This is a genomic window from Pseudomonas aestuarii (assembly GCF_027988105.1).
GTDB classification, from domain to species: domain Bacteria; phylum Pseudomonadota; class Gammaproteobacteria; order Pseudomonadales; family Pseudomonadaceae; genus Aquipseudomonas; species Aquipseudomonas aestuarii.
Window position 1 is genome coordinate 342,804 of record NZ_JAQJZJ010000004.1, and the last position, 113,538, is coordinate 456,341.

At 64.0% G+C, this 113,538-nt stretch carries 100 protein-coding genes, 1 pseudogene and 1 riboswitch (2 of these 102 running past the window's edge); of the genes and pseudogenes, 61 read left to right on the top strand and 40 right to left on the bottom strand.

The annotated features are described in order from the left end of the window. From PH586_RS11100 to PH586_RS11175, 16 genes are all read left to right on the top strand, one after another. Window positions 1–499, top strand: the 3' portion of a protein-coding gene (locus PH586_RS11100) for an ABC transporter ATP-binding protein (protein WP_271347823.1). Its footprint begins 197 nt before the window's first position; only the last 499 of its 696 coding nucleotides appear in the window; its start codon lies beyond the left edge, outside the window; it ends in the stop codon at window positions 497–499. Then, window positions 486–1,700 (top strand): ABC transporter permease, encoded by a 1,215-nt coding sequence (locus tag PH586_RS11105; RefSeq protein WP_271347824.1) that lies wholly within the window; start codon window positions 486–488, stop codon window positions 1,698–1,700. Before PH586_RS11100 ends, PH586_RS11105 begins: the two co-directional genes overlap by 14 nt. Next, a complete protein-coding gene (locus PH586_RS11110; protein WP_333908325.1) occupies window positions 1,700–2,896 on the top strand; it encodes an ABC transporter permease in 1,197 nt (398 codons plus the stop codon). The genes PH586_RS11105 and PH586_RS11110 overlap by 1 nt, the downstream gene beginning before the upstream one ends. Window positions 2,897–3,051: 155 nt before the next feature. Continuing rightward, the gene (gspE, locus tag PH586_RS11115; RefSeq protein WP_271347826.1) at window positions 3,052–4,773 is read left to right on the top strand and encodes a type II secretion system ATPase GspE; all 1,722 of its coding nucleotides are present in this window, start codon (window positions 3,052–3,054) and stop codon (window positions 4,771–4,773) included. Further along, window positions 4,774–5,994 (top strand): type II secretion system F family protein, encoded by a 1,221-nt coding sequence (locus tag PH586_RS11120; RefSeq protein ID WP_271347827.1) that lies wholly within the window; start codon window positions 4,774–4,776, stop codon window positions 5,992–5,994. 14 nt (window positions 5,995–6,008) lie between these two features. Further along, entirely contained in the window at window positions 6,009–6,467 is a 459-nt protein-coding gene (gspG, locus tag PH586_RS11125) for a type II secretion system major pseudopilin GspG (protein ID WP_408636830.1), read from the top strand. Beyond that, on the top strand, window positions 6,448–6,978 hold the full coding sequence (locus PH586_RS11130; protein WP_271347829.1) for a GspH/FimT family pseudopilin: 531 nt from the start codon (window positions 6,448–6,450) through the stop codon (window positions 6,976–6,978). The genes gspG and PH586_RS11130 overlap by 20 nt, the downstream gene beginning before the upstream one ends. Beyond that, entirely contained in the window at window positions 6,962–7,363 is a 402-nt protein-coding gene (locus tag PH586_RS11135; protein ID WP_271347830.1) for a type IV pilus modification PilV family protein, read from the top strand. Before PH586_RS11130 ends, PH586_RS11135 begins: the two co-directional genes overlap by 17 nt. Beyond that, complete coding sequence (locus PH586_RS11140) at window positions 7,360–8,025, top strand: prepilin-type N-terminal cleavage/methylation domain-containing protein (RefSeq protein ID WP_271347831.1); 666 nt, start codon at window positions 7,360–7,362, stop codon at window positions 8,023–8,025. Before PH586_RS11135 ends, PH586_RS11140 begins: the two co-directional genes overlap by 4 nt. Beyond that, window positions 8,003–8,905, top strand: a complete 903-nt coding sequence (locus PH586_RS11145; protein ID WP_271347832.1) for a type II secretion system minor pseudopilin — start codon at window positions 8,003–8,005, stop codon at window positions 8,903–8,905. The genes PH586_RS11140 and PH586_RS11145 overlap by 23 nt, the downstream gene beginning before the upstream one ends. Window positions 8,906–8,948: 43 nt before the next feature. Then, the gene (locus tag PH586_RS11150) at window positions 8,949–10,055 is read left to right on the top strand and encodes a PilN domain-containing protein (protein WP_271347833.1); all 1,107 of its coding nucleotides are present in this window, start codon (window positions 8,949–8,951) and stop codon (window positions 10,053–10,055) included. Continuing rightward, on the top strand, window positions 10,052–10,645 hold the full coding sequence (gene gspM, locus PH586_RS11155; RefSeq protein ID WP_271347834.1) for a type II secretion system protein GspM: 594 nt from the start codon (window positions 10,052–10,054) through the stop codon (window positions 10,643–10,645). The genes PH586_RS11150 and gspM overlap by 4 nt, the downstream gene beginning before the upstream one ends. Continuing rightward, on the top strand, window positions 10,642–11,322 hold the full coding sequence (locus PH586_RS11160) for a hypothetical protein (RefSeq protein ID WP_271347835.1): 681 nt from the start codon (window positions 10,642–10,644) through the stop codon (window positions 11,320–11,322). The genes gspM and PH586_RS11160 overlap by 4 nt, the downstream gene beginning before the upstream one ends. Window positions 11,323–11,340: 18 nt before the next feature. Next, window positions 11,341–13,539 (top strand): type II secretion system secretin GspD, encoded by a 2,199-nt coding sequence (gene gspD / locus PH586_RS11165; protein ID WP_271347836.1) that lies wholly within the window; start codon window positions 11,341–11,343, stop codon window positions 13,537–13,539. 754 nt (window positions 13,540–14,293) lie between these two features. Beyond that, window positions 14,294–16,534 carry a hypothetical protein gene (locus tag PH586_RS11170; RefSeq protein ID WP_271347837.1) on the top strand — a complete coding sequence of 747 codons (2,241 nt, stop codon included), beginning with the start codon at window positions 14,294–14,296 and terminating at the stop codon, window positions 16,532–16,534. A gap of 1,289 nt (window positions 16,535–17,823) precedes the next feature. Next, window positions 17,824–20,847 (top strand): DUF7507 domain-containing protein, encoded by a 3,024-nt coding sequence (locus PH586_RS11175; RefSeq protein ID WP_271347838.1) that lies wholly within the window; start codon window positions 17,824–17,826, stop codon window positions 20,845–20,847. An 85-nt stretch (window positions 20,848–20,932) separates the two neighbouring features. Here PH586_RS11175 and PH586_RS11180 read toward each other — a convergent pair whose 3' ends face one another. The 3 genes from PH586_RS11180 to PH586_RS11190 form a co-directional block, all read right to left on the bottom strand. Beyond that, complete coding sequence (locus PH586_RS11180) at window positions 20,933–23,248, bottom strand: Ig-like domain-containing protein (RefSeq protein WP_271347839.1); 2,316 nt, start codon at window positions 23,246–23,248, stop codon at window positions 20,933–20,935. Window positions 23,249–23,310: 62 nt separating this feature from the next. Next, a riboswitch (cyclic di-GMP riboswitch) is annotated at window positions 23,311–23,386 on the bottom strand. A 400-nt stretch (window positions 23,387–23,786) separates the two neighbouring features. Beyond that, window positions 23,787–24,029: a hypothetical protein gene (locus tag PH586_RS11185; protein WP_271347840.1), complete on the bottom strand. Its 243-nt coding sequence runs from the start codon at window positions 24,027–24,029 to the stop codon at window positions 23,787–23,789. A 134-nt stretch (window positions 24,030–24,163) separates the two neighbouring features. Further along, window positions 24,164–25,525: a sigma-54 dependent transcriptional regulator gene (locus PH586_RS11190; RefSeq protein WP_271347841.1), complete on the bottom strand. Its 1,362-nt coding sequence runs from the start codon at window positions 25,523–25,525 to the stop codon at window positions 24,164–24,166. A gap of 205 nt (window positions 25,526–25,730) precedes the next feature. Here PH586_RS11190 and PH586_RS11195 point away from each other — a divergent pair, with 205 nt between their 5' ends. Next, entirely contained in the window at window positions 25,731–27,458 is a 1,728-nt protein-coding gene (locus PH586_RS11195; protein ID WP_271347842.1) for an ExeA family protein, read from the top strand. 4 nt (window positions 27,459–27,462) lie between these two features. Then, window positions 27,463–28,236 carry a general secretion pathway protein GspB gene (locus tag PH586_RS11200; RefSeq protein ID WP_271347843.1) on the top strand — a complete coding sequence of 258 codons (774 nt, stop codon included), beginning with the start codon at window positions 27,463–27,465 and terminating at the stop codon, window positions 28,234–28,236. Window positions 28,237–28,539: 303 nt separating this feature from the next. Here PH586_RS11200 and PH586_RS11205 read toward each other — a convergent pair whose 3' ends face one another. Both PH586_RS11205 and PH586_RS11210 read right to left on the bottom strand, forming a co-directional pair. Beyond that, entirely contained in the window at window positions 28,540–29,916 is a 1,377-nt protein-coding gene (locus tag PH586_RS11205; protein WP_271347844.1) for a TRAP transporter large permease, read from the bottom strand. Then, window positions 29,909–30,454 (bottom strand): TRAP transporter small permease subunit, encoded by a 546-nt coding sequence (locus tag PH586_RS11210; protein ID WP_271347845.1) that lies wholly within the window; start codon window positions 30,452–30,454, stop codon window positions 29,909–29,911. Before PH586_RS11210 ends, PH586_RS11205 begins: the two co-directional genes overlap by 8 nt. 189 nt (window positions 30,455–30,643) lie before the next feature. Between PH586_RS11210 and PH586_RS11215 the strand changes: the two genes are divergently transcribed. Next, the gene (locus tag PH586_RS11215; RefSeq protein ID WP_271347846.1) at window positions 30,644–31,744 is read left to right on the top strand and encodes a TRAP transporter substrate-binding protein; all 1,101 of its coding nucleotides are present in this window, start codon (window positions 30,644–30,646) and stop codon (window positions 31,742–31,744) included. Between the two features lie 116 nt (window positions 31,745–31,860). Here PH586_RS11215 and PH586_RS11220 read toward each other — a convergent pair whose 3' ends face one another. Further along, on the bottom strand, window positions 31,861–32,265 hold the full coding sequence (locus tag PH586_RS11220; protein ID WP_269137669.1) for an acyl-CoA thioesterase: 405 nt from the start codon (window positions 32,263–32,265) through the stop codon (window positions 31,861–31,863). A 277-nt stretch (window positions 32,266–32,542) separates the two neighbouring features. Here PH586_RS11220 and PH586_RS11225 point away from each other — a divergent pair, with 277 nt between their 5' ends. From PH586_RS11225 to PH586_RS11250, 6 genes are all read left to right on the top strand, one after another. After that, on the top strand, window positions 32,543–33,511 hold the full coding sequence (locus tag PH586_RS11225) for a PstS family phosphate ABC transporter substrate-binding protein (RefSeq protein ID WP_271347847.1): 969 nt from the start codon (window positions 32,543–32,545) through the stop codon (window positions 33,509–33,511). 182 nt (window positions 33,512–33,693) lie between these two features. Then, a complete protein-coding gene (locus PH586_RS11230; protein WP_271347848.1) occupies window positions 33,694–35,979 on the top strand; it encodes an ABC transporter permease subunit in 2,286 nt (761 codons plus the stop codon). A 15-nt stretch (window positions 35,980–35,994) separates the two neighbouring features. Beyond that, entirely contained in the window at window positions 35,995–37,671 is a 1,677-nt protein-coding gene (pstA, locus tag PH586_RS11235) for a phosphate ABC transporter permease PstA (protein ID WP_271347849.1), read from the top strand. A gap of 67 nt (window positions 37,672–37,738) precedes the next feature. Further along, window positions 37,739–38,572 carry a phosphate ABC transporter ATP-binding protein PstB gene (gene pstB, locus PH586_RS11240; RefSeq protein WP_271347850.1) on the top strand — a complete coding sequence of 278 codons (834 nt, stop codon included), beginning with the start codon at window positions 37,739–37,741 and terminating at the stop codon, window positions 38,570–38,572. 174 nt (window positions 38,573–38,746) lie between these two features. Then, a complete protein-coding gene (phoU, locus tag PH586_RS11245) occupies window positions 38,747–39,478 on the top strand; it encodes a phosphate signaling complex protein PhoU (protein ID WP_271347851.1) in 732 nt (243 codons plus the stop codon). 334 nt (window positions 39,479–39,812) lie between these two features. Continuing rightward, entirely contained in the window at window positions 39,813–40,736 is a 924-nt protein-coding gene (locus PH586_RS11250) for a response regulator (protein ID WP_271347852.1), read from the top strand. A 316-nt stretch (window positions 40,737–41,052) separates the two neighbouring features. Here the strand turns inward: PH586_RS11250 and PH586_RS11255 are convergent, their stop codons facing one another. Then, on the bottom strand, window positions 41,053–41,370 hold the full coding sequence (locus PH586_RS11255) for a hypothetical protein (RefSeq protein WP_271347853.1): 318 nt from the start codon (window positions 41,368–41,370) through the stop codon (window positions 41,053–41,055). A 214-nt stretch (window positions 41,371–41,584) separates the two neighbouring features. On the opposite strand from PH586_RS11255, the gene PH586_RS11260 reads away from it, so the two are divergent. Beyond that, a complete protein-coding gene (locus PH586_RS11260; protein ID WP_271347854.1) occupies window positions 41,585–42,481 on the top strand; it encodes a peptidoglycan DD-metalloendopeptidase family protein in 897 nt (298 codons plus the stop codon). A 176-nt stretch (window positions 42,482–42,657) separates the two neighbouring features. On the opposite strand, the gene PH586_RS11265 is transcribed toward PH586_RS11260, so the two are convergent. The 6 genes from PH586_RS11265 to glcC form a co-directional block, all read right to left on the bottom strand. Next, complete coding sequence (locus PH586_RS11265) at window positions 42,658–43,998, bottom strand: hemolysin family protein (protein WP_271347855.1); 1,341 nt, start codon at window positions 43,996–43,998, stop codon at window positions 42,658–42,660. An 81-nt stretch (window positions 43,999–44,079) separates the two neighbouring features. Beyond that, the gene (phoR, locus tag PH586_RS11270) at window positions 44,080–45,414 is read right to left on the bottom strand and encodes a phosphate regulon sensor histidine kinase PhoR (RefSeq protein WP_271347856.1); all 1,335 of its coding nucleotides are present in this window, start codon (window positions 45,412–45,414) and stop codon (window positions 44,080–44,082) included. 58 nt (window positions 45,415–45,472) lie between these two features. Continuing rightward, complete coding sequence (gene phoB / locus PH586_RS11275) at window positions 45,473–46,162, bottom strand: phosphate regulon transcriptional regulator PhoB (RefSeq protein WP_271347857.1); 690 nt, start codon at window positions 46,160–46,162, stop codon at window positions 45,473–45,475. A 112-nt stretch (window positions 46,163–46,274) separates the two neighbouring features. Further along, window positions 46,275–47,186 (bottom strand): 4-hydroxybenzoate octaprenyltransferase, encoded by a 912-nt coding sequence (ubiA, locus tag PH586_RS11280; protein WP_271347858.1) that lies wholly within the window; start codon window positions 47,184–47,186, stop codon window positions 46,275–46,277. A 243-nt stretch (window positions 47,187–47,429) separates the two neighbouring features. Beyond that, complete coding sequence (locus PH586_RS11285; protein ID WP_271347859.1) at window positions 47,430–47,981, bottom strand: chorismate--pyruvate lyase family protein; 552 nt, start codon at window positions 47,979–47,981, stop codon at window positions 47,430–47,432. A 260-nt stretch (window positions 47,982–48,241) separates the two neighbouring features. Continuing rightward, the gene (glcC, locus tag PH586_RS11290) at window positions 48,242–49,018 is read right to left on the bottom strand and encodes a transcriptional regulator GlcC (RefSeq protein ID WP_271347860.1); all 777 of its coding nucleotides are present in this window, start codon (window positions 49,016–49,018) and stop codon (window positions 48,242–48,244) included. 256 nt (window positions 49,019–49,274) lie between these two features. Here glcC and glcD point away from each other — a divergent pair, with 256 nt between their 5' ends. From glcD to PH586_RS11350, 12 genes are all read left to right on the top strand, one after another. Beyond that, window positions 49,275–50,774, top strand: coding sequence for a glycolate oxidase subunit GlcD (gene glcD, locus PH586_RS11295; RefSeq protein ID WP_271347861.1), 1,500 nt, complete (start codon window positions 49,275–49,277; stop codon window positions 50,772–50,774). 5 nt (window positions 50,775–50,779) lie between these two features. Continuing rightward, complete coding sequence (glcE, locus tag PH586_RS11300; RefSeq protein WP_408636849.1) at window positions 50,780–51,838, top strand: glycolate oxidase subunit GlcE; 1,059 nt, start codon at window positions 50,780–50,782, stop codon at window positions 51,836–51,838. Between the two features lie 3 nt (window positions 51,839–51,841). Further along, window positions 51,842–53,059 (top strand): glycolate oxidase subunit GlcF, encoded by a 1,218-nt coding sequence (gene glcF / locus PH586_RS11305; RefSeq protein ID WP_271347863.1) that lies wholly within the window; start codon window positions 51,842–51,844, stop codon window positions 53,057–53,059. A 55-nt stretch (window positions 53,060–53,114) separates the two neighbouring features. Then, on the top strand, window positions 53,115–53,516 hold the full coding sequence (locus tag PH586_RS11310) for a heme-binding protein (protein WP_271347864.1): 402 nt from the start codon (window positions 53,115–53,117) through the stop codon (window positions 53,514–53,516). Window positions 53,517–53,593: 77 nt separating this feature from the next. Then, a complete protein-coding gene (locus tag PH586_RS11315; protein ID WP_271347865.1) occupies window positions 53,594–55,771 on the top strand; it encodes a malate synthase G in 2,178 nt (725 codons plus the stop codon). 175 nt (window positions 55,772–55,946) lie between these two features. Continuing rightward, window positions 55,947–57,644, top strand: coding sequence for an L-lactate permease (locus PH586_RS11320; protein WP_271347866.1), 1,698 nt, complete (start codon window positions 55,947–55,949; stop codon window positions 57,642–57,644). Window positions 57,645–57,857: 213 nt separating this feature from the next. Further along, window positions 57,858–58,025 (top strand): rubredoxin, encoded by a 168-nt coding sequence (locus PH586_RS11325; protein WP_079203891.1) that lies wholly within the window; start codon window positions 57,858–57,860, stop codon window positions 58,023–58,025. 135 nt (window positions 58,026–58,160) lie between these two features. Then, the gene (locus PH586_RS11330) at window positions 58,161–58,328 is read left to right on the top strand and encodes a rubredoxin (protein ID WP_271347867.1); all 168 of its coding nucleotides are present in this window, start codon (window positions 58,161–58,163) and stop codon (window positions 58,326–58,328) included. Between the two features lie 89 nt (window positions 58,329–58,417). Continuing rightward, window positions 58,418–59,602 carry an NAD(P)/FAD-dependent oxidoreductase gene (locus tag PH586_RS11335; RefSeq protein ID WP_271347868.1) on the top strand — a complete coding sequence of 395 codons (1,185 nt, stop codon included), beginning with the start codon at window positions 58,418–58,420 and terminating at the stop codon, window positions 59,600–59,602. 188 nt (window positions 59,603–59,790) lie between these two features. Continuing rightward, entirely contained in the window at window positions 59,791–60,063 is a 273-nt protein-coding gene (locus PH586_RS11340) for an HU family DNA-binding protein (RefSeq protein WP_079203889.1), read from the top strand. A 182-nt stretch (window positions 60,064–60,245) separates the two neighbouring features. Further along, the gene (locus PH586_RS11345) at window positions 60,246–60,638 is read left to right on the top strand and encodes a helicase (RefSeq protein ID WP_271347869.1); all 393 of its coding nucleotides are present in this window, start codon (window positions 60,246–60,248) and stop codon (window positions 60,636–60,638) included. A gap of 79 nt (window positions 60,639–60,717) precedes the next feature. Next, complete coding sequence (locus PH586_RS11350; RefSeq protein WP_271347870.1) at window positions 60,718–61,470, top strand: hypothetical protein; 753 nt, start codon at window positions 60,718–60,720, stop codon at window positions 61,468–61,470. A gap of 140 nt (window positions 61,471–61,610) precedes the next feature. On the opposite strand, the gene PH586_RS11355 is transcribed toward PH586_RS11350, so the two are convergent. The 3 genes from PH586_RS11355 to PH586_RS11365 form a co-directional block, all read right to left on the bottom strand. After that, window positions 61,611–63,017, bottom strand: a complete 1,407-nt coding sequence (locus tag PH586_RS11355; RefSeq protein ID WP_271347871.1) for an aminoacyl-tRNA deacylase and HDOD domain-containing protein — start codon at window positions 63,015–63,017, stop codon at window positions 61,611–61,613. A 96-nt stretch (window positions 63,018–63,113) separates the two neighbouring features. Further along, entirely contained in the window at window positions 63,114–65,189 is a 2,076-nt protein-coding gene (gene recG / locus PH586_RS11360) for an ATP-dependent DNA helicase RecG (RefSeq protein ID WP_271347872.1), read from the bottom strand. A 10-nt stretch (window positions 65,190–65,199) separates the two neighbouring features. Then, window positions 65,200–66,126: a hydrogen peroxide-inducible genes activator gene (locus PH586_RS11365; protein ID WP_271347873.1), complete on the bottom strand. Its 927-nt coding sequence runs from the start codon at window positions 66,124–66,126 to the stop codon at window positions 65,200–65,202. A gap of 95 nt (window positions 66,127–66,221) precedes the next feature. Here PH586_RS11365 and PH586_RS11370 point away from each other — a divergent pair, with 95 nt between their 5' ends. Further along, on the top strand, window positions 66,222–67,079 hold the full coding sequence (locus tag PH586_RS11370) for an SDR family oxidoreductase (RefSeq protein WP_271347874.1): 858 nt from the start codon (window positions 66,222–66,224) through the stop codon (window positions 67,077–67,079). A 181-nt stretch (window positions 67,080–67,260) separates the two neighbouring features. Here PH586_RS11370 and PH586_RS11375 read toward each other — a convergent pair whose 3' ends face one another. The 6 genes from PH586_RS11375 to PH586_RS11400 form a co-directional block, all read right to left on the bottom strand. Next, window positions 67,261–68,001 (bottom strand): hypothetical protein, encoded by a 741-nt coding sequence (locus tag PH586_RS11375; RefSeq protein WP_271347875.1) that lies wholly within the window; start codon window positions 67,999–68,001, stop codon window positions 67,261–67,263. Between the two features lie 54 nt (window positions 68,002–68,055). Then, window positions 68,056–68,436 (bottom strand): RidA family protein, encoded by a 381-nt coding sequence (locus tag PH586_RS11380; RefSeq protein WP_271347876.1) that lies wholly within the window; start codon window positions 68,434–68,436, stop codon window positions 68,056–68,058. Between the two features lie 127 nt (window positions 68,437–68,563). Beyond that, window positions 68,564–70,672: a bifunctional GTP diphosphokinase/guanosine-3',5'-bis pyrophosphate 3'-pyrophosphohydrolase gene (gene spoT, locus PH586_RS11385; RefSeq protein WP_271347877.1), complete on the bottom strand. Its 2,109-nt coding sequence runs from the start codon at window positions 70,670–70,672 to the stop codon at window positions 68,564–68,566. A 60-nt stretch (window positions 70,673–70,732) separates the two neighbouring features. Then, entirely contained in the window at window positions 70,733–70,996 is a 264-nt protein-coding gene (gene rpoZ / locus PH586_RS11390; RefSeq protein WP_271347878.1) for a DNA-directed RNA polymerase subunit omega, read from the bottom strand. Between the two features lie 192 nt (window positions 70,997–71,188). Next, on the bottom strand, window positions 71,189–71,809 hold the full coding sequence (gene gmk, locus PH586_RS11395) for a guanylate kinase (protein WP_271347879.1): 621 nt from the start codon (window positions 71,807–71,809) through the stop codon (window positions 71,189–71,191). Window positions 71,810–72,021: 212 nt separating this feature from the next. Next, entirely contained in the window at window positions 72,022–72,885 is an 864-nt protein-coding gene (locus PH586_RS11400) for a YicC/YloC family endoribonuclease (RefSeq protein WP_271347880.1), read from the bottom strand. A 257-nt stretch (window positions 72,886–73,142) separates the two neighbouring features. Here PH586_RS11400 and rph point away from each other — a divergent pair, with 257 nt between their 5' ends. Both rph and PH586_RS11410 read left to right on the top strand, forming a co-directional pair. Further along, entirely contained in the window at window positions 73,143–73,865 is a 723-nt protein-coding gene (rph, locus tag PH586_RS11405) for a ribonuclease PH (protein WP_271347881.1), read from the top strand. Window positions 73,866–73,896: 31 nt separating this feature from the next. Next, window positions 73,897–74,265, top strand: coding sequence for a DUF4870 domain-containing protein (locus PH586_RS11410; protein ID WP_238040719.1), 369 nt, complete (start codon window positions 73,897–73,899; stop codon window positions 74,263–74,265). Between the two features lie 153 nt (window positions 74,266–74,418). On the opposite strand, the gene PH586_RS11415 is transcribed toward PH586_RS11410, so the two are convergent. Next, the gene (locus PH586_RS11415; protein WP_238040718.1) at window positions 74,419–75,198 is read right to left on the bottom strand and encodes an exodeoxyribonuclease III; all 780 of its coding nucleotides are present in this window, start codon (window positions 75,196–75,198) and stop codon (window positions 74,419–74,421) included. A 93-nt stretch (window positions 75,199–75,291) separates the two neighbouring features. Here PH586_RS11415 and pyrE point away from each other — a divergent pair, with 93 nt between their 5' ends. Then, window positions 75,292–75,933, top strand: a complete 642-nt coding sequence (pyrE, locus tag PH586_RS11420; protein ID WP_238040717.1) for an orotate phosphoribosyltransferase — start codon at window positions 75,292–75,294, stop codon at window positions 75,931–75,933. A 25-nt stretch (window positions 75,934–75,958) separates the two neighbouring features. Continuing rightward, window positions 75,959–76,552, top strand: coding sequence for a DUF4124 domain-containing protein (locus tag PH586_RS11425; protein WP_271347882.1), 594 nt, complete (start codon window positions 75,959–75,961; stop codon window positions 76,550–76,552). Window positions 76,553–76,584: 32 nt separating this feature from the next. Here the strand turns inward: PH586_RS11425 and PH586_RS11430 are convergent, their stop codons facing one another. The 5 genes from PH586_RS11430 to coaBC all read right to left on the bottom strand — a co-directional run bounded on the left by PH586_RS11430 (window position 76,585) and on the right by coaBC (window position 82,453). Continuing rightward, on the bottom strand, window positions 76,585–77,031 hold the full coding sequence (locus PH586_RS11430) for an acyl-CoA thioesterase (protein ID WP_271347883.1): 447 nt from the start codon (window positions 77,029–77,031) through the stop codon (window positions 76,585–76,587). Window positions 77,032–77,219: 188 nt separating this feature from the next. Then, window positions 77,220–78,125 carry an acetylglutamate kinase gene (argB, locus tag PH586_RS11435; RefSeq protein ID WP_238040714.1) on the bottom strand — a complete coding sequence of 302 codons (906 nt, stop codon included), beginning with the start codon at window positions 78,123–78,125 and terminating at the stop codon, window positions 77,220–77,222. 24 nt (window positions 78,126–78,149) lie between these two features. Continuing rightward, window positions 78,150–79,544: a phosphomannomutase/phosphoglucomutase gene (gene algC, locus PH586_RS11440; RefSeq protein ID WP_271347966.1), complete on the bottom strand. Its 1,395-nt coding sequence runs from the start codon at window positions 79,542–79,544 to the stop codon at window positions 78,150–78,152. A 1,214-nt stretch (window positions 79,545–80,758) separates the two neighbouring features. Then, window positions 80,759–81,214, bottom strand: a complete 456-nt coding sequence (gene dut, locus PH586_RS11445) for a dUTP diphosphatase (protein ID WP_238040713.1) — start codon at window positions 81,212–81,214, stop codon at window positions 80,759–80,761. A gap of 30 nt (window positions 81,215–81,244) precedes the next feature. Continuing rightward, a complete protein-coding gene (gene coaBC / locus PH586_RS11450; RefSeq protein ID WP_271347884.1) occupies window positions 81,245–82,453 on the bottom strand; it encodes a bifunctional phosphopantothenoylcysteine decarboxylase/phosphopantothenate--cysteine ligase CoaBC in 1,209 nt (402 codons plus the stop codon). Window positions 82,454–82,693: 240 nt separating this feature from the next. Here coaBC and radC point away from each other — a divergent pair, with 240 nt between their 5' ends. Then, window positions 82,694–83,368 (top strand): RadC family protein, encoded by a 675-nt coding sequence (gene radC, locus PH586_RS11455; protein WP_271347885.1) that lies wholly within the window; start codon window positions 82,694–82,696, stop codon window positions 83,366–83,368. A gap of 24 nt (window positions 83,369–83,392) precedes the next feature. Here the strand turns inward: radC and PH586_RS11460 are convergent, their stop codons facing one another. Beyond that, on the bottom strand, window positions 83,393–84,982 hold the full coding sequence (locus PH586_RS11460) for an ABC transporter substrate-binding protein (RefSeq protein ID WP_271347886.1): 1,590 nt from the start codon (window positions 84,980–84,982) through the stop codon (window positions 83,393–83,395). Window positions 84,983–85,343: 361 nt separating this feature from the next. Here PH586_RS11460 and rpmB point away from each other — a divergent pair, with 361 nt between their 5' ends. After that, window positions 85,344–85,580 (top strand): 50S ribosomal protein L28, encoded by a 237-nt coding sequence (gene rpmB / locus PH586_RS11465; RefSeq protein ID WP_010489195.1) that lies wholly within the window; start codon window positions 85,344–85,346, stop codon window positions 85,578–85,580. A 10-nt stretch (window positions 85,581–85,590) separates the two neighbouring features. After that, a complete protein-coding gene (rpmG, locus tag PH586_RS11470) occupies window positions 85,591–85,746 on the top strand; it encodes a 50S ribosomal protein L33 (RefSeq protein ID WP_079203857.1) in 156 nt (51 codons plus the stop codon). A 208-nt stretch (window positions 85,747–85,954) separates the two neighbouring features. Here the strand turns inward: rpmG and PH586_RS11475 are convergent, their stop codons facing one another. Both PH586_RS11475 and PH586_RS11480 read right to left on the bottom strand, forming a co-directional pair. Then, window positions 85,955–86,320, bottom strand: a complete 366-nt coding sequence (locus PH586_RS11475) for a cupin domain-containing protein (protein WP_238040709.1) — start codon at window positions 86,318–86,320, stop codon at window positions 85,955–85,957. Window positions 86,321–86,343: 23 nt separating this feature from the next. Next, window positions 86,344–87,681 carry an aspartate aminotransferase family protein gene (locus PH586_RS11480; RefSeq protein ID WP_271347887.1) on the bottom strand — a complete coding sequence of 446 codons (1,338 nt, stop codon included), beginning with the start codon at window positions 87,679–87,681 and terminating at the stop codon, window positions 86,344–86,346. 231 nt (window positions 87,682–87,912) lie between these two features. Between PH586_RS11480 and PH586_RS11485 the strand changes: the two genes are divergently transcribed. Continuing rightward, window positions 87,913–89,406, top strand: coding sequence for an aldehyde dehydrogenase (locus PH586_RS11485; RefSeq protein WP_271347888.1), 1,494 nt, complete (start codon window positions 87,913–87,915; stop codon window positions 89,404–89,406). A gap of 364 nt (window positions 89,407–89,770) precedes the next feature. Next, complete coding sequence (locus PH586_RS11490; RefSeq protein WP_271347889.1) at window positions 89,771–90,934, top strand: MFS transporter; 1,164 nt, start codon at window positions 89,771–89,773, stop codon at window positions 90,932–90,934. Window positions 90,935–91,047: 113 nt separating this feature from the next. Here the strand turns inward: PH586_RS11490 and PH586_RS11495 are convergent, their stop codons facing one another. Beyond that, entirely contained in the window at window positions 91,048–92,361 is a 1,314-nt protein-coding gene (locus PH586_RS11495; RefSeq protein WP_271347890.1) for an NAD(P)/FAD-dependent oxidoreductase, read from the bottom strand. Between the two features lie 176 nt (window positions 92,362–92,537). Between PH586_RS11495 and PH586_RS11500 the strand changes: the two genes are divergently transcribed. Continuing rightward, window positions 92,538–92,891, top strand: coding sequence for a YkgJ family cysteine cluster protein (locus tag PH586_RS11500; RefSeq protein WP_271347891.1), 354 nt, complete (start codon window positions 92,538–92,540; stop codon window positions 92,889–92,891). 22 nt (window positions 92,892–92,913) lie between these two features. On the opposite strand, the gene PH586_RS11505 is transcribed toward PH586_RS11500, so the two are convergent. Next, window positions 92,914–93,402, bottom strand: coding sequence for an Lrp/AsnC ligand binding domain-containing protein (locus PH586_RS11505; protein WP_271347892.1), 489 nt, complete (start codon window positions 93,400–93,402; stop codon window positions 92,914–92,916). A gap of 155 nt (window positions 93,403–93,557) precedes the next feature. On the opposite strand from PH586_RS11505, the gene dadA reads away from it, so the two are divergent. The 6 genes and pseudogenes from dadA (at window position 93,558) to PH586_RS11535 (ending at window position 99,820) form a co-directional block, all read left to right on the top strand. Further along, a complete protein-coding gene (gene dadA / locus PH586_RS11510; RefSeq protein WP_271347893.1) occupies window positions 93,558–94,856 on the top strand; it encodes a D-amino acid dehydrogenase in 1,299 nt (432 codons plus the stop codon). Between the two features lie 16 nt (window positions 94,857–94,872). Beyond that, window positions 94,873–95,180, top strand: a pseudogene (locus PH586_RS11515) (RidA family protein). Window positions 95,181–95,308: 128 nt separating this feature from the next. Beyond that, a complete protein-coding gene (gene alr / locus PH586_RS11520) occupies window positions 95,309–96,382 on the top strand; it encodes an alanine racemase (protein ID WP_271347894.1) in 1,074 nt (357 codons plus the stop codon). 101 nt (window positions 96,383–96,483) lie between these two features. After that, the gene (locus tag PH586_RS11525) at window positions 96,484–97,032 is read left to right on the top strand and encodes a cupin domain-containing protein (RefSeq protein ID WP_271347895.1); all 549 of its coding nucleotides are present in this window, start codon (window positions 96,484–96,486) and stop codon (window positions 97,030–97,032) included. Between the two features lie 120 nt (window positions 97,033–97,152). After that, complete coding sequence (locus tag PH586_RS11530; protein WP_271347896.1) at window positions 97,153–97,569, top strand: c-type cytochrome; 417 nt, start codon at window positions 97,153–97,155, stop codon at window positions 97,567–97,569. A 127-nt stretch (window positions 97,570–97,696) separates the two neighbouring features. Beyond that, the gene (locus tag PH586_RS11535; RefSeq protein WP_271347897.1) at window positions 97,697–99,820 is read left to right on the top strand and encodes an acetyl-CoA hydrolase/transferase C-terminal domain-containing protein; all 2,124 of its coding nucleotides are present in this window, start codon (window positions 97,697–97,699) and stop codon (window positions 99,818–99,820) included. On the opposite strand, the gene PH586_RS11540 is transcribed toward PH586_RS11535, so the two are convergent. Next, window positions 99,804–100,376: a xanthine phosphoribosyltransferase gene (locus PH586_RS11540; RefSeq protein ID WP_271347898.1), complete on the bottom strand. Its 573-nt coding sequence runs from the start codon at window positions 100,374–100,376 to the stop codon at window positions 99,804–99,806. The two genes, PH586_RS11535 and PH586_RS11540, sit on opposite strands and share 17 nt — an antisense overlap. Before the next feature lie 119 nt (window positions 100,377–100,495). Next, entirely contained in the window at window positions 100,496–102,505 is a 2,010-nt protein-coding gene (gene rep, locus PH586_RS11545) for a DNA helicase Rep (RefSeq protein ID WP_271347899.1), read from the bottom strand. Window positions 102,506–102,773: 268 nt separating this feature from the next. Between rep and PH586_RS11550 the strand changes: the two genes are divergently transcribed. Then, a complete protein-coding gene (locus PH586_RS11550) occupies window positions 102,774–104,447 on the top strand; it encodes a putative bifunctional diguanylate cyclase/phosphodiesterase (RefSeq protein WP_271347900.1) in 1,674 nt (557 codons plus the stop codon). Here the strand turns inward: PH586_RS11550 and PH586_RS11555 are convergent. After that, window positions 104,427–105,836 (bottom strand): NorM family multidrug efflux MATE transporter, encoded by a 1,410-nt coding sequence (locus PH586_RS11555; protein WP_271347901.1) that lies wholly within the window; start codon window positions 105,834–105,836, stop codon window positions 104,427–104,429. The genes PH586_RS11550 and PH586_RS11555 overlap by 21 nt on opposite strands. 125 nt (window positions 105,837–105,961) lie before the next feature. Between PH586_RS11555 and PH586_RS11560 the strand changes: the two genes are divergently transcribed. After that, the gene (locus PH586_RS11560) at window positions 105,962–106,888 is read left to right on the top strand and encodes a LysR substrate-binding domain-containing protein (protein ID WP_271347902.1); all 927 of its coding nucleotides are present in this window, start codon (window positions 105,962–105,964) and stop codon (window positions 106,886–106,888) included. A gap of 23 nt (window positions 106,889–106,911) precedes the next feature. Here PH586_RS11560 and PH586_RS11565 read toward each other — a convergent pair whose 3' ends face one another. Together PH586_RS11565 and PH586_RS11570 are read right to left on the bottom strand one after the other, a co-directional pair. Next, window positions 106,912–108,408 (bottom strand): YifB family Mg chelatase-like AAA ATPase, encoded by a 1,497-nt coding sequence (locus PH586_RS11565; RefSeq protein WP_271347903.1) that lies wholly within the window; start codon window positions 108,406–108,408, stop codon window positions 106,912–106,914. 34 nt (window positions 108,409–108,442) lie between these two features. Continuing rightward, window positions 108,443–108,715 (bottom strand): accessory factor UbiK family protein, encoded by a 273-nt coding sequence (locus PH586_RS11570; RefSeq protein WP_271347904.1) that lies wholly within the window; start codon window positions 108,713–108,715, stop codon window positions 108,443–108,445. 408 nt (window positions 108,716–109,123) lie between these two features. On the opposite strand from PH586_RS11570, the gene glnK reads away from it, so the two are divergent. The 4 genes from glnK (at window position 109,124) to sutA (ending at window position 112,708) form a co-directional block, all read left to right on the top strand. After that, window positions 109,124–109,462, top strand: coding sequence for a P-II family nitrogen regulator (gene glnK / locus PH586_RS11575; RefSeq protein ID WP_003096476.1), 339 nt, complete (start codon window positions 109,124–109,126; stop codon window positions 109,460–109,462). A 39-nt stretch (window positions 109,463–109,501) separates the two neighbouring features. Beyond that, the gene (locus tag PH586_RS11580; protein WP_271347905.1) at window positions 109,502–110,815 is read left to right on the top strand and encodes an ammonium transporter; all 1,314 of its coding nucleotides are present in this window, start codon (window positions 109,502–109,504) and stop codon (window positions 110,813–110,815) included. Between the two features lie 80 nt (window positions 110,816–110,895). Next, window positions 110,896–112,146, top strand: coding sequence for an ammonium transporter (locus tag PH586_RS11585; protein WP_271347906.1), 1,251 nt, complete (start codon window positions 110,896–110,898; stop codon window positions 112,144–112,146). A gap of 235 nt (window positions 112,147–112,381) precedes the next feature. After that, on the top strand, window positions 112,382–112,708 hold the full coding sequence (gene sutA / locus PH586_RS11590; RefSeq protein ID WP_271347907.1) for a transcriptional regulator SutA: 327 nt from the start codon (window positions 112,382–112,384) through the stop codon (window positions 112,706–112,708). Window positions 112,709–112,726: 18 nt separating this feature from the next. On the opposite strand, the gene PH586_RS11595 is transcribed toward sutA, so the two are convergent. Next, on the bottom strand, window positions 112,727–113,422 hold the full coding sequence (locus PH586_RS11595) for an HAD family hydrolase (RefSeq protein ID WP_271347908.1): 696 nt from the start codon (window positions 113,420–113,422) through the stop codon (window positions 112,727–112,729). After that, window positions 113,419–113,538, bottom strand: the 3' end of a protein-coding gene (xerC, locus tag PH586_RS11600; RefSeq protein WP_271347909.1) for a tyrosine recombinase XerC. Its footprint extends 783 nt past the window's final position; only the last 120 of its 903 coding nucleotides appear in the window; its start codon lies beyond the right edge, outside the window; it ends in the stop codon at window positions 113,419–113,421. Before xerC ends, PH586_RS11595 begins: the two co-directional genes overlap by 4 nt.

Sequence of the window (113,538 nt, forward strand, 5' to 3'; positions counted from 1 at the left end):
CGAGGCCACCGCGGCGCTCGACGAGAACCGCCGCGCCGAACTGCGCAGCCGGCACATCGGCTTCGTGTTCCAGTCCTATCACCTGATCCCGCGCCTGACGGCCCTGGAAAACATCGAGCTGCCGATGGTCCTGGCCGGCCTCGATCCGGCCGAACGGCGGCGGCGCAGCGCGCGCCTGGTCGAGCGCCTGAACCTCGGCGACCGGGTGCGTCACCGTCCGGCGGAATTGTCCGGCGGCCAGCGCCAGCGGGTCGCAATTGCCCGCGCCATGGTCATGCAGCCGAGCCTGCTGCTGGCCGACGAACCCACCGGCAACCTCGACAGCCATTCCGGCGCCGAGGTGGTGGCCCTGCTCGAGGAGCTCAATGGCGAGGGCCTGACCCTGCTGGTGGTGACCCACGATGCCGCCATCGGCGGGCGCGCGCGGCGGCGCCTGAGCATGCTCGACGGGCGGATCATCGACGACCTCCAGCAGGGCCAGGGCGATGCGCAGCGCTGATGGCCTGGGGCTGATGCTCGGCGCCCTGCGCGGGCACGGTTCGCGCAGCCTGATGCTGCTGCTGGCGATCGCCATCGGCGTGGTCGCGGTGAACCTGCTCACCGGCCTGGCCGAGGGCGCCCGGCAGTTCGTCGTCGGCGAGTTTTCCCTGCTCGGCCACAACACCCTGAGCATCCTGCCGGGACGCAAGGAAACCACCGGCGGCATGCCGCCGATCACCGGCCTGGCCACCCGCGACCTGACCCTGGGCGATGCCCTGGCCATCGCCCGCCTGCCCGGGGTACGGCGGGTCGCGCCGCTGCAGGCCGGCCAGGCCGAGGTCAACGTCGGCAACCGCTCGCGCGAGGCCTTCACCCTGGGCACCAGTCGCGAATTCTTCGCCATCCGCCAGCTCGGGGTGGCCCAGGGCCAGATCCTCCCGGCCATGGCGCTGGACCAGGCCGAGGCGGTCTGCGTGATCGGCGCGACCCTGCGCCGCGAACTGTTCGGCAACCGGCCGGCGCTCGGTGAGTGGCTGCGCGCTGGCGACCGGCGCTTCCGGGTGGTCGGCATCCTCAACCAGCGCGGCGAGTCGCTGGGCATGGACTTCGGCGAGATGCTGATCATCCCGGTGGCCAGTGCCCAGGCGCTGTTCAACCGCGAGGGCCTGTTCCGCGTGTTCGCCGAGGTGCGCGGGCCGCAGTTCATGGCCAGCGCCAGGCGGCAGATTATCGAAACCATCACCGCCCGCCACGAGGGCAAGGAGGACATCACCCTGATCAGCCAGGACAGCCTGCTCGCCGCCTTCGAGGGCATCCTCGATGCGCTTGGCCTGGCCCTGGCCGGGATCGCCGCGATCAGCCTGCTGGTGGCCGGCATCCTGATCATGAACGTGACCTGGATCGCGGTGAACCAGCGCACCGCCGAGATCGGCCTGCTCAAGGCCCTGGGCGCGCGGCCGGGGCAGGTGCGCCTGCTGTTCGTCGGCGAGGCCGCGCTGCTGGCCCTGGCCGGTGGCCTGGCCGGGCTGCTGCTCAGCGAGCTGCTGCTCTGGTTCGGCCGCCAGCTGTGGGATATCCCGCTGCAGACCCCGGCCTGGGCGCGCGCCGGCTCGCTGCTGCTGGCCCTGCTGGCGGCGCTGCTGTTCGCCTGGCTGCCGGCCAACCAGGCGGCGCGGCTGGAACCGCTGGAAGCGCTGCGGCCGCCGGGGGCGCGCACATGATGCGCTGGGAAGACGGCTTCAGGATGACCGCCTCGGCGTTGATCAGCCGGCCGTTGCGCAGCCTGCTGACCCTGCTCGGGGTGGCCATCGGCATCGCCGCGGTGGCCCTGCTCACGGCCATCGGCGAGGGCCTGCGGGTGTATGTGCTGGACAACTTCTCGCAGTTCGGCACGCGCATCATTGCGGTCAACCCGGGCAAGACCCTGACCAGCGGCATGGGCGGCATCCTCAGCAGCGTGCGTCCGCTGACCCTCGCCGACTCGGCCGCCCTGGGCCATCTGGCGCATGTCGAGGCGGTGGTGCCGATCATCCAGGGCAGCGGCGATATCCAGTTCGGCGCCATGAGCCGCAACAGCGACATCATCGGCGGCGGCCATCAACTGGCCGAGGCCTGGCGCTTCCGCCTGGCCCTCGGCCAGTTCCTGCCCGAGGCGCGCGACGGCCGTTCGCCGCCCTATGCGGTGCTCGGCCACAAGCTGCGGCGCGAGCTGTTCGGCGAAGCCAACCCGCTGGGCGAGCGCATCCGCGTCGGTGGCGTGCGCTTCCGGGTGATCGGGGTGATGGAGGAGAAGGGCCAGTTGCTCGGCTACGACCTCGACGACATTGCCTACATTCCGGTGGACTGGGCGCAGAGCCTGTTCAACCGCGAGGGGTTGATGGAGATCGACCTGGTGTTCAATGCCGGCACCGGCTCGGCGCAGCTGGCCGAGCGGGTGCGCCGCATGCTGCTCGAGCGCCACGGCGACGAGGACTTCACCCTGACCACCCAGGACGACATGCTCGCCAGCCTCGACCGCATCCTCGGCACCCTGACCATCGCCATCGGTGCCCTCGGCGGGATTTCCCTGCTGGTCGGGGCGGTCGGCATCCTCACCATCATGACCACCACGGTGGCCGAACGCACCGCCGAGATCGGCCTGTTGCGCGCCATCGGCGCCAGCGATCGGCAGGTGCTCGGGCTGTTCCTGGCCGAGGCCGCGCTGCTGTCGCTGGCCGGCGGCCTGCTCGGCCTGCTGCTGATGGGCCTGCTGTTGCTCGGCCTGTACCTGGCCGTGCCCGCCTTGCCGCTGAGCCTGGCGCCCGGCTTCCTGCTGCTGGCCCTGCTGCTGTCGGCGGTGATCGGCCTGCTGGCGGGCATCGCGCCGGCCCGCCGGGCGGCGCGCCTGCATCCGGTGGATGCTTTGCGCAGCGAGTAGCCTCGCCGTCGATCTGGCTCGCGCAGCGGCAAGCCGACGCCGCAGAAGCCAGCGTCTATAGTGAAGCGTGTCGCAAAATCGAATCGGATCATGCTGGGCGTTGAGCCATCACGAGGGAGTCGTGTGCAGTAGGTCGAGCCCGAGGTTGGAACACTATGCTTGCCGCACAAGGTGATGTATCGCCTGAGGAACCGCTCGATATCGGCCAGGCGCTGGTCAAGGCCGGTCGCCTGGATGAAGCCGACTACAACCGGGTGCTGCGCATGCAGGCCGGGCAGGTCGAGAGTACCCCGCTGGCGACCCTGCTCAATCGCCTGGGCCTGGTCTCTGAGCAGGACATCGCCCAGCAGTTGTCGCTGTTGCTCGGGCTGCCGCGGGTCGCCGCCAGCGATTTTCCCACCGCGCCGCTGCTGGCCGAGCGCCTGTCCTATCGCTTCCTCAAGGAGTGCCGGGCGCTGCCGCTGGAATTCGACGATGGCGAGCTGCTGGTGGCCATGGCCGACCCGCAGGACCACTTCGTGCTGGACGCGCTGACCCTGGCCGCCGGTTGTCCGATTGCCCCGCGAGTAGCGCTCAGCTCGGAGATCGATGCCGCCATCGAGCGCATGCATGGCCAGGGCCAGAGCCAGATGGGCGACATCCTCTCGCGGGTCGAGGCCAGCGAGCAGGAGTCGGTCGAGGACGTTGAACAGCTGCGCGACCGCGCCAGCGAGGCGCCGGTGATCCGCCTGGTCAACCTGATCATCCAGCGCGCGGTGGAGCTGCGTGCCTCGGACATCCACGTCGAGCCGTTCGAGAGCCGGCTCAAGGTGCGCTACCGGGTCGATGGTGTGCTGCAGGAGACCGAGGCGCCGCCGGTGCAGTTGTCGCCGGCGGTGATCTCGCGGATCAAGCTGATGGCGCGGCTGAACATCGCCGAACGACGACTGCCGCAGGACGGCCGAATCGAGATGCGCGTGCAGGGCAACGACCTCGACATCCGCGTCTCCACGGTGCCGACCATGCACGGCGAGAGCGTGGTGCTGCGCCTGCTCAACCGCGAGAGCGTGGTCCTCGACTTCGCCGCCCTGGGCTTCAGCGCCCAGCCGTTGCAGCGCCTGCAGAGCGTGCTGAAGATCCCCCACGGCGTGCTGCTGGTCACCGGCCCCACCGGCAGCGGCAAGACCACCACCCTGTACACCGCGCTGAACAGCCTGAATACCAGCGAGAGCAAGCTGATCACCGTCGAAGACCCGGTCGAGTACCAGCTCGAGGGGGTCAACCAGATCCAGGTCAAGCCGGCCATCGGCCTGAGCTTCGCCAACGCCCTGCGTTCGATCGTGCGCCAGGACCCGGACGTGATCATGGTCGGCGAGATGCGCGACCTGGAAACCGCGCGCATCTGCATCCAGTCGGCACTGACCGGCCACCTGGTGCTGTCGACCCTGCACACCAACGATGCACCGAGCAGCGTCACCCGCCTGCTGGAGATGGGCGTCGAGGACTATTTGCTGACCTCGACCCTGAATGCCGTGCTGGCCCAGCGCCTGGTGCGCAAACTGTGCCTGGAGTGCCGCGAGCCCTACCAGCCGCTGGCGGAGATGCTCCACGAACTGCGCCTCGATCGCCTGGCCGGCGAGCGCCCGGTGACCCTCTACCGCTCCAAGGGTTGCAGCGCCTGCAACGGCACCGGCTATCACGGCCGCATCGCCATCATCGAGGTGCTGACCCTCAGCGATCAGTTGCGGCGCCTGGTGCTCCAGCATGCCGACGCCGGCGCCCTGCGCCAGGCGGCCCGCGAGGAAGGCATGCTGAGCATGTACGACGACGGCTGCCTGAAGGCGCTGGAGGGCACCACCAATATCGAAGAAGTGCTGCGCGTTACCCAGGAGGGCTAGATGCCACTGTTTCACTACCGCGCGGTGAGCGACAACGGCGAGGTCCAGCAGGGCCAGCTGGAGGTGGCCGACGAGCAGGCCGTGCTCGAGCAGTTGCATACGCGCGGGCTGATCCCGATCGAAATCGGCCCCCAGCGTGGCTGGCAGGCCTGGTTGCAGCTCGACCTCAGCAGCCTGCTGGGCGCGTCGCGGAGCAAGAAACTGGTGATCCTGTTCACCCAGCACCTGGCCTCGCTGCTGCAGTCGGGGGTGCCGCTGGATCGCTCGCTGGAGATCATGCTGCGGGTCAGCGTCGATGCGCCCATGCAGCAGCTGATCAGCCCGATCCAGGAGGGCGTGCGCCGCGGCGTCAGCCTGTCACGCATTCTGTCCGAGCGCCCGGAGCTGTTCTCCGGGTTCTACATCAGCATGGTGCAGGCTTCGGAAGTGGCCGGCGACCTGGCCGAGGGGCTGAACAACCTGGCCTATTACCTGGAACGCAGCAAGTCGTTACGCGATCGCCTGGTGTCGGCGCTGATCTACCCGGTGATCCTGCTGGGGGTGTCGGTGACTTCGCTGCTGGTGATCCTCACCTACGTGATTCCGCAGTTCCGCCAGCTGTTCGACGACATGGGCGCGGCGCTGCCGTTGTCGACCCAGATCGTCATCAGCGTGGCTGAAGTGCTGCGCGGCTCAGCGGTCTGGCTGTTGCTGCTGGTACTGGCGGCGGTCTGGGGCTGGCGCCAGTTGCTCAAACAGCCGGGCTATCGCCTGCAGTGGGATCGTCTGATGCTGCGCCTGCCGCTGTTCGGCTCCTTGCGTCAACGCATCGAAACCGCCCGCTTCGCCCGTAGCCTGGGCACCCTGCTGACCGGCGGGGTGGCGCTGCTGCAGGCGCTGAACATCGCCCGTCAGACCCTGAGCAACCAATTGCTGGTGGAGCAGGTCGGTATCGCCGCCGAGAGCCTGAAGCAGGGGCGACAACTGGCCGCGCCGTTGTTGGCCTCCGGGGTGTTCCCGGTGCTGGCCCTGCAGATGATCCAGGTCGGTGAAGAAACCGGCCGTCTCGACGAAATGCTGCTGAAAGTGGCGGATACCTACGATCGCGAGGTCGAGGTCGCCATCCAGCGCTTGCTGGCGGTACTGGAGCCGATGCTGATCGTCGGTCTCGGCGTGCTGATCGCCGGCATCATCCTCTCGGTGCTAGTGGCCATCATGAGTATTACCGAAATACCGATTTAACCAGGGAGAAACTCATGCACAGTCGACGCAGATCTACATTCTCATTCTTGACCCCTACAGAACGGCGCAGTGCCGGTTTTACCCTGCTGGAAATCCTCGTGGTGCTGGTGATCCTCGGTTTGATGGCCAGCCTGGTAGGCCCGCAGGTATTCAAGCAATTGAGCGGGTCGAAAACCAAGGCGGCCGCCTTGCAGATTCAGGAGCTGAGTTCGGCCCTGGACCTCTATCGCCTGGAACTGGGGCGCTATCCGAGCAGCGACCAGGGGCTCGAGGCGTTGATCACCAAGCCGAACAACGTCGACGGCTGGAATGGCCCCTACCTGAAGAAAAACGTGATCCGCAAGGATCCCTGGGGCAACGAGTTCCATTACAGCGCGCCCGGTCAGCACGGCGAGTTCGACCTCTGGAGCCTGGGGGCCGACAACCGCGAGGGGGGCGACGGAGAGGACCGCGATGTGCGCAGTTGGGAGTAGCCGAGCCCGCGGCTTTACCCTGCTGGAGCTGCTGGTGGTGCTGGTGATCGCCAGCCTGGCGATCAGCCTGGTCGGCCCGGCCTTTCAGCGCATCCTGCCGGGCCTGACCCTTGAGGCCGAGAGCCGCAAGTTGGTCGCGCTGCTGCGGCATGCGCGCAGCCAGGCGATCCTCACCGGCACGCGGCTGGCGATCAGTCAGGACCCCGACAGTGGCGGCCTGTTGCTCAGCGATCGGGAACAGCCCTACATCCTGCCGCAACAGTTCAGCCTGACGCTGACCGGCGGAGCGGGGCCGGGCGACCCGCTGACGGGCGCCGCGCAGATCCTGTTCTACCCGCGTGGCGACTCCTCCGGCGGTAGCCTCAGCCTGTCACTGGAGCAAGGCCGCAGCGAAGACATCAGCGTCGACTGGTTGAGTGGGCGGGTGCAGCGCGGCTCCCCGGATGAACCCGAGGAGCGGCCGCGGCAGAGCGTGCGCCAGCAGGAGGGCGAGAGTGAGGCGGAACAATAGCGAGCGCGGCTTCACCCTGCTGGAGGTGCTGGTGGCCTTCCTGGTCCTCAGCCTGAGCATGAGTGTACTCATGCGCATCGTCTCGCAATCACTGAACTCGCTGGCGGTCGCCGAGCGTCATCAGGAGGCCCTGCAGCTGGCCGAGTCGAAGCTGGCGGATGTGCTGATCCGCCTCGACACTGACGGTCGCGGCAAGCATCAGGGCAAGCTGGATCGCGACTATCGCTGGCAGAGCGAGATCGAGCCCTATCAGTTCGACAACCAGGAAGCCGGCGAGCGCTACAGCATCACGCCCTGGCTGATCCGGGTTTCGGTCAGTTGGGGCCGAAGTTCCAGCGAGCAGGTCAGCCTGAGCACCATCCGCTTGCTGCAGGAGGCGCCATGAAACCGGCAAGTCGGGGTTTCACCCTGGTCGAACTGCTGGTGGCGCTGACCCTCGCCAGCCTGGTGGCCATGCTCGCCTACGGCGGCCTGCATGTGGCGCTGCGCAGTTGGCATGCGGCCGAATTGCGCCAGCAGCAGATGGAACTGCGCTACCTGACCCAGGACCTGCTGCGCCGGCTGCTGGAAAGCCCCCAGGCCGTCTCGCTGCGTGATGACCAGGGGCTGCAGCAGATGGCCTTCTACGGCGACGAACAGCAGCTGATTTTCACCGCCCGGCTACCCGCCCTGGACGACAGCGAACAGCTCTACTGGGTGCAGCTTGTGCAGGAAAAACAGCTCATCGAGCGGGAGCTGAGCTGGCAGTTGCAGATGCGCTACATGCCGTACCTGGAGAGCGAAGAACTCAACTGGTCGCTGTTGGCCGAAACCCTGGCCAGTGCCGGCGAGTACGAGGTGCTGGTGGAGGCGATGCCCCAGGCCTGGCGCTTCGGCTACCTGGAACGCAGTCGTGATGGGACGTTGGAATGGCAGAACCAGTGGCAGCGGCGGCCGGAGTTACCCGTATTGCTGCGCCTGACCCCACCGCCACGCCAGCGCCATGATGCCGCGGAGTTGCTGGTGGCACCGAGGAATATGGCCTATGCCATCGTCAAGAGTCGCTGATCCAGGCCGGCGCGCAACCGGCGTGGCGCTGGTCGGCGTGCTCTGGCTGCTGGTGCTGCTGTCGCTGATCGCCCTCAACCTGTCGGCCGGCAGCCGCACCGAGCTGCGCCTGGCCAGCAATGCGCGCCAGGCGGCGAGTGCCCGGCATGTTGCCGAGGCCGGGGTCAACTGGGGCGTGTGGAGCCTGCTGCAGGCCAACACCTCTGGCTGGCTGGCCGATGGCGGCACGCGCAGCCTGGAGCTGGACGGCATCAGTGTCGAAGTGGCGCTGTTCGACGAGCTGGGCAAGATCGACCTGAACGAGGCCGACCCGCAACTGCTGGTGGGCTTGTTCGAGTCGGTAGGGCTGGACGAGAAGGCCGCGCTGGCCCAGGTCGATGCGATCCTCGACTGGCGTGACGAGGATGACCTGCTGCATCCGGACGGTGCCGAAGAGGAGCAGTACCTGGCAGTGGGCCTGCCCGCGCCGGCCAATCGACCCTTCGAGCGGCTGGAGGAATTGCGTCGCGTGCTGGGCATCGACGAGGTGCTCTACCAGCAGGTGCTGCCGGCCCTGACCCTGTATTCGAACAAGGCCGAGGTCAATCCGCTGGTGGCGCCGCGCGAGGTATTACTGGCGTTGCCGGGGATCAGTGCGGACAGCATCGAGCGCTTTATCGAGGAGCGCCGCCGCAACTACGAAAGTGGTCAGCGGCCGCCACTGCTGGTGGGCGTGGATCCACGTTTGTTGGCGCCCAATGCGCCAGGGGTCAACTACTCTATCGTTACAGATACATCTCTGGGTACGGGTGTAAAGGTTCGGCAACAGGTACTGGTTCACCTGCGTGGCCTCGGCCGTCGACAAGGTGTTGAAGTTCTCCAAGACAGCATCCAGCAGTAATGGCGTGTTGAAATTGCAACGTCCTTGAGCAAAGGGCCAACCAATGAACAATGCTTTACAGGTAGCGACGGACTCCGTGATTGTCATGGCCCAGCGCTTTTGGCAATGGTGGCGCGGCGAGCTGCTCGGTCTGATCCCGGCGCAGTGGCGGGAACGCCTGCGGCGTCGCGGCAATCTGTTGTTTGTCATCCTGCACCAAGATCAGTGCAGCCTCGCTTTCGGCAGTTTCAGTCAGCACGAGACCCTTGTCAGCATGCCCTTGGGTGAGGAGGGCGAATGGCCGCCCGCGTTGGTCGAAGCGCTGCTCGCCCGCGAGACCAAGGCCTCTCAGGTGATCCTGTTGCTTCCCGAGCAGAAGGTGCTGCGCAAGGTGCTGAGCCTGCCGGCCGCCACCGAGGCGGGGCTGAGTAACGTGCTGCGCTTCGAGATGGATCGCCACACTCCTTTCACCGCTGAGCAGGTCTATTTCGGATATCGCATCCTCGAGCGCGATCGCCGTCACCAGCGCCTGCAGGTTGAACTGCTGGTGGTGCCGCGCGAGTACCTGGACCAACTGCTCAGACGCCTGGAGGCTTTGGCCGTCCACCCCACCCTGGTCACTCTGGCTGAAGACGATGCCCGTCGCCACGCTCAGCCGATCAACCTGCTACCCGGTGGGCTGTTGCGCAAGCGCGGCGGCTGGCGCGGCAATCGCCGTTTGCAGATTGCCGCGCTAGTGGCGCTGGTCGCACTGGCCGCGCTGCCACTCTGGCAACAACAGCAGCGTGCCGAGCGCCTGGCCAGCGAACTGGGTGCGCCCAAGGCGGCCGCCGAGCGTGCGGCGGCGGTGCGCGATGAACTGAAGCGCCTGGAGGCCGGGCGCGCTTATCTCTACGAGCAGCAGGCCCAGGCCGACGACGTGCTGAACATTCTCAACGAACTGACCCTGCTACTGCCGGACAGCACCTGGCTCAGCCGCTTCGAACTGACCGGCGAACGGGTGCGCCTCGAGGGTGAGTCGGCCGAGGCCTCGGCCCTGATTGGCCTGTTCGAACAATCCAAGACCCTGCAGAACGTCACTTACGCCTCACCAATCACCAGCAATCCACGCACCGAGAAGGATCGCTTCAGCCTGATCGCCGAGCGTCGTCCGGCCGAGGAGGCGCCATGATTCCCTTGCGCTTGCGTCAGTTGCTGGCGGTGTTGATCCTGCTGGCACTGGTCAGCCTGCTGCTGTGGTTGGTGATCGGCCCGCTGCTCAGCCGTTTCCAGTCCGATGAGGAAGTCATTGCCGATCTGCAGCAACGCCTGGAGGTCTATCAGCGCCTGGTTGCCGAGTTGCCCGCCCAGGAGGCGCGCCTGGCCGAACTCAAGCAAGACGATCCGCTGGGTCGCCTGGTGTTCGCCGAGTCACGCCCAGCCCTGGCCAGCGCCGAACTGCAACAGCAGATCGGTCAGTTGATCGGTCAGGTTGGCGCGCAGGTGGTCAGTACCCAGATTCTCAGCCGCGAGGATGCCGAGGCGCCCGTGCCGGCGGTGGGCCTCAAGGTGCACCTGCGCGGCGAAACCGAACAGCTGGTGCGTCTGCTCTATGAGTTGGCCAACCATGAGCCGCTGCTGCTGGTGGAAAATATCGTGGTGCTGAGCAACCCGCGGGTCGCCATGCAGCGCCTGCGTCGAGCGGCGGATCTCAAGGCTGTGCCGTCGCTGGATGTGACCTTCGATCTCAAGGGCTTCATTGCCCAGGAGGCGACGCCATGAAAGCGCTGCTGCAGCTGTTGCGTAGCCACTGGCGGCTGGTCGTGCTGGTGTTGATCGTGTTGCTGCTTCTGCCGGCCGTGGTTGCCGCCCTCAAGGCCGCCGAGGAAGAGCCGGAGACGCCTGTCGCTACCGAGCCCGAACCGGAGCCCGATCTCGCTCCGGCTCCGGCTCCGGCTCCCGCTATGGCAGAGGCGGTCGAACCTGCAGGCGTTACCCCGCCCTTCAGCGAGTACCAGGAGATGATCGAGCGGCCGCTGTTCAGCAGTACCCGACGGCCACCGGTGCTCAAGGATGAGCCGCAGGAAAACCTCGATGCCGAGCAGTTGCGCGAGGCCTGGCGGCTGAGCGGCATCGCGCTGGAGCAGGGCCGCCAGTTGGCCAGTTTCAGTGAGCGCGAGGGCGACCAGCGCCTGCTGTTGGAACTGGGCATGGCGCTCGCCGATGAATGGCGCCTGGAACAGATTGGCAGCGACTACGTGCTGCTCAGCAATGGCGCCAGTGAAGTGCGCATGCCGCTGCGTGAACCGGTCGCCACCGCGCCACCGGCTGAGCCCGGTGCCGCGCCTGTGCCCCAGGCACCCCGGCAGAGCACACCGACCGCTCCCAGCGTGCCGGCGACAACGGACAACACACCCCCCCCTGCGGATACGCCGGCCCCCGCCGCGCTGGCCGAGTAGGGGTATAGGAGAGTCTCGATGAATATGTTCAGGATTGTGGCCCGTCCCCTTCAGTTCGGCAGTTATTTGCTGCTGGCAGCCTGTGCGGCGATTCCGGGCGGTGACCGGGCCACCTTCGACAACCCATTTGGGCACAAGATCGAACAGGCCGAGGCGCCAGCGCCGAGCCGCGCGCGCCAGCCGCGCCCGGAGGGGCAGCCGCTGCGCCGCGACTCGGGCGGCCAGCCCGACGTTGTCGTCACAGGCCCCCGCGCGGAAATTTATCGAGGTTCAGGCAGCATGGTCGATCTCGGCGCGACGCCTCGCGTGCCGGTGGACGAGGAAGGGGAGATCACCCTGAACTTCCAGCAGATGGAGATTGCCGAGGTGGTCAAGATCATCCTCGGCGAGATCCTCGGCAAGAACTATGTGCTGGACAAGAACGTCAGCGGCACGGTCAGCCTGCAAACCAGTCGGCCACTGACCCGCGATGCCCTGCTGCCAACCCTGGAGGCGCTGCTGCAGGTCAATGGTGCGGTGCTGGTGAAATCGCGAAACTTCTATGAGGTGGTGCCTATCGACGCCGCCCCGTCGGGCGCGTTGGTGCCCCGGCTGAACCCGGATGAGCTGCGCGGCTACCAGTTGCTGGTCATTCCGCTGCGCTACATTTCCGCCGCCGAACTGCAGAAGATTCTCGAGCCGCTCAAACCGGTCAAAGGCCTGATGCGTGTCGATGAGACGCGCAACCTGTTGCTGGTCGCCGGCACCGCGGATGAGCTGAACAACATTCGCGAGACCGTGCGGGTGTTCGATGTCGATCAATTACGCGGCATGTCAGTCGGCCTGTTCCGTCTGCAACAGGTGGAAGCGCCGGTGGTACTCAAGGAACTGGAGGCGATCTTCGGCGACTCGGCCGGTGGGCCGCTGGCCGGCATGGTGCGCTTCCTGCCTATCGAGCGGCTCAATGCGTTGCTGGTGATCACCCCCCAGGCCAAGTACCTGGATGACGCGCGCGCCTGGATCGAGCGCCTGGACCGGACCGAGGGTGGCCAGGGGCCGAACATGCACATCTACCATGTGCAGAATGGCAAGGCCGAGCACATGGCGGAAATCCTCACTCAACTGTTCGAAGGGCGAGGCGCCACGGATGGCGAGCAACAGCAGCGTTTGCTTCGGCAGGCGACCCCGACGAGCACTCCGACGGCAGACGGCGAGGCCGCTGCCGCTGCCGTGCCCGCTGCCGTGCGCGCGCCGCAGTCGCTCGCCTTGGCTGGTGACGGCTCGAGCCTGGATGTCGGCCAGGTCAGCATCATTGCCGACGAGGAGAACAACGCGCTGTTGGTGATGGCCACGCCGAGTGACTACGACAAGGTCCTGCAGGCGATCCAGAAGCTCGACGTGCTGGCCTTGCAGGTGCTGGTGGAAGCCACCATCGTCGAGGTCACCCTCGAGGACGAACTGCGCTACGGCCTGCAGTGGTTCTTCAAGAGTTCCGCGGGCAACAAGAATATCCGCGGCACCATCGGCCAATTTCCTATCGTCACCCCGACTGACCTGAGCCCCACCGGCTCGCTGAGCGTGTTCAACGCGGCGGGTACCCGCGTGCTGCTCGACCTGCTGGCCTCGGACTCGAAGATCAACGTGGTGTCTTCGCCGACCCTGATGGTGCTGGATAACCACACCGCGACCATTCGTGTCGGCGATCAGGTACCGGTGCGCACCTCGGAAACCACCAACACCAGCGGCGTCATCAACCAACCCACCGATCCCTCGGCATTGGTCACCAGTACCATTCAATACCGCGATACCGGGGTGCTGTTGGAGGTCAAGCCGCGGGTCAACTCCGGCGGCTTGATTGTGCTGGAGATCACCCAGGAGGTGAACGACGTCACCACCAACGCCACCTCGGGCATCGACTCGCCGACCATCAACCAGCGCCGGATCACCACCAACGTGGCGATCCAGAGCGGTGAGACCCTGGTCCTCGGCGGCCTGATCAAGGAGAACAACGGCCGCACCAACGAAGGCCTGCCCTACCTGCGCCACGTACCGGTACTCGGCTGGCTGTTTGGCAGCCAGGGCAAGAACACCAGTCGCACCGAACTGGTGGTGATGATCACTCCGACGGCGGTGACCAGCCTCAATGAGGCCCGTGACGTTACCCAGGAGTACCGCAACAAGCTGAAGGACGTGAGCCTGCCGCAGGATGCCTGGCAGGGCCAGGGGCGCCAGCTTTAGAAGCTGGCGAGTGTCCTGCACGGTTAGTTTGTCTAGCTCTTGGCTTGGGCTCGCTCCAGGCCGGCAGGAGGCGCGTCCTGCGGCGAATGCAGGTCGCAGGACTGCCAGACTCTGGTAGTCAGCTCTTGCCAAGCAAGCGCTTCGCCCCGAGGTCGGGCCTCCCACACACACGCTTTGCACCTGCGCGGTTAAGCCAGGCGGGCCGGGTTGTCCCGGCCTGTCTGGCTCGTCGACCGCACCAGTCGACAACAAAGCAGCGCCAGCAGTGGTGCCGCGGCACACAGCCCCCAACCGGCCTGATAGCGACGGCGCTTGTCACAGCGGCGGTACAGCCGCGGCAGTCAGTAAAAATTGACAAGCCCATGAAAATACTCAGGTTCTGAGCATTCTTTGCAGGCAGCCGAAAAACTGCTGTCAGCCAGGCTTAACAGCTTCACCCTGCAATCGCCCCGCAGGCGTTGCCATTAGAGCTTTTCGCACCCTGGCCGTCTTAAAAATCCTTATAAAACAGAGTGTTAAAAACATGGCACGGGAATTGTGTGCTTAAGCGGTGAGGAGAGTCGGCTGTCCTCCGGAGAGGGATTTCGAGAGTGATCTGGTTATTGATAAAAACCTGTCGAAGTCCGCTAGCACCCTGCACACAGGCACAGTCTTCCCGTCGGTCTCAGGCCAACTCGGCACCGGCGCCATTCCAGTCGGAATGAATGGACGGCTGAACACCGCACGCCTCCGCGTGTGGTGAAGGAGCAGACTGATGAACACGAAGCACTTACTGAAAAAGCTACCGAGCTGTCTACTCGGCGCTATTTTTGCCGCTGGCATCGCCAGCACGACCATGGTTCAGGCCATCGACGGCAACCCGCCAGGTCTGTTCGAACTAGAAGGTAATACCATTGACAGCGGCGCGCCGGGCACCGACTGGGGCGCCCTCTACGGTGGTGCCACCCCCGCTAACCTGATCACCTACACCGGTGTGATCGCCGACCCGGCCCCGCAGACGATCTACTGGAAGGGCGGTTCCAAGGACATCAACGATGTGCCAGATTGGTGGCAGAAAGACGGCTCGGTGCCGGACAAGGACGACATCACCAACGCCTACGCCGCCGCCTACAACAATCCGGCCGACGTCTGCCTGACGGCCGGCGGGGTGGCGGTGCTGTGCAGTGATGCTACCGCAGTGGGTGATCCGGTGCATGAGGCCGGCGACCTGATCGTCTACTTCGGTCTGGATCGCTATGCCAACAGCGGTGACGCCTTTGCCGGCTTCTGGTTCTTCCAGGACGACGTAGCCATCAGCGGTAGCCAGTTCACTGGCCAGCATGTGGGCCGCGTCGGCATGCCCGGTGATGCCAACTATGCGCCGGGCGACCTGCTGGTGCTGGTGGAGTACCCGCAGGCCTCGGGCGCCGTGCCTGAGGTCAAGGTTTACGAGTGGGATCCGCTCGACCTGGACGGCGACAACGTGGCCAACAACCTCGATCTGCTGATCACCCAGAGCAATGCCGAGTGCGACCAACTCGGCGGCAAGCTGGCCTGCGCGATCAGCAACCTGCAGGACCTGGCCGGCGAACCGGCCTGGCCCTATACGCCGAAGTCCGGTAGTGGCCTGCCGTTCGAGAGCTTCTTCGAGGGCGGCATCAACGTCACCCAGTTGCTCGGCGGAACGCCGTGCTTCAGCTCCTTCCTGGCCGAGACCCGTGCCTCGCGTTCGGAAACCGCGACCCTGAAGGACTTCGCCCTCGGCGGCTTCGATGTGTGCGGTGCCGACGTCACCAAGAACTGCGAAGCGACCATCAATCAGGTCGGCGACCAGGTCGACGTGGCCTTCGATGGTACCGCAGTCAATACCGGTGGCCTGGCCCTGTACGTTGAGCTGGAAGACGACCAGAGCGGTTCGATGATCGACGCCGTGTGCTTCGATGTCGGTGGCGATGGCTGCGATGCTGGTGACGCCGTGCCGACTGGGCTCAACACGCTGCCGGCAAGCAAGGCGACCTTCACCCTGGGTGCCGGTGAGACGGTGCGCTACGAAGGTAGTTACGTGGTCACCCAGTTCGACGACCAGACCAGCTTCACTGACATCGTCAGCCTGAAGTTCTTCGAGGACGCGTCTGATACCGTGCCGATCGACACCGAGACCGCCACGGCCACCTGCCCGCCGCAAGGCACTCCGGGCATCGCGGTGTTCAAGAACTGCATCAATCCCAACATCGAGGATGGCGACACCTTCATTGCCGACATCGTCGGTACGGTGAGCAACACCGGTAACGTCAAGCTGGTCAACGTGATGCTGAGCGATACCGTGTTCAGCTTCGGCGACCTGACGGTGGTGTACGACGCCAACGAGAATGGTGTGGTTGACGGAGGCGAGTTGGCCTTCAGCAACGGCGGCGACCTGGCTGCCGGCGAACAGTTGGCCTTTGCGGCAGCTGTGAGCAGCGGCACACCGTCGCACACCAACACCCTGACCGCCAGCGGAGCCAACTTCTTCGACGACACCGACACGGTCAGCGACAACGACACGGCCTCCTGCACGCCGAACCTGAATCCGGACCTGACCATCGTCAAGGTCTGCGATGACGCCATCGGCGGCGGTACCGGTGTGCAACTGGTGGTCGACAACGGCCAGGTAGTGGTCGAGGTGGGCAACATCATCACCGTGAGCAACCCCGGTAACGAGGACCTGACCAACGTCAGCATCAGCGACTCCGATGTGCAGACCCTGGTGAAAATGTCCGGTGGCGCAGGCCTGACCTGCTCGGGCAACAGCTGCACCGGTACCATGGACAACGGCGACGTGGTGGTGCTCAAGCAGACCTATCGCCCGGATGGCCAGAACATCCTGGGTGCGTTGAGCAATCCGAGTGGCGTGTCCTTCAAGAACACCGCCAGTGCTTCGGGCACCGGGGTGCTCAGTGGTACGCCGCTTGGCCCATTAACCGCCGATGCCATCTGCGAGCTGTGCGCATGCCCGGACTGCCCGCCAGAGCCATAAGCGGGCGTCACCCCTGAAACGGTGGCCCCCTGGAAAGGGTCGCCGCTAGAACCAAACCTAAGGGCGCTGCCAGTCAGCGCCCTTTTTCTTTGTGCGCCCGGCAGGGCGCACTCACTCGGAGGTGAGCGTCCTCTGTAGAGCCGCCAAGCTCTTGTAGTCCGTTGCCAAGAGCACAAGCTGCGCCTCGAAGTCGGGCCTGCCACAGGCGAGGACTGTCAGTGCGTTTGAGTTAACCAGCCAGCCGTACAGGCCGCCAGCTGTTGCAAGGGCACCAGCGTTTTTGCAGGGGCGGACTCATCTGCGATAACCGTTTAAACCCCCGACAAAGCCACGCGGTTAAAGCGCAGCGCCGCCTGGCCGCTCCCCTTAGGCAGTCGCGACGCTAACATCAAGCGGGGCATGGTTGGTCCTCCTCCAGTTGCACATCCGGTTTTCCTTCGCTCCACCCCAGCCCAGCCCAACGTGGCGACTTGCCTGTTGCACCTGTGGCGCACTACCGCCAGCCGTCGCCTGATGGGTCAGCGCAGGTGCCGGCCCGGCGCCACTGAGCGTAGCCCGGTTCAATGCGGTCACCATTCAGCGCGCCGCGTCATCCGCTACGGAGGCTGTTACAAGTCTGAAAGACCTGCGTTCATTGCTGAAGCACCTGTTCGCGCAATGAAAATACTTCATCGTAATCGTTCGCTTGGCGATACAGATCGGCATGCCGGCTAAACCCTGCGCAACGCTAGCAGACGGCCATGTTTAACCGGCTATGACACCTTGATTTTCGATCGCTGAGGCTCTATCAAGAGGCTTTCGTGGGCTGTGCCGGCTTCTTTTTGAGCGTACGCCCTGGCAGTCCAGGCGTTGTTGTTACCGCCGCTGAACAAACGCAGTGAATGTGTTGCTGGCGCAAAGCCGCATGCCCAGTGGTTCAGCCGGAAATGCTGCGCTGAGCAACCTGGCAACCTGTTTCATTGGCTGGACAGAAATCACCGTGATTGCCGACAAGGCCACTCGAAGGACGCTAGGGCTTGATCAGGGTTATAAATAAAATATATTAAAATCAATGGCTTGAAGTTATGGCATGGTAATTGTGTATATGTCCGTGAGGAGACTGCTGGTCTCCGGTCAGGCCCCTCGGCAGCAGTGCAGTCGTCATACAGGGTCGATAATCCGCATACCTTGCCTCACGAATGATCGCCCACTGGGTGATCGACCCCGGTCAGGAAGCCCGGCACGTGGCGACAGGGTCTCAACGCCTCAACCGCCAGGGATTGCGCAGCCGGGGGCGAGGGAGCACGGCTATGCACTCGCGAAACTTTCTACGCTCACTACCGCGCTGTCTGCTTGGCGCGGCCTTGGTGGCGGGGATAACGACCACGGCGGGGGTATACGCCGTGGATGGCAACCCGCCAGGACTCTTCGAACTCGACGGCAACACGCTGGATGTCGGGGCAACCCCGGGTGACGACTGGGGCAGTCTGTTCCTGGGCACCCAGGCCGGCACACCGGCGGCCTTCACCGGCATCCTCGCCGACCCGGCCCCCGTGACTATTTACTGGCAAGGTGGCTCCAAGGACATCAACGATGTCACCGAGTGGCGCTACAAGGACGGCTCGGTGCCGGACAAGGACGACATCACCAACGCCTATGCGGCCGGTTACACGGTGCAGCCCGGGCAGGCCACGGCGGTGCATGAAGCGGGTGACCTGATCATCTACTTCGGTCTCGATCGCTTCGCCAACAACGGTGACGCCTTCGCCGGCTTCTGGTTCTTCCAGGACAACGTCGGCCTGGGGCCAAACGGCACCTTCAACGGTCAGCATGTGGGGCGCAACGGCGATCAGCGCGGCGACCTGCTGGTGCTGGTGGAGTACCCGCAGGGTGCCAACGCTGTGCCGGAGATCAAGGTCTACGAGTGGGATCCGCTGGATGCGGATAACGACAACGTGGCCGACAACCTGGATGAGATCTACAGCTCCAGCAACGCCATGTGTGACGGTAACGGCGACAAGGTGGCCTGCGCCATCACCAACGTCGGCAACCTGAGTGGCGAACCGCTCTGGCCCTACACCCCGAAATCGGGCAGCGGCTTGCCGTTCGAGAGTTTCTTCGAGGGCGGCATCAACGTGTCGCAGCTGCTGGGGGGCGAGGTGCCCTGCTTCAGCTCCTTCCTCGCTGAAACCCGTTCGTCTCGTTCGGAAACCGCTCAGCTGAAGGACTTCGTGCTGGGTGCGTTCGACCTGTGCAGCATCGATGTGACCAAGAACTGTACCGCCGCGGTGGATAGTAGCGATGGCGGCAACAGCATCCTGGTCAACTTCGACGGTATGGTCACCAATGACGGCGGCCTGACCCTGAACGATGTCACCGTCACCGATGACATGGGCACCCCGGGCGATACCGCCGACGATGTTGTGGTATTCGGACCGGCAACCCTGGCTCCGGGTGAGTCGCAGCCGTACAACGGCAGCTACAGCACCATGGACCTGGCACCGACCGACCGAGTCACTGCCGAAGGCCATCGGGCCAATGCCACGGTAACGGCGGAGGCCGAAGCCAGCTGCGCGCCTGATATCATTCCGGCCATCGATGTCGACAAGTTCTGCACCGCCAGCATCAACGGCAGTGGTGATGGGATCGACGTGCTGTTCGAAGGTATTGTGACCAACACCGGTAACGTGGCGCTGGAAAACGTCACCGTGGTGGACGACAACGGCACCCCGGGCAACCTGGGCGATGATGTCACCATCAATATCGGCGATCTGAATGTCGGCGAGGTGAAACCGTACAGCGGTGGCTTCAGTGTCAGTGGCAGCAACACCTCGACCGACCATGTGGTCGCCACGGGTACAGCTGTGCTGGGTGGCGATGCGGTGCAGGACACTGCGCAGGCCACGTGCCTGGCCGACGTGCTGCCGGATATCGCGGTCGATAAGTTCTGCAGCGCCAGCATCAATGCCGGCGGTACGGGTATCGACGTGCTGTTCAACGGTTCCGTGACCAATACCGGTAATGTGCTGCTGAACAATGTCACCGTGGTGGATGACAACGGCACGCCGGGCAATCCGGCTGACGATGTCACCGTGCTCGGCCCGATCAGCCTCGCTCCTGGGGCCTCGGCTCCGTACAGCGGCGGCTTCGGCGTTCTCGGCAGCAACAGTTCCACCGATATGGTGATCGCGTCGGGTACCGATGCGCTGACCCAGACTCCGGTGCAGGCCGATGCTTCGGCCAACTGCGCGGCTGATGTACTGCCGAACATTGCGGTCGATAAGTTCTGCAGCGCCAGCATCAATGCCGGCGGTACAGGTATCGACGTGCTGTTCAACGGCGTGGTGAGCAACACCGGTAACGTGGTGCTGAATGACGTCACCGTGGTCGACGACAACGGCACTCCGGGCGTTCCGGGTGACGATGTCACCGTGCTCGGTCCGATCAGCCTCGCTCCTGGGGCCTCGGCTCCGTACAGCGGCGGCTTCGGCGTTCTCGCTAGCAGCAGTTCCACCGATATGGTGATCGCGTCGGGTACCGATGCGCTGACCCAGACTCCGGTGCAGGCCGATGCTTCGGCCAACTGCGCGGCCGATGTCAGCCCCGATCTGCTGGTCAGTAAGCAGTGCACGGACGCCCCGGCCTTCGGCGAGGCGATCCTGTTCGACGGTAGCGTGACCAACAACGGTAACGTGACGCTGCTCGGCGTGATCGTGGTGGACGACAACGCCACTCCGGGCGACACCGCGGACGATGTGACCTTCAACATCGGCGATCTGGCTCCGGGGGCTTCGGCCAACTACAACGGTAGCTACACACCGGCCCTGGCCGGCACCTACACCAATACCGTGGTAGCCCAGGCGACAGATGCAGTGGAAAGCTCGCCGGTAGAAAGCAGTCCGGCGCAAGCGACCTGCGAAGTACCGCCACCGCCGCCTGAGTTCGAAGGCTGCACTCCGGGCTTCTGGAAAAACAGCCCGGGAAGCTGGCCGCCAACTGGCTACAGCCCTGACCAGCTGCTCACCTCGGTATTTACATTGCCGAATGGTGTGATCAACAACAACCTGGGCGGCGACAGCCTGATGGAAGCGCTGAACTACGGTGGTGGTGACAACCTGCTCGGTGCCGCAGAGATTCTGCTGCGTGCCGCCGTGGCCTCGTTGCTCAACAGCGCCCACCCGGAAGTGGACTTCCCGCGGAGCACGGCTGAGGTGATTGCTGCGGTCAATGCGGCACTGGCCACCAAGGATCGGGCCTCCATCCTGATGTTGGCGTCGGAACTGGATGCCGATAACAACCTGGGTTGCCCGCTGGCAAACGACAACTCGTTCTGACGAAAAAACGCCCGGGGGCTGGAGACCCCCGGGCGCTGCAAACAAGCATGGCGCGGGGCCCCTGGCCCCGCGTTTTTTTATGCCCTCACGGCTTGCCCTTGCCGTTGCCCTTACCACCGGTGCTGCCAGTGCTCGATTGCAGGCTGATGCTGACCGTCGCCGAGGCGCTGCTCTTGCCGTCGCTGATGGTGTAGCTGAACTGGTCGCTGGACTTGAACGAATTGGCCGGGCTGTAACGCAGGCTACCATCGCTGTTGAGGCTGACGCTGCCCTTGCTGCCCTGGGTGAAGGCGACGATGTTCAGTTTGTCGCCATCCAGATCGCTGTCGTTGGCCAGTACCGGCACGTTGATCGAGGTGACGCTGCTCAACGACGGAGTGTCATTCACCGCCGTCGGCGCGTGGTTGCTCACGCTGGTAGGGTTGTCGATCACGAAGCTGGCACTGCCACTGGCGCCCAGGCCATTGGCGGTAGCGCTGCTGCCGACACTGTAGAAACCGTCGACGGCACTGCTCGGCGAGGTGACCTTCAGTGTGGTGCTGGCGCTGGCGCCGGGTGCCAGACTGAGGCTGGTGCTGCCCAGGCTAGTGCTCCAGCCGCTGGGTTTGCTCGGGCTCAGGCTGAAGCTGCTGCTGGAGCACGCGCTGCTGTCCTTGTTGGTGACGCTGACGGTGTAGCTGAAGCTGCCGCCGGCGGCCAGCCAGGTGCTCTGGCCCGGGCTGACGCTAACGCTGGGTGCGCTGCGGGTACAGGTCGGGGTGCTGCCGCCACCGCCGCCGAAATCGACGGTGACCAGGGCCTGGCTGGCATCGGTCGACTGGGTGGTGAGGGTCATTCCGCTGTCGCTGAAGCTACGGCCACCGGTGAGGGCGGCGTCCTTCATGTCGACGAAGTTGCTGCCGGCGGTCATATCCAGCAACTGGCTGCTGTTGCCGTTGCTCGGGCTGGCTTGGTGTACGGCCACGCCATTGAACACGTTGTTGGCATCGACCACGCCGCGATCGGTGATCTTCGCGTCGAAGCCCTGTGGCTGACGGTATTCAACATAGTAGTAGCGAGGAGCACCGCTGCTGTCGACACCGTTGGCGATCTTCAGCAGCTTGCCGCCGGTGGTCTGGGCAGAGCTTGGCTTCAGGGTGAAGTTGCCGGCACTGCTGACGTTGATGATATTGCTGCTGGCCAGCCAACCCAGGCGCTCCTTGCTGAAACCGTTGAAATGCCCAACGGTGCCGGAGTAGCCCATGATGTCGAGGGTGTCGCCATACTCCTGGCTGGTGCAGCTGCTGCCCAGGGTCGTGTCGCCGCAGTCCAGGGCATGAGCGTGATAGAGGCCGAGGTTGTGGCCCATCTCATGGCCCACGGTGCGTAGGTTCAGGTTGTTGTGAATCCAGGCGCTGGACGGCGTGGCGCCGACCTGGCCCATACCGCTGTAACCGCAAGCGCTGTTCTGCGGGAAGATAAACAGGAAGCGCTCGTAGTTGCCAAGGTTGTAACCGGCCGACTGGGCCGCTGCCTTGGCATTTTGCTCGATGGCGAAGCCGTCACACACGGTGCTGTTGACCGGGATGGTGTACCAGCCGGCAACATCGCCGCTGAGCCAGGTCTGCTGGCTGGAGTTTTCCTTGAAGAAGTTGCTGACGTCGCCGAACACCAGGCTGTTGGCCTGGCTGGTGGTCCAGGGTTTGTCGCTGGGCTTGTCCTGGAAGTTGACCAGGATCGCCAGGGTGCGCTGGGCACCCGTGGCATTGGGCAGGTCGTAGGCCAGCTCTCCGGTGGTGCTGGTGGTCGCACCGTCGGCGAGCAGGAGCAGGCCGCTGTCGTCATCGTTGACCACCAGGTCGCCCTGGATCGGGCCATTCACGCCATTGGCTTTTTCCAGCAGCACGCCTTGGGCGCGCACGCTGAGACCGCTGCGCCATTCGCGCTTGGCGCCTGCCAGGCGCAGTTCGAAGCGTTCGCCAAAGGGCGTCTTGAGAAAGTGACGCAGCTTGTGGTCGCCGTTCTCGTAGTCTTCGTAGATCACTTGCAGTTCGCCATCGAGTTCGACGCGCTGTTCCAGCTTGGCTACCACCTCGGCCGGCATACCTTTTTGCTTGTCGTCTGGAATGGCGACGCGCAGAACCTCTGCTGGATTGCTCTGGGCCAGCTCGGCGAGCAGTTGGCGGCGTTGTTCGGCCTTGCTGACGAGCTGTTCGCGCAGTTGCGAACGCTCACTGGCGGCCGCGGTCTGCAGGCGCTTGTTCAGACCCAGCACGTCAGTGGTATGCGCCGCAGCAGCTTCGCGAGCCTCCTGCACAGGGCGGCTCGCGGCAGGGGTGTTCGGTTCAGCGGCAAAGGTCAGCCCGGCACTAAGGGCCAGAATGCACAGCATGGAAGTGGCGTAGGGCTTGGACACGCGCATGGTCTCTCCTGAATCGAGTCAGAAAAGATCCTCTTCACGGCTGTCCATGAGGGAGGTTCTCCTTCGGCAGTCCGGCGACCCCATCTGGGGCCCGTAACTTTGCGTCGCCAAGTTGCCTTGGCTTTGCCTTTGTCGGGAGAGGAACTTTCTGTATCGGTGTTACACGGGGTAGCGAGCTACCTGATTAAAAGCCCCTCGATCACACCAAGCTGTAACGCTCACTGGCCGATCTTCAAAACCTCACTGTTCACTGCCACGGCAGCGGGGGTACTTCCTGTTTCAGCTACACATCGGCAGTGTTCATTTTCTGTACATGTGTAACGGGGGCGAAATCTAGCATGCTGGCTGTACGTTTTTTATACAGTTGAGTAATAACGACTGGGCGAATTGGTTAAAAAACGATCTGGAACTTTTCCTGACCGAGGGCTAAAGGCCTGTAACAGAGGGGGCGAAGGAGTCACGCGGGGGGAGGGGCGAAATCGACCGTCTATCGGTGGGGGGATGGCAGGTGAGGCCTGTGTCACAGTGCCATCAGGCTTCAGGAGAGCATTTCGCTGTCGTCGACTTCGTCCCATAGCAGGATCAGCGGCTGGACGCTGGGATGAACTTGTTGGAACACGACATGCTTGCGGTGCAGGATTTGCCAGGTAAAGAAAGGCGGGTCGGCGAATACCGGGAAAGCGGTCGGGCCAGTGTCATGGCCCGATGCTGCCGGGTCGTCATCCTTGCGGCTGTTCGGTGCTGCTTGGTGGTCGGTCGCACGTTGAGCATGGTCGTACATGGCGGTTCCTCCCTGCATGGGAAGGAGATTGCAAAAAGCCAGCCATGTTTACTTATTCTTTATTATTCAACTGGTTATGTTAATGGCGTGGAAGGCCACCCAAGCCGATTGTTCAGCTTGGGTTACAGCACACATCAGCGGATGCCGTATTTATCCATCATCCGGTACAGGGTGACACGGGAGACCCCTAGCAGCTTGGCAGCATGCGAAACGTTGTTCATTGACTGACTCAGGCAACTGCGTACCGCCACTTCCTCGGCGTGCGCCCGCACCTGTTCCAGCGGTTCGATCTCAACCCTGGCGTCGATTTCTGCCAGGCCCAGGTCCCGCGGGGTGATCATGCGGTTCTCGCTCATCACCAGGGCACGCCTGATCCGGTTGATCATCTCGCGGACATTGCCTGGCCAGTCGTAGCTCTGCATGGCGGCGACAGCCTGGCGGGTAAATCCGCGCACCACGCTGCCCTGTTCCTTGGCGAACTTGTGCAGGAAGAAGCGGGCCAGCAATTCGATGTCGCTGTCGCGTTGCGCCAGGCGCGGCACTTCAATGCTGAGCACGTTGAGGCGATAGTAGAGGTCTTCGCGAAAACGTCCATCGCTCACCGCCTGCTCCAGGTTGACGTGGGTCGCGGCGATCACCCGTGCGTTGCTGGTCAGGCTCTGGTTACCGCCGAGTCGCTCGATGGTCTTCTGTTCGAGAAAACGCAACAGGTAGACCTGGAGTTGCTGCGGCAGGTCGCCGATCTCGTCGAGAAAGATGGTGCCATTCTGCGCGGCTTCGATGCGTCCGATCTTGCGCTTGTAGGCGCCGGTGAACGCGCCTTTTTCGTAGCCGAAGAGTTCGGCATGAATCAGGGTTTCCGGCAGGGCGCCGCAGTTCACCGCAACGAAGGGGCCGCCGCGATGGCGCGAACGCTGGTGCACGGCGCGGGCGATCATTTCCTTGCCCACCCCGGTTTCACCGCGAATCAGTACGGGCGCATCGACTGTGGCGACGCGGCGGATCTGGTCGAAGATGCCGAGAAACTGCTTGCTGCTGCCAACCATGTGAAACTCTTCGACCGGCTGCAGCAGGTGGTCTTCGGTGTGGCGCAGTTTGGACATGCCATGCAGGTGGCCGAGGGCGCACCTGAAATGGGCGCTGTCGTTGAGCGGCAGGGAAAAATAATCGTAGAAATGCTCATAGATCAGTTGGCGGAATTCGGGGTTCTCAAGATTGGCCGGATTGGTCAGGGCGACCCAGGAAAGATTCTCGTCGGTGTTGAGCAAGTTTTCGACTTGTTCGCGTTGATCCTCCGAGAGACTGCTGGGCAGGAAGGCGACCCCAACGCTATACGGGCGCTGCTTGAGCAAAGCCAGGTTGTTACTCGACGAGGTGATGCGGTCGAAGACCCAGTCGGTTACGTGCAGGTTTGAGGAGAGCCGTTCGTCGTTGGACAGATCAAAAAGCAGTGCACGACGCGGTTCATCCACTAGCTGTTGGGCGGTGGCAGGCATTTGTTAAGCCTCTTGTACACTTTAACCTTACTACTCTTCCTTTCCGTTACTACGCTATACAAGAGTAGTTTCACTATTGGAGTTTTTCAGGCCAGGCGACGAAAGGAGTGGCGACCGGCTATTACACCGATGGGTGTCGCATAGGACTGGAATCCGGCGTCAGGGACTCTATAGTTTTGTTGGGCTTTGCGAGGTTCGATGAACCATGTATAGCAAGTATTTCGGCTTTTCAGATCTGCCATTCACCATTGCGCCAGACCCGCGCTACCTCTACCTCAGCGCGCAGCATCGTGAGGCGCTGGCCAGTTTGTTGTATGGCATCAACTGTAACGGCGGCTTCGTCTTGTTGACCGGGGATGTCGGTACGGGCAAGACCACTGTCTGCCGCTGCCTGCTCGAGCAATTGCCCGACTCGGCCGAGGTGGCGTTCATCCTCAACCCCAAATACAGCATCACCGAGTTGCTGGAAGCCATCTGCGACGAACTGAAAATCCCCTGCCAACACAGCCTGAGCCAGATCAAGGGGTACATCGATGCGCTCAATGCCCACCTGCTGGACGTGCATGCCAGGGGCATCAATACCGTACTGATCATCGACGAGGCACAGAACCTCAGCCTCGACGTGCTTGAGCAGATCCGCCTGCTGACCAACCTGGAAACCAGTAGCCAGAAGCTGTTGCAGATCATTCTGATCGGTCAGCCCGAGCTGCTGGATAAGCTGGCACGTCCGGAGCTGCGTCAGCTCAATCAGCGGATCACCGCTCGTTACCATCTCAATGCCCTGTCGCGCACCGAGTTGGGCGCCTATGTCAGTCATCGCCTGGCGGTCGGTGGCAGCGATGCGCCGCTGTTCACCCGCGCCGCTCTGTGGCGCCTGCACCGGCTGACCGGCGGTGTGCCGCGGATGGTCAACATCATCTGCGACCGAGCCTTGCTGGGTGCCTTCGTCGAGCGCCGCGGCAAGGTCGGCTGGGGTGTGCTGGGGCGGGCGGCGCGTGAGGTGCGCGGCCAGCAGGCCGTTTCAGCGCCGCGCTGGCGCCTGGCGCTGCTGTCCGTGGCCCTGGTGGGCCTGTTGCTGGGGATGGTCTTCTGGTATCCGGGTGGGCCTGGCCTTTTGGCTGGCCTGCTGCCGACGGTGCCAGCCGAGGTGCAGGCTTCGGCAGAGGCCTCGTTGGCCCCTGTCGAGCCGCTGGCGCCGCAACCTGAGGCCGAACTCCAGTATCTGGACTCGGACGAAATGCGCATCGAGGAACCTGTGGTCGCCGCACTGCCGAGCGAGCCGCCGTCCAGCCCGGGCGACTGGCAATGGCCGGAGGGCACCGATCTGGGGGCGACCGAGCCCTTGGCCTATCAGGCGTTGTTCCAGCTCTGGGGGATCGAGTACAACCCAAGCGGCGCGCCGGTAGTCTGTCAGTTTTCGCGTTTGCACAAGCTGGGTTGCCTGCTGCAGCCGGCAGATCTCGACGAGCTGCTCAAATTGAACCTGCCGGCGGTGATCAACCTGTTCAACGCTGGCGGACAATCGTTCTATGCCACCCTGATTGGCGTCGAGCCACGCGCAGGCCTGGCGAGGCTGAATATCGCCGGCGAGGTGCGTACGGTCGAGTTGGCCGAACTGCGTAGCTGGATGCAGCAGCATCAACTGGTGCTCTGGCGCATGCCGCCCGGCTACCAGGCACCGTTGCGTCCCGAGGCGCGCAGTGCCCTGGTACCTTGGCTGGATGCGCAGATGGCCTGGCTGCAGGGGCGTACTCCCACGACAACCCGCGGCGAATACTACGATCAGGAATTGCAACTGCAGGTCCTGGCCTTCCAGCACCACTATCAACTGATCACCGATGCCGTGGTCGGGCCGCAGACCCTGATCCAGCTCAGCAGTCTGACCGATGCGGACATCCCGCAGCTGACGGTCACCGAACCGGAAGGGGAGTGAGTCCATGTCTTACATCCTCAACGCCCTGAAGCATTCGGAAAGCCAGCGTAACCGCGGCGAGATCCCGCACATCGACTCGCAGCCGGAGTTCGGCAAGGTGCAGTCGCGCAAGTGGACCGATCACCTGTGGAAGTGGCTGGCCCTGGCCGCTCTGGTGGCTCTGTTGCTGAGCCTGGCATGGGGGCTGTTCGGCGCGGCGCCGAGCAACGTGCCAGCGACGCCTGCTGCCAGCGCGGCGGCTGTTGAACCGGCTACCCTGCAACCAGCCTCCCCGGACGTCATACCGCTGGCGCTGCCCGAACCGAGAGAGCAGGCCCCCGGCTTGCCCGCGCTGCAGGGCATGGCGGGGGTGAGGATTCGTCTCGATGATGAGGCTGAACCCGGCGCCGCAGGTGCGTCTGGCATGCGCGAGAGTCCGCGAGTCGTGCTCGACATGCCGGTCAGTCGCGGTGTTGCAGCGCCGCCAACGCCGTCGCGCGCAGCACCCGCGGTTGTCCGCGAAGCGCTGCCGGTGAGAGCTGAGGCGCCGCCTGAAGAAGTCCTCAGCGGGGTCAACCATTGGAAGACCCTGCCTGCGGATGTGCAGAGGCAGATCCGCGAGATGGCCTTCAGCGCACATATCTATTCGAGCGATCCGGCCGCACGTTTTATCCGGGTGAGTGGCCGCACGTTGCGCGAAGGCGATCAACTCGGCGCGCAGTTGAAACTGCTGCAGATCGCCCGGGACGGCATCGTCTTCAGTTACAACGGCGATAAATTCTGGTTCGGTTTCAACTGACTGCAACGGGCGTACAGGCTGCGCTTTGCCAGAACCGTCCCGCCCTTGGCGGCTGACGGACAGCGATTCGTGCGGAGTGCAGCGACAGCCCAGCAGATGTGTATCGTGCCGATGGTCGATGGTGCACTGCCTGCGGCGCGTGATGCCCCTTCAGGTCGCAAGTTGATCGAGGTAAGCGGTTGGCCCGCGTGACGCCGTCCGATGTGGCATGCTGCGGGCAAGGCACGGCCCACCGGGGTTGCCAAGGCACCGCGAACATTGTTGGGCTGGCCCCTGCGCTGAAATGCGCGAGGGGCCGGCTGTTCAGTTGCCGTACACCTGCTCCGGCAGCCAGGTAATCAGGCCGGGGAAGATGTAGGCAATCACCAACAAGAATATCTGGATCAGGATGAACGGCAGCACGCCCTTGTAGATGGTGCTGGTCGGTACCGACTTGGGCGTGACCCCACGCAGGTAGAACAGGGCGAAGCCGAATGGCGGGGTGAGGAAGGAGGTCTGCAGGTTCAGCGCGATCATCACCCCGAGCCATACCGGGTCCAGCCCCATGGCCAGCAATACCGGGCCGACAATCGGCACCACCACGAAGGTGATCTCGATGAAGTCGAGGATGAAGCCGAGCAGGAAGATCACCACCATCACCAGGAAGAAGGCGCTGAGTACGCCGCCTGGCAGTTGCGCGAAGATATCCTCGATCATGACTTCGCCGCCGAAGCCGCGGAATACCAGGGAGAACAGCGAGGCGCCTATCAGGATCAGGAACACCATGGCGCTGATCTCGGTGGTGCCATAGGCCACTTCTCGCAACTGGCCGAAGTTCAGCTGGCGCTTATACAAAGCCAGCAACATGGCGCCGAGCGCCCCGAGGGCCGCCGCTTCGGTTGGGGTAGCGTAACCGGCGAGGATCGAGCCGAGCACCGCACCGATCAGCAACAATGGCGGCAACAGAGCATTGAACAGCTTGCCCCATTCGATCGGGCCGAGTTCTTCCTGCGGCAGGGCCGGTAGCTTCTTCGGTTGGAAGATGGCCACGCCGATGATGTAGAGGATGTACAGGCTGACCAGCAGCAGGCCGGGCAGCAGTGCGCCGACGAACAGGTCGCCGACCGAGACGGTCTTGGGCGAGAAGATGCCCAGCTTCAGCTGCGCCTGCTGATAGGCGCTGGACATTACGTCACCCAGCAGTACCAGCACGATCGAGGGCGGAATGATCTGCCCCAGGGTGCCGGTGGCAGCCAGGGTGCCGGTGGCCACGGCCGGGTCGTAACCACGTCGCAGCATGGTTGGCAGGGCCAGCAGGCCCATGGTCACCACGGTGGCGCCGACGATGCCGGTGCTGGCAGCGAGCAGTGCGCCGACCACACACACGGAAATTGCCAGACCGCCGCGCAGGGTGCCGAACAGCCGCGACATGGATTCGAGCAGGTCTTCGGCGACCCGTGACTTCTCCAGCATGACCCCCATGAAGACGAACAGCGGCACCGCCAGCATGGTCTGGTTGTTCATGATGCCAAACAGACGGTTGGGCAGTGCGTTCAGGTAACCGCCGTCGAAGGTGCCGGTGAGCATGCCGATGCCGGCAAACAGCAGGGACACGCCACCGAGGGTGAAGGCCACCGGGTAGCCAGCCATCAAGGCCGCGCAGATGCTGATAAACAGCAGAATCGCCATTAACTCAACCATGCTTCACCTCCGGCTCAGGCAGGCGACCGGTGAGGATGTAGACGGATTTGATCAAGTCGGAGATTCCTTGCAACACCAGGCTGATTACCAGCACCAGGATGATGCTCTTCTGCAGATAAACGAACTTCAGGCCGCCCGACTCGCTCGAGGCCTCCAGGGTTTTCCAGGAGTTGCCCACGTAATCCCAGCTGCTCCAGCCAAGGAACAGGCACACGGGGAGAAGAAACAGCAGGGTGCCGAAGACTTCCACCAGGGCCTGACGGCGGTAGCTGAATTTCTGGTAGAAAATATCCACGCGGACATGGCCGTTGCGCTGCAACACCCAGGCCGCGGCGCCCATGAATACCAGCGCGTGGCCATAGAGCACGGCTTCCTGCAACGCCGTGGCGCCAATACCGAAGCCATAGCGCAACACCACTACAGTCGCGGTGCCGATAACCAGGAACAGGGTGAGCCAGGCGCAGGCCTTACCTAGGCGGGCATTAACGGCGTCGAGGAGGCGCGCTAAGCCGAGCAGGGGAGGGGGATGATTCGACATGGCAGATCCTTATTATTATGGCCAGGAAACCGACAATTCTAGGCGGGTGGGTAAGAGCGTAGCAACCGGCAGTACTACGTACGTAGTCGCTAAGCTTGAGAGGGACCGATACCTGTGATACTCAACATATAGCTGAATGCTGGTGATCCCCGCGCTCAGATCATTAATACAACAACAAGGAGTTATTATATGAAGCGTCGTCAAATTCTCGCAGCTGCAGGCGTAGGTCTTGCTGCCACCGCATTGGCGGGTTGCAATAAAGAGACTGAAACTGCCGCCAAGCCCCAAGAAGGTGCGAGTAGTGAGACTTTCAGCTGGAAGATGGTTACTTCCTGGCCAAAGAATTTTCCTGGCGTAGGTGTCGGCGCGGAACGGTTTACCACGCTGGTCGATGAGATGAGCAATGGCCGCCTGAAAATCAAACTTTATGCGGCGGGCGAACTGGTGCCGGCCCTGGAAGTATTCGATGCGGTCTCCCGCGGTACCGCCGAGATGGGTCATGGTGCGCCTTACTACTGGAAAGGCAAGGTGCCGGCCGCACAATTCTTCTGCGCCCTGCCATTTGGCCCCAATGCCCAGGAAATGAATGCCTGGCTGCACAAGGGTGGCGGCCTGGAACTCTGGGAAGAGGTCTACAAGCCCTTCGGCGTGCTGCCGATGGCCTGTGGCAACACGGGTGTGCAGACTGCCGGCTGGTTCAACAAGGAAATCAACTCGGTTGACGACTTCGTGGGCCTGAAAATGCGCACCCCTGGGCTGGGCGGTGAAGTGCTGACCAAGATGGGCGGCACCGTGGTCAACATGCCGGCCGGCGAGATCTTCACCGCCATGCAGACCGGCGCCATAGACGCCACCGAGTGGATTGGCCCGTACAACGACCAGGCGCTGGGCCTGCACAAGGCTGCCAAGTACTACTACACCCCGGGCTGGCAGGAACCGAGCGTGTTGTTCGAGTTGGACATCAACATCAAGGCCTGGGAAACCCTGCCGGCCGACCTGCAAGCCATCGTTCGTGCTGCCGCGCGCGAGGTGAATGCCGACATGCTCGACGACTATGACGCGCGCAACATGGAAGCCATGGAGCAACTCAAGGGCGAGGGTGTGGAAGTGCGCCGCCTGCCGGACGAGGTGCTGGCCAAGCTGAAGACAATGGCCGCTGAAGTGGTCGACGCTTCGGCCGCAGCCGATCCGGCGGCGAGCAAGGTGTGGGCGCAGCAAAAAGCCTATCTGCAGCGTCTGTACGACTATGCCGAAAACGCCGAAAAAGATATCTACAACATCCGCGGCTGATTGCTAGCCAATAGAAACGCCGGCCTCGTGCCGGCGTTTTCGTATCCGGCATTCAGGTTCTTGTCGTGCGGACAGGACGCCGGCGATGGCTTTGCAGGATGGATCGGCGGAGTGCTTCAGCGCCGCGCTGGTACCGGGCGGGTGCGGCCGCTGCCGTCGATGGCGACGAAGACGAATACCGCTTCGGTGACCTTGCGCCATTCGCTGGACAGCGGGTCGTCGCTCCACACTTCGACCAGCATCTGGATCGAGCTGCGGCCGATCTCGAGTGCCTGGGTGTAGAAGGACAGTTGCGCACCAACCGCGACCGGCACCAGGAAGGCCATGCGATCGATTGCCACCGTTGCCACGCGCCCTCCGGCGACCTTGCTGGCCATAGCCGTGCCAGCCAAATCCATTTGCGATACCAGCCAGCCACCATAGATGTCGCCGAAACCATTGGTTTCGCGTGGTAGCGCAGTGATCTGTAATGCCAGATCGCCTTGGGGTATCGGGTCATCCTGTTCGAAGTTGTCGTTCATCTCGAGTATGGCTCGCGGCGCGGTTGTTGTTATAGGGGCGAAGCCGCCAGATGCAGCGGCTGCGGCCTCAAAAGGGCGGGTTTGGAGAGTATACCGACTGAGTGGTCGCTGAGCGAACATGGCACTTTGCTGCTTGCCAGGCAAGGTTCGGCATGGCAGTTGGGAGCAAAGGCCCGGGCATTCATCTAACTGTCACATTGATTTCATAGATTGGTCACAGGAGCTGCAGATACTTGGGCTCGTTCAATCCAACACTAAATTCTGTTAGGAGCAAGGCATGAAACTTAAGCGATTGATGGCAGCCATGACTTTCGTCGCCGCTGGCGTCGCCGCCGCCACTGCGGTTGCCGGTGTCGACCCGGCTTTGCCGACCTATGAAAAAACTTCGGGCGTGTCGGGTAACCTGTCGAGCGTCGGTTCCGACTCGCTGGCCAACCTGATGACCTTGTGGGCGGAAGAGTTCAAGAAGAACTACCCGAACGTCAATATCCAGATTCAGGCTGCCGGTTCCTCCACCGCGCCACCAGCGATGACTGAAGGCACCGCCAACATGGGGCCGATGAGCCGCACCATGAAGGACAGCGAAGTCCAGGCTTTCGAGCAGAAGTATGGCTATAAGCCGACCGCTATCCCGGTTGCCATTGATGCCCTGGCGGTATTCGTGCACAAGGACAACCCGATCAAGAGCCTGTCGATCGAGCAGGTTGACGCGATCTTCTCCAGCACCCGCCTGTGCGGTGGCGCCAACGACATCAAGACCTGGGGTGACGTGGGCCTGACCGGCGAGTGGGCAGCCAAGCCGCTGCAACTGTTCGGTCGTAACTCGGTCTCCGGCACTTATGGCTACTTCAAGGAAGAAGCGCTGTGCAAAGGCGACTACAAGGCTAACGTCAACGAGCAGCCGGGTTCGGCCTCCGTGGTGCAGTCGATCTCCAGCACCCTGAACGCCATCGGTTATTCGGGTATTGGCTACAAGACGTCCAGCGTCCGGGCTGTGCCGCTGTCCAAGAAGGGTGGCGAAGCCTTTGAAGCCAATGAAGAAAACGCCCTGGCTGGCAAGTTCCCGCTGGCGCGTTTCTTCTACGTGTATGTCAACAAGGCGCCGAACAAGGCCCTGAGCCCGCTGGACACCGAGTTCGTCAAGCTGGTGCTGTCTAAGCAGGGTCAGGAAGTCGTGGTCAAGGATGGCTACATCCCGCTGCCGAGCAAAGTGGTTGAGAAAACCATGAAGGATCTGGGTCTGTAAGCACCTGGCTCTACTGGCAGGGACGCCAACTTTAATAGCGACGCCCGCCTCTCGGATAGAGTGGCGGGCGTCGCTTTGTCAGCATGCTGTAACTTTTCTGTCACATAAGCTGGCTACATTATTCAGCCTGTGCCACGAATGAATTTACGGCGCGCTCATGGCCGCGCAGAGATGCTCTTACTATGAATGACCTGGCTCGTGAAACCGTGACCGCCTCGCCCAAAGCCCTAAGGCTGGACTTCAACACGCCGGCCTTGCTGCGCAAGCGGCGTATCCGTGCGCTGAAGGATCACCTGGCCCGCTGGTGTGTGTCCATCGGCGGCTTGGCGGTGCTTGGCACCATTACCCTGATCTTCTTCTACCTGGCCTACATCGTCTTGCCGATGTTCCAAGGCGCTGATCTCGATGCGCGCAAGCCGCTGCAACCGGCCTGGTTGGCGGATGCCGGCAAACCCTTGTTGATGTCGGTGGAAGAACAGAACCAGGTGGCCATGCGCCTTGATGAGCGTGGTCAGGTGCAGTTTTTCGATGCCAAGAGCATGGCCTTGCTGAGCGCGGTAACCCTGCCACTGCCGGCCAATAGTCAGGTCGTCTCTGTTGCCCAGGATCAGCCGGGCAGCAATCGCGTGGCCTTGGGTCTGTCCAATGGTCAGGTGCTGGTGTTCGAGCATGCCTACCCGGTCAGTTACCCAAACGACGTGAAAACCATTACGCCGCGGATCAACTACCCGTTCGGTGAAGCCGCGATCACTCTCGATGAGCAAGGCCGACCACTGGATCACGTCGGCGTCAGCCTCAACGGCGGCACGCTGTTGCTGACCGGCTCCACCGGTACCGAACTGCAAGTGCTCAGCCTCGGCCGCGAAGAAAACCTGATGACCGGTGAGGTGACCCTCAGTGAGGAGCGCATCGCGCTGCCGCAGATCGCCGAGCCGATCAAGGCCTTGATCGTCGATCCGCGTCATCAGTGGCTGTATGTGATCAACGGTCGCGCCACCGCAGACGTCTTCAGCCTGCGCACCAAGGCGCTGAATGGCCGCTACAAGCTGCTCAGCGATGGCACCACCAGCGTTACCAATGCCACAGCGTTGCTCGGTGGTATCTCGCTGATGATCGGCGACAGCAAGGGCGCCATCCAGCAGTGGTTCATGGTCCGCGACGAGGACGGCAAGCAGTACCTGAAGTCGATCCGCAGCTTCCAGATGGGTGACAGCGCCATCACCCAGATTCTCCCGGAAGAGCGACGCAAGGGCTTCATGGCCCTGGATGCCAGCGGCAACCTGGGGATCTTTCACAGCACCGCACACCGCACTCTGCTGGTTGAACCGGTGGCCGACGCTGCGGCCCTGGCCGGTTTGTCGCCGCGCGCCAACCGCGTAGTGGTCGAGTCGCAAGGGCAATTGCAGCGCCTGTTGATCGACAACCCGCACCCGGAAGTCTCCTGGAGTTCGCTGTGGGGCAAGGTCTGGTATGAAAACTACGACCAGGCCGATTACGTCTGGCAGTCGACCTCTGCCAGCACCGACAACGAGCCCAAGCTGAGCCTCGCGCCACTGGCGTTCGGCACCCTGAAAGCCGCGTTCTACGCCATGTTGCTGGCGGCGCCGCTGGCGATTGCCGCTGCCATCTACACCGCCTACTTCATGGCGCCGTCCATGCGCGGCAAGATCAAGCCGGTGATCGAGCTGATGGAAGCGCTGCCGACGGTGATCCTCGGCTTCTTCGCCGGCCTGTTCCTCGCGCCTTATGTCGAGGGGCATCTGCCCGGCATCTTCAGCCTGCTGATCTTTACCCCGATCGGTATCCTCCTGGCCGGCTTCGCTTGGAGCCGTCTGCCCGAGTCGGTCCGCCTGGCGGTGCCGGACGGCTGGGAAGCCGCGTTGCTGATCCCGGTGATCCTGCTGGTCGGCGTGGTCTCGCTGGGCATGAGTGGCCAGCTGGAAGTCTGGCTGTTCGATGGCAACATGCGCGCCTGGTTGAGCAATGACCTGGGTATTCCGTTCGACCAGCGCAACGCGCTGGTGGTCGGCCTGGCCATGGGCTTCGCGGTGATTCCGAACATCTACTCGATTGCCGAGGATGCCGTGTTCAGCGTGCCCAAGAGCCTGACCTTCGGTTCGCTGGCCCTGGGGGCGACGCCCTGGCAGACCTTGACCCGGGTGGTCATCCTCACCGCCAGCCCCGGTATTTTCTCTGCCGTGATGATCGGCATGGGCCGCGCGGTCGGTGAGACCATGATCGTGCTGATGGCCACCGGTAACACTGCAATCATGGACATGAACATCTTCGAGGGCCTGCGCACCCTGGCCGCCAACGTGGCGGTGGAAATGCCCGAATCGGCGGTGGGCGGTACGCATTACCGGGTGCTGTTCCTCTCGGCGCTGGTGCTGCTGAGCTTCACCTTCGTCATGAACACGCTCGCGGAGTTGGTGCGCCAGCGTCTGCGCGTCAAGTACGCGTCGCTCTAAGGCTCAGGAAGGTATATGTCCGTGAAAAACAACTCCGTAAAAGCCTGGGTAAAAAGCGGTTCGCCGTGGATCTGGATGAACGCCGGTGCGGTGTCCATCGCCGTGATCATGACCCTGGGTCTGCTTGCCGTGATCGCCACCCGTGGCCTTGCCCACTTCTGGCCTGCCGACCTCATCGAAGCCGACTATCAGGTGCCTGGCCAGGAAATCAAGGTGATGGCTGGCGAGATCACTCAGCTCGAAGAGATCCCGCGTGCACGTCTGGCCGCGTCGGGTCTGCCGGTGGCGGCCGAGGGTGGCGAATTCATGACCCGCGAGCTGTTCAAGGTGGGTAACCGCGACCTCTACGGCGCCGATTTCACCTGGGTCGTCGGCGAATGGTTGAGCAACCAGCGCACCCCGCAAACCCTCAGCGCCTTCGAACGCCGCGAGTGGGGCAACCTCTATGGCTATCTGGTCAACGTCAAGGAAAGTGGCCAGCTGGTCGCCGAGGGCGATGGCGCCTGGGACGTCCTCCAGCAGCGCCTGGCTCGGGTCGATGAGCTGCATACGCAGGTGGTGCGCCTGGAAAAGAAAGACATCGGCCGGATCAATGCCGGGCTCGAGCGCATCCGCCTGCAAACCCGCAAGCTGGAGCTGCAGGGCGAGCTGGATGCGCAGGCCCAGGCTGAACTGGATGTGGAGCGGGCGCAGTGGGATGCCCAGTACAAGGTGCTGGAAACCCAGTTGGTTGCGCTCTATGGGGCCTTCAATCGCGACAGCATCACGGTGCGCACTGCCGATGGTCGCGAGGTCGAAGTGAGCCTGGGCAAGGTGGTACGGGCCTACCAGCCGAACGCCATGACCAGCCTCGGCAAACTGCAGTTCTACGGCGCCAAGCTGTGGGAGTTCGTCAGCGACGATCCGCGCGAGGCCAACACCGAAGGCGGCGTCTTCCCGGCGATCTTCGGCACCGTGATAATGACCCTGATCATGGCGGTGATCGTCACCCCGTTCGGCGTGATCGCGGCCATTTACCTGCGCGAGTACGCCAAGCAAGGGCCGCTGACCCAAACTATCCGCATCGCGGTGAACAACCTGGCCGGTGTCCCGGCAATCGTTTACGGGGTGTTCGGTCTGGGCTTCTTCGTTTATGTGCTGGGTGGCTCGATCGACCGGCTGTTTTTCCCCGAATCCGCGCCGGCGCCGACCTTCGGTACGCCAGGGCTGTTGTGGGCTTCGCTGACCCTGGCGATTCTGGCCCTGCCGGTGGTGATCGTCGCCACCGAGGAGGGCCTGGCACGGATTCCGCGCGCGCTGCGTGAAGGTTCCCTGGCCCTGGGGGCGACCAAGATCGAGACGCTCTGGCGCGTGGTGCTACCAATGGCCAGCCCGGCGATGATGACCGGCCTGATCCTCGCGGTGGCGCGTGCCGCCGGTGAAGTGGCGCCGCTGATGCTGGTCGGCGTGGTCAAGCTGGCGCCGAGCCTGCCGCTGGACGGTAACTACCCATACCTGCACATGGATCAGAAGATCATGCACCTGGGTTTCCACATCTACGATGTCGGATTCCAGAGCCCCAACGTCGAGGCTGCGCGGCCGCTGGTCTACGCCACGGCGCTGCTGCTGGTGCTGGTGATCGCGATTCTGAACCTCACCGCGGTGTTCATGCGTAACCGCTTGCGTGAGAAGTACAAGGCGCTGGATCACTAAATCCTTTTCGTTGGCTGCCATAGTGGCAGCCAGCGTGATACCGAATTGTTAGCGTAGGGAGCATCCCATGCAGCACCAAGCACACACACATGGCATCGACATCACGGCCCTGGGTCGGGAAAAGCAGGGCCTGAATCTGGACACGGAAACCGTGGCGATTCAGGTGCCGGGTTTGAACCTGTACTACGGCGACAAGCAGGCGCTGTTCGACGTCAAGCTGAAGATCCCCAAGCAGCGCGTGACGGCGTTTATCGGTCCGTCCGGTTGCGGCAAGTCGACCCTGCTGCGCACCTTCAACCGGATGAACGATCTGGTCGACGGTTGCCGCGTGGAGGGCGAAATCAATCTCGATGGGCGCAACATCTACCGTAAGGGCGAAGACGTCGCCGAGCTGCGCCGGCGCGTCGGCATGGTGTTCCAGAAGCCCAACCCCTTCCCCAAGAGCATCTACGAGAACGTGGTGTATGGCCTGCGCATCCAGGGCATCAACCAGAAGCGTGTACTCGATGAGGCGGTGGAGTGGGGCCTGAAAAGCGCGGCATTGTGGGACGAGGTCAAGGACCGCCTGCACGAGTCGGCCCTGGGGCTGTCCGGCGGCCAGCAGCAGCGCCTGGTGATCGCCCGCACCGTGGCGGTGCAGCCGGAAGTGCTGCTGCTCGACGAACCCTGCTCGGCGCTCGACCCGATCTCCACCCTCAAGGTCGAAGAGCTGATCTACGAACTGAAATCCAAGTACACCATCGTCATCGTGACCCACAACATGCAGCAGGCGGCGCGGGTTTCGGATTACACCGCCTTCATGTACATGGGCAAGCTGATCGAGTTCGGTGATACCGATAGGCTGTTCACCAACCCGGAGATGAAGCAGACCGAAGACTACATCACCGGTCGCTACGGCTGATGGCCATGCCAGAGGGCGCTGGACTGCGTCGGCGGAACTTGCCGTACTACTTGTACTGTCTGCGTTCCGCCTCCTTGCCCAGCACCCTCTGGCAAAGCCCATCCACCTGATAATTCGTAGGGTGCGCGTGCGCACCACAGCCACCCAAAGCCGGTAGCTTTCGCGGAGCGAAATATGATCAACAAAGACAATCTCACCCAGCACATCTCCCAGCAGTTCAACTCCGAGCTGGAGGAGGTGCGCAGCCACCTGCTGGCGATGGGCGGTCTGGTCGAGAAGCAGGTCAACGATGCGGTCACCGCGCTGATCGATGCCGACTCCGGCCTGGCCCAGCAAGTGCGCGAGATCGATGGCCAGATCAACCAGATGGAGCGCAACATCGACGAGGAGTGCGTGCGCATCCTCGCTCGTCGCCAGCCGGCGGCGGGCGACCTGCGCTTGATCATCAGCATCTCCAAGTCGGTGATCGACCTCGAGCGCATCGGCGACGAAGCGACCAAGATCGCCAAGCGCGCCATCCTCCTGTGCGAGGAGGGCGAAGCGCCGCGCGGTTATGTGGAAGTGCGGCATATCGGCGATCAGGTGCGCAAGATGGTGCAGGAGGCGCTGGACGCCTTCGCCCGTTTCGACGCCGACCTGGCCCTGTCGGTGGCGCAGTACGACAAGACCGTCGACCGCGAATACAAGACCGCCCTGCGCGAGCTGGTCACCTTCATGATGGAAGACCCGCGTTCGATCTCGCGGGTGCTCAACATCATCTGGGCCCTGCGGTCGCTGGAGCGTATCGGTGATCACGCGCGCAATATCGCCGAGCTGGTGATCTATCTGGTGCGTGGCACCGATGTGAAGCACATGGGCCTGACCCGCATGAAGGAAGAAGTCGAAGGCACCGGCAAAGACCGTTGAGAGAAAGCGGGACGTAGGGTGGACTCAGCAGCGCAGCGAACAGTCCACCATCATCCCCGCCACCCGCCACCCGCCAGGGACAATGCTACGGCGTACTGCTTCGCGAGTACGCCCTGCGGTCTGTAGTTTGTAGAACGGCTTCGGCCGCGAAGTTCGCGGATGAAACGGAACGCCGCCCGGCCGCTTCTGCAAAAGCGTTACAACCGGGACAGCGCCGTTATCAACGCCGTTGCGGCTAGGTCGGCAGTGTTGCCGCAGCAGCTAAAATGGCCAACGGCCTGGCCTTTGGCCATTCGCCGCGCTTATGCTTGGGCCATTCGAACGGGAGTGGCCGATGAGCAAAGTCAGCGTACTGGTGGTGGACGATGCAACCTTTATCCGAGACCTGGTTAAAAAGGGCCTGCGCGACCACTTTCCCGGCGTGCAGATTGTCGAAGCGGTCAACGGGCGCAAAGCCCAGCAACTGCTCGGCCGACAAAGCATCGACCTGATTCTCTGCGATTGGGAAATGCCCGAGATGTCCGGGCTCGAGTTGCTCAGCTGGTGCCGTGAGCAGGACACCCTGAAGACCGTGCCCTTCATCATGGTCACTAGCCGTGGCGACAAGGACAACGTGATCCAGGCGATCCAGGCCGGTGTTTCCGACTTCATTGGCAAGCCCTTCTCCAACGAGCAGCTGGTGACCAAGGTCAAGAAGGCCCTGAGCCGTGCCGGCAAGCTGCAAGCCTTGGCGGCCAGTGCTCCGCCGAAAATGCTCAGCAGTGGTGGCTTCGCCAATGACTCCCTGGCGGCGCTGACCGGCGGCGCTCAGGCCCAGGTCAGCAAGCCAGCGGCAACCGCTCCGGCACAGGCCGTAGTGGCGCGCCAGGAGGCTGCCGCAGCACCAGCCGCCTCGGCCAAATCGGCGGGGCAGGCCCCTGGCGGACGTGGCCAGGGGCAACTACGCCTGCCTGGCGGCACCATGAACTGCGTAATCAAGGCGCTCAGCCTCAAAGACGCTCAACTGGTGGTCAAGCGTGCCGAACTGTTGCCGCAAGTGCTCGAGAGTGCGGTGCTCGATCTGGAGCAGGGCGAAGGGGGCGAGGTGGCGCGGCTCAACGGCTATTTGCACGCGGTGGCAGCGCTGGAACCCAAGCCGGACAGCGATTGGCTGCTGCTGACGTTCAAGTTCGTCGACCGCGACCCGCAGAAGCTCGACTACCTGTCGCGCCTGATCGCTCGCGGGACGACGCAGAAGCACTTCGTCCCCGGCGCTTGATGGCCCCACTGAGGTAATGGGTCAACGCATCCGGGTCGGACCAGCGGCGATCCGTTCGGCGCGAAGCGGCAGGCCGCCAGACTCTCAGCGTAGCGATTCATCCCGCTGGACTGCCTGCGGCGAGTGGCGCTGCGGCCCCGTAGGATGGTGCGGGCCGCGTAGGATGAGCGAAGCGATACCCATCACGACGATCTGCGGCAAACCACAATTCGCAGCTGGCAGCTGTGGAGGGGTGCATATACACCCTACGGATCGCGGCTTGCTCGAGCTAATGGGCAGCACCAGGCGAGCGCTTTTTCACCCGCGCTCAGGCGACTCAGCCCAGGCGCTGCAACAGCAGGAAGGCAGTCAGCAACAGGGTATTGATCGCCCAGGCGGCGGTCAGGACGCGGGCGATTTCACCGTGGGCTGGATTTTTTACGTTGTCACTGCAACGCCAGATCTCGCCGATTATCCAGGCGGTATAGCCCAGCAGCACGGCAAACATGAATATGAGCGTGGTCAGTGCAGCGCCGCTGAAATACACCGCGAGCGTGACTGCCCAGAGAATATTGCTGGGTATCACCCCGTAGAACCAGAAAATCTCTCGTAGCGGTTTGTCGATCAGCAGGGCGTTGAACATCGAGGTTTGCATGGTTATTAACCCTCATGGCAGTCAAGGCACGCTCGTGTTACCTGGTGGCCCGTCCCTTGAGATTAGCCCGCTCGGGCGTCGCGTCAAAAAGTCGCACAGGCTCAGGTGCGGGGCGGATGCGCCAGATCACATTCCACTGCCCCGGCCCTCGCTTGCATGCTGTCGCACTGCTAGTCTTCAGAGTCTTGGAAAGCCAAAAATCGCCCGTGAGCCCATGCCCTTTCGACTGACCGTGTTCTGCGTCCTGCTGCTGGTTGCCAGCCAGGCCGCGGCCCTGACCATCTACAAGTACACCGATGCCAACGGTGTGGTGACCTATACCGATAAAGCAACGGCGGGTGCCCAGGTGTTCGTTTTTCGCGACCGCATGGTCGAGCGCCTGGACAACCAGGTGAAACTGGAAACCCAGAAGCATGCGGCCGGCGACACCCTGCTGGTGCGCAACGACCTGTATGCGCCGGTGCAGATCGAACTGAAGCTGGAGCAGGTCGACAACGCCATCGGCGCCCCGACCAAACCCATCAGCTGGGTGTTGCCGCCGCGCAGCAAGATCCGCCTCGCCACCCTGACTGCGCGCGATGCCAGCAAGCCGCTGCGCTACACGCCGAAACTGCGTTATGCCCTGGGCGACCCCCGCCTGCTGCCGACGCAGAAGAACTACCCGCTACCCTGGCGCGGTGGTCCCTTCCGCCTGAGCCAGGGCGCCAACGGTAAATACAGCCACTTCACCGCCAAAGGCCGCTACGCCCTGGACATTGCCATGCCCGAGGGCACGCCGATTATCGCGGCGCGCGGCGGTGTAGTGGTCAAGACCGAGAACCAGCAGAGCGGGCGCGGCAACAACCCCTCCGGCAACTATGTGCGCATCCTGCACGACGACGGCACCATGGGCGTCTACCTGCACCTGATGAAGGGTTCGGTACAGGTTCAGGAAGGCCATCGGGTGCAGGTCGGTAGCCTGCTCGCACGTTCCGGTAACACCGGTAACAGCACCGGTCCGCACCTGCACTTCGTGGTGCAGCGCAACGTCGGCCTGGCCCTGGAGTCCATTCCCTTCGATTTCCTCCAGCCGGTCAACAGCCTGCCGAATTTCGCCGTCGGCGGTGATTGAGACACGCTGCACGCGGCAAGCCATACGCGGCGAGTAAGCGCCAAGAAGCACGTCGTTGCGACAGATCCTCGCGCTAGCAAGGGCTTCAGGAGGCCGTCGAGCGCGCGGCGATGGCCAGCGATCCGCCGCGCAGGGTCGCCCAACCGGGTTTCAGCGTGGGACTGGGCGCCAGAGGCTCACTCCAGCCTGAGGACCTTGGCCAGGACGATCTTCGGTCCCTTCATCTTCTTGACGATGATGCGCAGGCCCTCCACTTCCAGCACTTCCTCTTCCTCGGGCATGCGCTTGAGGGTTTCGTAGATCAGCCCGGCCAGGGTTTCCGCTTCGATATGATCGAGGTTGACCCCCAGCAGGCGTTCGACCTTGAACAGCGGCGTGTCGCCACGTACCAGCAGCTTGCCCGGCTGATAAGCGAGAATGCCGCGCTCGGTCTTGTGGTGTTCGTCCTGAATATCGCCGACCAGTGCTTCGAGCACGTCTTCCATGGTCAGGTAGCCGATGACCTTGCCGTCTGCTTCTTCGACCAGGGCGAAGTGCGAGCCACCCTGACGGAACTGTTCGAGCAGGTTGGACAGCGGCATATGCCGGCCAACCCGTTCGATTGGATGCATCAACTCGGCCAGTTTCAGCGCCGAGGGCAACATCTCCAGCAGGGAAAGGTGCAGCAGCAGATCCTTGATGTGCAGCACGCCGACGAACTCGCCGGCGGCTTCGTCGAAGATCGGGTAGCGGCTGTACTTGTGCCGGCGAAACACGCTGAACACCTCGTCCAGCGGGGCATTGAGCTCCAGGTAGACCAGGTCTTCACGGGAGTTGGCCCAGTCCACCACTTCCAGTTCACCGAGCTCCACCGCCGAGGCCAGCACGCGCATGTCCTGGTCGCTGGGGTTGCTGGCGCGGCTGGAGTGCAGGATCAGCTTGAGTTCGTCGCGGCTGTAATGGTGCTCGTTATGCGGCCCCGGTTCGCCCTGGCCGGCAATGCGCAGGATGGCGTTGGCGCTAGCATTGAGCAGGAAGATCGCCGGGTACATGGCCCAGTAGAACAGATACAGCGGCGCGGCCGTCCACAGCGACAGCAGTTCGGGCTGGCGAATCGCCCAGGACTTCGGTGCCAGCTCGCCCACCACGATATGCAGGTAGGAAATGATCGAGAAGGCGGTGAAGAAGGCAATGCCGTGCACCAGCGTGGCTGACTCGATGCCGATGGCGCCGAGTAGCGGGGTCAGCAGTTCGGCGAAGGCCGGTTCGCCGACCCAGCCGAGGGCCAGCGAGGCCAGGGTGATGCCCAGTTGGCAGGCCGACAGGTAGGCATCCATCTGCTTGTGCACGGTGCGCAGGATATGCCCGCGCCAGCCGTTCTGGTTGGCCAGGGCCTCGACCTTGGTGGCGCGCAGCCTGACGATGGCGAACTCGGCGGCGACGAAAAAGCCGTTGAGCAGCACCAGCAACAGGGCGAAGAGCACAAGGCCGAAATCGGCGAAAAAGGTAGTGACGGAGAGACTCGTGGAGGGGTCCATAAAGGTTTCGGTAGGCCAATGACCGCTAGAGGGTGGGGCCAAGCCAGCGGCTTTGCAAGCCTGCGCATAGGCCGCGGCCGCTTAGTTGAGGCGCCGTGCCACTTGCGAGCTGGGGAAGTGGCAGGTGAAGGTGCTGCCCTGGCCCAGGCTGCTGACGATCTGCAGGCGGGCGCGGTGGCGCAGCAGCACATGCTTGACGATGGCCAGGCCCAGGCCGGTGCCGCCGGTGTTGCTCGCGCGGCTGGAGTCGACCCGGTAGAAACGTTCGGTCAGGCGTGGCAGGTGCTTGTCCTCGATGCCCAGGCCACTGTCCCGCACCGCGAGGTGCGCGCCCTGCTCGTCGCCCCACCAGCGGATGTGAATCTCGCCTTGCGCGGGGGTGTACTTGACCGCATTGAACACCAGGTTGGAGAAGGCACTGCGCAGTTCCGCCTCGCTGCCCTTGAGGCGCAAATGCGGGTCGGCTTCCAGGCTGATGCGGTGCATGCGTTCGCCGGACAGCGCCTGGGCGTCGCTCTTGATGCTCAACAGCAGCAGGTCGACCGCCACCGGCTGGTTGTCCGAGGGGTAGTCGGTGGCTTCCAGCTTGGCCAGCAACAGCAGGTCATTGAGCAGGCTCTGCATGCGTCCGCCCTGCTGCTGCATCTGCTGCAGCGCGCGCAGCCAGCGCGGATTGACGTCTTCGACGTTGTCCAGCAGGGTTTCCAGGTAACCGCTGATCACCGTCAGCGGCGTGCGCAACTCGTGGGAGACGTTGGCGACGAAGTCCTTGCGCATCTGTTCGAGCTGAAACAAACGGGTGACGTCACGCACCAGCATCAGGTGCTCGCGATTGCCGTAGTGGGTGATATGGAACTGCAGGTGTCTACGGTCGTTGAGCGGCGAAGGCAACTCCAGCGGTTCGAGGTAGCTGCCGCGCTCGAAGTATTCGACGAAGCGCGGGTCGCGTAGCAGGTTGGTGATCGCCTGGCCACTGTCCTGCGGGGTTTTCAGGCCGAGCAGGGTTTCCGCGGCGCGGTTCCACCACTCCAGGTTGCCGTTGCTGTCGAGCATGATCACCGCGTCATTCAGCGCGGCGGTGGATTCCTGCACCCGATCGATCACCGCCTGCAGGCGGCCGCGGGCTTTCTCGTTGCGTCGTTGCAGGTGGTAGATGCTGTCGAACACCTCGCCCCACAGGCCATAGCCATCCGGTGGTGGCTCGTCCGGCTGGTGCTCTTTCAACCATTTGTGCAGGCGCCGCAATTGGTTCAGGGTCCAGCCCAGGTAGATGGCCAGGCCGGTCGCCAGCGCCCAGGCATACTCGCCGGTGAACAGGCCGAGCAGCAGGCAGGCGCCGACTAACAGCAGCAGGCTGCGCACCACGGTGCCACGCCAGTTTTGCTTCACTTGGGAGTCATCCGCCAATCGATCCATTGAGCCGCTGGGACAAGCCGGCAATCCTAACCCGTGCCGTCATCGGCCGGGAATAGCGCTAGCTCTTGCTGGAGAAACGATAGCCGGTGCCGCGCACGGTCTGCACCAGGTTTTCGTAGGCTTCGCCCAGCGCCTTGCGCAAGCGGCGGATGTGCACATCGACAGTGCGCTCCTCGACGTAGACGTTGCCGCCCCAGACCTGGTCGAGCAACTGGCCGCGGGTATAGGCGCGTTCCTGATGGGTCATGAAGAACTGCAGCAGGCGGTATTCGGTCGGGCCCATCTCGGCCGGCGTGCCATCGATGGTCACCCGGTGGCTGACGGGGTCGAGCAGCAGGCCGCCGACCTCGATCGGCCCCTCGCTGTCGCTGGGGCCGGCACGGCGCAGCACGGCCTTGAGGCGAGCGACCAGTTCGCGCGGCGAGAACGGCTTGGTGATGTAGTCGTCGGCGCCGACCTCCAGGCCCTGGATCTTGTTGTCTTCTTCGCCCTTGGCGGTGAGCATGATGATCGGGATGTCGCAGGTCAGCTCGTCACGCTTGAGCCGGCGCGCCAGCTCGATGCCGCTGGTGCCGGGGAGCATCCAGTCGAGCAGGATCAGGTCGGGCTTGCGGTCGACGATGATGGCATGGGCCTGCTGGCTACTCTCCGCTTCCAGGCACTCGTAACCGGCCATTTCCAGGGCCACCGCGATCATTTCGCGGATCGGTGCTTCGTCATCGACGATCAGAATGTTCTTGCCAACCATGGATCCAGCCTCAGTCGTTCTACTGTCATGCGTGGCATTAGATAGCGGAATTATTGCAGTCATGTGACAGGCAGGGGCAGTGGCGAGCCTGGCTAGTAGCTCGCCCCCTGCCTCAGGGCAACACGCTCGGCGGCGCCCGCAACGCGTAATCCAGCACGATGCCGAGGAAAATCGCCAATCCGGCCCAGTGGTTGTGCAGGAATGCGTTGAAGCAGGCCATCGGCTTGCGGTTGCGGGTCTTGTGGTATTCCCAGGCGAAGCAGGCGGCTGCCACCAGCAGACCGAGGTGGAAGGGCAGGCCCAGTTCGAAGCGGCTGCCGGCCAGCAGCAGGCACAGCAGGGCCAGGCCCTGGAGGATGGCGATGATCAGGCGGTCGGCGTCGCCGAACAGGATGGCGGTGGATTTGACCCCGATCTTCAGGTCGTCGTCGCGGTCGGCCATGGCGTAGTAGGTGTCGTATGCCACCGTCCACAGCAGGTTGGCGATGAACAGCAGCCAGGCCTCCGCCGGCAGGCTGCCGGTTTCGGCGGTGAAGGCCATCGGCATGCCCCAGGAAAACGCCGCGCCCAGCACCACCTGGGGGTAGAAGGTGTAGCGCTTCATGAAGGGGTAGCAGGCGGCCAGGGCCAGGCCGCCGAAGGACAGCCAGATGGTCGCGGCGTTGGTCAGCAGCACCAGGATGAAGGCTAGCGCCACCAGCCCGGCGAACAGCATCAGCGCCTCGCGCGGCTTCACCTTGCCACTGGCCAGGGGCCGCGCCCGGGTGCGGGTGACGTGGCCGTCGAAGTTGCGGTCGGCGTAGTCGTTGATCACGCAGCCGGCGGCGCGCATCAGGATCACGCCGACGACGAAGATAAACAGGTTTTTCGCGCTCGGCACGCCTTCGGCTGCGACCCACAGGGCCCATAGCGTCGGCCACAGCAGCAGGTAGATGCCGATGGGTTTTTCCAGACGCATCAGCTGGATGAAGTCCCAGGTGCGGGGATGCAGGCGATTCAGCGATTTGAGCAGGCGGGTGTACATCGAGCGCTTCTCCGTGCGGGGTGCGGCGGATTATACGGGGGCTGGGCGTGTAGGGTGGATGACGCTTTATCGATCCACCATGAAGATCAGATGGTGGATCAACCCGCGATGTAGGGCGTACTCGGCTTTGGCCTCCTGCGTCGCTCTACCTCCTGCATCCCTGCAGTCGTCGCGAAGCGGTACGCCGTTGCGATGGGGCAGCAGGCGCAATGGCGGACTGTTCGCTTCGCGCCTGAGTCCGCCCTAGGCCTCGATCCCGGCGGCCGGCCAGAACGCGGGCAGAAACACCTCGACCACCAGCACCCCGAGGGCGCCGCGGCTGAAGCAGGAACGGCGTGCCCACAGGCGTTCTGCGCGCACCTCGCTGGGCAGCCAGGCCGCCGGGAAACGGCAGGCTTGCAGGGTGCTGCGGTCGAACGCGCGGTCGCTGAACAGCAGTTCGCCGAGCGAGCGGCTGCCCAGTTGGTCCATGGCCAGGCCGGAGCCCTGCAGAACGCTGCGCGCCGCCACGCTGCGGGCGAACACCCAGGGTTGGCCGTGGCCGCGCAAATACACTTCACGCACCCAGCCCTGACTGCCGGCCGCGACGTTGAGGGCGCGGCATTCGTCGTTGCGCAAGCGCTGCCAGCCCTCGACCAGCGGGGTGACGCTGAAGCCGTCAGCCGACAAGGCCGTCAGTCTGCGGGTCAGCGACTCCTGATTGAACAGCCACTCGCGCACCCCGGCAGCCGGGGCCGGGTGCAGTTGGCTGGCTGTCAGCCAGTGCGGCGGATGGGCGAGGGCGGCATGGGGCACGACAGAATTCACCACAAATCGGAAGCGCGCGAGTCTAGCATGGACGTTCGCGAGCATCAGCCGCGCCGCGGACGCAGGGCGTACTCGGCTTTGGCCTCCTGCGTCGCTGCAGCCCGTAGGGCGGGTGCAACCCGCCGAGGCTTGCGGGTTGCACCCGCCCTACGGGACTCCAATGGGTAGGTGGGCACTGACGCAGTAGGCCCAGCATCGCGGTCGAGCGGTCATGCCCGTTAGCGCGGCTCGACCCAACCGATGGCCCTTCACGACCAGCCCTCCAGGCGCATGGTCGCGCGCACCAGGCGCTGTTCCTCCTGTTCGATTTCCTTGAGGTTGTCGCGGATGCTGAGGATATGCTCGCGGGCGGCGCGTTGCGCCTGTTCCGGCAGGCGCTCGATGACCGCGTGGTAGAGGCGCGCATGCTGGCGGTCGATCTGGCGTTTCTGCAGTGGCCGGTGATAGAGGTTGTTCACCGAGGCGAACACCGAGTTGAGCATCAGGTCGGTCAGCGATTGCAGGGTGTGCAGCAGCACCGGGTTGTGCGAGGCCTCGCAGATGGCCAGGTGGAAGGCGTGGTCGAGGCGCGCATGTTCGCGCGGTTCGACCTCGCTCGGCTGCTCGGTGTGGGCGGCGAGCATTTCCTCGTAGCGGCGGGTCAGCAGGACGAAATCCGCATCGGTGCCGCGCAGGGCAGCCAGGCGCGCCGATTCGGCCTCGAGCAGGGCGCGCACTTCGAGCAGGTCGAACAGGGTGCGTGGCTGCGAGCTGAACAGGTGCATCAGCGGGCTGGCGTCGCGCGCCCCGCTGAGGCTGGCGACCCGCGAATCGCGGCCTTGGGCGGTTTCGATGATGCCGCGCCCGCGCAGCACCTTGAGCCCTTCGCGCAGGGCCGAACGGGAGATGCCCAACTTCTCGCACAGGCGTCGCTCCGAGGGCAGGGCCTGGCCCACCTTGAGCACGCCATCGACGATCAACCGTTCAATTTTTTCGGCCACCACATCGCTGACCTGGCGGCGTACTGCGGGCTGTTCTAGATCCATTGTGGTGCGCTCGCAGACTGGTATGACCAGTTAGGGTTTGTCGAAGTTCAGCTGATGAATATAAGCGTGCCAGTCAGCCAGGGCAAAGCCTGAGTCGATAAGTGGTGACGCACGAGTCGAAAAAAACTGGTCATACCAGTATGGGTGGAGGTGGACGCCAGAATTGCCGGGGGCTAAATATGGTGCACAACCAGCGCACCGCTGTGCGGATGCGCCATAACGATTTCACCCGCTACGTCACCCGAGTGAGCCTGCCATGAGCATTCTGTACGACGAGCGCGTCGATGGCCCGTTGCCCGCAGTCGACAAGCCAGCCCTGCTGGCCGCAGTGCGCGAGCAACTGCCCGACCTGGAAGTGCTGCATACCCAGGAAGACCTCAAACCCTACGAATGCGATGGCCTCTCGGCCTATACCGCCACGCCGATGCTGGTGGTGCTTCCCGAGCGCATCGAGCAGGTCGAGGGGCTGCTCAAGCTTTGCCATCAGCGCGGCGTGCCGGTGGTGGCGCGCGGCGCCGGCACCGGCTTGTCCGGCGGCGCCTTGCCGTTGGAGCAGGGCATCCTGCTGGTGATGGCGCGCTTCAACAAAATTCTCGAGGTCAACCCGGCCGGGCGCTTCGCCCGAGTCCAGCCCGGGGTGCGCAACCTGGCGATTTCCCAGGCCGCCGCGCCCTATGCACTGTATTACGCGCCGGATCCGTCCTCGCAGATCGCCTGTTCGATCGGCGGCAACGTGGCCGAGAACGCCGGCGGCGTGCATTGCCTGAAATACGGCCTGACCGTGCACAATCTGCTCAAGATCGAGGTCCTCACGGTCGAGGGCGAGCGCATGACGCTCGGCTCCGATGCCCTGGATGCGCCGGGTTTCGACCTGCTCGCGCTGTTCACCGGCTCGGAAGGCATGCTCGGCATCATCACCGAGGTCACGGTCAAGCTGCTGCCCAAGCCGCAGGTGGCCAAGGTGCTGCTGGCCAGCTTCGATTCGGTGGAAAAGGCCGGGCGCGCGGTTGGCGACATCATCGCCGCCGGCATCATTCCCGGCGGCCTGGAGATGATGGACAACCTGGCGATCCGCGCCGCGGAAGACTTCATCCATGCCGGCTACCCGGTCGAGGCCGAGGCCATCCTGCTGTGTGAACTGGATGGCGTCGAAGCCGACGTGCGCGACGAGTGCGAACGGGTGCGTGCGGTGCTGCAGGCGGCTGGCGCCAGCGAAGTGCGCCTGGCCCGTGACGAGGCCGAACGGGTCAGGTTCTGGGCCGGCCGCAAGAACGCCTTCCCTGCGGTCGGGCGCATCTCGCCAGACTACTACTGCATGGACGGCACCATTCCGCGCCGCGAGTTGCCCGGGGTGCTGCGCGGCATCGCCGAGCTGTCCGCCGAGTACGGCCTGCGCGTGGCCAACGTGTTCCACGCCGGCGACGGCAACATGCACCCGCTGATCCTGTTCGATGCCAACCAGCCCGGCGAGCTGGAGCGCGCCGAAGCCGTCGGCGGCAAGATCCTCGAGCTCTGCGTGAAAGTAGGCGGCAGCATCACCGGCGAGCACGGCGTCGGCCGCGAGAAGATCAACCAGATGTGCGCCCAGTTCAGCAGCGACGAACTGACCCTGTTTCACGCGGTGAAAGCCGCCTTCGATCCCAAGGGTCTGCTCAACCCCGGCAAGAACATCCCGACCCTGCATCGCTGCGCCGAATTCGGCGCCATGCATGTGCACCACGGCCAGTTGCCCTTTCCCGACCTGGAGCGTTTCTGATGCCCATGCCGCATGATTTCGATGCCAGCACGGCGCTGCTGGAGCAGGTCAATCACGCCCTCAATAATTCGCTGCCGCTGCGTATTCAGGGCGGTAACAGCAAGGCATTTCTTGGCCGCCCGGTCACCGGCGAGGTGATCGACAGCCGTGCCCATCGCGGAATCGTCAGTTACGACCCGACCGAGCTGGTGATCACCGCCCGCGCCGGCACCCCGCTGGTCGAATTGCAGGCGGCGCTGGATGAGGCCGGGCAGATGCTCACCTGTGAAGCACCGAGCTTCGCTGACGGCGCCACCGTCGGCGGCATGGTCGCCACGGGTCTGTCCGGCCCACGGCGGCCCTGGGTCGGCTCGGTCCGCGACATGGTTCTGGGCACACGGCTGATCAGCGGCCACGGCAAGCATCTGCGCTTCGGCGGCGAGGTGATGAAGAATGTCGCCGGCTATGACCTGTCGCGCCTGCTGGTGGGCAGTTTCGGCTGCCTGGGGCTGATCACCGAAGTATCGCTCAAGGTGCTGCCCAAGCCCCGTGAGTGCCTCAGCCTGCGCCTGCCGATGGATGTCGAGAGCGCCCTGCGCAAACTCGCCGAGTGGGGCCAGCAGCCGATCCCGCTGAGCGCTGCCAGTCATGACGGTCGCGCCCTGCACCTGCGCCTGGAAGGCGGCGGAGGTTCGGTGGCTGATGCGCGCAAACGCCTCGGTGGCGAGCTGCTCGACCCGACCTACTGGCAGCAGCTCAACGAGCAGCGCCTGGCCTTCTTCGCCGACCCGCGACCCTTGTGGCGCCTGTCGCTGCCGAACAACAGCGCGCTGCTGAGCTTGCCCGGCGATCAGTTGATCGACTGGGGCGGTGCCCAGCGCTGGCTGAAATCCACGGCCGAGGCGGCGCAGATCCGCAGCATCGTCAGTGCCGCCGGTGGCCATGCCACCTGCTTCACCGCCGGGGTCTGCGACAGCCCGTTCCAGCCCCTGGCCGCGCCCTTGCTGCGCTATCACCGCCAGCTGAAAAGCCAGCTCGACCCACAAGGGATCTTCAACGCTGGCCGCATGTATGCCGAGGTGTAAGCCGTGCAGACCAATCTAACCGAACAGGCCAAGCGTCTGCCGCGCGGCGAAGAAGCCGAAAGCATCCTGCGCAGCTGCGTGCATTGCGGGTTCTGCAATGCCACTTGCCCGACCTACCAGCTGCTCGGCGACGAACTGGATGGCCCGCGCGGGCGTATCTATCTGATCAAGCAGGTGCTCGAAGGCAACCAGGTCAGCGCCAAGACCCAGCTGCACCTGGATCGCTGCCTGACCTGCCGCAACTGCGAAACCACCTGCCCGTCGGGGGTGGATTATCACAACCTGCTGGATATCGGCCGCGCGGTGGTCGACGCGGCGGTGCCGCGGCCGCTGGGCCAGCGCCTGCTGCGCGAAAGCCTGCGCGCCCTGGTGCCGCGTCCGGCCCTGTTCAAGGCCTTGATCCAGACCGGCGAGGCGTTCCGGCCGTTGCTGCCGGCCGTGCTCAAGGCCAAGTTGCCGCGACAGATCCACCCGGCCAAGCCGCGCCCGCCGCTGCGCCATGACCGTCGCGTACTGATCCTCGAGGGCTGCGTGCAGGCGGGCCTGTCGCCCAACACCAACGCCGCCAGTGCGCGGGTGCTCGATCGTCTCGGCATCAGCGTCACGCCGATCCGCGAGGCCGGTTGCTGCGGCGCCGTGGATTATCACCTCAACGCCCAGGAGCAGGGTTTGCAGCGCGCCCGGCGCAATATCGACGCCTGGTGGCCGGCGATCGAGGGCGGCGCCGAAGCGATCGTGCAGACCGCCAGCGGCTGCGGCGCCTTCGTCAAGGATTATGGCCACCTGCTCGAGCATGACCCGGCCTACGCGGCCAAGGCCAAACGGGTCAGCGAGTTGGCCAAGGACCTGGTCGAAGTGCTGCGCGGCGAGGCGCTGGAAGCGCTCGGCGTGCGCAGCGACCAGCGCCTGGCCTTCCACTGCCCGTGCACCCTGCAACATGCGCAGCACCTCGGCGGCGCCGTCGAGGGCGTGCTCAGCCGCCTGGGCTTCCAGCTCACCGCGGTGGCCGATGGGCACCTGTGCTGCGGCTCGGCCGGCACCTATTCGATCACCCAACCAGAGCTGTCCAGGCAGTTGCGCGACAACAAGCTGGACGCCCTGGAAAGCGGCACGCCGGAGGTGATCGTCACCGCCAACATCGGCTGCCAGACCCACCTCGACGGCGCCGGCCGTACCCCGGTGCGCCACTGGATCGAGGTGGTCGAAGAGGCCATGGGCTGAGATTCACGACCCACGAATTCGCGCATCACGCGCCAATCAATCATGAGGAAAGAACATGCAAAGCAAAGCCGTATTGGGTCAAGCCGAAGTCGCCCGCATCCTTGCCGCTGCCCGCGCCGAAGCGCAGCAGCACAACTGGGCCGTAGCCATTGCCGTGGTCGATGACGGCGGTCATCCGCTGGCCCTCGAACGCCTCGATGGTTGCGCACCGATCGCCGCCTACATCGCCAGCGAAAAGGCACGCAGCTCGGCCCTCGGTCGACGCGAGACCAAGGGTTACGAGGACATGGTCAACGGTGGCCGCAGTGCCTTCCTGTCGGCCCCCTTGCTGACCTCCCTCGAAGGCGGCGTACCGCTGATCGTCGACGGCCAGGTGATTGGCGCGGTCGGCGTGTCCGGGGTCAAGGCCGAGCAGGACGCCCAGGTCGCCAAGGCCGGTGTCGCCGGCCTGGCCTGAACCCAAAGCACCGAATAAAGCCTGACGCCCGCCGCTGCTGCCGCGGGGCAGGGGAGTACTGAATTGGAGAACCGAAGATGACCGATCGCGTGAACTGCCAGCGCCTGCAAGTGGCCGCCAACCTGCAACGTTTCGTCGATGAAGAAGTGCTGCCGGGCAGCGGGCTCGCCCGCGAGGCCTTCTGGGCCGGCTTCGACACCCTGGTGCACGACCTGGCGCCGCAGAATCGCGCGCTGCTGGCCGAGCGCGAGCGTCTGCAGGGCGAACTGGACCAATGGCACCGCGCCAACCCGGGTCCGGTGACGGATATGCCGGCCTATCGCGCCTTCCTCGAAGCCATCGGTTACCTGCTGCCGCCACCGGCCCAGGTACAGGCCAGCACCGCCAACGTCGACAGCGAGATCAGCAGCCAGGCCGGCCCGCAGCTGGTGGTGCCGGTGATGAACGCGCGCTACGCGCTGAACGCCGCCAACGCTCGCTGGGGCTCGCTGTACGATGCCCTGTATGGCACCGACGCCATCAGCGAAGCGGGCGGGGCGCAGAAAGGGCCCGGTTACAACCAGGTGCGTGGGGCCAAGGTGATTGCCTTCGCCCGTGCCTTCCTCGATCAGGCCGCGCCGCTGGCCAGCGGCAGCCATGTCGATTCCGTAAGCTACCGGGTGGTCGCCGGCCAGCTCCGGGTGACCCTGGCGAACGGCAGCCAGACCGCGCTCCAGCAGCCGGAGAAGTTTCTCGGTCATCAGGGCGAGGCCGCTGCGCCAACCGCCGTGCTGCTGAAAAACCATGGCCTGCACGTGGAAATCCAGATCGACCCGAGTAGCCCGATCGGCGCCACCGATGCAGCCGGGGTCAAGGATCTGCTGATGGAAGCGGCGCTGTCGACCATTCTCGATTGCGAGGACTCGGTCGCCGCCGTCGATGCCGACGACAAGGTGCTGATCTACCGCAACTGGCTGGGCCTGATGAAGGGCGACCTCAGCGAGGAACTGGACAAGGGCGGCAAGCGCATCACGCGCCGTCTCAATCCGGACCGTGAATACATCGGCGCCGACGGTGCCAGTCTCAGTCTGCATGGTCGTTCGCTGATGTTCGTGCGCAACGTTGGTCATCTGATGACCAACCCGGCGATCCTCGATGGTGAGGGCCGCGAGATTGCCGAAGGCATTCTCGATGGCGTGATGACCAGCCTGATCGCCCTGCATGACCTCAAGCGCCAGGGCAATTCGCGCAGCGGTAGCGTGTATATCGTCAAGCCGAAGATGCATGGCCCGCTTGAAGTGGCCTTCGCCGACCAGCTATTCGCCCGTATCGAAGACCTCCTGGAGCTGCCACGCAACACCCTGAAGATGGGCATCATGGACGAGGAGCGGCGTACCAGCGTCAACCTCGAGGCTTGTATCGCCGCCGCCAGCACACGGGTGGCCTTCATCAACACCGGTTTCCTCGATCGCACCGGCGACGAGATGCACACGGCCATGGAAGCCGGGCCGATGCTGCGCAAGGGCGACATGAAAACCACCCAGTGGATTCAGGCCTACGAACGCAACAATGTGCTGGTCGGGCTGAGCTGTGGCCTGCGTGGCCGCGCGCAGATCGGCAAGGGCATGTGGGCCATGCCGGATCTGATGGCCGACATGCTCAAGCAGAAGATCGCCCATCCGCAAGCCGGCGCCAACACCGCCTGGGTGCCATCGCCGACCGCCGCCGTGTTGCATGCCTTGCACTACCACCAGGTGGACGTGCAGGCGCTGCAGCGTGAACTGGAAAGCATCGACTTCGCCGCCGAGCGCGACGGCCTGCTCAACGATCTGTTGACGGTGCCGGTAGCGGCCGAGCGCACCTGGAGCGAAGCGGATATCCAGCAGGAACTGGACAACAACTGCCAGGGCATCCTCGGATACGTGGTGCGCTGGGTGGAGCAGGGCGTCGGTTGCTCCAAGGTGCCGGATATCCATAACGTCGGCCTGATGGAAGACCGCGCCACCTTGCGCATTTCCAGCCAGCACATTGCCAACTGGCTGCACCACGGTGTGGTCGAGCGGGCGCAGGTCGAGGAGACCCTGCAGCGCATGGCCAAGGTGGTCGATGGACAGAATGCCGGCGACCCGCTGTACCGCCCGATGGCAGCCAACTATGCGGCTTCTGCCGCGTTCCAGGCCGCCAGCGACCTGGTGTTCAAGGGGCGTGAACAGCCCAGCGGCTATACCGAGCCACTGCTGCACGCCTGGCGTTTGCGCTTCAAGCAGCAGGCATAAGCCTTCACTGGTCACTGATATTCAGCCCCGTGCACCCATGTGCCCGGGGCTTTTGAGCATGGATACCGGCATGGGCGCAGCCCAGGGGCGGTATTCGCGGGCCTGACAAGCTCCGCTGCGTGAAGCCAGGTCACTCTTGGCAACTGTGGTTCACAACAACTAAAAAGGACCTCTCATGAATCAAACGCTACTGTCCATCCTGGCCTTCGTGCCCCTGGTACTGGCAGGTGTGCTGCTGATCGGCTTTCGCTGGCCGGCCAAGTACGCCATGCCGGTGATCTTCCTGCTCACCGCTCTCATCGGCCTGACCGCCTGGGACATGTCCTTCAATAGGGTCCTGGCTTCCAGCTTGCAAGGGTTGCTGCTCACCGCCGCGATCCTGTGGATCATCTTCGGTGCGATTCTGCTGCTCAACACCCTCAAACACTCCGGTGGCATCACGGCCATCCGCCACGGCTTTGCCGGCATCACTCCGGACCGGCGGATCCAGGCCCTGATCGTCGCCTGGCTGTTTGGCTGCTTCATCGAGGGCGCCTCCGGCTTCGGCACGCCTGCCGCGGTGGCGGCGCCACTGCTGGTGGCCCTGGGCTTCCCGGCCCTGGCCGCAGTGGTATTGGGGATGATGGTGCAGTCCACGCCGGTGTCGTTCGGTGCGGTCGGAACCCCGATTCTGGTGGGCGTGGCCGGCGGCCTGGACAAGGTCGGCATGAGTGAGCAGTTGCTGGCCTTGAACAGTAACTGGGAGGTGTTCTTCCACCTGATCTACTCGCGTGTGGCGATTACCCATGGCCTGATCGGCATGCTGATGCCGCTGCTCATGGTGATGATCATGACCCGTTTCTTCGGCAAGAATAAGTCGTGGAAAGAAGGCCTGGCGGTGGCGCCCTTCGCGATCTTTACTGCGCTCTGCTTCTCCCTGCCGTACATGGCGGCCGGGGTGTTCCTCGGTCCTGAGTTCCCGTCGATGATCGGCGCCATGGTCGGTCTGGCCATCGTCGTACCGGCTGCCAAGGCGGGCTTCCTGCTGCCGAAACAGACCTGGGACTTCGCCGAGGCAAAGGACTGGCCAGCCGAATGGATGGGCAAGATCGAGATGAAGATCGAGGATGTCGCGGGCAAGTCTCCGGTGTCCGTACCCATGGCGTGGGCACCCTACCTGTTGCTGGCGGTGTTCCTGGTGGCCTCGCGGATCTTCCCCGAGCTCAAGGCGGCGTTGATCGCCGTCAGCTTCGGCTGGACGGATATCCTCGGCGAGACGGGCGTTTCCGGGAGCCTGCAACCGCTGTACCTGCCGGGTGGCATCCTGTGCATGGTGGTTATCGTCACCTGTTTCCTGCACCGCATGCGCTTCAGCGAGTTGAAGGCCGCAGTCAGCGAATCGAGCCGTACCCTGCTGGGGGCCGGCTTCGTGTTGATCTTCACCATTCCGATGGTGCGTATTCTGATCAACTCCGGGGTCAACGGGTCTGATCTGGTGTCGATGCCCGTGGCCATGGCGCAGCTGGTGGCCAACGGCGTGGGCGATGTGTATCCGTTCTTCGCTCCGGCCGTGGGGGCGCTGGGCGCCTTTATCGCCGGTTCCAACACGGTGTCCAACCTGATGCTCTCGCAGTTCCAGTTCAACACCGCCGGCCTGCTCGGCGTATCCGGCGCAATGATGGTGGCGGCGCAGTCGGTGGGTGCGGCCGCGGGCAACATGATCGCAATCCACAACGTGGTAGCCGCCTCGGCCACTGTGGGCCTGCTCGGGCGTGAAGGCATCACCCTGCGCAAGACCATGCTGCCGACCCTGTACTACCTCCTGGCAGCCGGTAGCCTGACCATGCTCGCCATGTATGGCATGGCGATCAGCGATCCGCTGATGGTGGGTTAACGGGCTTAGCAAAACCTGCCGAGCCTGGCTGCGGCAGGCTTTCCGGGGCTATGGCCAGTGCTGGTTTGTGGGCTGGAGTGTCTGCCCTCTGGCGGGCAACCCGGCCTCGGTCAGCCTGCCGCTGGGCGCAATTGCCCGGCCGCCGGCTTGGCGCACCCGCGCATTTGCGGTAGCGTGCCAGCATGCACTACCCGAGTTACACCCGAGGACGTTATGAAGAAGTGGCAATGTGTGGTCTGTGGATTGATTTACGACGAAAGCCAGGGCTGGCCCGACGAAGGCATCGCCGCGGGTACGCCGTGGCAAGATGTACCGCAAGACTGGCTGTGCCCGGACTGCGGAGTGGGCAAGCTGGATTTCGAAATGATCGAAATCGGCTGATCTCAGCCATAACAAACACGGCGACCCCAGGGTCGCCGTTTTTTTGGGACGCGGTCAGCGCCGGTCGAGCAGGCTTGGCGGGTGACGGGCAATTGCGCTAGGGTCAGGAAACTTTTCGCAACGCGCAGGTGCTCTATGTGCAAGTGGCAATGCATCGTTTGCGGCTTTATCTATGACGAAGCGGCAGGCCTGCCGGAAGAAGGCATTGCTCCCGGTACTCGCTGGCAAGACATCCCCGCCGATTGGTTGTGCCCGGATTGTGGCACCGGCAAGCAGGACTTCGAGATGATCGAAATCAGCTGAGCCCGCAGACCCAGGGCACCCCGTAAAGACTCCATGCAGTGGCGACAGCCAGAGGCCGTGACCCTGTTTTGCCGATTGAGGACATGAAGATGAGTACAGCAGTGGCGCCGCCCGTGGCTACACCCGTAGTTACACCCGTGGTGATAGTCGGTACCGGCTTGGCCGGCTACAACCTGGCCCGTGAATTTCGCAAGCTGGACAGCGAAACCCCGCTGCTGCTGATCAGCGCCGATGATGGTCGCTCCTACTCCAAGCCGATGCTGTCGACCGGCTTCGGCAAGCACAAGGATGCCGATGGCTTGAGCATGGCCGAGCCCGGGACCATGGCCGAGCAGCTCAAGGCCGAGATTTACACCCATACCCGCATCACCGGGATAGATCCGGGCCAGCGGCGGTTGTGGATCGGCGAAGAGGCCGTGGCTTATCGCGATCTGGTGCTGGCCTGGGGCGCCGAGCCGATCCGGGTGCCGGTCGAAGGCGATGCGCAGGATGCAATTCTGCCGATCAACGACCTGGAAGACTACGCACGCTTTCGCGCCGCCGTGGCCGGGAAAAAACGCGTGCTGCTGCTCGGGGCCGGCCTGATCGGCTGCGAGTTTGCCAACGACCTCAGCCTCGGCGGTTATCAGGTCGAGCTGGTCGCGCCCTGCGAGCAGGTGATGCCCGGCTTGCTCCATCCGGCGGCGGCCGCGGCAGTCCAGGCGGGCCTCGAAGGTCTCGGCGCGCGTTTCCACCTCGGGCCGGTGCTGGCCAGCCTCAACCGCGCCGATGATGGCCTGCAAGGGCGCCTGTCCGATGGCACGCCGATCGCCTGTGATTTGGTGCTCTCGGCGGTCGGCCTGCGCCCACGGGTCGACCTGGCTGTGGCCGCTGGCCTGGCGGTCAACCGTGGGGTGATGGTCGACCGTGAACTGCGCAGCTCCCACGCCAACATCTATGCCCTGGGCGATTGCGCCGAGGTCGATGGCCTCAACCTGCAGTACGTCATGCCGCTGATGCACTGCGCCCGCGCCCTGGCCCAGACCCTGGCGGGCAAACCGACCGCGGTCAGTTACGGGGCGATGCCGGTGACGGTGAAAACCCCGGTGTGCCCGCTGGTGGTTTCGCCGCCGCCGCGCGGCCTGCAGGGCGAGTGGACGGTTGAGGGCAGTGGGGGCGACATCAAGGCGCTGTGCCGCGATGCCGCCGGCAGCCTGCTCGGCTATGCCTTGACTGGAACGGCCGTCCAGGAAAAGCTGGCGCTGAATAAGCAACTGCCGGCGTTGTTGGCGTGAATGGCAGCCGTTCTGTCGGAAAAGCCTTGAAACTGCCCGCTTAAACTGTCGGACAAGACTGGCGCAGGTCCGCATCCCATGCCATTCTCCCTGTGGTCTGCCGCAGCGTAGAGCTGTTGCGACGCCTTGGGCGCTGTTCTGCATGAGCAGCACGGACACAACAACAAAAAACCGTCAAAGGGGCATTTATGCGTAAACCGGAACTCGCCGCCGCCATCGCCGAAAGGGCGGATCTGACCAAAGATCAGGCAAATCGCGTACTCAACACCGTACTGGAAGAAATCACCGGTGCACTGAACCGCAAGGACAGTGTCACGCTGGTGGGCTTTGGCACTTTCGTGCAGCGTCACCGCGGTGCTCGCACCGGCAAAAACCCGCAAACCGGCCAGCCGGTCACGATCAAGGCCAGCAATACCGTCGCCTTCAAGCCGGGGAAGTCCCTGAAAGACGCGGTCAACTGAGCCTCGTCAGCCCGGAGCCGGCTGGCTCCGGGTTCCTTCCCCGCTTTAGTCAAGCCCGCTCGGGCAGCCTGACGTTTGACCGTCGATCATGTGGCTCACCCGCCCTCAAGGCTGGGCTGTAGTCGCGTGCAAAAAACACTACAATGCGCCGCCAATTTCCTTCATTTGTCGAGACCGTGCGCATGAAATTCCGTTTTCTCCTGTGGATGCTGGGGCGCCTGATGGCCAAGGCCAGCCGCGATAACCCGGCTTTCCAGCAGCAATTGATCGACCGCGACATGGTGTTCCAGCTGCACACGCTGGACGGCAAGGTTGCTCGCCATTTCATCGTCAAAGACCAGCGCATCAGCAGCAAGCGTGGCCCGGCCAGTCAGCCGGCCTTCGCCCTGGGCTTCAAGGATGCCGCCTACGGCTTCGCCACCATGAATGCGAAGAACAAGCAGCTGGCGTTTATGCAGGGCATCCAGAACAAGGACATCCAGATCCAGGGCAACCCGGCGCTGGTGATCTGGTTCCAGGGGCTGACCAAGTACCTGATGCCGAAAAAGAACACCAGCGAGAAAAAAGCCGCCTGATACCCAGTGCCGGTCAGCGTCGCTGGCCGACGCTGGCGTCATTCGCTAGGCTGGGCACAATCACTCCAGGTGCCCGCTCATGCGTTTGTCGTTTATTGCCCTGCTACTCATCAGCAACCTGGCGCACGCCGCCCCGGCCAGCGTCGATGCCTTTGCTCCGGTATTCGAGCTGGCCGGCATTCGCCTGCTCTGCGAGCAGAGTGCGCCATTACTGCGGCGTGGCCTGAGCGAGCGGCAGCAGGCGCAACTGGGCGAGGCCTTCGCTGCCGATGCGCTGTGTCTGGATCTGGCCAAGCAGCTCGCCGACAGATTCGATCAGGCCCAGTTGCGGCAAATCCAGCGTCTGCTCGGCAGTCCGATCGCCAAGCGCTTCAGTGCGGTTGAGCGGGCGGTCGGGGCCGACGGCGGCGAGGCCCTGACCCGTTACCGCGTACAGCTTGCCCAACGCCCGCCACGCCAAGACCGTATGGTGCTGGTGCGGCGTCTCGATGCGGCGGCGCACACCACGAGCTTGGCAGGACTGCTGCGTTATGAAGTGGGCAAGACCCAGGCGTTGCTAGCCCTCATGGCGCGTGGCGAGACGCTCGACGAACAGGCCATGAGCGAACAGACTGCCGGCCAGGCCTCGGCGCTCATGACCTCAAGTGCCGCCGCGGTGGAGTCCTTCATGCTCTATGCCTACCGGCAGATGCCCAGCGCACAGCTGGCCGAATACACCATGCTGTATGAGCAGCCGGTGGTCGTGCAGTTGCTGGAAGGCTGCACGGAGCTATTGCCGGGGCTATTCGCCGAGCGCCGTACGGCGCTCAGAAAGGCGGCGGCCAAGCGCTAGGGTCAGCGCCGCCCCTGTCTTGAGCCGGGGAGGCCCGGGCTCTACTCGGCTGGGCTGACGCCCGGCCACTGCAGCGGCCGGTTGGGGTTGGCGCGTCCACAGCCTGCAAACACTCTCGAAAGCCGAGGGTGCAAGCTGCCTCAAGTCGGAGAGTGGAACTGGCTGGCCAGTTCGCGTAGGGCCACTTCGGCGGCGAGCACCTTGCTCACTGCCTCCTCGGCCTTCTCGCGGCTCAGGCCCAGGGCGTCGAACAGGCTCTGCGGAATGGCAGACTGCGGGCCGGCACCGATACCGCGGTTGCGCAGCAGGTTGACCGCCAGGCACACCAGGTTCGGGTAGGCCGCATGGGTGCCGGCATACTCGGGATCGTGCTGGAAACGCAGGGCGCTGGCCAGCTCTTCGGGCATGTCCCAGTAGCGCATCAGCCAGGTGCCGATCTGCTCGCGGCTGATGCCCAGCAGGTGCTGTTCGATATAGCTGTGCGACAGGTGCGGATTGACTTCCATGTGCCGGCAGATCAGCGAGAAGTGCGGCGGGAAGACATGCGCCAGCACCAGGTAGCCGAAGTTGTGCAGCAAGCCGGCGAGGTAGGTCAGGCCTGCCTCCGGGCGTTGGGCGCGGGGCATGGCGCGGGTCAGACCCTCGATCACCGCGGCGGTGTAGATTGCCTGTTGCCAATAGGGCGTGGCCTGTTGCGGATGATCCTTGGGCAGGCTGAGGGTTTTGCCCAGGGCCAGGCCGAGGGCCAGGTTGATCACCAGGTCGAAGCCCAGCACGCGAACGATGGCGTCTTCCACCGAGCGGATCCTGCCGGGCGCGGCGTAGTAGGGCGATGCCGCCCAGCTGACCACTTGGGCGGCCAGCGCCGGGTCGGTTTCGACCACGCCGGTGATGTCGTCCACCGTGGCATTCGGGTCGACCCGCAGCTTGATAATCTTCTGCGCGGTTTCCGCCAGTGGCGGGATTTCGATGGTTTCTTCCAGGCGTTGCTGGATGCGCCGTGCGGTGAAGGCCTGCACCGCCTGGGTGATTTCGGCGCGGTCATCGTCCGGGCGGTCGAGGTTGAGGTGGATATTGCTCAACGGCTCGCCGATACGCGCGGCGCTGGCTTTGCTCAGCAGGTTCTTGAAGGCTTCGCTGGATATTTCCAGGAGCACGCCGGCTTGGCCCGACTCGACGAACAGGCTCGGCACCTGCAGCAGACGCTCATCGTACAGGCAGGGTGAGCTGGTCAACTGCGGCAGGCCGGGCAGTACGCGCAGGGCATGCTTGGCGAGCATGCGTTCAAGGCGCTCGGGCTTCACCGCGACGAGTTTGCGCCCGGTCAGTTCGGCCAGGCGATCCAGTGCGAGCAGTTGACTCTGCGGATAGAGCACCAGCAAGGCGCCAACCGCATCATCGAGCAGCACCGCCTGTACGCGTTGGGAGGCGGGCAAGCCGGAATGCTCGCTGTGTACCCGATAGCTCAGGCCGAGTTTATCCAGCAATTGCACGATCACCGGCGGCGGGGTTGCGGCGGTATCTGGGGCGAGGGCTACATCACTCATAACGAAATCCGGTTCGATGGGGGGCGCAAGTGCCCGAAGTATAAACAGCGGGCCTGTGGGGCGAGGGCTGAGGCGACGGCTGCCCTGTGAACTGGTTCACACTTGTCCATATTGCTGGCCATGCCGCAGCCAGCGTGCGAGCAGTGGGCTGACATGCTGCGGCCAGTGTTCCAGCAGGGCTTGTGCGGCATCGCGCACGGCCGGTAGCAGATCGGCGTCGCGCATCAGGTCGGCGACCTTGAACTGCAGCAGGCCGGTTTGCCGGGTACCGAGCATTTCCCCCGGACCGCGCAGCTCCAGATCCTTTTCGGCGATGACGAAGCCATCGCAGGTCTCGCGCATGATGCCCAGGCGTTCGCGGCCTAATTGCGACAGCGGCGGGTGATAGAGCAGCACGCAATGGCTGGCGGCGCTGCCGCGGCCGACGCGCCCGCGCAACTGGTGCAGTTGTGCCAGGCCCAGGCGCTCGGGGTTCTCGATGATCATCAGGCTGGCGTTGGGTACGTCGACGCCGACTTCGATCACGGTGGTGGCGACCAGCAATTGCAGGCGGCCCTGTTTGAACTGCTCCATCACCGCCGCTTTTTCCGCAGGCTTCATGCGCCCGTGGATCAGGCCGACATGCAGCCCGCCGAGTGCGGCAACCAGATCCTCGAAGGTGGTCTCGGCGGCCTGGCAGGTCAGCTCCTCGGATTCCTCGATCAGGGTGCACACCCAGTAGGCCTGGCGACCCTCGCTGCAGGCCGAGCGCACCCGCTCGATCACCTCCGGGCGGCGGCTGTCGGCGATCACCAGGGTGTTCACCGGCGTGCGTCCGGGCGGCAGTTCATCGAGGATCGAGGTGTCGAGGTCGGCATAGGCGCTCATCGCCAGGGTGCGCGGGATGGGCGTGGCGGTCATGATCAGCTGGTGCGGGCACAGGCGCCCGCCGACGCCCTTCTGGCGCAGGGCCAGGCGTTGTTGTACGCCGAAGCGGTGCTGCTCATCGATGATCACCAGGGCCAGGCGGGCGAATTTGACCTCGTCCTGAAACAGCGCATGGGTGCCGACCACCATGGCCGCGCGACCGGCGATCTGCTCCAGCGCCGCAGCACGGGCCTTGCCCTTGAGCTTGCCGGCCAGCCAGGCGACTTCGATGCCGAGCGGCGCCAGCCATTTGCTGAAATTGAGGAAGTGCTGTTCGGCAAGGATCTCGGTGGGCGCCATCAGGGCCACCTGATAGCCCGCCTCGAGTGCCTGCAGCGCGGCAAAGGCGGCGACCACGGTCTTGCCGGCCCCCACGTCGCCCTGGATCAGGCGCAGCATCGGCGCGTCCTGGCTGAGGTCGTAGGCGATCTCGGCGCCGACCCGTTGTTGCGCACCGGTGGGGGCAAAGCCCAGGTTGGCGAGGTACTGCTGCGGCAGACGCTTGGCCAGCGGCAGGGCCAGCGCCTGCTGGGCGCGCACGCTTTCGCGCAGGCGCTGCAGGGACAGCTGATGGGTCAGCAGCTCCTCGAAGGCCAGGCGGTGCTGCGCCCAGTGGCGGCCTTCGGCGAGTTCTGCCTGGTCGGCGTCCGGTGGTGGGCGGTGCAGGTAGCGAATCGCCTGGTCCAGCGGACTGAGCTGGTAGTCGCGGGCCAGTTCGCGCGGCAGCCAGTCCGGCAGGCTGTGCGGGCCGAGGCGGGCGAGGGCCTGTTCGCTCAGGCTGCGCAGGCGCTGCTGGGTCAGGCCTTCGGTGCTCGGGTAGATCGGCGTCAGGGTCTGCTCCACGGCAATCGGTTCGCCGGCCGAGAGCGCGCGGTATTCCGGGTGGTAGATCTCCAGGCCGGAGGAGCCGGGGCGTACTTCGCCGTAGCAGCGCACCTGGGTGCCGCGCTTGAGGCCTTCTTTTTGCGCCTGGCTGAAGTGGTAGAAGCGCAAGCTCAGGGTACCGCTGCCGTCCTGCAGGCGCACCAGCAGGCTGCGGCGGCGGCCCATGAGCACATCGGCGCCGACGACCGTACCCTCGACCACGGCGTCCTGGCCGGGACGCAGTTCGCCGATCGGCACGATGCGGGTGCGATCCTGGTAACGCAGCGGCAGATGGAACAGCACATCCTGCAGGGTTTCCAGGCCGACCTTGGCGAGCTTCTCGGCCAAGGCGGCGCCGACGCCTTTCAGTGCGGTGACGGAAACCGCCGCGAGCTCGGTCATGGGACGCGCCTTAGGCCGTTTGTGCTTGCGGGCGGGCCACCGAGCACAGGCGAACCGAGTCGGCCAGGATTTCGATGGCTTTGGGCCGCGGGAAGCTGGCGCGCCAGGCGATGGCCACGGTACGGAACGGCGTCGGGGCGCTGAGCGGGCGCACTTCGATGATCCCGGGGGCATAGTGGTGACTGTCTACCGCCGAGAGCGGCAGGATGGAGACACCCAGGCCGGAGGCGACCATGTGGCGGATGGTTTCCAGCGAGCTGGACTCCACCGTGGTGTGCTTGGCGTGTTCTTCGCCGCCCTTGCGCAGGCTGGGGCAGGCCTCCAGTACCTGGTCACGGAAGCAGTGGCCTTCGCCGAGCAGCAACAGGCTCTTGTCGTTGAGCAGCTTGCTGTCGATGGTCTTCATCGCCGCCCAGGGGTGGCCGGCTGGCAGCAGCGCATAGAACGGCTCGTCGTAGAGCGGCAGAGTCAGTACGTCGGCTTCCTGAAACGGCAGGGCGATGATGATCGCGTCCAGCTCGCCGGTGCGCAGCTTGTCACGCAGCACGTGGGTGAAGTTTTCCTCGATATACAGTGGCATCTGCGCCGCGACCCGGTGCAACTGCGGGATCAGGTGGGGGAACAGGTAGGGACCGACGGTATAGATGGCGCCGATCTTCAGTGGCGCGGTCAGCTGGTTCTTGCCGGCCTGGGCCAGTTCGCGAATGCCCTGGGCCTGCTCCAGTACCTTCTGCGCCTGGGTGACGATGCCTTCGCCGACCGGGGTCAGGCGCACCGCACTCTTGCTGCGCTCGAAGATCAACACGCCGAGTTCGTCCTCGAGCTTCTTCACCCCCACCGACAGGGTTGGCTGGCTGACATGGCAGCGCTCGGCGGCCCGGCCGAAGTGTTGTTCCTGGGCCAGGGTGACGATGTAGCGCAGCTCGGTGAGGGTCATAGTGTTTATCCATTGATGTGCTGCCAAGCATAGCCTTTGCATTGCAATCAACCAACCGGGCTAGACTGTCTGCCAGTGAATTGATGGAGAGTTTCATGTCGACGTGCGCGAGTCTGTTGATTGCCGGTTGCGGCGATGTCGGTACCCGTCTGGGCCTGCGGCTGGCCGCGGCGGGCTGGAGGGTGCATGGACTGCGGCGTGCAGTCGAGAAGCTGCCCGGGCAAATCCTGCCGGTTGCCGGGGACCTGCAGGCCGATGCTTGTCCGCCTGGCTGGCCTGCGGAGGGTCTGGATTACCTGGTGTACTGCGCGGCGGCGACCGAGCGTGACGAGGCCGGCTACCGCGCCGCCTACGTTGACGGCCTGCGTCGAGTGCTCGGCTGGTTAGCCGAGCATGGGCAAAGGCCCAGACGCCTGCTGTTCGTCTCCAGCAGCGGGGTCTATGGCCAGCAAGGCGGCGAATGGGTCGACGAGACCTCGCCGGCCGAGGCCACGGGCTTTTCCGGACGGGTGATGCTGGAAGCCGAGCAGCTGGCGCTGACCAGCGGCATTGCCGCCAGCGTGGTGCGCCTGACCGGCATCTACGGGCCGGGCCGGAAGTGGCTGCTCGGTCAGGTGCGCCAGGGCTACAAGGTGGCGAGCGAGCCGCCGCTCTACGGCAATCGCATTCACGTCGACGATGCCGCCGGCTTGCTGGCCTTCCTGCTGCAAGCCGATGCCCGCGGGGTGGCGCTGGATGACTGCTATCTCGGCGTCGACGACGAGCCGGCGCCGCTGCATGAGGTGGTGGCCTGGCTGCGCGGCCAGCTGGGCGTCAGCCACTGGGCCGAACAGTCCAGCGTGCGTCGCGCTGGCAGCAAGCGCTGCAGCAACGCCCGCGCCCGCGCACTGGGCTGGGCGCCAGAGTACCCGAGCTATCGGGAGGGCTATGCGGCGCTGTTGCAGCAATCCTAGCCCAGCGTTATGCATAGGGCAGGCCCTGCTGCAAAACGGGAGGTCTATCGCCGGCCTACCCATGCCCGCATTGCATCCGGCGCCCGGGATCTGATGCCTTGTGCTTCCATCAGCGCAATTGGGGCTGGATAAGAAGGGTCGTCCAGCCGATGCCACGGGCCTTGCCCTCCGGGCATCCAGGCTATCGGGTCATGCGCTCAAGCCGCCAGCGCAGTTCGCCCTTGTGGTAATCAGGCATTTCATCGCTCTGCGCGCGATTGATGGCCTCGAAGATGCTCAGCTGCCGGTCGTCGCGCTCGAACAGCCAGGCTTGGCCCTGTTCGCCGAGTTGTAGCCAGATGCTGTCGAATTCGCCGTTCATCGCGGCGCAGTCGCCGGCCAGGCACAGCGCGTAGCGCTCGGCGCCGGGCAGGCCTTCAACCCGACCGTCAGGCTGGAACAGCACCAGAGCACCCGTGCCCAGGCCTTGCCTGATCGTCCAGTGGCCGCCCAGGTAGGCGCGGTAGAGGGCTTGCTCGAAGCTTCTGCCCAACGGCATATCCACGGCGGCGGAGGTTGTCGGAGGGCTAAAGCGTTGCTCCGGCCAGGTCTCGCTGGCGGCCTGCAGCAGTTCGCCGTCGCTGAGGCTGAGTGACTCGTGATAGTCGGCGTAGAAATCAACCCGCCAACGATTGGCGTCTTCATCGCGCAATTGGCCTTCGCCGTGCTCGAAGCCGTTGCTGTAGGTGGCGAGTTGGCGCTGCGGCTGAATCCGCCACTCCAGGTTGGGGCCATAGGCGAGCAGTGCTTCACGCAGCTTGCCGCCTTCGATAGCCGCATCGATCGCCGCCTGGTTGATCCAGGTGCCGCTGGGGTCGACTGGCTGGTCAGCGCAGCCGCTGAGCAGCGAGGCGCTGAGTAAGACCGCGAGCAGGGGGCGCATGAGCCATTCCTTGGACGAGAAGGGTTGGCGGGGCGCGGTGCCCCGCCGGAGGACTTATTCGAGTACCAGGATGGCGTCCATTTCCACTTGGGCGCCCTTGGGCAGCGCGGCGACCCCGATAGCGGCGCGGGCCGGGTAGGGCTGCTGGAAGTAACGGCCCATGACTTCGTTGACGGTGGCGAAATGCGCCAGGTCGGTGAGGAAGATGTTCAGCTTGACCACGTCCTTGAACGAGCCGCCAGCGGCTTCAATGACGGCCTTGAGGTTTTCGAAGACCTGCACGGTCTGTGCTTCGAAGCCTTCGACCAGCTCCATGGTCTGCGGGTCCAATGGGATCTGCCCGGACAGGTAGACGGTGGTGCCGGCCTTGATCGCCTGGGAATAGGTGCCAATGGCTGCCGGGGCTTTGTCGCTGGTAATAACGCTCTTGCTCATGTGGGTTTCCTGATTGGTCGTGGTTGCATGGGTGGGCCGGGCGGCGGTCCGCATTAGCCCACCAGGGAGTTGTATGAATGCGCCGGATCGAGATCCAGTCTGCATGTGTGGCTTTGTGAGCATGGCTTCAGGTGCGCGCGCGGGTGATACGCATCACGCCCTTGAGCGCGCGCAGCTTGCGGATCACCCGGGCCAGGTGCACGCGGTCATGCACGCTGACCACCAGTTGCACGACACTGATGCGGCCGTCGCGTTCGTCCATGCTGATCTTCTCGATATTGCCGTCGGCGGCATTGACGCTGCCAGCCAACAGGGCGATCAGGCCGCGCTGGTGCTCGAGTTCGATGCGCAGTTCGACATTGAATTCGCCGACCACGTCCTTGGCCCAGGACAGCTGGATGCACTTCTCCGGGTTGTGGCGGACTTCGCTGATGTTCCTGCAGCTGTCCATGTGCACCACCATGCCCTTGCCCGCGGAAAGGTGGCCGACGATCGGGTCGCCGGGAATCGGTGTGCAGCATTTTGCATAGCTCAGTACCAGGCCTTCGGTGCCGCGAATCGCCAGCGGCCCTTCGGTGCTCGACAGTTGCTCGCTGTCGCTGGCCAGCAGGCGGCGCGCCACCACATAGGCCATGCGGTTGCCCAGGCCGATGTCTTCCAGCAGGTCCTCGATCACTTCCTGGCGGTATTCACCGAGCACCGCCTGCACGCGTTCGGGAACCAGTTTGTCCAGATGGCTATTGAAGCCGGCCAGTACCTTGTTGAGCAGGCGTTCGCCAAGGCTGATCGACTCGGAGCGGCGTTGCAGCTTGAGGGCATGACGAATATGCGTGCGCGCCTTGCCGGTGACCACGAAATTGAGCCAGGCAGGATTCGGACGTGCGCCCGGGGCGCTGACGATTTCCACGGTCGAGCCGCTTTCCAGGGCCTGGGACAAGGGCGCCAGGCGCCGATTGATACGGCAGGCGATACAGGTGTTGCCGACGTCGGTGTGCACCGCGTAGGCGAAATCGACCGCGGTCGAGCCCTTGGGCAGCTCCATGATCCGGCCCTTGGGCGTGAACACGTAGACCTCGTCCGGGAACAGGTCGATCTTCACGCTTTCGATGAATTCCAGCGAGTTGCCGGCACGCTGTTGCATCTCCAGCACGCCCTTGACCCACTGGCGGGCCCGGGCGTGGGTGCCTTTCGGCTGATCTTCTTCGTTGGCCTTGTACAGCCAGTGGGCGGCTATACCGTTGTTGGCCATCTCCTCCATCTCGCGGGTGCGGATCTGGATCTCGATGGGCACGCCGTGCATGCCGAACAGCGTGGTGTGCAGCGACTGGTAGCCGTTGGCCTTGGGGATCGCGATGTAGTCCTTGAAACGCCCGGGCAGCGGTTTGTACAGGTTGTGCACGGCGCCGAGTACGCGGTAGCAGGTGTCGACCTTGTCGACCACGATACGGAAGCCGTAGACGTCCATGATTTCGTTGAACGCCCGACGTTTGCCGCGCATCTTCTGATAAATGCCGTAGAGGTGCTTTTCGCGGCCGAGCACCTCACCTTCCAGGCCTTCGCGGGCCAGGCAGTGGGTCAGCGACTCTTCGATCTTGTTGACGATTTCCTTGCGGTTGCCACGGGCGCGGCGCACCGCCGCGCGGATACGCTCGGAGCGCATCGGGTGCATGGCCTTGAACCCCAGGTCCTCGAACTCCACGCGCATGCTGTGCATGCCCAGGCGGTTGGCGATGGGGGCGTAGATTTCCAGGGTTTCCTTGGCAATGCGCCGGCGTTTCTCGCCAGAGAGCACTTCCAGGGTGCGCATGTTGTGCAGGCGGTCGGCCAGTTTGACCAGGATCACCCGGATATCGCGGGCCATGGCCATGGCCATCTTCTGGAAATTCTCGGCCTGCGCCTCGGCCTTGGTCTCGAAGTTCATCTGAGTCAGCTTGCTGACCCCGTCGACCAGTTCGGCCACGGTCTCGCCGAACTGGGTGTTCAGCGCTTCCTTGGCGATACCGGTGTCTTCGATCACGTCATGCAGCATGGCCGCCATCAGGCTCTGATGGTCCATGTGCATGTCGGCAAGGATGTTCGCGACCGCCAGCGGATGGGTGACGTAGGCTTCGCCGCTGCGACGGCGTTGGCCGTCGTGGGCTTGTTCGGCGTAGTAATAGGCGCGCCGAACCAGATTTACCTGGTCGTTATCCAGGTAGCTCGACAGTCGATCGGCGAAGGCGTCTATGCTCGGCATGGATGTTCTCCATTCCGATTGTTATGACCCTGCGCCCCACGACTTCGTCCAGGCATAGGCTTACAGAGGCTCGCTGGCCTCATCCTCGAAGGCAGCGAACAGCGGCTCTTCTTCGATGATTTCGTCCTGGGCAATGACGTCATAGTTCATCAGGCCGGCGGCGATTTCACGCAGGGCGACCACGGTCGGCTTGTCATTTTCCCAGGCGAGTTTCGGCTCTTTGCCGCCGGTGGCGAGCTGGCGCGAACGCTTGGTGGCGAGCATGACCAGTTCAAAACGGTTCTCAACGTGATCCAGGCAATCTTCGACGGTAACGCGAGCCATGGTCTTCCTCGTAGCATATGCAAAATAAGGCTGAGCCCAGATGGGCGAGCGGACTGAGTAGTTTAAAAAACAACCAGCATTAATGGAAGCTTTGTTTTCAGCGGCTATAAGCTTAAGTCATAAGCGGCACACGACATGACATATTCGAGGCTGCGCTGCGGCTCGCTCAGAGCTTACAGCGAGCGGCAGCCCTTAGGCCAGTAGCTCGCTGAGCAGGCCGCAGTGGCGTTGCTGCTGCGGGCTTTGCCGCAGCTGGTTGGCGCGGAAGATGGCCTTCAGGTCGCTGAGGGCGTGGGCGAAATCGTCGTTGATCAGCAGGTAGTCGTATTCGACGTAATGGCTCATTTCGCTGACCGCTTCGCGCATGCGCTGCTCGATGATCTCGCCGCTGTCCTGGCCGCGATTGGTCAGGCGGTGACGCAGCGCCTCCTGGGTTGGCGGCAGGATGAAGATGGACTTGGATTGGGGCATCAGGTGGCGCACTTGCTGGGCGCCCTGCCAGTCGATTTCCAGGATCAGGTCGAAGCCATCGATGAGCGTTTGCTCGACCCAGGCTTGTGACGTGCCGTAGAGGTTGCCGAATACCTCCGCGTGCTCAAGCAGTTCGCTGTTGTCGATCATCGCGTGAAACTGCTCGCGGCTGGTGAAGTGGTAATTCACCCCTTCTACCTCGCCTGGGCGCATGGTTCGCGTGGTGTGCGAGACCGATACGCGGATCTGTGGTTCGCTGTCGATCAGCGCCTTGACCAGGCTGGTCTTGCCGGCGCCGGACGGGGCGGAAATGATGTAGAGGGTGCCGGTGGTGATGGCCATAAGAGCTTCCTGGGACTGTCTTTTCTGTTGTTTCAGGGCTTGAACGCTTAGCGAACGGCGGCGGGGGTCGCCTCATCCATGTGGGTCACAAGGCGCCACGCAGAGTTTACAGCTGTAAAAGAGCATTTCGAGCCTGATTTATTCGCTTGGCTCCCCTTGCGGGCTAGCCTTTGGCTGTTACTCCGCGTTGCTTCGTTTCAGCGCGGAACTGCCTACTCGATGTTCTGCACCTGTTCGCGCATCTGCTCGATCAGCACCTTGAGGTTGACGGCCGCCTGGGTGCTGCGGGTGTCGAAGGCCTTGGAGCCGAGGGTATTGGCTTCGCGGTTGAGTTCCTGCATCAGGAAGTCCAGGCGCCGGCCCGCGGCGCCGCCAGTCTTGAGCACGCGACGCACTTCGCTGACGTGGGTGCTCAAGCGATCCAGCTCTTCGGCGACATCGCTTTTCTGCGCGAGGATCACCAGTTCCTGCTCCAGGCGCTGCGGGTCGAGCTCGGCCTGTAGCTCGGCACTGCGGTCGAGAATTTTCTGCCGTTGCATGGCGAGCATCTGCGGCACCAGTTCACGCAGGGCTGCAACTTCGCCGTCAATGCTGTCCAACCGTTCGTTAAGCAGCTTGGCCAGTTCGTGGCCTTCGCGCGAGCGGCTTTGCTTGAGTTCGTCCAGCGCCTGCTTGAACAGGCTCAGGGCGGCTTTGTTGAGCGCTTGCGGGTCCGCGGCATCGGCGACCAGCACCCCGGGCCAGCTCAAGACTTCCAGTGGGTTGAGTGGCGCCGGATGCTTGATCAGGCTGGCGACGCTTTCTGCGGCGGCGACCAGTTGGGCGGCGCGCTCGCGGTCCACTTGCAGCGGCTTGCCGGCGCTGTCTTCGGCGAAGCGCAGGGTGCATTCGACTTTGCCGCGCGACAGGCCATTGCGCAGCGCCTCGCGCACTGCGCCTTCGAGGTCGCGCAAGGCATCCGGCAGGCGCAGGTGTGGCTCCAGGTAGCGGTGGTTGACCGAGCGCAGCTCCCAGGTCAGGGTGCCATTGGTCCCGGTCTGCTCGGCGCGGGCGAAGGCGGTCATGCTATGGATCATGGGGCGAACCTCGCGGAAAGTCGGTACTGACGAGCCTGCCATGCAGGGCACGTGGAATCATGAAAGGCGACGCGCGGCGCTCGCCGTCCTCATCCGGCGCGGCGCGCGGTACAAGGAGGGTGTCGCTACGCGACTTGCATGGTTAAAGGCGCGAGATTGTAGCGCAGTGCGTCGGTCGCTCCCAATTCGGCATGTCGTTGCTGGCGCACGCGCCCTATAATGGCCCGCAGATTTCTATTCAGAGCAGGTATTCCTTGATGAAACGTCCCAGTGGCCGCAGCGCCGATCAGTTGCGCTCGATCCGTATCACCCGCAACTACACCAAGCATGCCGAGGGCTCGGTACTGGTGGAGTTTGGCGACACCAAGGTGATTTGCACGGTCAGCGTCGAGTCGGGCGTGCCGCGCTTCCTCAAGGGCCAGGGCCAGGGCTGGTTGACCGCCGAGTACGGCATGCTGCCGCGGGCCACCGGTGAGCGTAATCAGCGTGAGGCCAGTCGTGGCAAGCAGGGCGGACGCACCCTGGAAATCCAGCGCTTGATCGGCCGCTCGCTACGCGCCGCGCTGGACATGAGCAAGCTGGGTGAAAACACCCTGTATGTCGACTGCGACGTGATCCAGGCCGATGGCGGTACCCGCACGGCCTCGATCACCGGTGCCATGGTGGCGCTGATCGATGCCTTGAAGGTGATCAAGAAGCGCGGCGGCCTGAAAGGCGGCGATCCGCTCAAGCAGATGATCGCAGCGGTGTCGGTCGGCATGTACCAGGGCGAGCCGGTACTCGATCTGGACTACCTGGAAGACTCTGCCGCAGAAACCGACCTGAACGTGGTGATGACCAGCAGTGGCGGCTTTATCGAGGTGCAGGGCACCGCCGAAGGCGCACCGTTCCAGCCGGCAGAGCTGAACGCCATGTTGGCGCTGGCGCATAAAGGCGTGACCGAACTGTTCGAGTTGCAGCAGGCGGCATTGGCCGACTGACCCGTTTGACGCTCAGCTAAGGAGGGTGACCATGGAACCGCAGGATCTTGTGCCGACCCCGACTCCAGAGGCCCGGCAGTGGGCGATGTTCTGCCACTATGCGGCGTTCTTCTGGTTTCTGGTGCCGATGATCGGCAATGTAATCGGACCCTTGATCGTCTGGCAGTTGAAGAAGGACCTCGACCCCTTCGTCAACGAGCAGGGCAAGGAGGCGCTGAACTTTCAGATCACCTTCAGTCTGGCCATGATCGTTTGCGGCATCTTGGCCTGGGTGGTGATCGGTTTCCCGCTGATGCTGCTGGTCAGCGTCAGCGCGCTGGTGCTGACGATTATTGCCGGGATCAAGGCCAATGCCGGTGAGGCCTATCGCTACCCGATTTGCTGGCGCGTGGTGAAATAAGCCATCGGCAATCCGGGATGGGGGCATTGCTTCGATGGGTTACCCCCTGCGTGGCGGCTCCCGTCGCTGGGGCTGGCCGAGGTCACCGGGATCAAGACCAGGGATGCAAAAAAGCCGGCGCGATGCCGGCTTTTTTTGTCGCTGCAGATGAGCCTAGACACTGAGAATCCAGTCGTAATCGACGATCAGCGGCGCATGCTGGGAGAAGCGCGGCTGGCGCGGCAGGCGCGCCGAACGCACGCTGCGGCGCATGCCCGGAGTGAGCAGTTGATAGTCGAAGCGATAGCCCAGGTTGAGCATCTCGGCCTGCTCGCTGTCCGGCCACCAGCTGAACTGGTCGCCTTCGCGGCTGACTTCGCGCAGGGCATCGACATAGCCCATGCTGCCGATCACTTCGTCCAGCCAGGCCCGCTCGGGGGCGAGGAAGCCCGGTGATTGCTGGCAGTCACGCCAGTTCTTCACGTCGAGCTTCTGGTGCGCCACATGCAGCGAGCCGCAATAGATGTACTCGCGGCGCTTGCGCCGTTGCTTGTCCAGGTAATGGGTGAAGTCGTCCATGAACTTGAATTTCTGATTCAAGCTCTCGTCGCCGTCCTGCCCGGATGGCAGCAGCAAGGTGGCGATACTTACCTTGTCGAAATCGGCCTGCAGGTAGCGCCCATAGCGATCGGCCATTTCAAAGCCGAGGCCGCTGATTACCGCCTTGGGCTGCAACCGCGAATACAGTGCCACGCCACCTTGGCTGGGCACTTCGGCATCGCAGGCATAGAGGAAATAGCCATCCAGTTGGAGGGCTTGGTCGTCCAGCTCAAAGGCGGAGGCGCGGGTGTCCTGCAGGCAGATGACGTCGGCATTCTGTGCTTGCAGCCAACTGAGCAAACCGCGCTCGACTGCAGCATGAATACCATTCACGTTCACACTGATGATCCGCATAAATGGCCCCTAAAAACACGTGCGTGTATGATACCCGAGCTCGTCTCCAATAAGCTAAATTCCTAGCTAAATCCGTGCCGTCCGGGACTTTACATGCAAGCGTACCAGCGCGATTTCATTCGTTTTGCCATTGAGCGTGGGGTTCTGCGCTTTGGTCAGTTCACCCTCAAGTCGGGGCGTACCAGCCCGTATTTCTTCAATGCCGGGCTGTTCGACAGCGGTCTGGCGCTGGCCCGGCTGGGGCGGTTTTACGCCGCCGCCGTGGTCGACAGCGGGATCGCCTTCGATGTGCTGTTCGGCCCGGCCTACAAGGGCATCCCGCTGGCAGCGACCACAGCGGTGGCCCTGGCCGAGCATCATCAGCGCGATGTGCCCTGGTGCTTCAATCGCAAAGAGGCCAAGGATCACGGCGAAGGTGGCACCCTGGTTGGTGCACCGCTGGCCGGTAAGGTGCTGATCGTCGACGACGTGATCACCGCCGGCACCGCGATTCGCGAGGTGATGCAGATCATCCAGGCCCAGGGCGCGCAAGCCGCGGGGGTGCTGATTGCCTTGAATCGTCAGGAACGTGGCCAGGGCGAGTTGTCGGCGATCCAGGAGGTCGAGCGCGATTTCGGCATGCCGGTGGTGAGCATCGTGTCGCTGGAGCTGGTGCTGGAATACCTGGCAGACGATGCCGAACTCAAGCAGTATCTGCCGGCGGTGCAAGCCTATCGCGCCGAATATGGAATCTAACTCCTCGACTTAGGGTGCTGCCTCGATGCGCAAACCGGCTCTGCTTCGCTGTTCGCTGTTGTTCGGTTTGCTGCTGCCGATGGTCGCGGGTGCCACCGAGTTGTATCGCTATACCGATGATCAGGGCGTTACCGTGCTCGGTCGTCAGGGCGTGCCGCCGGAGTTCATCGGCAAGGGCTATGAGGTGCTCAATGATCAGGGGCGGGTGATCAAGGTCATCCCGCCGGCCCCGAGCGCCGAGGAAATGCAGCGTTTGCTGGCCGACAAGGCCCGCGCCAAATCCGATGCCCAGCTGCTGCGCCTGTACAGCACGCCCGAGGACATCGACCGTGCTCGCGATCGCAAGCTGGCCGAGCTGGACGGCTTGATCGGCGTCGCACGCAGCAATTTGCAGTCGGCGCGTCTGCAGCAGGACAACTTGCAGAGCCAGGCGGCGGAGCATGAGCGTGCCGGGCGTAAAGTGCCGGAGCAGCTGCTGGTGCAGATCGGCAACCAGAAAGATGAACAGCTGCGTCAGTACAAGGAAATTGCCCGCTACCTGGACGCACGCAAACAGGCGCAGGCCAGCTTCGCGGCCGATAGCCAGCGTCTCGGCGAGCTGCTGGGCCAGCAACGCTAGCTGACGCTCACGCCTCAATCGGCCTGCAGCTGTTAATCCTGAGGAGCGCAGTGTTCATAGCCGCGCACTTTGTCGCGCAACCACTGCGGTAGGGCCCGACTGCTACGGCTGCTGGCGTCGGCGTGCACGTAGATCACTTCACCTGCAGTCAGCGCTTCGTCGTCGCGCCAGATGCCCAGGGTGAAACTCAGGCTGGAGCGCCCCAGGCGGCCCACGCGCACGCCAATCTCCAGCAGATCGTCGAAGCGTGCTGGCGCCAGATACTCGAGTACCGTCTTGATCGCGAAGAAGTCGCTGCCGTCGCGGCTCAGGTCGGCCGGGTAGGCGATGCCCAGGGTGCGAAAGTATTCATTGATGGCGACATCGGCGTAGGTCAGATAGTGGCCGTTGAACACGATGCTTTGGGGGTCGACTTCGGCCCAGCGCACCCGTAGCGGGTGGAAGAAGCGGAAGCTGTCACGGCGCGGCGCGGCAGTCATGGCGAGACTTCGCTCTGTTGTTGAGGTCGGTGGAGCTGCGCTGTGCAGCCGCAGCATAGCAAGTGACTGGCGGGCTTGTTCAAGGCGCTGCACCAGTCAACCGGTGCAACTCGCTGTTATGGGACGGGCGGCTTATGCAAGGGGCAAATCAGCCCGAGGCTGTCGGGCTGATCTGCGGCTAGTCGGTTTCACTGGCGCTTGCGGTTGCAGATCTGGGTACCGACCCCGCTGTCGGTGAAGATTTCCAGCAGCACTGCGTTGGGCACCCGGCCGTCGATGATGTGCGCGCTGGTCACGCCCCCCTGAACCGCTTCTAAAGCGCAGCGGATCTTTGGCAGCATGCCGCCGTAGATGGTGCCGTCGGCGATCAGGCCATCGACCTGTTCGGTGGTCAGGCCGGTGAGCACCTCGCCCTGCTTGTCGAGCAGGCCAGCGATGTTGGTCAACAGGATCAGTTTCTCGGCCTTCAAGGCCTCGGCCACCTTGCCGGCGACCAAGTCGGCGTTGATGTTGTAGGACTCTCCTTCAGAGCCGACGCCGATCGGCGCGATGACCGGGATAAAGTCACCCTTGACCAGCATGTTGAGCAGGTCGGTATTGACCCCGATGACTTCGCCGACGTGGCCGATGTCGATGATTTCCGGGGTGGTCATCTCCGGGGTCTTGCGGGTTACGGTGAGTTTCTTGGCGCGGATCAGTTCGGCATCTTTGCCGGTCAGGCCGATGGCGCTGCCGCCGTGGCGGTTGATCAGGTTGACAATGTCCTTGTTGACCTGGCCGCCGAGAACCATTTCCACCACGTCCATGGTTTGTGCATCGGTCACGCGCATGCCGTCGATGAAGTGGCTCTCGATCGACAGGCGCTTGAGCAGGTCGCCGATCTGCGGACCGCCACCATGCACCACCACCGGGTTTATGCCGACCGCCTTCATCAGCACGATGTCGCGGGCGAAGTTGGTTTTCAGTTCATCGCTTTCCATGGCGTTGCCACCGTATTTGACCACCAGGGTCTTGCCGACGAACCGGCGGATATACGGTAGCGCTTCGGACAGAACTTTGGCGACGTTACTGGCGGCATCACGTTCGAGGGTCATGCGGGACTCCATGGCTAATCTCAATCAAAACGGCAAAGTGATATCGGGTGCGGCGCTGTACAGTTGCGCGCGGAATACTTCCTTGATGCGTTCGAGCTCTTCCTCGGTATCGGCCTCGAAGCGCAGCACCAGCATCGGCGTGGTGTTGGAGGCACGTACCAGGCCCCAGCCCTTAGGGTAGTCGACGCGCACGCCGTCCAGGGTGGTGAGGTTGGCCTCGCCCCAGTGGCCGTCGCGCTGCAGGCTGTCGATGATGCTGAATTTGCTCTGCTCGGTAACCAGGATATTGATTTCCGGGGTGGCAATATCGCAGGGGAAGGAGGCGAACACCTGTTCGGCATCGCGCTTGTCCTGGCTGAGGATCTCCAGCAGGCGGGCGGCGCTGTAGATGCCGTCATCGAAGCCGAACCAGCGCTCCTTGAAGAATATATGGCCGCTCATTTCGCCGGCCAGCAGGGCGCCGGTTTCCTTCATTTTCTTCTTGATCAGCGAGTGGCCGGTTTTCCACATCACCGGCCGCCCGCCGTAGCCGCTGATCAGCGGGGTCAGGCGGCGGGTGCACTTGACGTCGAAGATGATGTCGGCGCCGGGATTGCGCGACACCACGTCCTTGGCGAACAGCATCAGCAGGCGATCTGGGTAGATGATGGTGCCTTTGTTGGTCACCACGCCGACCCGGTCGCCGTCACCGTCGAACGCCAGGCCGAGGTCGGCCTGCTCTTCCTTGACCTTGGCGATCAGGTCGACCAGGTTTTCCGGCTTGCCCGGATCCGGGTGGTGGTTGGGGAAGCTGCCGTCAACATCGCAGAACAGCGGGATCACGGTGCAGCCCAGGGCTTCGATCAGCTGCGGGGCGATTACCCCGGCGGCGCCGTTGCCGCAGTCGACCACCACCTTCATCGGTTTGGCCGTGGCGATATCGTCACGGATTTGGTTGAAATAGCGCTCCAGCACATCGACCTGCTCGACCGTGCCGACGCCGCTGACCAGATCGTTGGTATCGATGCGGGTCTTGAGGGCCTGAATCTGTTCATTGGCCAGGGTATCGCCGGCGATGACCACCTTGAAGCCGTTGTAATCCGGTGGATTGTGGCTGCCGGTGAGCATCACTGCGGATTTGCCCGCAAGGATGTGCCCAGCGTAGTAGACCACCGGAGTTGGCACCATGCCGACATCGCTGACGTTGCAGCCACAGTCGAGCAGGCCCTGAATCAGTTGCTGGACCAGCTCCGGGCCTGACAGGCGGCCGTCGCGGCCCACCGCAATATTCGGTTCGCCCTGCGCCAGGCTCTGCGAGCCGATCGCGCGGCCGATCCAGTAGGCGGTATGCGCGGTCAGGCTGCTGCCGACCACGCCGCGAATATCGTAGGCGCGAAAGATGTCGGCGGGCACTTGGGGTGGTGAATTGTGCGAATTCATGCCGGAGGGTTGCTCCAGTCCCAGGAGATCCTGGTCTTCGTCGAGAATGTCGATATCGAGGATATCGGTGTCTTGAAACAGCGGATCGATCAGTCCGGCCGGCTGGCTGGGTTCCGCTGCGGGCGAGGCGCTGCCGGCGCTGTGATGGTTTTCCACAGATTTGCCGGTTTGGCGCGACAGGCGAGCCAGGGTCTGTACCAGATTGTCGAGCGCTGGCAGGCTCGGGCTGAAAGCTTTGACGGCCTTGCCGGCGGAGAGTTCTTTAATCAGCTTCTCAAGCTGCAGCGCATCTTTGTGCAGGCGACGTTGCTGGCCGCGATACACCAGGTAGAGGCCAAGCAGGGCGCCGGCCAGTGCCAACAGAGTCGCCAGGCCAGGCACTGTGGCTGAGAAGGCCGAAGCGCTCAGGCTCGGCCCTGGCGTGAAGCTCAGCTGCCAGTTCGGATTGCCGCTATCGAGGTGTTGCATCTCGCCCTGAGCTTGGCCGCGTTGGGTCAGCAGTTGGCCGGTGGTGTTGCCGAATTGCTGAATCAGTTGCAGTTGGCCGACGCCTGCCGGTAGCGGCGGCAAATTGGCCAGCAGGCGGTTCAACTCGACGGCCAGCAGCAGGGTGCCCTGTGCCGGTTGATCTTCATTCTGGCGCAGTGGCGCTGCGCTGTAGACCAGCCAGCGCTGGCCGATCTTGTAGGCCTCGGCCGCAGGCGTCTGGCCGTTTTCCACGCGGCGCAGCATGTCCAGCGCGGCAAAGTTCATCGGGGCTTCCCGGCCCATGTCCTGCACGGCTTCGCCGCGCGCATTGAGGTGCGCATCGATCACGCCATCCCAGTAGCGCAGATTGCGTTCGGCCGCCCGCACCTGCTGGCTGTCCTTGCTTTGCAGCGCTTGTAACAGTTCGGGATTGCGCGCCGCGGCGCTGGTGTCGGCGGTCAGCTGGCGCAATGCCTGTTGCAACGTCGCGGCCTGCGCGCCTCCCCAGGCCTGGACAAGTTGCTGCTGTTGCTGTTGCTGCAGGCTGTTGAACAGGCCGAACCAGAGTAGCGCGGCAGCTAGAGTCACGCCGCCGATAACGGCCGGCAGGCCCGGGAGCAGGGCGTTTGCGGCCTGTTTGCCAGTGCCTGGCGGCTGCCCAGCCGAGCTACTGGCGTCCTTGGCGGTGCGCTTGAAGCGTTTCATCGAACGTCTCCTTGGCGGTTCATCCTGAAAGGGGTTGTCATTCAGTGACTGCCGGAATGGCCAAAGCCACCGCTGCCGCGCTGGCTCTGATCAAACTCATCGACCAGCTCGAAGTGTGCCTGCACCACCGGCACCAGGATCAGCTGGGCGATGCGCTCGCCGATGGCCATGCTGAACGCGCTTTGCCCGCGGTTCCAGCAGGACACCATCAGCTCGCCTTGGTAGTCGGAGTCGATCAGGCCGACCAGATTGCCCAGGACGATGCCGTGCTTATGGCCAAGGCCCGAGCGCGGCAGGATCAGCGCCGCCAGGCCGGGGTCGCCGATATAGATCGACAGGCCAGTAGGAATCAGCACGGTTTGCCCGGGCTCCAGGATCAGCTCCTGCTTGAGCATGGCGCGCAGGTCGAGGCCGGCGGAGCCGGGCGTGGCGTACTGCGGCAAGGGAAATTCACTGCCCAGGCGCGGGTCGAGGATTTTGGCTTGTAAAGCGTGCATGTCAGGCTCTGCGGTCGGTGAATGAGTGCATCAGGCGCGGTGCAAGCGGTCGGCGATAAAGTCCACCAGTTGGCGGGCGATCTTGCCTTTGCTGGTTTGCGCGAAGCTGCTTTGCTGGAGGTCGCGATCGATGATGGTGATGGCGTTTTCCTCGCTGTTGAAGCCGATGCTTGGGTTGGCCACGTCGTTGGCGACGATCAGGTCGAGGTTCTTGTCCTGCAGCTTGCGCGAGGCATAGCCCAGCAGGTTCTCGGTTTCGGCCGCGAAGCCGACGCTGAAGGGGCGGTCGACGCGTCCCGCCAGGGTGGCGAGGATATCCGGGTTGCGCACCATTTGCAGGAGCAAACCGTCGCCGCTGGTAGGGTCTTTCTTCAATTTGTGCTGGGCGACCACTTCCGGGCGGTAGTCGGCGACGGCGGCCGCGGCGATCAGCAGATCGCAGGGCATGGCGGCTTCGCAGGCGGCGAGCATGTCGCGGGCGCTGACCACGTCGATGCGGCTGACCCGGTCCGGGGTCGGCAGGTGCACCGGGCCGCTGATCAGGGTGACTCGGGCACCGGCTTCGGCGGCGGCCTCGGCGAGGGCGAAACCCATCTTGCCGGAGCTGTGATTGGTGATGTAACGCACCGGGTCGATGTTTTCCTGGGTCGGCCCCGCGGTGATCAGCACGTGCTTGCCGGTCAGTGCCTGGTTCTGGAAGCAGTCGGCGGCGCATTGCACCAGATCATCGGCTTCGAGCATGCGGCCAAGGCCGACGTCGCCGCAGGCCTGGCTACCTGCCGCCGGGCCAAACAGGCGCAAGCCGCGCTCGCGGAGCTGCTGCGCGTTGGTCTGGGTGGCCGGGTCGCGCCACATCGCCTGATTCATCGCCGGCGCCAGGGCTACCGGGGCGTCGGTGGCCAGCACCAGGGTGGTCAGCAGGTCGTCGGCGACACCCTGGGCCAGGCGCGCCATCAGGTCGGCGGTGGCCGGGGCGATCAGTACCAGGTCGGCCCAGCGCGCCAGTTCGATATGGCCCATGGCGGCTTCGGCGGCGGGATCGAGCAGATCCAGGTGGACCGGGTGGCCGGACAGGGCTTGCAAGGTCAAGGGCGTGATGAATTCGCGACCGCCGCGGGTCATGACCACATGCACCTCGGCGCCCTGATCACGCAGGCGGCGAACCAGCTCTGCGCTCTTGTAGGCGGCAATGCCGCCACCCACGCCGAGAACGATGCGTTTTCGATATAGCCGCTGCATAGGCCTGCCTTGTATGGGGTGGATGTACGCCGCGACGGTGACGCCTGCCAGGCAGACCGTTGGGCTTTTGCAGTAGGACAGAGTCCCAAGTCCGACCGACCGCCAAGCCGGTCGCCGTCCAAAAAGATGGGCTAAGATAGCACAGCAGCCGCAGCGGAAAAGCGGCGCTGGGAGCTTGCCAGATCAAGGCCGCAGGGCCGTTTCAGGGCTGGCAGGCTCAGGGCTCGACAGGGAGGTGCTATGAGCATTCGTGATTGGCCTGCGGCGGAACGCCCGCGGGAGAAACTTCTGGCCCAGGGGGCCGCTACCCTCACCGACGCCGAATTGCTGGCGATCTTCCTGCGTACCGGGGTGGCCGGGCAGAGCGCGGTGGACCTGGCGCGCCATCTGCTTGGCGATTTCGGCGGGCTGCGCGCGTTGCTGCAGGCGGATTTACCGTCTTTCAGCCAGCGTCTGGGGCTCGGTCCGGCCAAGTTCGCCCAGTTGCAGGCGGTGCTGGAGATGGCCCGCCGGCACCTGGCCGAGCAGTTGCGACGTGATTCGGCGCTGGAGAGTCCGCAGGCGGTGCGCGACTACCTCAAGGCCCTGCTGCGGCATGAGCCGCACGAGGTATTCGGTTGCCTGTTTCTCGATGCCAAGCATCGGGTGCTGGCCTTCGAGGCGCTCTTCCACGGCTCCATCGACAGCGCCAGTGTCTATCCCCGCCAGGTGGTCAAGCGTGCGCTGGCGCATAACGCCGCGGCGCTGATCCTGACCCATAACCATCCCTCTGGCGTGGCCGAGCCGAGTCAGGCGGACCGGGTGCTGACCAGGCGCCTGAAGGACGCGCTGGAGCTGGTCGATGTGCGGGTGCTCGATCACTTCATCGTCGGCGACGGCGAGCCGCTGTCGATGGCCGAGTACGGCTGGTTGTAGCGGGGGGCTCCATCATGGTGGCTGTCAGGGCACCAGGCGCACCTTGGAAAAATCCTGGCGGCCGAAGGGGCTGACCTGATAACCCTCGACTTCCTTGCGGACCAGGGCATAGGCAGTCGGGTGGGCCAGGGGCAGCCACAGCGCCTGCTGCTGGATGATCCGCTGCGCCTCCTTATAGAGCTGGCTGCGCTGCGCCTGGTCGCTGGTGGTTTTGCCCGCGGCGATCAACTTGTCCAGGTGCGGGTCGCAGTAGCGGGCGAAGTTCAGTCCCGACTCGAGCGAGGCGCAGGCGAACTGCGGGGTGAGGAAGTTGTCCGGGTCGCCATTGTCGCCGGCCCAGCCCATGAACAGCAGGTCGTGTTCGCCGGCCTTGGCGCGGCGGATCAACTCGCCCCATTCGATCACGCGGATCTCGGCCTGGATGCCGACCTTGGCCAGGTCGGCCTGCAACATCTGCGCGCCCTGACTCGGGTTGGGGTTGAGCAGGCTGCCGCTGGGGCGGGTCCAGATGGTGGTCTTGAAGCCGTCGGGCAGGTCTGCCTCGGCCAGCAGGGCGCGGGCTTTGTCCGGGTCATGGGCATAACCGGGCAACTCTGCGGCATAGCTCCAGGTGTTGGGCGGATAGGGGCCGTTGGCCGCCTCGGCGCTGTTCTCGAACACCGCTTGCAAGTAGCTGCTCTTGTCGAAGGCCAGGTTGATCGCCTGGCGCACGGCGGTTTTATCCAGGGGTGGGTGCTGGCTGTTGATGCCGACGAAGGCGGTCATGAAGGCGGCGGTGTGCACGCTCTTCAGTTCAGCATCGGCGGCGCTGGCTTGCACGTCCTGCGGCTTGGGCGAGAGGGCGATATGGCATTCGCCACGACGCAGCTTCTGCAGGCGCACATTGGCGTCCGGGGTGATGGCGAACACCAGGCTGTCTACCGCAGGCGTGCCGGCAAAGTACTCGGGGTTGGCGACATAGCGCACCGCGGCGTCTTTCTGGAAGCGCTTGAAGACGAAGGGGCCGCTGCCGATTGGCTGGCTGTTGAGCCGCTCCGGGGTGCCGGCTGCGAGCAACTGGTCGGCGTATTCGGCGGAATAGATCGAGGCGAAGCCCATGCTGAGGGTGGCGAGGAAGGTGGCGTCGGGGCGACTCAGGGTAAAGCGCAGGCTGTGCTCGCCGAGCTTGTCGATGCTGTTGATCAGGCTGGGCAATTGCATCGACTGGGCGTGCGGGTAGCCACCAGGCGCAACCTTGTGCCAGGGGTGGGCCGGGTCGAGCATGCGCTGGAAGCTGAACAGCACGTCATCGGCGGTCAGCGGGCGGCTGGGGCTGAAGTAGTCGGTTTCGTGGAAGGCGACATCCTCGCGCAAGACAAAGCTGTAGCTCAGGCCGTCCTTGCTGACTTGCCAGCTTTGCGCCAGGCTCGGCAGCAGTTGGCCGCTGTCGGCATCGAATTCCACCAGGCGGTTCATCAAGACATCGGCCGAGGCGTTGGTGGTGGTCAGCGAGTTGTATTGCACCACGTCGAAGCCATCCGGGCTGGCTTCGGTGCACACACTGAGAGTGGTAGCCTGGACCAATAGCGGGCTCAGCAGGCCGGTCAATAGCAGCGTTGGGGTGGCGAGGCGCATGTCAAACTCCTTGATAATGCGGTGCGCGCCCGTCGGCGCGCCGGCAAGGGGTTTACCCTAGACCATAAAGCGCTGGCAGAACAGCGGGCTTGTCGACGAGTGGTAGGCTGCGGGTACGGCCTGCGCCGCTGGCCTGCTAGTGGTATTTGGCGGCATGCGACAGTCTCGCTAAAGTGCGTTTATCCTTGTTGCGCTCTGGGCTTTCTGGTATAAAGCAGCGCTCTTTTGTAGGGGCCCGGTGCTTGCACTTTCAGGTGTAGCCGGTAAGACCCTCGAGAAACGCGGCGCTGAGCGCCAATGACATTCAAGTTAAGCGGCCAACCCATGCCGGGTTGGGCATGTGGTTTTAGAGGGCTGAGGCATGTCGAGAGTCTGTCAAGTTACCGGTAAGGGTCCGGTAACCGGGAACAACGTTTCCCACGCACACAACAAAACCCGTCGTCGTTTCCTGCCGAACCTTCAGCATCACCGCTTTTGGGTCGAGTCTGAGAACCGTTTCGTGCGTCTGCGCGTCTCTGCCAAAGGCATGCGTTGCATCGACAAGCGTGGTATTGACGTCGTTCTGTCCGAGCTGCGTGCTCGCGGCGAAAAGGTTTAAGGAGTAAGTCATGCGCGAACTGATCCGTTTGGTGTCCAGTGCCGGTACCGGCCATTTCTACACCACCGACAAGAACAAACGCACCACCCCGGACAAGCTCGAAATTAAAAAATTCGATCCGGTTGTACGTAAGCACGTGAACTACAAGGAAGCCAAGATCAAGTAATTGATCCCGGCTCTTGTCGAAAAAGCCCGCCTCATGGCGGGCTTTTTCATGGGCGCGATTTAACCCGGCAGCCGGGCTGTCTGTGGCCAAGCCGTCGAGCAAGTCAGTGGCTGTGGCATGCAGCGGTTTCTCCAGCATCGGCAATCTGCCGTGCAAAAAAAAGCCCGCACGAGGCGGGCTAAAGGGTGACGCATGAATAGAGAGCCGGTCAGTGCGCTGCCGGTTCGAAGATCACGTAGACCTTGCGGCAGGCCTCCAGCACTTCCCAGGTGCCGGAGAAGCCGGCCGGGATGACGAAGCGGTCGCCGGCGCGCACGGTCTTGGCATTGCCGTCCTGATCGCGCAGCACGGACACGCCCTGGAGGATTTCGCAGTATTCGTGCTCGCTGTAGTTGACCGTCCACTGGCCGACCGCACCTTCCCAGATGCCGGCGTTGAACTGGCCGCACGGGCTGCCATAGTGGTTGCGCACGCTTTGCTCGGGGTCGCCCTTGAGGATTTTTTCCGGTGCCGGGCGGTAGTGCTCGGCGGCGGTGCTGGCCTGGGCGAAGTCGAGGATCTGTTCGATAGTCATGGTGGGGTTCCGGGTCGGGGCGGTTAGCTGGCTTGGCGGATCGAATCGGCGAGTTTTTCCACCAGGGTATCAATCTGCGCTTTTTCCACGATCAGCGGGGGCGACATGGCCAGGGTATCGCCGGTTACCCGCACCATCAGGTCGTTATAGAAGCACTGCTCGAACACCTGGTAGCCGCGTTTGCCTGGGCCTTGGTCGCTGGGCGCCAGTTGCACGCCGCCGACCAGGCCGATGGCGCGGATGTCGATGACGTTGGGCAGGTCGCGCAGGCTGTGCAGGGCGTCCTGCCAGTAGCCTTCCAGCTCGATCGTGCGGTCGAACAGCCGGTCGCGTTGATAGATGTCCAGGGTCGCCAGGGCCGCGGCGCAGGCGACCGGGTGGCCGGAATAGGTGTAGCCGTGGAACAGTTCGATGCCGTCCGGGCCTTGCATGAAGGCGTCATGGACCTTCTCGTCGACCAAGACCGCACCCATCGGGATAGCGCCGTTGGTCAGGCCCTTGGCGGTGGTGATGATGTCCGGGGTGACGCCCCAGCGCTGCGCGGCGAAGGCCTGGCCGACGCGACCGAAACCGGTGATGACCTCGTCGAAGATCAGCAGGATGCCGTGCTTGCGGGTGATCTCGCGCAGGCGCTGCAGGTAGCCCACCGGCGGCAGCACCACGCCGGCCGAGCCGGACATCGGCTCGACGATGACCGCGGCGATGTTCTCGGCGCCGTGCAGGGTCACCAGGCGCTCCAGTTCGTCGGCCTTGTCGATGCCGAACTCCGGCAGGCCGCGGCTGAAGGCGTTGCGGGCGATGTCCAGGGTGTGTGGCAGGTGGTCGACGCCGGGCAGTTGCAGGGGGAAGGCGCGGCGGTTATTGACCATGCCGCCGACCGAGATGCCGCCGAAGCCGACCCCGTGATAGCCCAGCTCGCGGCCGATCAGGCGGGTGCGAGTGCCCTGGCCGATGGCGCGCTGGTAGGCCAGGGCGATCTTCAGGGCGGTGTCGGCCGATTCCGAGCCGGAGTTGGTGAAGAACACCTTGTTCAGGCCGGTCGGGGCGATCTCGGCCAGGCGGCTGGCCAGCTCGAAGGGCAACGGATGACCCATCTGGAAAGTCGGGGCAAAATCCAGTTTGGCAATCTGCTTGCTCACCGCCTCGGTGATTTCCCGGCGGCCGTGGCCGGCATTGCAGCACCAAAGCCCGGCGGTGCCGTCTAATATCTTACGGCCGTCGTCGCTGGTGAAATACATGCCTTCGGCGCTGTCGAGCAGGCGCGGCTTGGCCTTGAATTGACGATTGGCGGTGAACGGCATCCAGAAATCGTCAAGACTGTTGGTTTTTCTGTTCGGTTGAGAGCTGTTGTCGGTTGTCATGCTGGCCATCCGGACGCGCGAGGAAAGGGGGGCAGGGGGTGATTTCGCGCAGTCTATGTTTAATAAAACGAACATGACAAGGGGGTTTATCGCTCTTTGTAAAAAATATTGAAAAGGTGCAGCCCTCTGGTTTAGTGTTGCCAGCAGGATTTGGCCCTTAGCGGCCTTGCAGAATTATTGACAGTGCGCGCGCCGACTCCGCGGCACTTTTTACTGATAGAGGATGCTCGAATGACTAGCCTGACTCGCGACGACTGGGAACAGCGCGCCAATACCCTGAAAATCGAAGGCCGTGCCTTTATTCACGGTGAATACCGCGCGGCAGTCTCCGGCGCGACCTTCGAGTGCATCAGTCCGGTGGATGGGCGCATGCTGGTAGAGGTCGCCAGTTGTGACCTGGCCGATGCCGAACTGGCGGTACAGGACGCCCGCAGTACCTTCAATTCCGGCGTCTGGTCACGCCTGGCGCCGGCGCAGCGCAAGCGGGTGATGATCCGTTTCGCCGAGCTGATCGATCAGCACGGCGAAGAGTTGGCGCTGCTGGAAACCCTCGACATGGGCAAGCCGATCAGCGACGCCCTGGGTATCGACGTCTCCAGTGCGGCCAATTCGATCCGCTGGAGCGGCGAGGCGATCGACAAGATTTACGACGAAGTGGCCGCCACCGCGCATGACCAGCTGGGCCTGGTGACCCGTGAACCGATTGGCGTGGTCGCGGCCATCGTGCCGTGGAACTTCCCCCTGCTGATGAGCTGCTGGAAGCTCGGCCCGGCGCTGTCCACCGGCAACTCGGTGATCCTCAAGCCCTCCGAGAAATCGCCGCTGACCGGTATCCGCCTGGCCCAGCTGGCCATCGAGGCCGGCATCCCCGCCGGAGTGTTCAACGTGCTGCCGGGCTACGGTCACACCGTGGGCAAGGCCCTGGCCCTGCACATGGACGTCGATACCCTGGTGTTCACCGGTTCGACCAAGATCGCCAAGCAGCTGATGGTCTACGCCGGCGAATCGAACATGAAGCGCGTCTGGCTGGAGGCCGGCGGCAAGAGCCCGAACATCGTCTTCGCCGATGCCCCGGATCTGCAGGCCGCCGCCGAAGCCGCCGCCGGCGCTATCGCCTTCAACCAGGGCGAAGTCTGCACCGCCGGCTCGCGCCTGCTGGTGGAGAACTCGATCAAGGACGCGTTCGTGCCGCTGGTGGTCGCGGCGATCAAGAGCTGGAAGCCGGGCAACCCGTTGGACCCGGCGACCAATGTCGGAGCACTGGTCGACACCACCCAGATGAACAATGTGCTGAGCTACATCCAGGCCGGTCACGACGAGGGCGCCAAGCTGGTGGCTGGCGGCAAGCGGGTGATGGAAGAAACCGGCGGGACCTATGTCGAGCCGACCATCTTCGATGGCGTGAACAATGCCATGCGCATCGCCCGCGAGGAAATCTTCGGTCCGGTGCTGTCGGTGATCGGTTTCGATTCGGCGGAAGAAGCCGTGGCCATCGCCAACGACACGCCCTATGGTCTGGCGGCGGCAGTCTGGACCAGCAACCTGTCCAAGGCCCACCTGACTGCCAAGGCGCTGCGCGCCGGCAGCGTCTGGGTCAACCAGTACGACGGCGGCGATATGACCGCGCCGTTCGGCGGCTTCAAGCAGTCCGGCAACGGCCGCGACAAGTCGCTGCATGCCTTCGACAAGTACACCGAGCTCAAAGCCACCTGGATCAAGCTGTAACGGTAGCGGGACGATCTCCTGGTCGTCGGCCATACGGCGTTGCGTCCTCGCTTTTAATGCTCACGTACTGCAGTACGCTGCGCTTAAAAGCTCCGGGGCGCCTTATTCGCTGGCGCTCACCCTTCGGGCCAGCCTTCGGCTGTTACTCCCGTTGGTCGTTGGTTCTGGCCTTAGCCCAGGAGATCTTTGTCGGAGTTGGTTTCGGTCGATAATCTGTTTTAAGGGGAGCGTTTTTGTTCTCCCTTGAGGTCCGCCCCTCGAGTTGAGGGGCCGGCTCTTTGCGAGCCACACCTGCGGCCGGGTTTCCTTGGGAAACCCGGCCGTTTTGTTTTGTCATCCAGCCACGACATGAAGGAGTCTGGCAATGCGGTGGGGTACTTATTTCGCGGTCTGCTCGGCAGTCATCAGCATCGGCCTGGCCCTCGGGGTGACCATGCCGCTGGTGTCGCTGCGCCTCGAGAGTTGGGGCTATGACTCCTTTGCCATCGGCGTGATGGCGGCGACTCCGGCGGTGGGCGTCCTGCTCGGCGCATCCCTGGCTGGCCGGTTGGCGGGGTACTTCGGCACCACTCGGCTGATGCAGCTGTGCCTGCTGGTTGGCGCCCTGTCCGTGGGCCTGTTGGCACTGATGCAGAGCTATGCGGTGTGGCTGCTGTTGCGCCTGCTGATCGGCGTGGCGCTGACCGTGGTGTTCATTCTCGGCGAAAGCTGGATCAACCAACTGGCCGTGGAGAAGTGGCGCGGCCGCTTGGTCGCCCTGTATGGCACCGGCTATGCGTTGAGCCAACTCTGTGGGCCGCTACTGCTGACGGCGTTGGGCACCAGCACCGATCAGGGGTTCTGGGCGGGCGTCGGTTTGCTGATCGGCGGATCCTTGATCCTCTGGGGGCGCACGGGGGCGCCGCGGGTGGATGCCCATAGTGCCTCGGGGCGTGGCCTGCCGGCATTCTGCCGCAAGCTGCCGGCCATCGCCTGGGCGGTGATGCTGTTCGCCGCGTTCGAGGCGATGATGCTGACCCTGCTGCCGATCTATGGCCTGCGTCAGGGCTTTACCCAGGAGGTGGCGCTGTTCATGGTCAGCGTGGTGGTGGTCGGCGATGCCGCCCTGCAACTGCCGATCGGCCTGCTGGCCGACCGCATGTCGCGGCGCACGCTGTTCCGTGGTTGCGGGCTGATCCTGCTGGGCGCCAGCCTGGCCATTCCGCTGCTGCTGCATACGCCGTTGATCTGGCCGCTGTTGGTGCTGTTCGGTGCCAGCGCCGGCGGGCTGTTCACCCTGTCGCTGATCCTGATCGGCGAGCGCTACCGCGACGATGAACTGGTGCGCGCCAATGCCCACGTGGCGCAACTCTGGGGCATCGGCTGCCTGGTCGGCCCGCTGGCCACCGGCGCGGGTGGCCAGTGGGTCAGTGGCCATGCGTTGCCGCTGCTGATGGCGCTGGGGGCCGCGGTGTTCGTGGTGCTGGCCTGGCGCGGCCAGGCCGGCGATGACCAGTTCGCAGCGGCCACCTCGGTGCGCGGTGACTAGCGCGGCGTAGCCAGCAATGCGCTGCCGTTCTCGTCGGCTAACCACCTTGTTTAATGGGATTTACGCGAGCCGGGGCTGGATGTTCCGGCCCCGATGCTTGGCCTGCCGCCGGATCAGATCAGTTCCTTGAGGCGGTGCCAGAGCATGCCCAGGGCCAGCAGCGGCGAGCGCAGGTACTGGCCGCCGGGGAAGGTCATGTGCGGCACCTGGGCGAACAGGTCGAAGCCCTGGCTGGCCTGGCCGGCGATGGCCTCGGCCAGCAGTTTGCCGGCCAGGTGGGTGGCGTTGACGCCGTGGCCGGAGTAGGCCTGGGCATAGTAGACGTTGGCCTGATCCTTGAGCCGACCGATCTGCGGCAGGCGGTTGGCGCCGATGCCGATCATGCCGCCCCACTGGTAGTCGATCCGCACATCCTGCAGGTGGGGAAACACGGCCAGCATTTTCGGGCGCATGTAGCCGGCGACGTCCGCCGGGTCGCGTCCGGAATAGTGGCAGGCGCCACCGAACAGCAGGCGCCGATCGGCGGACAGGCGGTAGTAGTCGAGGGCCACGCGCTGGTCACAGAGCGCCATGTTCTGCGGAATGATCGCGCGGGCTTGGGCCTCGGAAAGTGGCTCGGTGGCGATCACGTAGCTGCCGGCTGGGAGCACCTTGCCGCCCAGGGTTGGGTTCAGTGCGCCCAGGTAGGCGTTGCAGCCGAGCACCAGGTGAGCCGCGCTGACCACGCCTTGGGCGGTGTGGACTCTCACTTGGTGGCCGTAGTCGATGCGCGTGACTGCCGAATTTTCGAACAGCTGCACGCCCAGCGACTGCGCGGCGGCGGCTTCGCCCAAGGCCAGGTTGAGCGGGTGCAGGTGGCCAGAGCCCATGTCGATCAGACCCCCGACGTAGCGGTCTGAGCCAACCACCTCGTGCATCTGCTCGGGCTGCAGCAGGCGCAGTTCATGGCGATAGCCGAGGCTTTTCAGCTCGGCCATGTCGGCGGCGAAGCCGTCGAGATGAGCGGGTTTGTTCGCCAGGTCGCAATAGCCCCAGGTCAGGTCGCAGTCGATATTGAACTGCGCGACCCGGCGGCGGACGATTTCCACCGCTTCCAGGCCCATCAACTTGAGTTCGCGTACACCCTCTGCGCCGATGACCGATTCGAACTGCTCGACGCCATGGCCGACCCCGCGAATCAGCTGGCCGCCATTGCGCCCGCTGGCGCCCCAGCCGATCTTGTGGGCTTCCAGCAGCACCACCGAAAGGCCTTTCTGCGCCAGCTCGATCGCCGTGTTCAGCCCGGAAAAACCGCCGCCGACAATGCACACGTCAGCGCGCAGCTCACCCTCCAGTGCTGGATAGGCCAGTTGCCGATTGGCGCTGGCGGCGTAGTAGGAGGTGGCGTGCTGGGTGTTGTGGACCGGTTGGTGAACGCGGGCGTTCATGTGTGAAATCCTGATTGTTGTGTTTGGAAAATTTTACGAAGAATAAGCGTCAACTTCGCCAAACGCCAAGAGGCAATCGGCAAATAATCCGAGTTTCGTCGGTTAAACCGCTGGATTCGCCGCGAGTACGGCCGGCCAGCGGTTACCATGCCGGCTATTCAGTCAGGAGCGCTGCCATGAGTTGCACCAGCCGCAAGATTGACCACTTGCGTTTGCAGATTCCCAGTTTCGAATGCGTGCCCGGCTGTCACGACTGCTGTGGGCCGGTCACTGCTTCGTCCGAGGAGATGGCCCGTCTGCCGGTGAAAAGCGATGCCGCCCATGACGCCGCGCTGGCCGAGCTGGATTGCGTGCACCTCGGGCCGCAGGGCTGCGAGGTCTACGACCAGCGCCCGTTGATCTGTCGCCTGTTCGGCACCAGCAAAAGCCTGCCCTGTCCACATGGCCGGGGGCCGGAGACGCCGATCGAGGCGCATGTCGAGCAGCAGGTACACCAGCTGATCGCCAGCACCCGCCAGGTGCTGGTGTAGGTCGCGCCGCGCCGCCTGCGAGCTATTCCGCAATGGGCAGCGCCAACGATTCCTTGACCTCTTCCATGACGATATAGCTCTTCGACTCGCGCACGTGCGGCAGCTTCAGCAGGATGTCGCCGAGCAGCTTGCGGTAGCTGGCCATCTCGTTGATCCGCGCCTTCACCAGGTAATCGAAGTCGCCGGAAACCAGGTGGCACTCGAGCACATGCGGCAGCTTGAGCACGGCGCGGCGGAACTCCTCGAAGGTATCGCCGGACTTGTAGTCCAGGCTGATCTCGACGAACACCAGCAGGCTGGCCTTGAGGTACTGCGGGTTGAGCCGGGCGTTGTAGCTCATGATGATGCCCTCGCGCTCCAGGCGGCGGACCCGCTCGGTGCAGGGCGTGGTCGACAGGCCGACCCGCTCGCCCAGTTCGGTGAAGGAGATACGCCCGTCCTCCTGCAGCAGACGCAGGATATTGCGGTCGATCTTGTCCAGTTCGCGACGGCTCTGATGCTGGGTGCGCATGGGGGATGCCCCTCCGTTTAAGTCGATTTTGCCAAGTATTCTCGCCAAATATAGTTATATATATAGTGAAAGGCACTGGCTAGTGCTCAATATACTGCGCGCATCAACGCTCAAAACAAAAAACGCCAGCGCATAGTCGCGGCGAGGAGATGACGATGCGGGTTCTGGTACTGGGTAGTGGTGTGGTGGGTGTGGCGAGTGCGTACTACCTGGCTCGCCAGGGCTTCGAGGTGGTGGTCGTCGACCGTCAGGACGGCCCGGCCCTGGAAACCAGCTTCGCCAACGCCGGTCAGGTCTCCCCCGGTTACGCCTCGCCCTGGGCCGCGCCTGGCGTGCCGCTGAAAGCCATCAAGTGGCTGCTGCAGAAGCACGCCCCACTGGCGATCAAGGCCACCGCCGATATCGACCAGTACCTGTGGATGGCGCAGATGCTGCGCAACTGCACCGCCAGCCGCTATGCGGTGAACAAGGAGCGCATGGTGCGCCTGTCCGAGTACAGCCGCGACTGCCTCGACGAGCTGCGTGCCGAGACCGGCATCGGCTATGAAGGCCGCCGTCTGGGCACCACCCAGCTGTTCCGCACCCAGGCTCAGGTCGACAACGCGGCCAAGGACATCGCCGTGCTCAAGCAGTCGGGCGTGCCCTTCGAACTGCTCGACCGCGACGGCATCGTCCGGGTCGAGCCGGCCCTGGCCGGGGTCAAGCACAAGCTGGCCGGCGCCCTGCGCCTGCCCAACGACCAGACCGGCGACTGCCAGATGTTTACCACCAAGCTGGCCGAGATGGCCAAGCAGCTGGGCGTGGAATTCCGCTTTGGCCAGACTATCGAGCGCCTGGACTTTGCCGGCGACCGGATCAATGGCGTGTGGATCGACGGCAAGCTGGAAACCGCCGATCGCTACGTGCTGGCCCTCGGCAGCTACAGCCCGCAACTGCTCAAGCCGCTGGGCATTCGTGCGCCGATCTACCCGCTCAAGGGCTATTCGCTGACGGTGCCGATCACCAATGGCGACATGGCGCCGACCTCGACCATCCTCGATGAGACCTACAAGGTCGCCATCACCCGCTTCGACAATCGCATCCGGGTTGGCGGCATGGCCGAGATCGCCGGTTTCGACCTGAGCCTGAACCCGCGCCGCCGCGCGACCCTGGAAATGATCACTGCCGACCTCTACCCGCAAGGCGGCGATCTGCAGCAGGCAGAGTTCTGGACCGGTCTGCGTCCGGCCACCCCGGATGGCACACCGATCGTCGGCGCCACCCGCATGCGTAATTTGTTCCTCAATACCGGCCACGGCACGCTGGGCTGGACCATGGCCTGCGGCTCCGGTCGTTTCCTCGCCGACGTGATGGCATCGAGACGTCCGCAGATCAGCGCCGAAGGCCTGGATGTCTTCCGCTACAGCCGCTCCTCGGAGGCCTTGAAGCATGTCAATCCAGCGCCTGCGCACTGAAAGCCGTTACAGCTAAATCAACATCCACAACGGCACGGTCTACCTGGCCGGCAGTTGGCGGATGATTACCGCGGCGATATTGTGCAGCAGACCCGCGAGACCCTGGCCAACATCGAGGCGATGCTGGCCGAGGCCGGCAGCGACAAGTCACGCATCCTCTCGGTGACCATCTACCTCAAGGACATGGCGCGCGACTACGCCGGTCTCAACCAGGTCTGGGACCAGTGGCTTGCCCCCGGCACCGCACCGGGTCGTGCCTGCGTCGAGGCGCAGATGTACGCCCCAGACGTGCTGGTCGAAATGATGGTGGTGGCGGCTGTTTGAGCGCCTCGCCCAGGCTCTAGTTGGCTTTTGCCCGGCTGTCCCGCCGGGCTTTTTTAATCAGCAATCCGCGAACCCCGGGATCGATGCGCCAGCATCCTCCGCTATTCAACGACAAGAAGTGCCCTGCCATGCGTCCAGCCCGTGCCCTGATCGACCTGCAAGCCCTGCGTCACAACTACCGGTTGGCCCGCGAGGTCACCGGCGCCAAGGCGCTGGCGGTGATCAAGGCCGATGCCTACGGGCATGGTGCGGTGCGCTGCGCGCAGGCGCTGGAAGCCGAGGCCGACGGTTTCGCCGTGGCCTGCATCGAGGAGGCGCTGGCGCTGCGTGAGGCCGGGATTCGCGCGCCTATCCTGCTGCTGGAAGGCTTCTTCGAGGCCGACGAGCTGGCGCTGATCGAACAGCATGACCTCTGGTGCGTGGTCCATGCGTTGTGGCAGGTCGAGGCCATCGAGCGGGCGTCGCTGCGCAAGCCGCTGAACGTCTGGCTCAAGCTGGATTCGGGCATGCACCGCGTCGGTCTGTTTCCCGAGGATTACCAGGCGGCCTACCGGCGCCTGCTGGCGACCGGCCAGGTGGCGAAGATCGTGCTGATGAGCCACTTCGCCCGCGCCGACGAGCTGGATTGCCCGCGCAGCACCGAGCAACTGGCGGTGTTCGAGCAGGCGCGGCAGGGCTTGGCGGCGGAAATCAGCCTGCGCAACTCGCCGGCCGTGCTCGGCTGGCCGCAGGTGCCGAGCGACTGGGTGCGACCGGGCATCATGCTCTACGGCGCCACGCCGTTCGAGCAGGATCAGGCCGTGGCCGCACGCCTGCAGCCGGTGATGACCCTGGAATCGAAGGTCATCAGCGTGCGCGAACTGCCCGTCGGCGAACCGGTCGGCTATGGCGCGCGTTTCGTCACCGAGCGGCCGACCCGGGTTGGCGTGGTTGCCATGGGTTATGCCGACGGCTACCCGCGGCATGCGCCGACCGGCACGCCGGTGCTGGTCGATGGCCAGCCGAGCCGGCTGATCGGCCGGGTGTCGATGGACATGCTCTGCGTCGATCTCAGCGACTTGCCCGGCGCCGGTCTCGGCAGCCGGGTCGAGTTGTGGGGCAAACAGGTGCTTGCCAGCGACGTAGCAATCCGCGCCGGCAGCATTCCTTACCAGCTTTTCTGCAACCTGCGCCGGGTGCCGCTGCTCTATTGCGAGGGCTGAGCCCGCTACTGGGCAGGAATTGCAATCAGGGTGTTGTAAATACTGAACGCTGTTGCCATGATACGGACACTTTTCCGTATCTTCCCGAGGGGGCTCCAGCATTGGACGTCGGTATTCGACTGCAATCCATTCGCAAACTCAAAGGCCTGTCCCAGCGTGAACTCGCTAAGCGGGCAGGCGTCACCAACAGCACCATTTCGATGATCGAGAAGAACAGCGTGAGCCCCTCGATCAGTTCGCTGAAAAAGGTGTTGGCGGGTATCCCCATGTCGCTGGTGGAGTTCTTCTCCCAGGACGGCGAGGACGGCAACCTGGCCCAGGTGGTCTACCGGGCGGCCGAGCTCACGGATATCCACAGTGGTGCGATCAGCATGAAACTGGTGGGCAAGACCCACCCGAACCGGGCGATTACCCTGCTCGACGAAACCTATCCGGTCGGCTCCGATACCGGCGACGATATGTACACCCATGAGGGCGAGGAAACCGGCCTGCTGGTGGAAGGGCGCCTCGAACTGACCGTCGGCGAGCAGGTATTCATTCTCGAGCCGGGCGACAGTTACTACTTCGAGAGCACCCGGCCGCACCGCTTCCGCAATCCGTTCGAACAACCGGCGCGGCTGATCAGTGCCACTACTCCGGCGAATTTCTAAGCGGCAGCGTGCCGGCCTGCGACAATCTGGGTTGTTTCAGCCTGACAGGCTTCCCGTTATACTGTCGCCCGCTCGCGAAACCGTGGCCGCGGGCGTGACTAGCCACGATGAGGGTGTACCGTGAATCTGATTAAGAAAATGCTGATAGCGCCGGCTGCCGTCTTGGCAATGTGGGCCGTGACTGCTCAGGCCACGACCGATGAGGCCATCGCCGAACGTCTGAAGCCGGTTGGTGAAGTCTGCATCATGGGCGAAGAATGCAAGGGCATCGAGACCGTGGCCGCCGCCGCTGGTGGCGGTGCGCGCACTGGCGACGACATCGTTGCCAAGCACTGTGGCGCTTGCCATACCTCTGGCGTGCTCGGCGCACCGAAGATCGGTGACACGGCGGCCTGGCAGGCTCGTGCGACCAATGGTGTCGATGGCTTGCTGGCGAATGCGATCGCGGGCCTGAACTCGATGCCGCCGATGGGCACCTGTGCCGACTGCTCGGATGACGAACTGCGCGCCGCCATCGAGAAGATGTCCGGCCTGTAAGCCATCAGCGCTGGGATAAAAGCCGCCTTCGGGCGGCTTTTTGCGTTGGGGCACCGCGCTGTTGCCATGCAAAGCCTGTTGCAGGGTCCAGACTGAATCTCTCAGGGATGCCGTCGGGAGTCGCCAGATGCCGCAGCTATGTTCCATCGAGCAAGCCGTAGAGCGTGTCATGCAGGACATCCAGGGGCCGATTCGCCTGGGCCTGCCCTTGGGGTTGGGCAAGCCGAACCGCTGGGTCAATGCCTTGTACGCGCGGATCAAGCAGTTGCCGCAGCGCCGGCTGACGATCTACACCGCCTTGTGCCTGGGTCGCCCGCGCGCTTCGCACGATCTGCAGCGGCGTTTTCTCGAGCCGTTGGTCGAACGCATCTACGGCGACTATCCCGAACTGGACTTTCTCGCCGACCTGCACGCCGACCGCCTGCCCGCCAATGTGCATATCGAACAGTTCTACCTGCAACCGGGCAGCCTGCTGAACAGTCCGCCGGCGCAACAGGACTACATCAGTTGCAATTACAGCCATGTGGCCCGCGACCTCAACGATAAGGGCGTGAATCTGATTGCCCAGTTGGTCGCCTGCGATCCGCAGAGGCCCGAACACTTCAGCCTCAGCTGCAACCCGGATATCACCCTGGACCTGCTGCCGCTGCTGGCCAGGCGTCGTGCGGCCGGGGAAACCATTGTCTGTCTGGCCCAGGTGCACGAGGCGTTGCCCTATATGGCGGGTGCAGCGCAGGTGGCGCGCGACAGCTTCGACCTGCAGCTGCAGGAGGTGGAGCGCGGTCCCCTGTTTTCCACGCCGAACATGCCGGTCAGCGTGCAGGATCACTGCATCGGTCTGCATGCCAGCAGCCAGGTGCGTGACGGCGGTACCCTGCAAATCGGCATCGGTGCGATGGGCGACGCGGTGAGTGCGGCGCTGTTGGCCCGACAAGCTGACAACAGCGGCTACCGTGCGCTGCTGGCAGAACTGCCGGGGGCGGCGGTGGCCCGGGGCGCTGAGCTGCACCCCTTCGCCGCAGGCCTGTATGGCTGCAGCGAAATGTTCGTCAACGGCTTGCTGGCCCTGGCCGAAGCCGGGATCGTACGTCGGCGGGTGTATCCCGACCGGCGCGTGCAGCAGTTGGCCGTTGCCGGTGCGCTGGACGGCGAGGGGCGGCCGCGCAGTGTGCAGCTCTTGCTCGACGCCGGCGTACCGAGCCGGCTGGATGCGCAGACCCTGGCCTGGCTGCAGGCTGTCGGCCTGCTGGACCCGGCGCTGCAGGTGCACGGCGATTACCTGCGACTGCCCGATGGTCGCCAGCTGCCGAGCGAGTTGAGTCATCGGCAGACCCAGGATGCGCTGCACGATTACCTGCGCCCGGCTGCCGACGGGGCGGTGCTGCATGGCGGCTTCTTTCTCGGCCCGGCAGATTTCTATCGACGCTTGGGTGCCCTGGCGCCGGAGCGGCGCGCGCAGTTCGCCATGTGCGGGATTCACTTCATCAATGAACTCTATGGCGACGAGCCACTCAAGCGCCTGCAGCGCCGCGATGCGCGCTTCATCAACTCGGTGTTCTGCATGACCCTGCTGGGCGCCGGGGTGGCCGATCAGCTGGAGGATGGCCGCGTGCTCAGTGGCGTTGGCGGGCAATACAACTTCGTCGCCCAGGCTCACGCGCTGGAGGGCGCGCGCTCGATTCTGATGCTGCGCAGTTGGCGCGAGGCCGCTGGGCGAGTCAGCTCGAACATCGTCTGGCGCTACGGCCATGTCACTATTCCCCGTCATCTGCGCGACATGGTGGTGACCGAGTACGGCATCGCCGACCTGCGCGGCAAGACCGATGCCGAGGTGATAGAGGCGCTGCTGGCGATCAGTGATTCGCGTTTTCAGCCCCGGCTGATCGCCCAAGCGCAACAAGCGGGCAAGCTGCCCGGGGATTTTCGCCTCGATCAGCGCTTCGCCGACAATTACCCGCAGCGCCTGCAGAAGCTGCAGGCGCGGCATTCGGCGCTCTTCGGCGAGTATCCGCTGGGTTGCGACTTCACTGGCGAGGAGCGCGACCTGCTGCGCGCACTGGACTGGCTCAAGGCCCGGGCCAGGCCAGGGGCGGTGGTGGCCCTGAGCAAGGCCGTGCTGGCTGCGCCGCCGGCCGCCGCCTTCATGCCGCAACTGGCGCGTATGGGCTTGGCCCGTCCGCAGGGGCTGCGCGAGGCCCTCTATCGGCGTCTGCTGCTGGCTGGCCTGCAAGCGACTAGTCGAGAAAGCTGACCTGGCCACCTTCCAGCGAGTGGATGCGCGCCAGGGATTCGACCCGGTAGCCTTGCGCGTCCAGTTCGGCGCGGCCGGCCTGGAACGACTTCTCGATCACCACGCCGACCCCGGCGATGCTGGCGCCCGCCTGCCGGATCAGGTCGATCAGCGCCTGGGCCGCATGGCCGTTGGCCAGGAAGTCGTCGATCAGCAGCACATGGTCGGCGCTGGTCAGGTGCTTGGCGGAGATGGCGATGGTGCTCTCGGTCTGCTTGGTGAAGGAGAACACCTTGGCGGTATAGAGGTCGTCCTTGAGCGTCAGCGACTGGTACTTGCGGGCGAAGATCACCGGCACGCCGAGTTCCAGGCCGGCCATGATCGCCGGGGCAATGCCCGAGGCCTCGATGGTGACGATCTTGCTGATGCCCAGGCCGGCGAAGCGGCGAGCGAATTCGTGGCCGATCTGCTGCATCAGCGCGGGATCGATCTGGTGATTGAGAAAGGCATCGACCTTGAGCACCTGCTCCGAGAGCACGGTGCCTTCCTCGCGAATCTTCTGTTTCAGCGCTTCCACGCGGTTACCCTCATCGTTGTGCGAATACCCGGTCTGCGCCGGGGTGTGGTGGTGCAGCGTAGCCCGGGATGCCAGCGGCGGTGAAACACTCGCCGCTGGCATCCCGGGCTACGCCCGGATCATTTCTTCAGCAGGGCGCGCATGTTGGCCAGCGCCGAGTTGCCGGTGGCGGCCTTGACCTCGGGAGGCGCGTCGTCCTGGCCTTCCCAGATCAGGTCTTCGGGCGGCAGCTCATCGAGAAAGCGGCTCGGCGAGCACTCGATGATCTCGCCGTACTGCTTGCGCTTGGCGGCGAAGGTCATGGTCAGGTTGCGCTTGGCGCGGGTGATGCCGACGTAGGCCAGGCGACGTTCTTCCTCGACCGTGTCGGCCTCGATGCTGGAGCGGTGCGGGAGGATTTCCTCCTCCACGCCGAGGATGTACACCGAGGGGTATTCCAGGCCCTTGGAGGCGTGCAGGGTCATCATCTGCACGCCTTCGGCGCCGTCTTCTTCCTCCTGCTGACGTTCGAGCATGTCGCGCAAGACCAGCTTGCCGATGGCGTCCTCGATGGTCATCTCGCCTTCTTCGTCGCGCTCCAGGGTGTTCTTCAGCGCCTCGACGAGGAACCAGACGTTGCCCATGCGCGCATCGGCGACCTTGTCGTTGGAGGCGTTCTGGCGTAGCCAGTTCTCGTAATCGATGTCCATCACCATGCTGCGGATTGCGGCGATCGGCTCGTTCTGCGCGCACTCCTGGCGCACCCGGTCCATCCACTTGGTGAAGCGCGCCAGGCGCTCGGTGAAGCGCGCATCCAGGTGTTCGCCCAGGCCCATCTCGCCGGCGGCGGCGTACATGCTGATCTTGCGCCCGGTGGCGTAGTTGCCGAGCTTTTCCAGGGTGGTGGAGCCGATCTCGCGGCGCGGTACGTTGATCACCCGCAGGAAGGCGTTGTCATCATCCGGGTTGACCAGCAGGCGGAAGTAGCTCATCAGGTCCTTCACCTCCTGGCGGGCGAAGAAGCTGGTGCCGCCGCTCAGGCGATATGGGATCTGATGGTGCTGCAGCTTCAGCTCCATCAGCTTGGCCTGGTAGTTGCCGCGATAGAGGATCGCGTAGTCGCTGTAGGGGCGCTGGGTGCGCAGGTGCTCGGTGAGGATCTCCAGGGCCACCCGCTCGCATTCGGCGTCCTCGTTGCGGCAGCGGATCACCCTGATCTCGTCGCCCATGCCCATCTCGCTCCACAACTGCTTCTCGAAGGCGTGGGGGTTGTTGGCGATGAGGATGTTGGCGCACTTGAGGATGCGGCTGGTGGAGCGGTAGTTCTGCTCCAGCATCACCACCTTCAGCGAGGGGTAATCCTCTTTCAGCAGCATCAGGTTTTCCGGGCGCGCGCCGCGCCAGGCGTAGATCGACTGGTCGTCGTCGCCGACCACGGTGAACTGGTTGCGCATGCCCACCAGCAGCTTGACCAGTAGGTACTGGCTGGCGTTGGTGTCCTGGTACTCGTCGACCAGCAGGTAGCGGATGCGGTTCTGCCACTTTTCCAGGATGTCCGGGTGCTCCTGGAACAGCTTCACCGGCATCAGGATCAGGTCGTCGAAGTCCACCGCGTTATAGGCCTTGAGCGTGCGCTGGTAGTGCAGGTAGACGATGGCGGCGGTCTGCTCCTTGGGGCCCCGCGATTCGGCCAGGGCCTGGTCGGGCATGATCAGTTCGTTCTTCCAGCTGCCGATGTAGTTCTTGATCTCGTCGGCGCCATCGTCCCCGGAATATTCCTTCTGCATGATGTCGCTGAGCAGCGCCTTGATATCGCCCTCGTCGAAGATCGAGAAGCCCGGCTTGTAGCCCAGCGCCGCATACTCCTTGCGGATGATGTTCATGCCCAGGTTGTGGAAGGTCGAGACCGTCAGGCCGCGCGCCTCGGGACCCTTGAGCAGGCTGCCGACCCGTTCCTTCATTTCCCGGGCGGCCTTGTTGGTGAAGGTCATGGCAACGATGTGGCGCGCCTGGATGCCGCAATTCTGCACCAGGTGGGCGATCTTGCGCGTGATCACGCTGGTCTTGCCGGAACCGGCACCGGCGAGCACCAAAAGAGGGCCGCCGACGTAGTTCACGGCTTCCTGCTGCCGGGGGTTCAGTCGGGACATGGGATCAATCGTCGCGGGGGAATGGGCGCGCATTTTAGCAGGCCCTGAGATTTGTGCCTGAATCCTCTGGGGTTTGGCGATGGAGTGAGTACTGGCAGTACGCCAGGCTTGGATATTTCGTGTAATCCAGTACTCTGGCGGCGCTTGTCAGTTTTTTGTCTTTAATCCAGGATGCCAGACAGTAGCACTCGGATGTGCCTGATTAGAAGTCGATTTCGGCGTAGTCGGTGGTATCCCGCCGACTCTCTTTGAGGCCTTGGGAGGTTGATTGTCCGCGCTCGACGAACCCTTGCGGCTGGTGCTGCTGGCTGAAACCCCAGAGTGGCCCGAGCTATTGCGCGAGCGGCTAGGCGCCTTGGGCAGTATCTTCCCGCTGATCACCGCGCCCTCGTGGGCGGCGGCCAGCAGCTTGTTCGATACCCCGATCAATGGCCTGCTGCTGACCACCGAGGCGCGTCGGCCAGCGGCAGGAGTCTGTCCGCTACCCATCATCCTGCTGCTCGAAGAGGAGCCTGCCGAGGCCCCTGCGGGGGTCTGCGACTGGCTGGTACGTGACGTGCTCAGCGTCGATGTGCTGCGTCGCTGCCTGCGCTATGTGCGCGAGCAGGGTCGTCTGCAAGAAACCCTGCAGCGCCTGGCCGAACAGGATGCATTGACCGGCATCGCCAATCGGCAGGGCTTCCAGACGCTGCTGGCGGCCCGTCTGGCCGAATGCCAGGGACGCGGCGTGGCACTCGCGCACCTCGATCTGGACAATTTCCGGCATGCCAACGATGCCCTCGGCCACCAGGCCGGCGATCACTTGATCCGGCAAGTGGTGACCCGGCTCAAGGCGCAGTTGCAGGCTGGGGATCAGGTCGCCCGGCTGGGCAGTGACGAGTTTGCCTTGCTGCTCGATGTGCGCAGCGATCCGCAGCGTGCGCCGCGTCTGGTCGAGCGCATTACCGAAGCCCTGGCCGAACCCTACTGGGTCGACGGTGAGAGTCTGTTGATCGGTTGCAGCATTGGCGTGGCCTACGTGCGTGCCGATGGGGGCGCTGACTCGCTGATGTGGCATGCGCATATCGCCATGCGGCAAGCCAAGAGCCAGCAAGGCTGCACCTTCCATGTCTTCGACGAACGCACCGGTCGCGGCACGCGCAGCCAGGCCGAGCTGGAAACTGAGCTGCGCCGGGCGCTGCGGCGCGACGAGCTCGAGCTGCATTATCAGCCGCGCCTGTGTTTGCAGACGGGGCGCATTGTTGGCCTCGAAGCGCTGGTGCGCTGGCGTCACCGTGAGCGCGGCCTGCTGGCGCCTAACGAGTTTGTGCCCCTGGCCGAAGAAAGCGGCCTGATCGTGCCGCTCGGCTACTGGGTGATCTCCCGGGCCCTGCGCGATATGCAATGGTTGCGCGGGCGCGGTCTGCCGGCGCTGCACATGGCGGTCAACCTGTCGTTCCGCCAGTTTCAGGACAGTCAGCTGTTGCCGACGCTCAGCCGCTTGATCGCAGAGCGTGGCGTCGATGCGCGCTGGCTGGAGTTCGAGTTGACCGAGACTGCGGTGATGCGCCGCAGTGATCAGGTGCAGCAGACCATGCTGGCGCTCGGTCGCCTGGGTGTGCGCTTTTCCCTGGACGATTTCGGTACTGGCTTCTCCTCCTTCGTCCACCTCAGCAGCTTGCCGATAGCCCTGTTGAAAATCGACAAGAGCTTCGTCGGCGACATGCACGAGCGTCCAGAGAGTCGCCAGTTGGTGCGGGCGATGATCAATCTGGCGCATAACCTCAATCTGGAGGTGGTCGGCGAAGGCGTGGAAAACGCCGAACAGCTGGCCCTGTTGCGCGAGTTTGGCTGCGACCAGGTGCAGGGCTACCTGATCAGCAAGGCGATGCCGTTGAACGAGTTGGCGCGTTTCCTGGTGTTCGGGATGCGTCAACCGTTGTCAGGACTGCTCGGCCCCTAGGGGCGGACGGCGATCCGACAGGCAGGTTGCCCGCCCTGGCTGCAGCAGCCGGGCGGTCTTCCACTCGAAGCCCAGGGTCAGCCCGATGGCGGCGCAGGCCAGGCCGCTGGCCAAGCCCCACCACACCCCTTGCGCGCCCCAGCCCAGTGGGAAGGCCAGGATCCAGGCCAGCGGCGCGCCGATCAGCCAGTAGCAGCCGAGGCCGACGACGAAGGTGGTCTTGGCGTCCTTGAGGCCGCGAATCGCGCCCATGGCGATGCTCTGGATGCCGTCGAAAAACTCGAACCAGGCGGCGATCGCCAGCAGGCTTGTCGCCAGGGCTGTGACCTTGGCATAGGCCGGGTCGAGACGGTCAAGAAACAAGCCCACCACCCACTGCGGCGCCAGCCAGAACAGCGCGGCGAAGCCGAGCATGCACGCGGCGCCGATGCCGATGCCCAGGCGTCCGGCACGACGTGCTTCGAGCAGGCGGCCGGCGCCGAAATGCTGGCCGATGCGGAAGGTCACCGCGTAGGACAAGCCCACCGGCACCATGAAGGCCACATACACCGACATGATCGCGATCTGGTGCGCGGCGAGTTGCAGGCTGCCGAGGGCGCCCATGCACAGCGCGGCGAAGGCGAACAAGCCGGACTCCACGGCATAGGTGCCGCCAATCGGCAGGCCCAGGCGCAACAGCTCTTGCAGCTCGCGCCAGGCCGGACGCAGCAGGCCGCACCACAGCGGGTAGTCGGCATAGGCGCGGTGGCGCAGTACATGCCAGGCCAGCAGCAGGGCCATGGCATTCATCACCAGCGCGGTAACCAGGCCGATGCCGGCCAGGCCCAGGTGGGGCAGGCCGAACCAGCCCTTGATCAGTGCGTAGTTGAGCACCCCGTTGGCCAGCGCGCCGCCAATGCTGATGGCCATCACCGGACCGGGGCGGCCGATCGCGGCGGTAAAGCCGCGCAGCGCCATAAAGGTCATATAGCCGGGCAGGGCGAAGACCAGGGTGGCGAGAAACAGCATGGCGGCTGTGACGTTATCCGCCGACTGGCCGGCATACAGCAGCGCCGGTTGCAGATGCCACAGGGCCACCCCGGCCAGCAAGGCCAGGCCCCAGCCCAGCCACAGGCCGTTCTGGGTCAGGCGGGTGACGCCCGCGCTATCGCCGGCACCGTGGCGGATGGCCACCAGGTTGCCGACCGCGGCGATCACCCCGACGCAGAAGATCGACACGAAGGCATAGCTGGCCGCGCCCAAGCCGCCACCGGCCAGGGCCTGCGGGCCGAGCAAACCCATCATCACGGTGTCGGTAAAGACCATGAGGACATGCGCCAGCTGGGCGGCGATCAGGGGGCCGGCCAGGCGCAGGATGGCGCTGAGTTCGTTGCGAAGGGCATGCGGCATGATGAGTCAGGCTCAGTAAGAGGGCTTGCCTGGGCTGTCCTGGCGAGCGGAGAATGCCGCCATTCTCGGGAGTCTTCAGCACTCGCACAAAAGGAAAATAACCATGTCAGGCATGATTAATACTCATGGATAAAAGCCGTCGTTTGGCGCCGTTGTACGCCTTGCGTGCCTTCGAGGCGGCGGCCCGGCATGGCTCCTTCACCCGCGCCGGCGAGGAGTTGGCGATCACCCAGAGCGCGGTGAGCCGGCATGTGCGCACGCTGGAAGAGCACTTCGCCTGCCGCCTGTTCGAACGCCGCGGTCGCAGCCTAGAGTTGACCGAGCCGGCGCGCATGCTGCTGCCCGGGCTGCGTGACGGCTTCGATGCCCTGGAACGTGCCTGCACCAGCCTGCGCGCCGACGATGCAATCCTGCGCCTGAAGGCGCCCTCGACCCTGACCATGCGCTGGCTGCTGGCGCGCCTGTCGCGCTTTCGTTTGCACAACGCCGATATCGAGGTGCAGCTGACCAGCGCCTGGATGGACGTCGACAAGGTGGACTTCCAGCGCGAGCCCTTCGATTGCGCGGTGTTGCTGGGCAATGGCGAATTCCCGGAGGAGTGGGGCAGCACCCTGCTGTTCGCCGAATGGCTGATCCCGGTCTGCGCGCCCGAGGCAGCCGAGGATGGGGCCTGGGATCTGGCGCGGCTGCAGGGCGCCGAACTGCTGCACCCGACCCCGGACCGGCGCGATTGGCGCCAATGGCTGCAAGCCATGGGCCTGGCCGAGCAGGTGCCGCTGAAGGGCGGTCAGGTGTTCGACACCCTGGAGCTGGGCATGGTCGCCGCCGCGCGTGGCTACGGCGTGTCGATCGGCGATCTGGTGCTGGTCGCCGAGGATGTCGAGCAGGGGCGCCTGGGCCTGCCCTGGCCCTGCGCGGTGCCCAGCGGCTGCAGCTACTACCTGGTCTGGCCCAGGGCGCGGCGTGGTCAGGAGCGCTACTTGCGCTTGCGCGATTATCTGGTCGACGAAGTGGCGGCGATGCGTTTGCCAGAGGTGCAGCGGCGCGGCTGATGGCCCTTGCGGACACGGCGGCCTCAGCCTTGCGGATGACCGCGGTACTGCAGCGCCTCGGCCAGGTGGTTGCGGGTGATCTGCTCGACCTGTTCGAGGTCGGCCAGGGTGCGCGCCACCTTGAGCACCCGGTGCGCCGCGCGCAGGGACAGGCCGAGGCGTTCGCAGGCGCTTTCCAGCCAGCCCTGATCGGCGGCGTGCAGGCCACAGTGCTGGCGCAGGCCGGGCAGGTCGAGAAAGGCATTGGCCACGCCTTGGCGCAGGATTTGCCGTTGCCGGGCGCGTGCCACCAGGGCGGCCGCAGTAGCCGTGTCGGCGCCGTCGCTGGGGGGCACATGCAGGGCGGTGGCCTCGCGCGCCACCGTGACATGCAGGTCGATGCGGTCGAGCAGGGGCCCGGAGAGCTTGCCGCGGTAGCGCTGGATCTGTTCGCTGCTGCAGCGGCAGCGGCCGCTGGGGTCGCCGAGAAAGCCGCAGGGGCAGGGGTTCATGGCCGCGACCAGCTGGAAGCGCGCCGGGAAGCGCACCTTGTCGCGGGCCCGGGCGATGACGATCTGCCCGCTTTCCAGGGGTTCGCGCAGCACCTCCAGGACCTTGCGGTCGAACTCGGGCAGTTCATCCAGGAACAACACGCCCTGATGGGCCAAGGTGATTTCCCCGGGTTGCGGGCGACTGCCGCCGCCGACCAAGGCCGGGCCGGAGGCACTGTGATGGGGGTTGCGGAAGGGCCGCTGGGGCCAGGCATCCAGAGGGGTGTGGCTGGCCACCGAATGGATGGCGGCAACTTCCAGCGCCTCCTGCTCGTCCAGGGGTGGCAGCAGGCCGGGCAGACGGCTGGCCAGCAGGGTCTTGCCGGTGCCGGGAGGGCCGCTCAGCAGCAGGTTGTGCGAGCCGGCGGCCGCGACCAGTAGGGCGCGCTTGGCGGCGACTTGCCCCTGCACTTCGGCGAGGTCGGGATAGGGTCGGCTGCGGTGCAGCAAGCCCAAGGACTGATAGGGCGCGATTGGCGCTTGGCCATTGAGGTGCGCGGCCAGTTCGAGCAAGTGTTCCACGGCGATCACCACCAGCCCTGAGGCCAGGCTGGCTTCCTCGGCATTGGCTTTGGGCACCACTAAGGTGCGTCCGGCGGCGCGGGCCGCTAGGGCGGCGGGCAATACGCCCCGTACTGGACGTACGGCGCCGGATAAGGCCAATTCACCCAGGCACTCGAGCTGTTCCAGGGCACCGCTTGGCACCTGGCCGCTGGCGGCGAGAATTCCCAGGGCGATGGCCAGGTCGAAGCGTCCGCCATCCTTGGGCAGGTCGGCTGGGGCCAGGTTCAGGGTGATGCGTCGCGGCGGAAAATCGAAGGCGGAGTTGAGGATGGCACTGCGCACCCGATCCTTGCTTTCCTTGACCGCGGTCTCGGGCAGGCCGACCAGCGCAAGCGACGGCAAACCATTGGCCAGGTGCGCCTCGACGGTGACGGCGGGCGCTTCGACGCCGACTTGGGCGCGACTGTGGACTATGGCCAGGGACATCGATCACTCCTTGATCGTCAGCCGTGCGAGCGGGTTACTCGGTCGGCGGTGTAGCGGCTTGCGCGGTGGCTCGTTCCAGCTCGGCAACCTTGGCCTCCAGTGCTTCGAGGCGGGCACGGGTGCGGGCGAGGACCGCCATCTGGCTGTCAAACTCTTCGCGGCTGACCAGATCGAGCTTGCTGAAACCGCTCTGCAGCAAGGCCTTGAACTGGGCTTCGAATTCGCTGCGGGGTAGCGGCGTTTCGCCGTTGAACAGACGCGAAGCGTGGGAGCTGAGTGCATCGAGCAGGGCTTTGGGCGGCAACATGGCGGGGTTCCAGGATCAGACGGCGGCAGTGTAGCACGCAGTCTCGCTTTGGGCCGGTGCGCTCAGAGCTGCACACTTTTTGCGCATGGGTGGTTGCATAGGTGCACCGATATCGAGCACTGATCGCCTGTCGAGGCTATGCCTGGTGCCGGTGATTTATGTTAACCATCTGAAATAAATAGACTTTATGCGATATGGCAAGCTTTCTGCTTAGTCGACTGTGACGAATGCACCGATGCAGTTCCGGTGCGTTAGGCGAAGCGAGATGTGTTTCGTCAGGAGCGGTTGGTGGGTATCGCTGTTGTCCCCTGGGGCGAGCGATACATTACAAAAGCCAGACACAGCGCTTAGACTTGAGCCGGGTTCGTAATTCCTGGGGCAAGTCCACCTTACACGGGAGAAAGTTTCATGAAGCTAGTCACTGCCATCATCAAGCCGTTCAAGCTGGACGACGTCCGTGAGTCACTGTCGGAAATCGGCGTGCAGGGCATTACCGTAACCGAGGTCAAGGGCTTCGGTCGGCAAAAGGGTCACACCGAGTTGTACCGCGGCGCTGAATACGTGGTCGATTTTCTACCCAAGGTAAAGATTGACGTGGCCATCGCTGATGACCAGTTGGATCGCGTCATCGAGGCCATCACCAAGGCCGCCAACACCGGCAAGATCGGTGACGGCAAGATTTTCGTTGTAAACCTGGAACAGGCGATTCGCATCCGTACCGGCGAAACCGATACCGACGCAATCTAACTAAGCCCGCGAACCCCCCACGCCCCAGGAGTACCCCCAATGACTCTGCGAAAAATCGCAGGGCTAGGAGCCCTTTTGTCTCTCGTTCCTGGCTTTGCCATGGCCGACGAGGCAGTTCTAAATGGCGGCGACACGGCTTGGATGCTAGTCGCGACTGTCCTGGTGCTGTTCATGACCATTCCGGGGCTGGCCCTGTTCTATGCCGGCATGGTGCGGTCGAAGAACGTCCTGTCGGTGCTGATGCAGTGCTTTGCTATCACCGGTCTGATCAGCGTGATCTGGGTCGTCTACGGATACAGCCTGGCCTTTGACACCACCGGCATGGAGCAGGGGGTGGTCAATTTCAATTCCTTCGTCGGCGGCCTGTCGCATGCCTTTCTCGCTGGCCTGACCAGTGACAGCCTGGTGGCAGGCATTCCGGAAAGTGTGTTCGTCACCTTCCAGATGACCTTCGCCATCATCACCCCGGCCCTGATCGTCGGCGCCTTCGCTGAACGCATGAAGTTCTCGGCCATGCTGGTGTTCATGATTGTCTGGTTCACCATCGTCTATGCCCCCATGGCGCATATGGTGTGGGGCGGTGACGGTGCACTGTTGTGGGACTGGGGCGTACTGGATTTCGCCGGTGGCACTGTGGTGCATATCAACGCCGGTATCGCCGGTCTGGTGGCCTGTCTGGTGCTGGGCAAGCGTAAAGGCTTTCCAACGACCGCAATGCCGCCGCATAACCTCGGTTACACCCTGATCGGCGCCAGCATGCTCTGGGTCGGCTGGTTCGGCTTCAACGCCGGTTCGGCCCTGGCTGCCAACGGTACCGCCGGCATGGCCATGCTGGTGACGCAGATCGCCACGGCGACGGCGGCACTGAGCTGGATGTTTGCCGAGTGGATCACCCACCGCAAGCCCAGCGTGCTGGGCATTGCCTCCGGTGCGGTGGCGGGCCTGGTGGCCATAACTCCAGCGTCCGGTACTGCCGGACCGATGGGGGCGCTGGTCATCGGCCTGGCGTCGGGGGTGATCTGTTTCTTCTGCGCGACCAGCCTGAAACGCAAATTCGGCTATGACGACTCCTTGGATGTCTTCGGCGTGCATGCCGTGGGCGGCATCGTTGGCGCCATTCTCACCGGGGCCTTTGCTGCGCCGGCGTTGGGTGGCTTCGGCACAGTGGAGAATATCCCCGCGCAGTTGTGGGTGCAGTTCGAGGGCGTGGCCTTCACGGTGGTCTATACCGCGGTGCTGACCTTCGTAATTCTGAAAGTGATCGACCTAGTAATGGGCCTGCGTGTCAGTGACGAGGAAGAGACGGTCGGTCTCGATCTCGCCCTGCACAACGAGCGTGGCTACAACCTGTAAGCACACGGAGTGCGCCCGGAGCCAACCCCGGGCGCCTTAACCGAACAGCGCTATAAAAGCGCGCCGGCAAGAGGTGAACCATGGATAACACAGCATTGACTGCACTGCAGTACGGCTTCGATACCTTCTACTTTTTGATTTGCGGTGCTCTGGTGATGTGGATGGCAGCGGGTTTTGCCATGCTCGAAGCCGGCCTGGTAAGGGCGAAGAACACCACCGAAATCCTCACCAAGAACATCGCCCTGTATGCAGTCGCCAGCGTCATGTACCTGGTGATCGGCTACCACATCATGTACTCCAGTCCGGCAGGCGGCATCCTGCCAAGCCTGGGCTTCCTGCTCGGTGACGAGAACAGCGTCGAGGCGGTTCTTGGTGGGGGTGACGATGCGCCCTACTACTCGGTTCGTTCGGACTTCTTCTTCCAGGTGGTGTTTGCCGCAACCTGTATGTCGATCGTCTCCGGTGCCGTGGCCGAGCGCATGAAACTGTGGGCCTTCCTGGCGTTCGCCGTGGTCATGACCGGTTTCATCTACCCGGTGCAGGGCTTCTGGAAATGGGGTTCGGGCTTCCTCAACGAAGCCGGTTTCCTTGATTTCGCCGGTTCCGGCGTGGTGCACATGGCGGGTGCTACCGCTGCCCTGGCTGGCGTGCTGCTGCTCGGTGCACGTAAAGGCAAGTACGGCGCCAATGGCCAGGTCAACGCCATTCCAGGCTCCAATCTGCCAATGGCAACCCTCGGCGCCTTTATCCTGTGGATGGGCTGGTTCGGCTTCAACGGTGGTTCGCAGCTGAAGATGAGCACCATCGAAGATGCCAACGCCGTGGCCAACGTGTTCGTCAACACCAACATGGCCGCCGCCGGTGGTCTGATCGTCGCCCTGATCGTGGCGCGCGTCCTGTTCGGCAAGGCTGACCTGACCATGGCGTTGAATGGTGCGCTGGCTGGCCTGGTGGCGATCACGGCCGAGCCGCTGACCCCGACGGCCCTGCAAGCGACCCTGATCGGTGGCGTGGGTGGCGTCCTGGTGGTGTTCTCTATCCTCGCTCTGGACAAACTCAAGCTCGATGATCCCGTCGGCGCCATCTCGGTGCATGGCGTGGTCGGCATCTGGGGCCTGCTGGCGGTGTGCCTGACCAACGGCGACGCGAGCCTGAGTGCCCAGCTGCTGGGTATCGGCTGCATCTTCGCCTGGGTGTTCATCGCCAGCTTGATCGTCTGGTCGATCCTCAAGCTGGTGATCGGTCTGCGGGTCAGCGAAGAGGAAGAGTACGAGGGCGTGGATATCGCCGAATGCGGTATGGAAGCTTATCCGGAATTCACTAAAAGCTGATTGCCGATGATTTAGAACAAGGGCGCCTAAAGGCGCCCTTTGTTTTTTCTGACAGCGCGCTAGAATGCGCGCCGATAAGTACTGTTATGCGAGGGCTGTGGTACTTGTCCGGACCAGCGTGAGAAACGGCTGGGGGGCTTTGCCCGGTAAGGTCATTTGAATTTTCCGGCGACGTGCGAAAGCTTGCGTTGCTGGGCTATAACTAACCTGCTTTTCGCAAGTCATGAGGTTGAACATGAGCGACGAAGATCTGGAACAAGACGAGCTCGACGGGGCTGACGAGGACAGTGGCGCTGAAATGGCTGCCGCCGATGACGTCGACAGCGGTGACGACGACGGCGACGAAGTCGTCAGCACGGGCAAGAGCAAGGCCAAGGCCAAGGCGGCGGTCAGTGTTGAAGAGCTGCCGAGCATCGAAGCCAAGCAGAAGGACCGCGATGCCTTGGCGCGCGCCATGGAAGACTATCTGGCGCGCGGTGGCAAGGTGCAGGAGGTCGAGCCCAATGTGGTTTCCGACCCACCGAAGAAGCCTGACAGCAAATACGGCAGCCGTCCTATCTAAGGCGCTTGCCGGCCCGGCCTATACCCAGCTATGCAGCAGCGCTGGCAATTCGGCCAGGCTGCGGATTTCGCCATCGGCGCGCTTGTCACCTTCCCAGGCTTTGTCCTGCGGGTTGAACCAGATCGCCCGCAGGCCAGCCGCCTGGGCGCCGGCGATATCGTCGCTGGGGTGGTCGCCGATATGCACGGCGTGCTGCGCGGCAACGCCCGCACGCTTGAGTGCTTCCTGAAAGGGCTTGGGATCGGGTTTGCCGACCCCGAGTTCTTCCGCGCACAGGGCGAACTGGAAGTAGTCGGCCAGGCCCAGGCGGCGTACATCGGCATTGCCGTTGGTAATCACCCCGAGCTGGAAGCGATTGGCCAGGGTCTCCAGGGTCGGGTGTACTTCGGCGAACAGCTCGACCTGATGGCGTGCAGCGAGAAACACCTGGAAGCCACATTCGGCTAGCGCCACGGCTTCGCTGGGCGGGTAGCCGGCGCCAGCCAGGGCATCGTGGAGAATGCGCCGGCGCAGTTCGCTGAGGCGATGCTTGAGCGATGGTTCGGCGTGTAGCAGGCGCGCGCGAATCGTCCACAGGTGTTCGACCGGCACCGCGCCCAGGCGTGGCGCATGCAGCGCCAGCCAGTTACGCAGCGTCGCTTCGGCGTCCAGCATCACCGGGGTCACGTCCCACAGGGTGTCGTCGAGGTCGAAGGTAATCAACTTGATGGTCATTCGCTGCTGCCTTTGCGTTTGGCCCGTGGGTGGGCCTGGTCATACACCGTGGCCAGGTGCTGGAAGTCCAGGTGCGTATAGACCTGGGTGGTGGCGATATCGGCATGCCCGAGCAG

Bases quoted from the DNA above. Each gene is read 5' to 3' on its own strand.
- PH586_RS11105 (WP_271347824.1), top strand. From the start codon at position 486: ATGCGCAGCGCTGATGGCCTGGGGCTGATGCTCGGCGCCCTGCGCGGG.
- PH586_RS11110 (WP_333908325.1), top strand. From the start codon at position 1,700: ATGCGCTGGGAAGACGGCTTCAGGATGACCGCCTCGGCGTTGATCAGC.
- gspE (WP_271347826.1), top strand. From the start codon at position 3,052: ATGCTTGCCGCACAAGGTGATGTATCGCCTGAGGAACCGCTCGATATC.
- PH586_RS11120 (WP_271347827.1), top strand. From the start codon at position 4,774: ATGCCACTGTTTCACTACCGCGCGGTGAGCGACAACGGCGAGGTCCAG.
- gspG (WP_408636830.1), top strand. From the start codon at position 6,009: ATGCACAGTCGACGCAGATCTACATTCTCATTCTTGACCCCTACAGAA.
- PH586_RS11130 (WP_271347829.1), top strand. From the start codon at position 6,448: ATGTGCGCAGTTGGGAGTAGCCGAGCCCGCGGCTTTACCCTGCTGGAG.
- PH586_RS11140 (WP_271347831.1), top strand. From the start codon at position 7,360: ATGAAACCGGCAAGTCGGGGTTTCACCCTGGTCGAACTGCTGGTGGCG.
- PH586_RS11145 (WP_271347832.1), top strand. From the start codon at position 8,003: ATGCCATCGTCAAGAGTCGCTGATCCAGGCCGGCGCGCAACCGGCGTG.
- PH586_RS11150 (WP_271347833.1), top strand. From the start codon at position 8,949: ATGAACAATGCTTTACAGGTAGCGACGGACTCCGTGATTGTCATGGCC.
- gspM (WP_271347834.1), top strand. From the start codon at position 10,052: ATGATTCCCTTGCGCTTGCGTCAGTTGCTGGCGGTGTTGATCCTGCTG.
- PH586_RS11160 (WP_271347835.1), top strand. From the start codon at position 10,642: ATGAAAGCGCTGCTGCAGCTGTTGCGTAGCCACTGGCGGCTGGTCGTG.
- gspD (WP_271347836.1), top strand. From the start codon at position 11,341: ATGAATATGTTCAGGATTGTGGCCCGTCCCCTTCAGTTCGGCAGTTAT.
- PH586_RS11170 (WP_271347837.1), top strand. From the start codon at position 14,294: ATGAACACGAAGCACTTACTGAAAAAGCTACCGAGCTGTCTACTCGGC.
- PH586_RS11175 (WP_271347838.1), top strand. From the start codon at position 17,824: ATGCACTCGCGAAACTTTCTACGCTCACTACCGCGCTGTCTGCTTGGC.
- PH586_RS11180 (WP_271347839.1), bottom strand. From the start codon at position 23,248: ATGCGCGTGTCCAAGCCCTACGCCACTTCCATGCTGTGCATTCTGGCC.
- PH586_RS11185 (WP_271347840.1), bottom strand. From the start codon at position 24,029: ATGTACGACCATGCTCAACGTGCGACCGACCACCAAGCAGCACCGAAC.
- PH586_RS11190 (WP_271347841.1), bottom strand. From the start codon at position 25,525: ATGCCTGCCACCGCCCAACAGCTAGTGGATGAACCGCGTCGTGCACTG.
- PH586_RS11195 (WP_271347842.1), top strand. From the start codon at position 25,731: ATGTATAGCAAGTATTTCGGCTTTTCAGATCTGCCATTCACCATTGCG.
- PH586_RS11200 (WP_271347843.1), top strand. From the start codon at position 27,463: ATGTCTTACATCCTCAACGCCCTGAAGCATTCGGAAAGCCAGCGTAAC.
- PH586_RS11205 (WP_271347844.1), bottom strand. From the start codon at position 29,916: ATGGTTGAGTTAATGGCGATTCTGCTGTTTATCAGCATCTGCGCGGCC.
- PH586_RS11210 (WP_271347845.1), bottom strand. From the start codon at position 30,454: ATGTCGAATCATCCCCCTCCCCTGCTCGGCTTAGCGCGCCTCCTCGAC.
- PH586_RS11215 (WP_271347846.1), top strand. From the start codon at position 30,644: ATGAAGCGTCGTCAAATTCTCGCAGCTGCAGGCGTAGGTCTTGCTGCC.
- PH586_RS11220 (WP_269137669.1), bottom strand. From the start codon at position 32,265: ATGAACGACAACTTCGAACAGGATGACCCGATACCCCAAGGCGATCTG.
- PH586_RS11225 (WP_271347847.1), top strand. From the start codon at position 32,543: ATGAAACTTAAGCGATTGATGGCAGCCATGACTTTCGTCGCCGCTGGC.
- PH586_RS11230 (WP_271347848.1), top strand. From the start codon at position 33,694: ATGAATGACCTGGCTCGTGAAACCGTGACCGCCTCGCCCAAAGCCCTA.
- pstA (WP_271347849.1), top strand. From the start codon at position 35,995: ATGTCCGTGAAAAACAACTCCGTAAAAGCCTGGGTAAAAAGCGGTTCG.
- pstB (WP_271347850.1), top strand. From the start codon at position 37,739: ATGCAGCACCAAGCACACACACATGGCATCGACATCACGGCCCTGGGT.
- phoU (WP_271347851.1), top strand. From the start codon at position 38,747: ATGATCAACAAAGACAATCTCACCCAGCACATCTCCCAGCAGTTCAAC.
- PH586_RS11250 (WP_271347852.1), top strand. From the start codon at position 39,813: ATGAGCAAAGTCAGCGTACTGGTGGTGGACGATGCAACCTTTATCCGA.
- PH586_RS11255 (WP_271347853.1), bottom strand. From the start codon at position 41,370: ATGCAAACCTCGATGTTCAACGCCCTGCTGATCGACAAACCGCTACGA.
- PH586_RS11260 (WP_271347854.1), top strand. From the start codon at position 41,585: ATGCCCTTTCGACTGACCGTGTTCTGCGTCCTGCTGCTGGTTGCCAGC.
- PH586_RS11265 (WP_271347855.1), bottom strand. From the start codon at position 43,998: ATGGACCCCTCCACGAGTCTCTCCGTCACTACCTTTTTCGCCGATTTC.
- phoR (WP_271347856.1), bottom strand. From the start codon at position 45,414: ATGGATCGATTGGCGGATGACTCCCAAGTGAAGCAAAACTGGCGTGGC.
- phoB (WP_271347857.1), bottom strand. From the start codon at position 46,162: ATGGTTGGCAAGAACATTCTGATCGTCGATGACGAAGCACCGATCCGC.
- ubiA (WP_271347858.1), bottom strand. From the start codon at position 47,186: ATGTACACCCGCCTGCTCAAATCGCTGAATCGCCTGCATCCCCGCACC.
- glcC (WP_271347860.1), bottom strand. From the start codon at position 49,018: ATGGATCTAGAACAGCCCGCAGTACGCCGCCAGGTCAGCGATGTGGTG.
- glcD (WP_271347861.1), top strand. From the start codon at position 49,275: ATGAGCATTCTGTACGACGAGCGCGTCGATGGCCCGTTGCCCGCAGTC.
- glcE (WP_408636849.1), top strand. From the start codon at position 50,780: ATGCCGCATGATTTCGATGCCAGCACGGCGCTGCTGGAGCAGGTCAAT.
- PH586_RS11310 (WP_271347864.1), top strand. From the start codon at position 53,115: ATGCAAAGCAAAGCCGTATTGGGTCAAGCCGAAGTCGCCCGCATCCTT.
- PH586_RS11315 (WP_271347865.1), top strand. From the start codon at position 53,594: ATGACCGATCGCGTGAACTGCCAGCGCCTGCAAGTGGCCGCCAACCTG.
- PH586_RS11320 (WP_271347866.1), top strand. From the start codon at position 55,947: ATGAATCAAACGCTACTGTCCATCCTGGCCTTCGTGCCCCTGGTACTG.
- PH586_RS11325 (WP_079203891.1), top strand. From the start codon at position 57,858: ATGAAGAAGTGGCAATGTGTGGTCTGTGGATTGATTTACGACGAAAGC.
- PH586_RS11330 (WP_271347867.1), top strand. From the start codon at position 58,161: ATGTGCAAGTGGCAATGCATCGTTTGCGGCTTTATCTATGACGAAGCG.
- PH586_RS11335 (WP_271347868.1), top strand. From the start codon at position 58,418: ATGAGTACAGCAGTGGCGCCGCCCGTGGCTACACCCGTAGTTACACCC.
- PH586_RS11340 (WP_079203889.1), top strand. From the start codon at position 59,791: ATGCGTAAACCGGAACTCGCCGCCGCCATCGCCGAAAGGGCGGATCTG.
- PH586_RS11345 (WP_271347869.1), top strand. From the start codon at position 60,246: ATGAAATTCCGTTTTCTCCTGTGGATGCTGGGGCGCCTGATGGCCAAG.
- PH586_RS11350 (WP_271347870.1), top strand. From the start codon at position 60,718: ATGCGTTTGTCGTTTATTGCCCTGCTACTCATCAGCAACCTGGCGCAC.
- PH586_RS11355 (WP_271347871.1), bottom strand. From the start codon at position 63,017: ATGAGTGATGTAGCCCTCGCCCCAGATACCGCCGCAACCCCGCCGCCG.
- recG (WP_271347872.1), bottom strand. From the start codon at position 65,189: ATGACCGAGCTCGCGGCGGTTTCCGTCACCGCACTGAAAGGCGTCGGC.
- PH586_RS11365 (WP_271347873.1), bottom strand. From the start codon at position 66,126: ATGACCCTCACCGAGCTGCGCTACATCGTCACCCTGGCCCAGGAACAA.
- PH586_RS11370 (WP_271347874.1), top strand. From the start codon at position 66,222: ATGTCGACGTGCGCGAGTCTGTTGATTGCCGGTTGCGGCGATGTCGGT.
- PH586_RS11375 (WP_271347875.1), bottom strand. From the start codon at position 68,001: ATGCGCCCCCTGCTCGCGGTCTTACTCAGCGCCTCGCTGCTCAGCGGC.
- PH586_RS11380 (WP_271347876.1), bottom strand. From the start codon at position 68,436: ATGAGCAAGAGCGTTATTACCAGCGACAAAGCCCCGGCAGCCATTGGC.
- spoT (WP_271347877.1), bottom strand. From the start codon at position 70,672: ATGCCGAGCATAGACGCCTTCGCCGATCGACTGTCGAGCTACCTGGAT.
- rpoZ (WP_271347878.1), bottom strand. From the start codon at position 70,996: ATGGCTCGCGTTACCGTCGAAGATTGCCTGGATCACGTTGAGAACCGT.
- gmk (WP_271347879.1), bottom strand. From the start codon at position 71,809: ATGGCCATCACCACCGGCACCCTCTACATCATTTCCGCCCCGTCCGGC.
- PH586_RS11400 (WP_271347880.1), bottom strand. From the start codon at position 72,885: ATGATCCATAGCATGACCGCCTTCGCCCGCGCCGAGCAGACCGGGACC.
- rph (WP_271347881.1), top strand. From the start codon at position 73,143: ATGAAACGTCCCAGTGGCCGCAGCGCCGATCAGTTGCGCTCGATCCGT.
- PH586_RS11410 (WP_238040719.1), top strand. From the start codon at position 73,897: ATGGAACCGCAGGATCTTGTGCCGACCCCGACTCCAGAGGCCCGGCAG.
- PH586_RS11415 (WP_238040718.1), bottom strand. From the start codon at position 75,198: ATGCGGATCATCAGTGTGAACGTGAATGGTATTCATGCTGCAGTCGAG.
- pyrE (WP_238040717.1), top strand. From the start codon at position 75,292: ATGCAAGCGTACCAGCGCGATTTCATTCGTTTTGCCATTGAGCGTGGG.
- PH586_RS11425 (WP_271347882.1), top strand. From the start codon at position 75,959: ATGCGCAAACCGGCTCTGCTTCGCTGTTCGCTGTTGTTCGGTTTGCTG.
- PH586_RS11430 (WP_271347883.1), bottom strand. From the start codon at position 77,031: ATGACTGCCGCGCCGCGCCGTGACAGCTTCCGCTTCTTCCACCCGCTA.
- argB (WP_238040714.1), bottom strand. From the start codon at position 78,125: ATGACCCTCGAACGTGATGCCGCCAGTAACGTCGCCAAAGTTCTGTCC.
- algC (WP_271347966.1), bottom strand. From the start codon at position 79,544: ATGAATTCGCACAATTCACCACCCCAAGTGCCCGCCGACATCTTTCGC.
- dut (WP_238040713.1), bottom strand. From the start codon at position 81,214: ATGCACGCTTTACAAGCCAAAATCCTCGACCCGCGCCTGGGCAGTGAA.
- coaBC (WP_271347884.1), bottom strand. From the start codon at position 82,453: ATGCAGCGGCTATATCGAAAACGCATCGTTCTCGGCGTGGGTGGCGGC.
- radC (WP_271347885.1), top strand. From the start codon at position 82,694: ATGAGCATTCGTGATTGGCCTGCGGCGGAACGCCCGCGGGAGAAACTT.
- PH586_RS11460 (WP_271347886.1), bottom strand. From the start codon at position 84,982: ATGCGCCTCGCCACCCCAACGCTGCTATTGACCGGCCTGCTGAGCCCG.
- rpmB (WP_010489195.1), top strand. From the start codon at position 85,344: ATGTCGAGAGTCTGTCAAGTTACCGGTAAGGGTCCGGTAACCGGGAAC.
- rpmG (WP_079203857.1), top strand. From the start codon at position 85,591: ATGCGCGAACTGATCCGTTTGGTGTCCAGTGCCGGTACCGGCCATTTC.
- PH586_RS11475 (WP_238040709.1), bottom strand. From the start codon at position 86,320: ATGACTATCGAACAGATCCTCGACTTCGCCCAGGCCAGCACCGCCGCC.
- PH586_RS11480 (WP_271347887.1), bottom strand. From the start codon at position 87,681: ATGACAACCGACAACAGCTCTCAACCGAACAGAAAAACCAACAGTCTT.
- PH586_RS11485 (WP_271347888.1), top strand. From the start codon at position 87,913: ATGACTAGCCTGACTCGCGACGACTGGGAACAGCGCGCCAATACCCTG.
- PH586_RS11490 (WP_271347889.1), top strand. From the start codon at position 89,771: ATGCGGTGGGGTACTTATTTCGCGGTCTGCTCGGCAGTCATCAGCATC.
- PH586_RS11495 (WP_271347890.1), bottom strand. From the start codon at position 92,361: ATGAACGCCCGCGTTCACCAACCGGTCCACAACACCCAGCACGCCACC.
- PH586_RS11500 (WP_271347891.1), top strand. From the start codon at position 92,538: ATGAGTTGCACCAGCCGCAAGATTGACCACTTGCGTTTGCAGATTCCC.
- PH586_RS11505 (WP_271347892.1), bottom strand. From the start codon at position 93,402: ATGCGCACCCAGCATCAGAGCCGTCGCGAACTGGACAAGATCGACCGC.
- dadA (WP_271347893.1), top strand. From the start codon at position 93,558: ATGCGGGTTCTGGTACTGGGTAGTGGTGTGGTGGGTGTGGCGAGTGCG.
- alr (WP_271347894.1), top strand. From the start codon at position 95,309: ATGCGTCCAGCCCGTGCCCTGATCGACCTGCAAGCCCTGCGTCACAAC.
- PH586_RS11535 (WP_271347897.1), top strand. From the start codon at position 97,697: ATGCCGCAGCTATGTTCCATCGAGCAAGCCGTAGAGCGTGTCATGCAG.
- rep (WP_271347899.1), bottom strand. From the start codon at position 102,505: ATGTCCCGACTGAACCCCCGGCAGCAGGAAGCCGTGAACTACGTCGGC.
- PH586_RS11555 (WP_271347901.1), bottom strand. From the start codon at position 105,836: ATGCCGCATGCCCTTCGCAACGAACTCAGCGCCATCCTGCGCCTGGCC.
- PH586_RS11560 (WP_271347902.1), top strand. From the start codon at position 105,962: ATGGATAAAAGCCGTCGTTTGGCGCCGTTGTACGCCTTGCGTGCCTTC.
- PH586_RS11565 (WP_271347903.1), bottom strand. From the start codon at position 108,408: ATGTCCCTGGCCATAGTCCACAGTCGCGCCCAAGTCGGCGTCGAAGCG.
- PH586_RS11570 (WP_271347904.1), bottom strand. From the start codon at position 108,715: ATGTTGCCGCCCAAAGCCCTGCTCGATGCACTCAGCTCCCACGCTTCG.
- glnK (WP_003096476.1), top strand. From the start codon at position 109,124: ATGAAGCTAGTCACTGCCATCATCAAGCCGTTCAAGCTGGACGACGTC.
- PH586_RS11580 (WP_271347905.1), top strand. From the start codon at position 109,502: ATGACTCTGCGAAAAATCGCAGGGCTAGGAGCCCTTTTGTCTCTCGTT.
- PH586_RS11585 (WP_271347906.1), top strand. From the start codon at position 110,896: ATGGATAACACAGCATTGACTGCACTGCAGTACGGCTTCGATACCTTC.
- sutA (WP_271347907.1), top strand. From the start codon at position 112,382: ATGAGCGACGAAGATCTGGAACAAGACGAGCTCGACGGGGCTGACGAG.
- PH586_RS11595 (WP_271347908.1), bottom strand. From the start codon at position 113,422: ATGACCATCAAGTTGATTACCTTCGACCTCGACGACACCCTGTGGGAC.